This is a genomic window from Streptomyces sp. BBFR2 (genome assembly GCF_044497305.1).
Classification (GTDB): domain Bacteria; phylum Actinomycetota; class Actinomycetes; order Streptomycetales; family Streptomycetaceae; genus Streptomyces.
Window position 1 is genome coordinate 2859544 of record NZ_CP172415.1, and the last position, 113462, is coordinate 2973005.

Genomic DNA, 113462 nt, shown 5'->3' on the forward strand with positions numbered 1-113462 from the left:
GCCCGCGCCGAACTGCAGCGGGTTGACGAAGACGGTGACGACCACCTGGCCGTGGGGCCCGACCCGTTCCCGGGCGGCGCGCATCAAGGTGGCGTGCCCTTCGTGGAGGGCGCCCATCGTCATGACGACGGCGCGCGGACCGTCGCCGCGCGCCGTGGCGCGGAGTTCGGCTGCGGTGTGGAGGAGCCGGGGGGAAGGGGCCGGGTGCACGCCGGGAGCCTGGTGGGGGTCCGGGATGGCGGTGGTCATCGGGGGTCGTCTCCCTCGGGGCCGTCGTCCGGGGCGTCGTTCCGGGGGCGTCCGGGGCCGTGCGGCGGATCGGTGTCCTCCCCGGGGGCGCCGGGTTCCGGGGCGCCGTCTCCGGGGAGGGCGTCTCCCCGGCCGTCTCCGGGGGCGGCGGTGCCGCCCGGCCGCCCCGGGGGTGTGGCGTCGGCGAGGACGCCGAGCAGGTCCTCGGCCAGCTCCGGCTTGAGCAGGCCGTGGGCCAGCGCCCGGTCGGCCGTCGTACGGGCCATCGCCAGGTAGCCGGAGACGGCCTGCGGTGCGTGCTCGCGCAACTCGGCGACGTGCGCGGCCACGGTGCCGGCGTCGCCGCGCGCCACCGGGCCGGTCAGGGCCGCGTCACCGGAGCGGAGGGCGTTGTCGAGGGCCGCGCCGAGCAGCGGGCCGAGCATCCGGTCCGGCGCTCCGACACCGGCGGTGCGGAGCAGTTCCATCGCCTGGGCGACCAGGGTGACCAGGTGGTTGGCGCCGATCGCGAGGGCCGCGTGGTAGAGCGGACGGGCTTCCTCCGCGATCCACTCGGGCTCGCCGCCCATCTCGATGACCAGGGCTTCGGCGGCCATCCGCAGCTCCTCGGGCGAGGTGACGCCGAAGGAGCAACCGGCCAGCCGCTGGACGTCGACGGGCGTGCCGGTGAACGTCATCGCCGGGTGGAGCGCGAGCGGCAGCGCGCCCGCCCTGGTGGCCGGATCCAGCACGGCCGTCCCGTAGCGGCCGGAGGTGTGCGCGAGGAGCTGTCCCGGGCGGACGGCACCGGTCTCGGCGAGCCCCGCGACCAGACCGGCCAGCGCGTCGTCCGGGACGGTCAGCAGGACGAGGTCGGCCCGGGCCAGCACCTCGGCGGGTGGCACCAGGGGCACCTCGGGCAGCAGGGCCGCGGCGCGCCGTACGGAGGCGTCGGAGACCCCGGAGACGGCGACCGGGCGGTGCCCGGCGAGCTGGAGTGAGGCGGCGAGGGCGGGACCGACACGGCCCGCGCCGACCACGCCGACGGTCAGTCGGGCCGGGCGGTCCTGGGCCTCGATGGGTGGGATTGCGTTCACGTGGCGATGGCCTTCCGTTCCAGTCCGCAGGGGGTACCGGACGATTCATCGCCATGCTACGCGAGTGTTTCGGGCCACCTCCGGGGCCGGCGAAGGGCATCGCCGGGCCGCCTTCCACACCTTCGCCCGACCCGGCCCGCCCGCCGCGCCGCACCCCGCTCCCCCGTCCCGCCGTGCCACCTTGCGTAACTGTTTACGCAGGTCAGACACGTAACTGCGGCGCATTGCAGGGAGTTATCCACAGGCCGAGCGGGGGCAGTGCCGCGTGCGCCATCATCGAGGCAACGACGCGGAGCACCGGCTCGGCGGAGACCGGCACGGACGGGGGCACCATGCGCGGGAACACCCGGCACGACCATGATCACCACCACGATCACCACCACGACCGACGAGCTGCTCAACAGCCCGATCGGCACCCGGCGCCGACGGCCGCTCCCGGCGCGGAGCCGGCCGTCGGCGACCGGCAGCGGCGGCTCTCGGCGGCGCACGGCGCGAAGCGGACCCTGGCTGCCCGGCCGCAGACCCTCCGCGAACGGCTCGACGGTCTCCTCGCCGACGCCCCGGGCGTCTGCGACCTCGACACCTGGCCCGACATGTACGGCAACGACGACTCCGTCATCGGTGAGCTGGAACGCCGGACCGCCGACGCCCTGGGCGCCGAGGCCGCCGCGTTCTTCCCCACGGGGACGATGGCGCAGCAGGTGGCCTTGCGCTGCTGGGCCGGACGCACGGGCAACGCCACCGTCGCCGGCCACCCCCTGTCCCACATGGAGGTCCACGAGCGCGACGCGTACGCCACGGTCAGCGGCCTGCGGATGGTCCACCCGACCGACGAACCACGCACCCCGACGGCCGCCGAGATCCACGCGCTCCAGGAACCGTTCGGCACCCTGGCGCTGGAACTGCCACTGCGGGACGCCGGGTTCGTCCTGCCCGGGTGGGAGGAGCTGACGGCGACCGTCGAGGCGGCCCGGGAGCGGGACGCGGTGATCCACTTCGACGGGGCGCGCCTCTGGGAATGCGCGCCCCACTTCGGGCGCGGGCTCCCGGAGATCGCCGCCCTCGCCGACAGCGTGTACGTCTCGTTCTACAAGTCGCTCGGCGGCATCGGCGGCGCCGCACTGGTGGGCAGCGAAAGCTTCATCGAGGAGACGCGCGCCTGGCGGCACCGCTACGGCGGGCAGCTCTTCCAGCAGTGGCCGACGGCGCTGACCGCACTCGCCGGGCTGGACGGTGAACTGCCGCGCCTGCCCGCGTACGTCGCGCAGGCGAAGGTCGTCGCACAGGCCCTCACGGAGGCGCTGGCGGCATCGCCCGCGCCGTGGTTCCGCGTGCATCCACGGACGCCGCACACCCATCAGTTCCGGCTGTGGCTGCCGTATCCGGCGCAGACGCTGAACGAGGCTGGTCTGCGGCAGACGCGGGAGACGGGGACGTCCCTGTTCACAGCTTGGTTCGACGACGCCACCCCAGGTCTCGCGACCACGGAGGTGACGGTGCAGGCGCCCGCACTGGAGTGGACGGCGGACGACATACGGGCGGCGCTGGCGGACTTCGTCGCGCGGACAGCCACCACCTGAGCCGCCGGGCCACCCCGACGTCGCGGCAGTCGCGGCACAGCGCCGTGCGGCGCGGCGGGCCGGTCTAGCCGCACGGGGTGGCCGCGCGGCGCCCGGCTCCGTCCCCGGTACGCCGCCCGGTGCGAGCCGGGTCTCCGGTGGCGGCGCGGACAGCGATACCGGACGGCGTACGGCGAAAGGCTCCGCTGCCCGGGTGGAAGGAACGGGGGCGCGGAAAGGACGCCCGCAGGCCCCGAAGGGCACGCAGCGCGCGGGCCGGGAAGCGATCGGCGGGAGCGGTGAGAACGGAGGTGAAGCGTCTCCACAGGAGAATCTCGCGGACGGTACGGACGGTGGCGACGTCCGGTCGGACGGGCGGGGCCTCGCCCCGCTGTGCGGCACGGTAGGCGTCGAGAAGATGCTGCTGGCTGGCGTTCATGCCCTCACCCTGGGGCAGCTCCAGGCAGCGGCGCGCGCCGATTGACGAGAGCCGTCAAACGACGTTCCCGCAGGTCCCGGGCGAGCGCATGATGAGGACATGGCCAACGTCATCGACATCACCGGGCTCCCGCCCGAGCGCATCGTCTTCTCGCCGTCGCCCCTCGCGGAACTGGGCGCCGCGCTGCACGCGCTGTCCGAACCGGGCCACCACCCGGGGCTGCACGGCTGGGTCACGGCGACCTCGTCCGGGCTGAAGACCGACCTCGCCGACCGGCTGTGCGAGGCGGACTTCCTGTGGCGGTCCGCCCGCTCGGACCTGCTGCTGCCGGCCCGCCCGGGAGCGACGCTGGCCGACGAGCTCGACACGATGGACACGATCGACGACGAACGGTTCGTGGCCGCCGCCTTCGAGATCTCCTGCACCACCACGTACACCCGCTGCACGCCCTCGCCCCTCGTGGACGCGGAGGAACGCGCCCGCGTACGGGAGATGGCCGCGGCCCGCGGCCCGCGGCAGGCCGCGTTCACCGACCGCATGCTCACCGACCCGGACGGGCTGCGGATATGGCTCAGGAGACTGTTCGAGGACTGTGAGGAGGCGTTCTTCGGAGACATCTGGCGACGCGTCGGCATCCAACTGGCCGCCGACGCCCGGCACAAGACGGAGCTGCTCCGCCGCAAGGGCCTCGCCGAGACGCTGCCCGCCACCTCGACCGCGCTCTCCCTGGAGAGCACGCCCGACGGCGGCGAACGCGTCATCGTCGACAAACTCGCCGGCGGCCGGACCACGGCGTTCGCGGACGCCGACGATCCGGGGGTGACGCTCATCCCGACATCGTTCGGCTGGCCTCATCTGCTGATCAGCCATGCGCCGGGCTGGCGCCCTGTGGTCCAGTACCCGGTGGCGAGCCCCGAACTGCCCGCACCGGCCACGCTGGAACTCGTCCACCAGCGCCTCGACGCGCTGGCGCACCCGATGCGGATGAAGCTGTGCCGGTCACTGTCGCGTGGACCGCACACGACGGGCGAACTGGCGAACACGTTCGGCATCACACCGCCCGAGGTGTCCCGGCACATCGCGGCGCTCAAAAAAGCCGGACTCATCCAGACCCGGCGCCGCGGCCGGTACGTGCTGCACCAACTGGACCTCCAGGTGGTCGCACGGCTGGGGAGCGACTTTCTGGAGGGGGTACTGCGGTAGGGGGTGGAGGGGAGGGTGGGGGGCGGGGGGGGGAGCCCCCCGGGGGAGAGAACGCTCCCCGCCCTACCAGGGCCCCCTGCCCCGGAAACCCACCAGCCACCAGCCCTCCCCCCACCTCCCCCTCAGCTCAGTTCTCCCCCAAGAACTTCTTGGCCAGTTCGTCCCCTCGGCTGATCGCCGCTTCGTGGCTTTCGATGGGCGTTGCCCGGGAGTTCTTGAAGAGGAGGTAGGTGACGCCCGAGTCGGCGCCGCCGGTCTCCGGGTCGGGGTCTATGCCCAGGTTCTTGGCGGCCGCGTAGGAGGCTTCGCCGATGATCTTGTCGGGGCCGGTGTCTCCGACGGCGGCGTATTCGACCTGGTTGTTGTAGATGATGGCGACGACACCGCCGCCTTTGATGCCGTGCTTGGTGTAGTCCCAGATGCCGCTGGAGCTGGGGACGACGACGAAGGGCAGTTCGGCGGCGTTGAGCGGTTCGCCGTCGGACTGGTGGAACCTGGTGTCGTCCTGGAACCACGGGTCGGTCTGCTTGTTGCACCGGTCGGTGATCTGGCCGTCGCAGTCGATGTCCATATCGGCCTTCCAGAAGACCGCGCCGTTCTTGCCGCAGACGGGGACCGTGGCGGAGGTCTCCTCGTCGGTGCGGTATTTGCCGTTCGAGAGCTGGTCGCAGCCCTTGAGCTTGGCCAGCAGGTCGGCGGCGCTGACGCTGCCTTCCTGGAGGGGGCGGGCCTTGGCGACGGCGGGCGCGTGGGCCGGCTGGGCGGTGGCCGGCAGGGCGGCTGCGGTGAGCAGCGCGGCGCCGGCGACGGTGGCGAGAGCGAGGTTTCCTGTCCGCACTGGGGAACCCTTCGATTAGGAAAGTTTCCTTACCGAGCGCGCCCAATCTGCTCTTCTTTACGTGTCCCCGTCAAGGAGTCGTACGGGGCGCCGCGCCCCGGCCCGTCAGGATCGCCCGCCCGGAGCACGGCCGCGGGCCCGCCCGGAGCACGACCGTCCGGCACGGCCCCCGCACTCCTGCGCTCCGCGCCCGCCGCGCCCGGCGGACGCGCCCGCCCCCGTCTGTGCCTCAGCCCGCCGCTCCCCCGCCGCCCGCCCGGACCAGCCCCGATTCGTACGCGAGGACCACGGCCTGGACGCGGTCGCGGAGGCTCAGCTTGGTGAGGATGCGGCCGACGTGGGTCTTGACGGTGGCCTCGGAGAGCACCAGCCGCGCCGCGATCTCACCGTTCGACAGCCCCTGGGCGACCAGCAGCAGGACCTCCCGTTCGCGTTCCGTCAGCCGGCCCAGTTCGGGGCGGGACGGCTCGGCGCCGGTGGCGGGCAGCATCGGCGTGAACCGGTCCAGCAGCCGGCGGGTGGTGGACGGGGCGACGACCGCGTCACCGCTGTGCACGGCGCGGATCGCGGTGAGCAGTTCGCCCGGCGGGACGTCCTTGAGCATGAAGCCGCTGGCTCCGGCCTTGAGGGCGGAGAACGCGTACTCGTCGAGGTCGAAGGTGGTCAGGATCAGTACCTTCGGTGCGTCCTCGGCACGTCCCTCGCCGCAGATCCGCCGCGTCGCCTCGACACCGTCCAGGTGCGGCATCCGGACGTCCATGAGGATCACGTCGACCTTCGTGGCGCGCAGCACCTCCAGCGCCTCCACACCGTTGCCCGCCTCGGCGACCACCTCCATGTCGGGCTGCGCCGCCAGCACCATCCGGAATCCGGTGCGCAAGAGCGCCTGATCGTCGACGAGCATCACGCGGATGGTCATGGCAGGGGTTCCCCTTCACATGCGGAACGGCGGCGCGCGGAGCGCGGGTACGGAACGGACGGATCAGGAGTGCGGGTCAGGACGCGCGGACCAGGCCGGGACGGTGACGGCGGGAGCGGCACCCCGGACGGCCCCGGACCGGCAGGCCCCGCAACCGGCCCCGGCCCCGGCACCCCGCCCGGAAGGAACGGACGGACGAATGGAACCACGCCACGAGCACCACCGGCCTCCACCGACCGCACCACCGCGCCCCGCCCGGACCGCCGCCCGGCCCCGCTCACCCCTCACCGCTCGGGCCGCAGCGGCAGCACCGCGTCGATGCGGAAGCCGCCGCCCTCGCGCGGGCCCGCCTCCAGGCTGCCGCCGACCATGCCGACCCGCTCGCGCATGCCGATGAGGCCGTGACCGAGGCCGTCGACGCCGCCTTCCTCGTACAGTTCGCGCTGCGCGCCGCGGCCGTCGTCCTCGATGAGGAGTTCCAGTTCGGCGTCCCCGTAGGTGAGGCGGACCGTCGCGCCCACGTCGGGGCCGCCGTGCTTGCGGGTGTTGGTGAGCGCTTCCTGCACGATGCGGTACGCGGTGAGTCCGACGCCGCTGGGCAGGGGCCGCGGGGCGCCGTCGACGCGGAAGTCGACCGGCAGTCCGGCGCCGCGTACCTGGTCGATGAGGTCGGTGAGCTGTTCCACGCCGGGTTGCGGGACGTACTCGCCGCCCTCGGGCTGTTCGCCGGTGCGCAGCACGCCGAGCAGCCGCCGCATCTCGGCGAGGGCCTGCCGTCCGGTGCCGGAGATGGTCTCCAGTGCCTGCCGGGCCTGGTCGGGCGCGTTGTCGAGGACGTACGCGGCGCCGTCGGCCTGGACGACCATGACGGAGACGTTGTGCGCGACGACGTCGTGGAGTTCGCGGGCGATGCGGGCGCGTTCGGCGGCGACGGCGATCCGGGCCTGTGCCTCGCGTTCCTTCTCCAGCCGTTCCGCCTTCTCCTCCAACTGCGCCCAGTACGCGCGCCGGGTGCGGACGGAGTCGCCGAGCACCCAGGCGAGGACGAAGGGGACGGTGAGCAGGACGGTGACGAAAGCGGCTTCCCAGGAGGAGCGTTCGGGGGCCGGATCGCCGAAGCGCATCAGGAAGAGGGTCGGCGCGAGGCAGGCGCCGGTCAGTGCCAGCCGGGACGCCCAGCGGGTGGTGCCGGAGGCGACGGTGTAGACGATGACGAGCATCGCGAAGTCGGCCGGGTTGGAGCCCGAGTGGAAGAACAGTTGGAGGAGGCCGATGAGGATGGCGAGGAGCAGCATCTTCTCGGGCCATCTGCGGCGCAGCGCGATGACGGTGCAGAGCCCGAGGCTGATGAAGATCGCGACGACCACCTCCGTGGCCTCCAGCGACATGACCCACAGACCGTTGAACGCCAGCAGGAGGAACGCCCAGAAGGAGTCCACCCCCGTGGGGTGCCGGCGGAAGAAGTCGTAGAGACGCTGCACGTCACCCAGCGTAGGCAGGGCGTACGGGGGCGGAGGTCAGCCGGAGGAGCGATCCTGCCGGACGGCTCTACTCCGGAAGGTGGAGACGGCGTGCGTACGGAGGACGGTGGGCCGTCCTCCGGTGCGTCGCCGCCCCGGCGCCCCGCCGCACGTCACAGGCGCGCGCCCCGGGCCAGGCCCCTCCCCGCCGCCCGGCCCGTGGTGCGTCCGCCCGTACCGTGGTGCGGTGACGAGCGAGTGGTGCGGCTGGCGGGATGCGGCGGAGGCGGCCCTGTACGGGCCCGGTGGTTTCTACACCCGGCCCGGTGGCCCCGGGCCCGCGGGGCATTTCCGTACGTCGGTGCATGCCTCGCCGCTGTTCGCCGGGGCCGTCGCGCGGCTGCTGCGGGAGGTGGACGCGGCGCTCGGGCACCCGGACGAACTGGCCCTCGTCGATGTCGGCGCCGGCCGCGGCGAGCTGCTGGCCGGTGTCCTCGCCGCCCTGGAGAACACCCCCGGGGACCTTCCGGCGCGGCTGCGTCCGTACGCGGTGGAGCGGGCCGCCCGGCCGGACCGGCTCGATCCGCGGATCGGCTGGTCGGCGCGGTTGCCGGAGCCGGGCTCGGTGGTGGGGCTGCTGTTCGCGAACGAGTGGCTGGACAACGTCCCGGTCGATGTCGTGGAGGCGGACGAGGACGGTGTGGTGCGGCGGGTGCTGGTCCGGGCGGACGGTACGGAGCGGCTCGGCGGGGAGGTCGACGGGCCGGACGCCGCCTGGCTGGCCCGGTGGTGGCCGGGTCTCGCCCCCGGGGAGCCGCGGCCGTCGGGCGCGGCGCCGCCCGTCCCGGGGACGCGCGGCGAGATCGGGCGGCCCCGGGACGCGGCGTGGGCGCGGGCGGTCCGCTGTCTGGACGCGGGGCTGGCGGTCGCCGCCGACTACGCGCACACCCGGGCGGACCGGCCGCCGTTCGGCACGCTGACCGGGTTCCGGGAGGGCCGTGAGGTCCCGCCGGTCCCGGACGGTACGGCCGATGTGACCGCGCATGTGGCGCTCGACGCGTGCGCCGGCCCGGCCGGCCGGCTCCTCTCGCAGCGGGCGGCCCTGCGTTCCCTGGGGGTGACGGGCCGCCGTCCGCCACTGGCACTCGCGTCCACCGACCCCGCCGGGTACGTACGGGCGCTGTCGGCCGCGGGCGCCGCCGCGGAGCTGACCGATCCGGCGGGTCTCGGCGGCTTCGGCTGGCTCGTCGAACCGGTCGGCGCGGAGTGCGCGGAGCTGCTGCGCCCGGAGGCGTGAGCCGTACGGGAGGGGGCGCGGGCCAGGGGGTGCGCGCCGGTGGGTGCCGGTGGGGGCCGCCGTACCGTGCGGGCCCCGGTCCGCGGCGGGCGGGCGGGTCCGGAGGGGTTTTACGGGTGTCCCGTGGGGTGCTGCGAGACTGTTCCCATGACGGAGACGACGGTCGGCATCGGCGGCGCGGCGGAGAGCACCGACATGGTGCTGAACATCGGCCCGCAACACCCCTCCACGCACGGCGTGCTGCGGCTGCGTCTGGTGCTGGACGGCGAGCGGATCCAGCACGCGGAGCCGGTCATCGGCTATATGCACCGGGGCGCGGAGAAGCTGTTCGAGGCGCGGGACTACCGCCAGATCATCATGCTCGCCAACCGCCACGACTGGCTGTCGGCGTTCTCCAACGAGCTGGGTGTGGTCCTCGGCGTCGAGCGGATGCTCGGTATGGAGGTCCCCGAGCGGGCCGTGTGGCTGCGCACCCTGCTTGCGGAGCTGAACCGCGTCCTCAACCACCTGATGTTCCTCGGCTCGTACCCGCTGGAGCTGGGCGGCATCACGCCGGTCTTCTACGCCTTCCGGGAGCGGGAAGAGTTGCAGACGGTCATGGAGGAGGTCTCCGGCGGCCGGATGCACTACATGTTCAACCGCGTCGGCGGCCTCAAGGAGGACCTGCCCGCGGGCTGGACGGACCGCGCGCGCCACGCCGTCGCGCAGGTCCGTTCCCGCATGGGTGTCTTCGACGATCTGGTGCTGGGCAACGAGATCTTCCGCGGCCGCACCCGCGGCGTCGGTGTCCTGTCCCGGGAGGCGGTGCACGCGTACGGGGTGTCCGGGCCGATCGCGCGGGCGTCCGGCGTCGACTTCGATCTGCGGCGCGACGAGCCGTACCTCGCCTACGCCGACCTCCAGGACACGCTGAAGGTCGCCGTGCGAGAGGAGGGTGACTGCCTGGCCCGCTTCGAGTGCCTGCTGGAGCAGAGCCACAACGCCCTCGATCTCGCCGACGCCTGCCTGGACCGCCTCGCGCAGCTCCCGCCCGGCCCGGTCAACCAGCGGCTGCCGAAGGTGCTGAAGGCCCCGGAGGGCGCGACGTACGCGTGGACGGAGAACCCGCTCGGCATCAACGGTTACTACCTCGTCTCCAAGGGCGAGAAGACCCCGTACCGCCTGAAGCTGCGCTCCGCGTCGTACAACAACATCCAGGCCCTGACGGAGCTCCTGCCCGGCACCCTCGTCGCGGACATGGTCGCGATCCTGGGCTCTCTCTTCTTCGTCGTCGGCGACATCGACAAGTAGGCGACGGGTAACGGCCCCTCTTGCCGGTACCGACGTCCCCGGGGCCGCTCCCGACGCCCCCGACGTCCCCCGGACCGTCGCTGACGTTCCCGTGGGCCGTACCGCCGACGCCCGCGACGGCCCCGTCCCGGGCGGTACGCACGACGCCGGCCCCTCCCCCACACGTTCGGGGAGGGGCCGGCGTCTTCGTTTCACGGCCGGGGCCGGGGTCATCGGCTCGGGCCCCGGCCGGGCCGCCGGCTCGGGGCCGGTCGCTCGGGCCGGTCCCGGCCTACGCGCTCGGGCTCGGGACCGGAGCCCGGAACCGGGCTCCGGTACGGCCCATCGGGCCCGGGCCCGGTCGCGGGTTACGAGATGGCGGTGCGGAGGCCGGCCAGGTCGAGCTGTTCGGTCTCGTCGTGGGCGGTCAGGTCGATGACCTCGCCCACACCGTCCTTCTCCGTGGCGTCCTTGTCGGCGGCGTCCTCGGCGGCGGTGCCTTCGGGCCCGTCACCGTCCGGGGCGGCGCCGTCAGGAGCCGGAGCTTCCGCGTGGGCACCGTCGGCCGCCGGGGCTTCCGCCTCGGCACCCGCGGCCGCCGCGCCTTCGGGCTCCACCGGCTGAACGGCACCGGTATCGGCGCCGGCCTCGGCATCGGTCTCAGCACCGGCCTCGGCGGTCTCCGTGACGGAGGCGACGGCCGGAACCGGGCCGTCCTGCGCACCGGCCTCCGGGACGGCCGCCTCGGGCGCACCGGTCTCCGGAACGGTCCCGGCCCCGGGAGCGTTACCGGGCGCGGTCCCGGCCTCCGCATCCACCGGGCCGGGGCGCCGGTGGCTGCCGGTTCCGGACGCCGGTTCCGGCTCCGCCGGACGGAGGCGGGCGGCGGCGCGGACGGTCTGCTCGGCGATGGCCTCGTCGCCGACGACATCGGCGAGGTCCTCCTCCATGGGCGCGGACAGCGCCGGAGAGGTCGTGTTGCCGAAGAAGTCGAAGCCGCCGATCTCGCGGGAGGCCGGGGGCCGGGGCGCGGCGGGCGGGGAGACGGCCGCGGCGGCGGCCGGGACGGGGCGCAGCGCCGGTCCGTCCGGCGCGGGCGCCCCGGGGCCGGCGGCGGCCGGGGCCGCGTGCCTGCCGCGCGGCCGGTCGGCGCCGCTGTTCTCCGTACCGGCGTCGCGCTGCCGGGCGGCGTTGCGGGCCAGCCGCTGGAGGGCGTGGTCGGCCTGCGCGAACGTGGCCGGGACGGGGCGCCCCGGCGCGACCGGGCCGCCCGATCCGGTGCGTGCCGACGCGTTCTGACGGGGCGTGCCACCGGTGGCGGCCGGGGCGGCGGGCGCTGCGGTGCGCTCCGCCGCCGGGGCCCCGGCGGGTCCGGGCAGCGCCGCGGCGGGCGCCGCCGCCTCTATGGCGAGCCGGCGGCGGCGCTCCAGGGCGCCGGCCCGCTCGGTCTCGGAGGTGGCGTAGCGGCGCAGCAGGTCGGCGTGTTCGGTGCGCAGCCGGGCGAGTTCGGCGCGCTTGGCGCGGAGCTTGGTGTCCAGGGCGGCGCGGATCTCGCGGGATTCCTCGGCGTCCGATTCGAGTTCGGCGATCCGCTCCTCGGTGCGCCACTCGTCGCGGACGCGGGCACGGCCCAGTTCGGCGACGCGCCTGCCGGCCTTGCGGTCCCAGGCGCGCAGCAGCACCGCGCCGGTGACCGCGGCGCCCGCGGCTCCGGCGGCGAGCACCCGCTGCACCAGGTCGTCGCCGACGAACCATGTCCCGGCGGCGCAGACGATCGACGCTCCGGCGACCGAGGAGGGAGGAAGCAGCCGGTGGAGGGGTGGTGAATGGCGGTGGCGTCCTCGTGGCATGGCCAGAAACTTACCGTGCGCCGGAGGCCGATGGAGCCCCGCCCGCCGATCCGTTTCCCGGTGGTTACTTCTTCAGCAGTCCCTTCGCCTCCAGATAAGTCTGTGCGACCTCCTCGGGCTTGAGCCGTTCGGCGTCGACCTTACGGTTCAGATTGATCAGGTCTTTGGTGGTGAGGACCTGCGTGAGCTTGCCGAGCGCCGTCTCGATTCCCTTGTCACCTGCGCTTTTGGCATTTACGACGGGCAGTACGTTGTCGGCGTTCTGGAGCTTCTTGTCGTCGGTGAGGAGAACCAGCCCGAAGTTGCCGAGGGTGGCGTCCGTGGTCGTGGTCAGCACCACCTGATCGGTACCGTCCTTGACGGCCTGTTTGGACGACGGGGAGCCCACACCCTTGGGGTCGATCCCGGCGACGGATATGCCGTACGTCTTCTCCAGTCCCGGCTTGCAGAACGGCCTGGTCTCGCACTCCTCACCGGCGGCGATCTTCACCTTCTGCCCGGAGGTACCGAGGTCGGAGAGGGTCTTCAGCTTGTGCTTCGCGGCGAATTCGGCGGTGACCGCGAAGGCGTTCTGGTCCGCGGCGGCGCCGGCCGGGAGGACGGTGAGACCGCGCGGGGCGGCGAGCTTCTTCAGCGCCGTGACGGTCTTGCCGATGTCGCCGGAGGCGACGGGCTTCGCCTTCGCGCCGTTCTCCTTCGCGTTGAGGAATTCGGCGAGGGTGGAGGCGTATTCGGGAACGACATCGATCTGGCCCTTCTCCAGGGCCGGTTCGTACAGTTCGCGATTGTCGAGCGTCTGGACCCGGGCGTCGTATCCGGCGGCTCCCAGGAGCTTGGAATACATCTGCGCGAGAACCTTCGACTCGGTGAAAACGGCCGAGCCGATGACGATTTCACCCTTGCCGCCGCCCTTCCCCCGGGCCGCTCCCTTGTCCTCCAGGCTCTGGCCACCGCAGGCGGCCAGAGCCGCCGCCAGTACGACCACCGTGCCCGCGGCGAGCGCGGTGCGCGCCCCTCGCGACGTGCTGCTCATGGATCCGTCCTTCGCTTCGTCGGTCTTGGCTTCGTCGGTCTTGGCTTCGTCGGTTCGGATCTGCCGGTTTCGGCTTGCCGGTGCGGGTACGGGGCCGGGCGCCGCCGGGCCGGGGCGCCGGGCGGGCCGTGGCAGGGTATGCGGGCGGCCCCGCCGCCCGTCAGGCCGTGCTGCCGATCGCTGCCGCATCGTCATCCCGCGCCCCGCCACCGGCCCGCGCCTGTCCGCCGCGGGCCGCCCGGCGGCGGCCGCGCATCGGGTCGCAGAGCCGGTCGACCAGGACGAGGGCGCCCTCGACGAGCAGGGCGAGGACCGCGACCAGCACCGCCCCGGCGACGACCTGTGCGGTGTCGTAGTTGCCGAAGCCCGCGGTGATGACGCGGCCGAGCCCGCCGCCGCCGGCCATCGCCGCCAGCGTGGCCGTCGCGACGATCTGGACGGCCGCGGACCGCAGGCCGGTCATCAGCAGCGGATAGGCGAGGGGCAGTTCGACGCGGAGCAGGAGCTGCGGGCCGGACATCCCCATCCCGCGGGCGGCCTCCACGGCGTCCCGGTCGGCCTCGCGTATGCCGAGGTAGGCGTTGGTCAGCAGCGGCGGTATCGCGAACAGCACCAGGGCGATGACCGTGGGCCACTCCCCCTGGCTGCCGAGCGGACCGATCGTCAGCAGCACCAGCACCGCGAAGGTCGGCACCGCCCGCCCGACGTTGGAGATGTTGACGGCCAGCGCCCCGCCCTTGCCGATGTGGCCCAGCCAGAGTGCGAGCGGCAGCGCCACCAGGCAGGAGAGCACCAGGCAGACCGCGCTGATCTGCACATGCTCCGTAAGTCGGTGCCAGACGCCTTTCTCGCCCGCCCAGTTGGCGGCTGTCGTCAGCCACTGCCAGGCGCCTGTGAGTGCGTCCATCGTCAGGCCACCGCCTTCGTCGCCCGGGTGCGCCGGCCGCCGCGCCGCGCCGCGGCCCGCGGCCGGGTCCACGGCGTCAGCAGCCGCTGCGCCGCCATCAGCAGCAGGTCCGCCGCGACGGCGAGCAGGACGCAGAGCACCGAGGCGGTCAGCACCTCGGCCTTGAAGAAGCCCTCCAGACCGCTGGCGATGAGGTTGCCCAGCCCGCCGAAGCCGACGACGGAGCCGATGGTCGTCATCGCGACGGTCGAGACCGTGGCGATGCGTATCCCGGCGACCAAGGCCGGGAGCGCCAGCGGGAGTTCGACCCCGAACAGCAGCCGTACGGGGCCGTAGCCCATCCCTCGGGCCGCCTCGCGGACCTCGGCGGGCACCGCGTCGAGCCCGGCGAGGATGTTGCGGACCAGGATCGTCAGGGAGTAGAGCACCAGGCCCGTGATGACGACGGCGACGGAGACCCCGAAGACCGGGGTCAGCAGCGCGAACATCGCCAGCGACGGGATGGTGTAGAGCACCGTCGTCAGCCCCAGCACCGCGCCCGCGACCGCGCGCCGCCGCCGGGCGAGCAGCGCCAGCGGGAAGGCGATCAGCAGCCCGAGGACCACGGACGCCACGGTGATGCCGATGTGCTGCACGGTGGCGTCCAGCAACTCGTGGCTACGGGTGCGCAGATACGCGCCGCAGATCCAGTCGTTGGCCACCATGCAGTCGGAGCCGCCCGGCCCCGCGGCCTGCGGCATCCAGGGACCGCCCGGATCCGCCGGCACCTTCCCGGACGGCCAGGCGGCCGCCGTCAGGCTCCACGGCACGCTCATCCGTCGTCACCTCCCCCGCCCTGTCGCTCACATTTTCGGTGACTGTCTGCGACCCTATCCCCCACCACTGACATCCGGACCGGCCGCCATATGTCCGCCACATCGCGTTCACGCGCCGCTGCCCACAATGGAGACCGTCCACAACGGGGGAATGCATGATCCGCTTCGAGCACGTCACCAAGCGCTACCCGGACGGGACGACCGCCGTCGACGACCTCTCCTTCGAGGTCGCGGAGGGCGAACTCGTCACCCTCGTCGGCCCGTCGGGCTGCGGCAAAACCACCACGATGAAGATGGTCAACCGGCTCATCGACCCCACCGCGGGCACCATCTCCGTCGCGGGCGAGAACATCGCGGACACCGACCCGGTGGAACTGCGGCGCCGGATCGGCTACGTCATCCAGCAGGTCGGCCTCTTCCCCCACAAGACCGTCCTCGACAACACCGCCACCGTCCCCCACCTGCTCGGCACCCCGCGCAAAAAGGCACGCCAACGCGCCGCGGAACTCCTCGACCTCGTCGGACTCGACCCCACCGCCTACGGACACCGCTACCCCGACCAACTCTCCGGCGGCCAACGCCAACGCGTCGGCGTCGCCCGCGCCCTCGCCGCCGACCCGCCCGTCCTCCTCATGGACGAACCCTTCGGCGCCGTCGACCCCGTCGTCCGCGAACACCTCCAGAACGAATTCCGCCGCCTCCAGCGACAACTCGGCAAAACCGTCCTCTTCGTCACCCACGACATCGAGGAAGCCATCCGCCTCGGCGACCGCATCGCCGTCTACGGACACGGCCGCATCGAGCAGTTCGACACCCCCGCAGCCGTCCTCGGCGCCCCCGCCACCCCGTACGTCGCCGAGTTCGTCGGCGCGGACCGCGGGATCAAGCGGCTCTCGGTCACCCCCGTCGAAGCCGGTGACCTGGAGGAACGGCCGGTCGTCCGGCTCGACGACCCGGCCGGCCGCGCCGCCGCCGCCCTCGCCGCCGACGACGCCTCCTGGGCGGTCGTCCTGGACGGCGACGCCGCCCCGTACGGCTGGGTGCCCGCCGCCGCGCTCACCGGCGACGGCGCCGCGGACCCCGGCTCGACCGTCCGCGACCACGCCCGGCCCATGGACGCCACGCTGCCGGTGGGCGCACCGCTGCGGGAGGCGTTCGGCGCGCTGCTGGGCCACGACGCCGGGTGGATAGCCGTCCTCGACGAGGGGCGCTACGCGGGCATCCTCACGCCCGGCGGGCTGCACGCCGCGCTGCGCCGCGCGACCACCGCCGACACCGACCGGACCACCCGCGAGGCGGTCACCCTGGACACCGTCCCGAGCGCCTGACCACCGGACCGGAACGCGCACGGGCCCCCGCACGGCCCGGCTGCCCGCCGTCGAGGCCGGTCATACGACAGGGCCCGCGCCGGACGGCCGCGGGCCCTGAAGCGGGTACGGGTCCGGCGGGCGGCCGGCTCCGGTGGTTCACACGGACGCGGCTCCCGGCCCCTCCGTGTCCTCGTCGTCGGGCAGCTTGCAGACCCGCTCCAGGAAGAGGGCGGCGGCGACCACGGCGGCGCCCGCCAGGACCGAGAGACCGGCGTAGATCGCCTGGTCACGGCGGGGCCCGGAGTCCAGACCGTTGATCAGCAGGAAGACGCCGACGCCGCCGTAAATCCCGGCGACCAGCGCCGCGACGAGGGCGCTGGCCTGCCCGAAGACCAGGACCCGGGCGGCGAGCAGCGGCTCCACGCCCTTGGCACCCGGACGCCGCTCACGCTGGGCGCGCAGCCGCGACCGGAACGAGAAGGCGGCCGAGCCCAGCAGCGCGGCGATCAGCGCCAGCACGATCGGCGCGGCCACCGGGACGCTCGGCAGGCTCCCGAGGCTGTCCCACAGCCGGGCGCCGGCCCACGCCAGCACCCCGGCCACCACGAACAGCCCGACCAGCACCTTGATACGTAGCTGCTTCACCGGGCATTCGCTCCTCGCGCCGTCATGGCCGTACCGCTCGATCCGTCACGCCGCGCCGCGGCGCGCACGTCCTACGCAACCACGCCGACGGCACAACCGCCGCACGGCCCGGCCGCACGCCGCGGACCGGCGTACGGGACCGGCCGGACCTGCGCCGTCCGCGCGGACCCGCAAGCCTAACGATTACTCGGGCAGCCTCAGTTCCAGGTCGGTACGGAGCGCGACGCCCTCGCTGCCGACCGCGGCCAGCAGCTCGGCGACCGGGCCCCGCCCGGGGACCTCGGCGGACGGGTCGATGTCGTGCCACGGCACCAGCACGAAGGCCCGCTCATGGGCGCGCGGGTGCGGCAGCGTCAGCCGCGGGTCGTCGGAGACGACGTCCTGGTAAGCGAGGATGTCGACATCGATGGTGCGCGGGCCCCACCGCTCGTCCCGCACCCGCTCGAAGGCTTCCTCGATGGCGTGGCCGCGCTCCAGCAGGGACGCCGGCGGCAGCGTCGTCTTGATCAGCACGACGGCGTTGAAGTACGCGGGCTGCGAGCCCGGCTCGACGCCCCACGGCTCGGTCTCGTACACCGGCGAGACGGCCTTGACCCGCAGGCCGGGGGTGTCCTCCAGCGCGTCGATCGCGCCCTGGAGGGTCTCCAGGCGGTTGCCGAGATTGCTGCCGAGGGAGATGACGGCGCGCTTGGGGTTGGAGAGCGTCACATCGGCGGCGTCCACCTGCTCGACGACGGACGTGGGCACCGGCTGGACGGTCGGGTCGCTGCTGGTCTTCATACTCGGCTCCGGGTGATGGTGATGGTCACGTCGTCGAAGGGGACGGTGATCGGGGCGTCCGGCTTGTGCACCACGACCTCCACCTCCTGCACCCCCTCGTGCTTCAGGCACTGGGTGGCGATCCGTTCCGCGAGGGTCTCGATGAGGTCGACCGGATCGCCCTCGACGATCGCCACCACCTCCTCGGCCACCACGCCGTAATGGACGGTCCTGGCGAGATCGTCGGCCGCCGCCGCCGGGCGGGTGTCCAGGCCCAGCACCAGATCGACGAGGAAGGTCTGGCCCTCTTCCCGTTCGCGGGGGAACACCCCGTGGTGCCCACGGGCCTTCAGCCCACGCAGCGCGACACGATCCACGCGAATCACTCCCACCGGTCCGGCGCCTGCGGCGCCCTGCTCGTCGGATTCCGGACCCGCGCCGAACGCCTCCGGCACATCGCCCGTTGTCGAATCTACCTGCGAGCACCGACAACGTTTGCCCACGGGGGCTATGGACAAGGCCCGTCGCCGCTGCTGAGAACGCGCCCTGCGGAAGCGGGCCCGGGACGGCCTTCGACCGTCCGCGCGGCCTCTTACCCGTGACCGCACACCCCACCCCTACCCGTACCGCACTTGGCTCGAACGGGTGCCCGCCACCTGCCCCGCTGACCCCCGGCGCTGACGCCGCGGCCCGTCGGCCGGGGCTCGGCAGCCACCCGGGCTGCCGCCCCGTGCCGGGCGACGTCGCAGGTCAGACGCCTCCCGCGACCCCGCCGGGACCGTCTTGGCCCGCGTCCTCGTCGTCGTCGCCGTCCGTCAGCACCGGCGAACCGTGGTGCGACCACACCCGCCAGCCCTCCTCCGTACGGCGGAAGACATTGGTCGCCACGACGAGCTGGCCGATGAGCGGCCCCACCGAACCGTCGTCCTCGGCCGGACCGCCGCTGAGGATGTTCTCGGTGCAGGTGACCAGCGCGGTGTCTCCCATCACATCGATCTCGACATCGGTGAGGAAGAACTGGATGTACTCGGTGTTCGCCATGATCAGCGCGTACGAACGGAGCACCTCGCCGCGGCCGCGCAGTACCGGCCAGCCCGGGTGCACCACGCTGACCTGCCCCTCCAGCCAGAGCGCGGACACCGCCTCGTGGTCGCCGCGCTCCACGGCCTCGTACAGCTCCGTGTTCGCCTGCTCGACCAGCTCGATGTCGGTCCGTGGGCCCAACCCGCTCACACCGCTCCTGTCACGTCGTCCGGCGTGCCTTCCGCCGCCTTCTCCAGCGCGCGGGCGACCCGCACCGCGTCCGCGCTCGCCCGTACCTCGTGGACCCGCACGGCCCAGGCGCCCTCCCGCGCCACCAGCGCGGAGACCGCCGCCGTCGCCGCGTCCCGCTCCCGGGCCGGCGGCGGGGCCGCGCCCTCGTCGCCCGCCAGCACCCTGCCCAGGAACCGTTTGCGCGATGCGGCCACCAGCAGCGGACGGCCCAGCGCCCGCAGCCGGGGAAGCTGCGCGACCAGCGCCAGGTCGTGCGCGGCGTCCTTGGCGAAGCCCAGCCCCGGGTCGATGACGGTGCGCTCCGGGGCGATACCGCCGGCCACCGCGCGCTCCATGCTGCGGGCGAGTTCGTCGACGACCTCGCCGACGACGTCCGCGTAGACCGCGCGGTTGTTCATGTCGATGGACTGACCGCGCCAGTGCATCACCACGAACGGCACCCGCGCCGCGGCGACCGCGGGGATCATCGCCGGGTCCGCGGCGCCCGCGGAGACGTCGTTGACCAGCCGCGCACCGGCCGCCACCGCCTGCTCCGCGACGCGGGCGCGCATGGTGTCCACGGAGACCACCGCGCCCGCCGCGGCCAGCTCCCGGACGACGGGTATGACGCGGCGCAGCTCCTCGGCCTCGTCCACCCGCGCCGCGCCCGGACGGGTCGACTCACCGCCCACGTCGATCAGATCGGCGCCCTGCGCCACCAGGTCCAGGCCGTGTTTGACGGCCAGCTCGGGGTCGAACCACGCGCCGCCGTCGGAGAACGAGTCGGGCGTGACGTTGACCACGCCCATCACCGCGCAGCGATCCCACTCCGGCAGTCCGGCCACCCGGTCACGCAAGGTATCCATGCCCCCAGCGTAGGCGCTGTTCCAGCCACCCGAACGGCGGCCGCCGACGGGCGGAACGAGGCCGTCCGCGGCGCCGCCCGGCGCCCGGCCCGCGCCCTCCTCAGGCGGCCCGCTCGACCGCGTCCCGCCCTGTCCGCGGCGTCGGCACATGTACGCACGGGCGGGGCTCGGCGGGCCTGCGGCGGCGCAGCACGCGTGGCAGTCCCAGTTCCAGATAGCCCTCGGCCTGGAGTGCGGCCAGCCCGATGCGGGGGATGTCGCGGCTGTTGCGGAAGACCACGAAACGGGGCTCCCAGCGCGGCTGGAACTTGTCGTTGAACTTGTACAGCGACTCGATCTGGTACCACCGCGACAGGAAGATCAGCATGCCGCGCCAGACCCGGATGACCGGCCCGGCGCCCAGCTTCTCGCCGCGCTCCAGGGACGAGCGGAACACCGCGAAGTTCAGCGACACCCGCGCGATCTTCAGCTCCGGCGCCGCCTGGAGCGCCGCGACGATCAGCAGCTCGTTCATGCCCGGATCGGCCGAACGGTCGCGGCGCATCAGCTCCAGCGAGATGCCGTCGCGGCCCCACGGTACGTAGTGCTGCATCGCCTTGAGATCGCCGAACGGGCCGGGCTCGGTGCCCTCCTCCGGCGCGAGGTGGGCGGTGGCGATGACCGCGTCCCCGTCGGCGTCCGCGTCGATCCGGCCCAGCGCCATGGAGAAACCGCGCTCGGTATCGGTGTCCCGCCAGGCGTCGGCCGCCCGCTGGATCCGCGCCAGCTCCTCCGGCTCCAGGTCGCGCACCCGCCGCACCCGGGTCTCGTAGCCGCCCCGCTCGATGCGCTTGACCATCTGGCGGACGTTCCGCATCGACCGGCCACTGAGCGTGAAGTCCGCCACATCGACGATGGCCTCGTCGCCCAGCTCCAGGGCGTCCATCCCGGTCTCGCGGGTCCACACCTGGCCGCCGGTCTCGCTGCACCCGGTCACCGCGGGCGTCCAGGAGTGCGCCCGCGCCACCTCCATGAACCGCTCGATGGCGCCGGGCCACGCCTCGACGTCACCGATCGGATCGCCGCTGGCCAGCATCACCCCGGAGATCACCCGGTAGCAGACGGCCGCCTTACCGGTCGGCGAGAAGACGGCGCCCTTGTCGCGGCGGAGCGCGAAGTAGCCGAGCGAGTCCCGGCCGCCGTGCCGCGCCAGCAGCTCCCGCAGCCTCGCCTCGTCGTCCTCGGTCAGCCGCGCCGCCGGGTGCTCGGGCCGGAACGCCAGATAGGCGGTGGTGGCGGCGGTCACCAGCCCGAGCGCGCCGAGCGAGTAGCCGACGGTGTAGTCCACACCGCTGGTGTACGCGACGGGGCCCTCGAAGCCGCACAGCCCCCACAGGACGTGCTGGACGCGCTCCCACGTGGTCGGCGAGCCGACGATGCGGTCCGGGTGCGAGGAGACGATCACCATGCCGATGCCGAAGCTCGCGCCGCCCAGCACCACCGCACCCGCCAGCGCCTTCCAGCGGCTGCGGGGATCGGGCAGCGCCGCGAACTCCTTGCGGTGCCACACCAGGAAGCCCAGCAGCAGCAACGACAAGGCCGCGCCGAACACCGAATGGCGGTAGACCAACTGGGCGACGGCGCCGACCGGCAGCAGCGCCACCGCCGCCGTCCACGCCCGGCGTTTGCGCCGCTTGAGGCCGTGCGCCAGGAGGAGCAGCAGGATGCCCACGACGAGGGAGGCGGCGGCCGCCAGCGGGCTGACCGCGCCCGGCAGCACCTCGGCCAGGTGGTGCATCCGGCTGTGGCGGAAGCGCGGGAAGACGCCGGAGACGATGTCGAGGAGGCCGACGACGACGCCGGCACTGCCGACCAGCGGCGGCACCGAGTCCGGCCGCGGCCCCCGGAGCCAGCGTGGCCTACCCCACGCAACCGACTCCGACTTTCCGCCATCTAGCCTGTCAGACATCACTTTCCCGTCGCCCCGGTCGAGAGAACGTGCGAACCTGGATCGCAGCTTCCGGACTTTTGCGCCCTGTATGACGGCGTTTCAGGGCTCGGGGTTCCATCAGCGGACGGGCGGACCGGCCGCCCGGGAGAAAGCACCACATGGGTCTCACCAGCAAAAAGCTGCTGATACTGGCCATCTTCCTCGCCCTGGCACTCTTCGTGCTCACGGTCTGGCTGTGGCCCCGGCTGTCGGGACGCAGATGGCGCCCGGTCCTCGGCCGGATCGGCATCCTGCTGCTCACACAGCTCTCGCTCTTCGCCGCCGTCGGACTCGCCGCCAACAACTCCTTCGGCTTCTACGCGTCCTGGGCCGACCTCTTCGGCCAGGAGCAGGAGCCCGGCGTCGTCACGAACTACAAGACGGGGCCGGAGGGCACCCGCCTGCAGAAGCTCGGCGCCGAACGCTTCAACGTCGACGGCAGCTCCCGGCCCGAGGTGGCGGGACGCATCGAGAAGGTGCTGCTCCACGGTGAGAAGTCCGGCATCCGCAGCCCCGCCTTCGTCTACCTGCCGCCGCAGTACTTCCAGCCCTCCCACGCCAAGAAGGACTTCCCGGCGGCGCTGGTCCTCACCGGCTACCCCGGCACCGCCCAGGCGCTCTACAAGAAGCTGCACTTCCCGCAGACCCAGCACGCGCTGCACGGCAAGGGCAGGATGCAGCCGATGGTCCTGGTGATGATGCGGCCGACCGTCGCGCCGCCCCGCGACACCGAGTGCGTGGACGTGCCGGGCGGCCCGCAGACCGAGACGTTCTTCACCGAGGACCTGCGCCGCGACATCGCCGCGCACTTCCGCGTCGGCAAGGACGCCAGGAGCTGGGGCGTCATCGGCGACTCCACCGGCGGCTACTGCGCACTGAAGATGACGATGCGCCACCCCGAGTCGTACTCCAGCGCCGTCGCCCTCTCCGGCAGCTACAAGGCGCCGCTGGACGCCACCACCGGCGACCTCTTCGGCGGCGATCCGCAGCTCGAGCGGGAGAACAACCTGCTGTGGCGCCAGCGCCATCTCCCCGCGCCGCCGGTGAACCTGCTGGTCACCAGCAGCAAGCAGGGCGAGGGCAACTTCAAGGAGACGCTGAAGTTCATCCAGCAGACGAAGTCGCCGTCCACGATCTCCTCGATCATCCTCGACAGCGGCGGCCACAACTTCAACACCTGGCGTCGCGAGATACCCGCCGCCATGGAGTGGCTGGGCGGCCATCTGAAGGTCTGACCCGCCGGCACACCGTACGGACACGGCGAAGGGGCGGGCGCCCGGTGAGCGCCCGCCCCTTCGCCATGCCGTGCTACCGGGCGAGTATCAGGCTCATCGCCTCGGCGCGGGTCGCCGGGTCCCGGAGCTGACCGCGGACCGCGGAGGTGGTGGTCTTCGCACCGGGCTTACGGACCCCGCGCATCGTCATGCACATGTGCTCGCACTCGATGACGACGATGACGCCGCGCGGCTCCAGGATGTTCATCAGGGAGTCGGCGATCTGTGTCGTCAGCCGCTCCTGGACCTGCGGGCGGCGGGCGAAGACGTCCACCAGCCGGGCGAGCTTCGACAGCCCGGTGATCTTCCCGTCGGCGGAAGGTATGTACCCGACGTGCGCCACCCCGACGAACGGCACCAGGTGGTGCTCGCAGTTCGACGTCACCTCGATGTCCTTGACCAGCACCATCTCGTCATGACCGATGTCGAAGGTGGTGGTCAGGACGTCCTCGGGCTTCTGCCGCAGCCCGGCGAAGATCTCCTTGTACGCGCGCGCCACCCGCGCCGGGGTCTCCAGCAGGCCCTCGCGGTCCGGGTCCTCACCGACCGCGATCAGCAGTTCCCGCACGGCGTTCTCGGCACGCTTCTCGTCGAACTCGCCGATCGTGGCGTCGCCGTCCAGCGTCACAGGGTCGGTCATGTGGTGCCTCGTTTTCCTTCTGGCGCCCGCTCCGGATGCGGAAATGCCGCGCCTCCCAGGCTAGAACCTGGGAGGCGCGGCAGACATTCCGGGGCGGTGTGATCCCCGTATCAGCTCTCGCGGGTGTCCTCCGGGGACCCCGCCTTCTCCGGCTTGTCCATCGAGACGGCGCCGTTGCCCGGGACCGTGCCGTTGGCCGGCGACAGCTCCCGCGGGGAGAGCACCGGCGGGCGGGACGACGGGGTGCGCCGCGAGGAGCCGGTCCACGCCGGGCGGGCCGGGCGCTTCACGATGTGCTTGAAGACCTCGGCGATCTCCTCCTTGCCCAGGGTCTCCTTCTCCAGGAGCTCCAGGACGAGGTTGTCGAGGACGTCGCGGTTCTCGACCAGGATCTCCCACGCCTCGTTGTGCGCGGTCTCGATGAGCTTCTTGACCTCTTCGTCGACCAGCGCGGCGACCTCTTCGGAGTAGTCGCGCTGGTGGCCCATCTCGCGGCCCAGGAACGGCTCGGAGTTGTCGGTGCCGAACTTGATGGCGCCGAGACGCTCGGTCATGCCGTACTGCGTGACCATCGCGCGGGCGGTGGCGGTGGCCTTCTCGATGTCGTTGGCCGCGCCGGTCGTCGGGTCGTGGAAGACCAGCTCCTCCGCCGCGCGCCCGCCCAGCATGTACGCCAGTTGGTCGAGCATCTCGTTGCGGGTGGTGGAGTACTTGTCCTCGTCGGGCAGGACCATGGTGTAGCCCAGGGCCCGGCCGCGGGACAGGATCGTGATCTTGTGGACCGGGTCGGAGTTCGGGGAAGCCGCCGCGACCAGGGCGTGTCCGCCCTCGTGGTACGCGGTGATCTTCTTCTCCTTGTCCGACATGATCCGGGTCCGCTTCTGCGGACCGGCCACGACGCGGTCGATCGCCTCGTCCAGGAAGTGGTTGTCGATCAGCTTCTTGTCGCTACGGGCCGTCAGCAGCGCGGCCTCGTTGAGGACGTTGGAGAGATCGGCACCGGTGAAGCCGGGGGTGCGCTTGGCGACGGCCGTGAGGTCGACGTCCGGCGCGACCGGCTTGCCCTTCTGGTGGACCTTCAGGATCTCCAGGCGGCCCTGCATGTCCGGGCGGTCGACGGCGATCTGCCGGTCGAAACGGCCGGGGCGCAGCAGCGCCGGGTCGAGGATGTCCGGGCGGTTGGTGGCGGCGATCAGGATGACGCCGCCCTTGACGTCGAAGCCGTCCATCTCGACGAGGAGCTGGTTGAGCGTCTGCTCGCGCTCGTCGTGCCCGCCGCCGAGGCCGGCGCCGCGGTGGCGGCCGACCGCGTCGATCTCGTCGACGAAGACGATCGCCGGGGCGTTCGCCTTGGCCTGCTCGAAGAGGTCACGGACCCGGGAGGCACCGACACCGACGAACATCTCGACGAAGTCGGAGCCGGAGATCGAGTAGAACGGCACGCCGGCCTCGCCCGCGACGGCGCGCGCCAGCAGCGTCTTGCCCGTTCCGGGCGGGCCGTACAGCAGGACACCCTTGGGGATCTTGGCGCCGACGGCCTGGAACTTCGCCGGCTCCTGGAGGAACTCCTTGATCTCGTGGAGCTCCTCGACCGCCTCGTCCGACCCGGCGACGTCCGCGAAGGTCGTCTTGGGCGTGTCCTTGGTGATCAGCTTCGCCTTGGACTTGCCGAAGTTCATCACCCGGGAGCCGCCGCCCTGCGCCTGGTTCATCAGGAACAGGAAGATGATCGGGATGAGGATGAAGGGCAGCAGCGTGATCAGCAGTCCGACGAACGGGTTCTGCTTCGACGGGGCGACCGTGTAGCCGTCCTTGATCTTGCCGGTCTGGTAGTTGGACTGCAGGATCTTCGCGACGTCGACGCCCTGGTCGCCGATGTAGCTCGCCTGCAGCTTGTTGGAACCCTCGATCTTGTTGTCACCCGACAACTCGATCTTGATCTTGTTCTCGTCGCCGGTCGTCAGCTCGGCGGATTTCACCTTGTTGTCAGTGATCGCCTTGACGACCTGACCGGTGTCCACCGTCTTGTAGCCGCCGGACTCCCCGACGACCTGCATCAACACGACCACGGCGAGGACGGCCAGCACGATCCACATGACCGGCCCACGGAAGTATCGCTTCACGTCCATCGATACGGAGCCGTCACAGCCCCGTCCCTCCTGCCACAGTGAGGCACAACAGCCCTGTGGAGGGCTGGTCGTGCGTACGGTGTATTACTGGCCCGAAAAATGAGTGCCTTCGGACGGTACCCCAGCATTGTCACCCGTCGGCGACGCCGACAGCGAACAATGCGTACGCGGATTCCGTTCTCTGCTTCAACGGCGGGCGGCCCCGGCGGGTTCCCACCGCCGCGCGGCCGCCACGCCGTGGCCTTTCCGGGCCCTCGCCGACCGTACGGACGGCGAGCGGATGCCGTTCTCAGCCGCCGTACACGTGCGGTGCGAGGGTGCCGACGAACGGGAGATTGCGGTATTTCTCGGCGAAGTCGAGGCCGTAGCCGACGACGAATTCGTTGGGAATGTCGAAGCCGATCCACTTGACGTCGATATCGACCTTGGCGGCGTCGGGCTTACGCAGCAGCGTGCAGACCTCCAGCGAGGCGGGCTCGCGCGAACCGAGGTTGGACAGCAGCCACGACAGCGTGAGGCCGGAGTCGATGATGTCCTCGACGATCAGGACGTCCCGGCCCTTGATGTCGGTGTCGAGGTCCTTGAGGATGCGCACCACGCCGGAGGACTGGGTGCCCGCGCCGTACGAGGACACGGCCATCCAGTCCATCGTGACGGGGGTGGACAGCGCCCGCGCCAGGTCCGCCATCACCATCACGGCACCCTTGAGGACGCCGACGATGAGCAGGTCCTTGCCCGCGTACTCCGCGTCGATCTTCGCGGCCAGCTCGGCCAGCTTCGCGTCGATCTCTTCTTTGCTGATGAGTACCGACTCAAGGTCGGAGCCCATGTCCTTGTCGTCCACCCGTGCCACTCTCGCTCGGTTCGGTGTCGTGTCCGTCGCCGGACTGATCAGGCGGGGCAGCGGTCCTGCGGCTCAGCCCTGCCGAATGACAAGTCTGCCACCCTGCCGTCGGACACCGACGCGCCCGGGGAGATTGAGGGCGCCCTGACCACGCCATGCCGTGATCAGCCGGTCCACTTCCTCGATGTGCCGGGCGAAGAGCGAACCGGCCGGTGCGCCCGCGTCGATCACGGCCCGGCGCAGCACCCGGCGGCGCACCGCGGGCGGCAGCGCGTACAGCCCGGCGATGTCGAGCGTGCCCTCCGCGCCGCGGACGGTGCGTTCGGCGTCGGCGGCCCAGGAGTCGAGGGCGTCGGCGTCGTCCCGGGAGAGCTGGGCCGTCCGGGCGAGGGCTTCGACGACGCCCTTGCCGAGCGCCTTCTCCAGGGCGGGCAGCCCTTCGTGGCGCAGCCGGGAGCGGGTGTAGGCGGGGTCGGTGTTGTGCGGGTCGTCCCAGACCGGGAGGGACTGGATGAGGCAGGCGGTGCGGGCGGTCTGGCGGTCGACGCCGAGGAACGGGCGGCGGTAGCGGCCCCGGTGGCCGGTGGTGGCGGCCATGCCGGAGAGGGAGCGGGTGCCGGAGCCGCGGGCGAGGCCGAGGAGGACCGTCTCGGCCTGGTCGTCGCGGGTGTGGCCGAGGAGGACGGCGGCGGCGCCGTGGCGTTCGGCGGCGGCGTCGAGGGCGGCGTAGCGGGCGTCGCGGGCGGCGGCCTCGGGGCCACCCTCCTTGCCGACGCGCACGGTGACCGCTTCGGCCGGGTCGAGGCGGAGGGCGCGCAGCCGCAGCACGACCTCGGCGGCGCGGAGGTCGGAGCCGGCCTGGAGGCCGTGGTCGACGGTGACGCCGCCCGCGCGGACACCGAGCTTGGGGGCTTCGAAGGCGAGGGCGGAGGCGAGCGCCATGGAGTCGGCGCCGCCGGAGCAGGCGACGAGGACGAGCGGCGGTCCGGCCTGCGCCTGGGCGCAGTGCCGGGTGAGCACGTCGTGGAGTACGCGGCGGACCGCCAGGCGTATCGCGGCGACCGCTGGATGGGGACCCATGTCCGTTTCCAATCGTTCAGCAGGGGAGCCTTGGTCCGTGGACGACACATTCGTCACACAGAGTGCCTAGATGGTGACAGAGGCGAGCAGTTCCCCGAGCATTGCACGCCTATCCCCTGCTAACGGTCCCTCAGAAGGGTGATTACGGGGGCGCACATCTGCCGACCGGCGTGCGCGCGGCGCGCGGTTGCCCTACGGTGCCCCGTCCCCCGCACCCTTCACCCGCGCGATCCAGTCCGCGGGCGCGGCGATCTCCTTCTTGGTGGGGAGGGTGTTGGGCGAGGTCCAGACGCGGTTGAAGCCGTCCATGCCGAGGTCGTCGACGACCGCGCGGACGAAGCGCTCGCCGTCGCGGTACTGGCGCAGCTTGGCGTCGAGGCCGAGGAGTTTGCGCAGCGCGAGGTCGAGGCGGCCGGCGCCGCTGGCCCGGCGCTGCTGGAACTTCTCCCGGATCTCGGCGACCGAGGGCACCACCTCGGGCCCGACGCCGTCCATGACGTAGTCGGCGTGGCCCTCCAGGAGGGACATCACGGCGGTGAGGCGGCCCAGGATCTCGCGCTGGGCCGGGGTCTGGACGAGGTCGACGAGGGAGCGGGCGTCGTCCTCGCCGGACTCGCCCTCGGGCCGGGCGCCGGTGAGCGCCTGTGCGGCCTCGCGGAGGCGTTCGACGAGGGTGCCCGGGTCGATGTCGGTCTCGGCGAGGAACGCCTGGACCTCGCCCTCGATGTGGTCGCGGAGCCAGGGCACGGCGGTGAACTGGGTGCGGTGGGTCTCCTCGTGCAGGCAGACCCAGAGGCGGAAGTCGTGCGGGTCGACCGCCAGCTCCCGTTCGACGTGGACGATGTTGGGCGCGACGAGCAGCAGCCGGCCGCCGCGGGCGCCGGCGGGCAGCTCCCGGGAGGGCGGGGCGAACGTCTCGTACTGGCCCAGGACGCGGGAGGCGAGGAACGACAGGAGCATGCCCAGCTCCACGCCGGTGACCTTGCCGCCGACGGCGCCGAGGACCGCGCCGCCGGGGCCGCCGGGGCGGCGCTCGGCCATCTTGTCCAGCAGGGGGCGGAGCACCGCGCGGAACCCGGCGACGTTCGCCCGGATCCAGCCGGGGCGGTCGACGACGAGGACGGGCGTGTCGTGCGGCGCGGCGGCGTCCGGGTCCTCGCCCGGCAGCGCCATGCGGGTGAAGGCGCGGACGTGTTCCTCGGACGACCGGGCGTGCGTGCGCAGCTCGGCCACGATCGCCCGGGCCTCGTCGCGGCTGACCTCGGGACCGGGCCGCACGAAGCGCGTCGCCGTCGCCGCCGCGAGGTTCCAGTCGACCATCTCGACACCACCGATGCTCGTCATGCGTTTCACGGTACGTGGGCACCCGGCCCGGGGGTAGCCGACCGGTCGTCCCCGGGGACGGCGGCTCAGCGGCAGCCGCAGTTGGCGACCGCCGAGGCGAGGGTGTCGAGGGCCTTCTGGGCGCCCTGGGCGTCGCCGGTGCCGTTGGTCATGAACGCGAAGACCAGCAGTCGCCCGTCGGCGTCGACGACGGTGCCGGCGAGGGTGTTCACGCCGGTGAGGGTGCCGGTCTTGGCGCGTACCGCCCCGGCGCCGGGGGTGTCGGCGTAGCGGCTGCCGAGGGTGCCGGTGAAGCCGGCGACGGGCAGTCCGGTGACGATCGGGCGCAGCTCCGGGCGGTCGGGCGCGGAGGCGTGCAGCAGGAGGCGGGCGAGGAGTTCGGCGCTGACCTTGTCGTCGCGGTCGAGTCCGCTGCCGTCGTCGAAGCGGGCGCCGGTGAGCGGCAGGTGCTGGGCGGCGAGGGCCTGGCGGACGGCGGTGCCGGCGCCGGAGAAGCTGGCGGGGCGGTGGGCGCCGAGAGCGGTCTGCCGGGCCAGCGCCTCGGCGATGTCGTTGTCGCTGTGGGTCAGCATCCGTTCGACGAGGGCGCCGAGCGGCTGGGAGCGGACGGTGGCCAGGCGTACGGCGCCCTTGGGCGCGCGGGCGGCGGACGGTGCGCCGTCGACGTCGATGCCGCGCTTCTCCAGGCGGGCGGCGAAGGCGCGGGCGGCGTCGGCGGCGGGGTCGGCGGCGCGGGGCGCCGGGCCGCTGGTGCTGTCGTCGAGGCGGCCCTCGTCGGCCATCAGGGGCGTGACGCGGGCGAGGTTCTCGTTGGGGCCGATGGGGTGGTCGGCGGGGCCGGCGTAGAGCGAGGTGTCGTAGCCGAGAGAAACCTTCTTGCGGCCGCGCTTCGCGAGGGCGCGGGCGGTGTCGTCGGCGAGGGCGCGCAGGCTGGCGGGCGCGTCGGGACCGCCGTCGCCCGCGCGGGCGGTGAGCGTCGGGTCCCCGCCGCCGACCAGCACGATCCGCTCGGCCGCGGGCTTGCCGCCCTTGGCGTTTTCGGACCCCTTGGCGTCCTTGGAGCCCTTGGGGCGCTCGCCGCCCTTGCCGTCGTCCGCCGCGTCCGGGGCGGTGACCACCGTCGTCTCGATGCGGTGGCCGTCGCCCAGGGTGGTGAGGGCGGCGACGGCGGTGGCGAGTTTGACGGTGGAGGCGGGCACCGCCGCCGCCGTGGGCTCGGCGCCGAACACCTGGCGTCCGGTGGCGACGTCGATGACCGACGCGGTCCGCAGCGACCCCAGCGCCTCGTCGTCGAGCAGCGGCGTCAAGGCGTCGGCGAGCCCGGCGCCGGTGGGCTGCGGGGCGGCGGCGCGTCCGGTGGCGGCGCCCGCCGGAATGCCGAGCGCCGGGAGGACCTGCGGGAGCGCGGGCCCGCCGCCCGTGCTCCCCGAGGCGCCGCCCCGGCCGGGCGTCCCGCCGTGATGTGCGCCACCCGTACCGGCGGCGGCCCCCGCGCGCGCCCGCTCGGCCGTACGCTGACCCGAGTCCCAGGGCCCGGCCACCGTCACCGCGGCCGTCGCGGTCGCCAGGCCGGCGGCGGTGGCCACCGCCGTCAGACGCCAGGTGCTCCGTGTACGCGGCGGTGCGGCGCGCCAGGTCCGGCGGACCTCGTGGCCGGCCCGCTGTGCCGTACGGGCCGCGGTGCGGGCGTACGCCCGGGCCGACCGTCGCGCCGTCTCCCATCCGACCTGCCACGATCCGGTCTCCGGCACCTTGGACCAGCCCCTTTCGCCAGCACCCACCTGCGTGGGGGACACTTAATCACCAGACCTATGTGTTGATCATGGAGGAGCCACCCGTGGAGTTCGACGTCACCATCGAGATCCCGAAGGGTTCGCGGAACAAGTACGAGGTGGACCACGAGACCGGTCGGATCCGTCTGGACCGTCGACTCTTCACCTCGACCAGCTACCCCGCGGACTACGGCTTCGTCGAGAACACCCTCGGCGAGGACGGCGACCCGCTGGACGCGCTGGTCATCCTGGACGAGCCGACCTTCCCCGGTTGCCTCATCAAGTGCCGCGCCATCGGCATGTTCCGGATGACCGACGAGGCCGGCGGCGACGACAAGCTGCTGTGCGTCCCGGCGTCCGACCCGCGCGTCGAGCACCTGCGGGACATCCACCACGTCTCGGAGTTCGACCGCCTGGAGATCCAGCACTTCTTCGAGGTCTACAAGGACCTGGAGCCGGGCAAGTCCGTCGAGGGCGCCGACTGGGTCGGCCGCGCCGAGGCCGAGGCCGAGATCGAGGCGTCGTACAAGCGCCTGGAGGCGCAGGGCGGCGCCCACTGACACCGGGCTCCCCGGGGGCCGTCGCAGGCCCCCGGACCCGGCGCACGGCGCACTGATTTTTCCTACGCGAACGGGCGGCACCCACTCGGGGTGCCGCCCGTCGGCGCGTGGTGCGGGTGTCGGCCGGTGGTCAGAAGCCGCGGGTGCGCTTGGCGGCGCGGCGGCCGGCGCCGGGCATCTCGGGCCCGGGGGCGCGCAGGAAGAGCCGGGCGATCTCGCTGCCGAGGTTCACGCCGACGGCGATGGCGAGCGCCAGCGAGGCCGCCTTGATCAGCGAGGCGATGCCGTCGAGGAGGTTGCCCTGCGCGAAGTTGAGCAGTCCGAAGTACGTGGCGCTACCGGGCAGCAGCGGGCCGATGGCCGCGGTGACGTACGGCAGCGCCGAGGCGTAGCGGTAGCGGGACAGCAACTGGCCGAAAAGACCGACGAGACCGGCCGAGATGGCGGTGGACGGCACCGCGTTGAGCCCGGCGACGTTGGCGAGCGCGCCGTAGACGACCCAGGCCACACCGCCGTTGATGGTCGCGAAGGCCACCGTGTGCCGCTCCTGCTGGAGCAGGACGCAGAAGGCCAGCGCCAGCAGCATGGACGCGCCGGTCTGCACCAGCGGTTCGTTGTAGACGTGCAGCGCCTGTTCGGGGTTGAGCCGCTTGAGCCCGGGGTCGAGCTGGAGCCCGATGTAGAGGATGCCGAGCACGCCGACGACGATGCCGACGATGAGGTAGATGACCTCCAGGAGGCGGGCGGCCGCGGTGATGTAGTAGCCGGTCAGACCGTCCTGGACGGCCGCGACCAGGGCCCGTCCGGGGATCAGCGCGAAGAGGCCACCGGTGATGACCGCGGACGCCTGGACGTTGGCGTGCGCCAGACCGAAGCCGACGCCGATCGCCGCGGGCGGCATCGCGGCCACCACGAACTGGTAGAACTCCGGCAGTCCGCGAGCGGACGCCAGCCACGCCAGCCGGTCACCGAGCATCGATCCGACCGCGGCGGCGACGAAGACCAGCAGGCCACCGCCGACCAGTATGGAGGCGCCGCCGGAGAGCAGCCCGGACGCGAGCGTCAGCGCCCAACTGGGGAACGGGTGGCGGTTACGGCGGATCTCGGCGAGCCCGCGGTACGCCTCCTCCAGCGTGATGCCCTCGGAGGTGATGTCGTCGACGAGCCGGAAGACCGCCGACAGCCGGGTGTAGTCGACGCCGCGGCGCCGCACGGTACGGCTGGCGGTGACCGGGTCGTCGACCAGCGACGGCTGGTAGGAGATGGACAGCAGCGTGAAGGTGACGGTCGGCTCGACGCGCTCAAGACCGTAGGCGTGCGCGACGCCGAACATCGCCGCCTCGACGTCCTCGGCGCCCTCACCGCCGGCGAGCAGGATCTCGCCGATACGCAGGGTGAGGTCGAGGACGCGGGGCACCGCGGGCCCGGTCTCGTCGTCGGGGCGCTCCGTCCGCTCGGGGGTGGGGCGCTCGTGGATCGGCATCCGCAGCATGGTCCGCATGCGGTCCTGCCACGGCGCCTCCTTGGTGAGGCTGAGCACCGGAATGCCGTGCGGCGGGGTGAAGGCGGGGAAGCCGCCGGTGGGCGCGCCGCCGGGCGGGGCGAAGGCTGAACCTTCCTGCTCGGCGGGGACCTCCGGCTTCAGCCCCTCGGGCAGCGCGAATTCGGAGGTGGTGCTCGACTCGTCCTCGGGCAGTGGGGGCGCGGGGACACCCAGCGGCGGGGTGAAGGCGCTCCGCACCTCGTCCGAGGTGGGCTTTCTGTCCTCGTCGGGTGGTTCGGCGGGGCCGTTGCCGCTGTTGCCGTTGCGCCCGCGGTGATAGCCGTTCTGGGCGTGCGGTGTGCCGTTGGTGGAGCGCTGGCCGCGCTGTGGTTCCGACGCCACGTTTCTTCGCTCCTCGTACGCCTCCTGCGACCGTCAAGGACACGATGCCTGATGACGCTTCCGGGCGCGCGGGGCGGGGGTTGACCGGTTCCGACAAAGGGGAGTCGGACAGGATGAACTGCACATTCCCGACGGCGCCGGGGGTCATGCCCCGAAGTGCGTGACCGAGGGGAGAGTACGGGAGTGCACCGGGATGGTGCGGAGGCGCACCCCGCACCAGGGGCACGCCCGCGCGCGCCACCGCGAACCGCCCGCCCCCGGGCGTGGGGACGGGCGGTCGGAGGGCGTACGGCGCGGCGGCGCGGGGGCTCAGCGCTTGGCGTGACGGCCGCGGCGGGCGTCGCCCGGGGCACCGCCGGCGACGGCCTGCCCGGCCCCCGCCACCTCGGCCTTCTTCGCCTTGCCGCGGGCCCGCAGGAACTCGATCGCGATCGGCACCACGGAGATCAGCACCACCAGGATCAGCATGGCCTCGATGTTCTTGTGCACGAACTCGATGTTGCCCAGCGCGGCACCGAGCAGGGTGACCCCGGCGCCCCACAGGGTGCCGCCGATGACGTTGAAGGTGAGGAACGAGCGGTAATTCATCCGGCTCACGCCCGCGATGATCGGTGTGAACGTCCGCACGATCGGCACGAAGCGGGCCAGGACCAGCGACTTCGGCCCGTACTTCTCGAAGAACTCGTGGGCCTTCTCGATGTTCTCCTGCTTGAAGAGCTTGGAGTCGGGCCGCTTGAAGAGCGACGGGCCGACCTTGCGGCCGAAGAGATAGCCCGCCTGGTCACCGAGGACGGCGGCCAGCACCACCAGCGCGCACACCAGCCACAGCGGCTTGTCCATCTTGCCGGTGGTCACCAGCAGACCGGTGGTGAACAGCAGCGAGTCGCCCGGCAGGAAGAAGCCGATCAGCAGGCCGGACTCCGCGAAGACGATGACCAGGACGCCGATCAGGCCGAAGGTGCCGATCAGGAAATCCGGGTCCAGCCACTGGGGGCCGAGCGCGAGAGTGTTCACGGGGTGAGGGCTCCTGTGTCGAGGGCGCCGGATCTGCGGTGCGACGGGGGAAGCGGCGGGGATCGGGCGCGGTGTGCGGCCCCAAGCTATCAACGCGGTCCGTACGGGTCCGGTTCCCGCCGCCCGCCGGACCCGGGGGCGGCGGGCGCTCCGGCGGCGGCCCCGCACCCGCCCCACCACGGAAATCCCGCCCCGGCCCGCCCGCCCGGTACGAGGCCGTATCCGCCCCGGGGCGGAGCACTCCCCGGACAGCGCTCGTGCCGGCGGAGGATGCCCGGCCACGGGAACCGGGCGATGCTTGCGTCACAGCACCGCAGAGCGAAGGAAGTGCGTGACGTATGGGCATCGAGGAGTACGGCGGCGGACAGCAGGCCCAGTCCGACGTCCTGGTGGTGACGACGAACGACGTCCCCGGCTACACCGTCCAGCAGGTCATCGGTGAGGTCTTCGGGCTGACGGTCCGCTCGCGCCATCTGGGCAGCCAGATCGGTGCCGGGCTGAAGTCGATGATCGGCGGCGAGCTGAAGGGCCTGACCAAGACCCTGGTCGAGACCCGTAACCAGGCCATGGAGCGGCTGATCGAGCAGGCCCGCTCCCGCGGCGCCAACGCGGTCCTGATGTTCCGCTTCGACGTCACCGAGGCCGCCGACGTCGGCACCGAGGTCTGCGCCTACGGCACCGCCGTGGTCCTCGCGCCGAAGAGCTGACGGGAGGCGTTCCCGGGGCGGGACCGAAGCGCTCGCCCCGGACGCGCGGGGAGGGACCCACGCCCCTGCCGCGCGCCCCGCGCCCGGACGCCCCGGGCCGGGCCGCCCGCCCCGGACGCCACCCCGCGTCCGGGGCGTCCGCATGGTGAAAAGGCGTAGGGAACGCCGGGTTCCGGGTGAGAGCCTGCGGCCATGTTCGGGATAACTGATCTCTCCACCTATCTGGCGGGCCTCGCGCTGATCATCCTGCTGCCGGGGCCGAACTCGCTCTACGTCGTCTCGGTCGCGGCCCGGCTCGGGCCCCGTACCGCGTACCGCGCGGCGGCCGGGGTGGTCTGCGGGGACACGGTGCTGATGGCCCTGTCGGCGGGCGGCGTGGCGTCGCTCCTCAAGGCCAGTGCGGTGCTGTTCGCGATCGTCAAGTTCGCGGGCGCGGGCTATCTGACCTGGCTGGCCGTCGGCATGCTGCGCGGCGCGGTGAAGCTGTGGCGGGGCCGGACGGCGCGCACGTCCGGCGAGGCGCCCGCCGGGGTCCAGGAGCCGGCCGCCGCGACGGCGCTGTCCGGGGCGGCGACCGCGGCGGCGAAGGAGCCGGCGGAGCGTCCGTACCGCCGGGCCCTGGTGGTGAGCCTGCTCAACCCGAAGGCGATCTTGTTCTTCATCTCCTTCTTCGTGCAGTTCGTCGACCCGTCCTACCCGCACCCGGTGGTGTCGTTCCTGGCCCTGGGCGCCTGGGCGCAGCTCTTCAGCCTGACCTACCTGTCGGTCCTGATCTTCAGCGGGACGTATCTGGCCGCGACGTTCCGGCGCCGCCGGAAGCTGACCGCGGGTCTGTCGGCGGGCGCCGGCGCCGCCTTCCTCGGCTTCGCCGCCAAACTCTCCCTGGCCGGAACGGGCTGATCCCGGCCCCCGCGGAACGCGCCCGGGGCCCGGCGTCCGGGCGCGCCACGGACCGGCCGGCACCGGCCCCGGACCCGGCCGGTCCGCCCCGAACCCGGCCCGGCCCACCCCGGGCCCGCGTCCCGCCACCGGCGGCCACACCCCCGGCCCCTCCCCGCGCGCCGCTCCCCGTCCGCCGCCCTAGGGTCGGCCGAGGAGGTGCGGCCATGACCCTGCACAAAGGCGCGTCCGCGCGGCCCGGTCACCCGGTCAACCCGTTCTACGGCGAGGCCGACCCGATCGGCGGCATGGACGAATCGCCGCCCCGGCACACGCTCCCGGACGGCCCGCTCGCCCCGCACACCGCCTACCAGTACGTGCACGACGAGCTGATGCTCGACGGCAACGCCCGGCTCAACCTCGCCACCTTCGTCACCACGTGGATGGAACCGCAGGCCACCACGCTGATGGCCGAGTGCCGGGACAAGAACATGATCGACAAGGACGAGTACCCGCGCACCGCCGAACTGGAGCGACGCTGCGTGGCGATGCTCGCCGACCTGTGGCACGCGCCCGATCCGTCCGCCGCCGTCGGCTGCTCGACCACCGGCTCCAGCGAGGCGTGCATGCTCGCCGGTATGGCCTTCAAACGGCGCTGGTCGCTGGCGAAGGACCGCGAGGGCGCCCGCCCCAACCTCGTCATGGGCGCCAACGTCCAGGTCTGCTGGGAGAAGTTCTGCACCTACTGGGAGGTCGAGGCACGCCAGGTCCCCCTGGAGGGCGACCGCTTCCACCTCGACCCGCAGGCCGCCGCCGGCCTCTGCGACGAGAACACCATCGGCGTCGTCGCCGTCCTCGGCTCCACCTTCGACGGCTCCTACGAACCGGTCGCCGACCTCTGCGCGGCGCTCGACGCCCTCCAGGAACGCACCGGCCTCGACATCCCCGTCCACGTCGACGGCGCCTCCGGCGGGATGGTCGCGCCCTTCCTCGACCCCGACCTGATCTGGGACTTCCGGCTCCCCCGGGTCGCCTCGATCAACACCTCGGGCCATAAGTACGGCCTGGTCTACCCCGGTGTCGGCTGGGCCCTGTGGCGCGATGCGGCGGCGCTCCCGGAAGAGCTGATCTTCCGCGTCAACTACCTCGGCGGCGACCTGCCGACCTTCGCGCTGAACTTCTCCCGGCCCGGCGCCCAGGTCGTCGCGCAGTACTACACGTTCCTGCGGCTGGGCCGGGAGGGCTACCGCGCCGTCCAGCAGGCCACCCGGGACGTGGCGACGTCACTGGCGTCCCGGATCGGCGCGCTCGGCGACTTCACCCTGCTCACCCGCGGCGACCAGATCCCGGTCTTCGCCCTCACCACCGCCCCCGGGACCACCGCCTTCGACGTGTTCGACGTCTCCCGGCGGCTGAAGGAGCGCGGCTGGCTGGTCCCCGCGTACACCTTCCCGCCGAACCGCGAGGACCTCGCCGTCCTCCGGATCGTCTGCCGCAACGGCTTCTCCCAGGACCTCGCCGACCTCTTCCTCGCCGACCTGGAACAGCTCCTGCCGGAACTCCGCGCCCAGCCCTGCCCTTTGCGCCGTCCCGCCCGCAAAGCCACCGCGTTCCACCACTGACCGCGGAGCCCGGGCCGGCGGCCCGGAGCCGGGCGGTACGCCGGATGCCCGGCCGCGTACCGCCGTCAGAACGGGAAGCGGGACCGCCCGTGCTGGATGGAGATCCACTTGGTGGTGGTGAACGCCTCCACCATCGCGTCGCCGTTGAGGCGTCCCAGACCGGAGCGCTTCTCACCGCCGAACGGCACGATCGGCTCGTCGTGCACGGTGCCGTCGTTGATGTGGATCATGCCGGTCTCGATGCGCTTGGCGAACCGCACGCCCCGCTCGATGTCGCCGGTGTGCACCGCGCCGCTCAGTCCGTACGGCGTCGCGTTGGTGAGCCGCACCGCCTCGTCGTCCCCGTCGAACGGCACCAGCACCACCACCGGACCGAAGATCTCCTGACGGAGCAGCCACGAGTCCTCCGCCACCCCGCCGAGAACGCTGGGCCCGACGAGGGTGCCCTCGCTCTTGCCGTGCAGCAGCGCGGTGGCGCCCTCGCCGACCGCCCGGTCGACCAGCGCGGTGATCGCCTCGGCCTGGCCCGCGTTGATCAACGGCCCGATGTGGGTGGCCGGATCGGCCGGGTCACCGACCTTGAGGGAGGCGACCTTCGCCACGAACTTCTCGGTGAACTCCCGCTCCAGCGAACGGTCGACCAGTACACGGTTGGCCGCCATACAGACCTGTCCCTGGTGGATGAAGCGGCTGAAGACCGCCGCGTCGACGGCGTAGTCGACATCCGCGTCGTCGAGGACGACCAGCGCGCTGTTGCCACCCAGCTCCAGCACGGTCTGCTTGAACTGCGCGGCGGCGACCGTCGCGACGTGCCGCCCGACCTTCTCGGAGCCGGTGAACGAGATGACCTTGGGGACCGGGTGCTCCAGCAGCGCGTCACCGATCTCCGCGATATCGGTGACCACGACGTTCAGCACCCCGGCCGGCAGCCCGGCCTCCTCGAAGATCCGGGCGACCAGCCCGCCACCGCATATCGGGGTGTTCTGATGCGGCTTGAGGACCACCGCGTTGCCCAGCGCCAGCGCCGGGGCCACCGACTTGACCGAGAGCAGCAGCGGGAAGTTGAACGGACTGATCACCCCGACGACGCCGACCGGCATCCGGTAGAGGCGGTTCTCCTTGCCGTCGACCGGCGAGGGCAGGATCCGGCCCTCGGCCCGCAGCGCAAGCTGTACCGCCTCGCGCAGGAACTCGCGGACCAGGTGCAGTTCGAAGCCGACCTTGGCGCGGGTGCCGCCGACCTCCGCCGCGATGGCCGCGGCCAGCTCCGCCTCCCGCTCGTCGATGATCCGCAGCGCCCGCTCGAAGACCAGCCGCCGGGTGTACGGATTGGTCTCGGCCCATCCCCGCTGCGCGCGCTCCGCCGCGCGGTACGCCGCGTCGACCTCCGCCGCCGTGGCGACCGTGATGGAGGCCAGTTTCTCCCCGCTGTAGGGATTGAAATCGACGATGTCCCACGAGCCGCTGCCGGAGCGCCACTCGCCGTCGATGAACTGGTACGCCAAGTCGTCGAAGTAGGACATGCCATCCCGATCTGGAGAACTGGGCACGCTGGAAACCCAGTTGTGGGGTATTTCCTCCTGATGAACAGTCATCCTACCCACGCGTCACATCAATTGGAGTAGACCACGCAAAAGGTCTCTGCTCTCCGCCGGGCCCGGCCCCTCGGTCTGCAACCGCTCCATCACCCGTGCGTACTGGGCGACTTCCTCGGCCTTGTCCACATAGAGCGCGCTGGTGAGCTGTTCCAGATAAACGATGTCCGGCAGCCCGTCCTCCTGAAATCCCAGCATCGTGAACGCCCCGCTCTCCCCGGAATGCCCGCCCATCTGGAAAGGCAGCACCTGAAGGCGCACATTCGGCCGCTCCGACACCTCTATGAGATGTCTCAACTGCTCGCGCATCACCTGTCTCCCGCCGTACGGGCGGCGCAGCGCGGCCTCGTCGAGTACGCAGTGGAACTCCGTCGGGCGCTCGGCGACCAAGAGTTTCTGCCGTTCCAGGCGGAGCGCGACACGGCGTTCGACCTCCTCCGGAGGGGCGTCCGGCATCCCGCGCCGCACCACCGCGTCGGCGTACTCCTCCGTCTGCAACAGGCCGTGGATGAACTGCACTTCATAGGTGCGCAGCAGGGAAGTGGCGCCCTCCAGCCCGATATATGTCTGGAACCAGCCGGGGAGCACATCGGAGTAACTGTGCCACCAGCCCGCGACGTTGGCCTCGCGCGCCAGGGACTGCAGCGCCGCGCGCTCCTGCTCGTCGTTCACCCCGTACAGCGCCAACAGGTCTTCCACATCACGGGATTTGAAGCTGACCCGGCCCAGCTCCATACGGCTGATCTTGGACTCGGATGCGCGGATCGAGTAGCCCGCCGCCTCACGGGTGATGCCGCGCGACTCCCGCAGGCGGCGCAGTTGCGATCCCAGCAGGATCCTCCGCACCACCGACCCGTTCGACTCACTTGCCGACACCGTTCCGCCCCTCCCATGGCCCCGACCCGCCCGACAGTGCCCGGCAGTCTGCCACGTTCCCGCCTCGTTGAGTGCTCGGCCGGTTACTGATATGTGAGGTCCGCCCACGCCCTCCACAAGATGCCCCCGAGAAGAATTGCCCGCGAACCGTCAGGCACCCCCGCAATCACGGCACCTGCACGTGCATCTGCCCTTGCATCTGACGTACGCATTCGGAACCATGGGCGTCGCACGCATGCACGCTCGTGAAAGATCCGCCAGACCCCGCTGACCGGCCGGGTCATGACGTCCGCGAACGCCAGGAGTGCCTCGCATGGGGACCAAGGTTTTGACCAGGCTCGATCCGTTAGAGCAGAGCGTCTTTCCCGTCGACCCCTGGACCGTCTCCGGCTCCGCCTCCTGCTCCTTGCCGCCGCACTACGAATCGGTGGGCAGCGCGCGGAAGTTCACCCGCGACACACTCCGTGACTGGGGTCTTGAGGACCTCTTCGACGGTGTCGGACTGGTCGTCTCCGAGCTGGTCACCAACGCCCTGCGCCATGCGGTCCTCGCCGCTCCGGAGCTGACCGACGACGTCCCGCCGGCCCGGCTGCACCTGATGCACTGGTCCTCACGGCTGGTGTGCGCGGTCCGCGACCCCAGCGACGATTCACCGGTCGCCGGCGAGGCGGACTTCGGCGCGGAGGGCGGCCGCGGGCTGTACCTCGTCGAGTCCTTCAGCGACAGCTGGGGCTGGCAGCCGCTCACCGGCGCCCCGCACGGCAAGATCGTCTGGGCCCTCTTCCGCATCCCGTAACCCCGACCGGCACCACGCCCCGGGGACGCCACCACGGCGCCCCCGGCAGACCCATGGCCGCACACGGGGGCGGACGTACGGCCATGACGGGCGGACGGCCGTACGCGAGGGGGCGGTGCGGACGTCGGCGGCACCCGCACCTCCGGGGCACGCCGACGACGGCCCCGCCCTCCGGGAAACGGGTCTCCACGGGCGGCCCCGGAGCGGCACTCCTCGCCGTCATCTCACCCGTAAAGCGTCACTGACCTGCGAAAATGCCCCCTCGTCGGGGCAGTTCCGCGCCCGGCCGCGGCGCGTTCCGGGCGCTCTCCCGCGCCTCGGCCGCGGGGCGGCGGTCAGTCGCGGACCAGGTGGTCGAACTCCCCGTCCTTCACGCCGAGCAGCATCGCCTCGACCTCGGCGGGCGTGTAGATCAGCGCGGGCCCCTCGGGGAAACGCGAGTTCCGTACCGCTATCTCCCCGCCGGGAAGCTTCGCGAACTCCACACAGGAACCCTGCGAGTTGCTGTGACGGCTCTTCTGCCAGGAGGCGCCGGGGAGGTCGGTCGCGGCCATCCCGTTGTATGCGTGCGGCACTGTGCTCCCCCGTCATGACCGGTGTTCAACTACGGGGCAGCATAGCCAGGTTCATATGCAGATGCATGTACAGATGCACGTGCACGACGGGCGGTACCGACGCCGTTACCGCACGTCAAACACGGAAAGGCCACCCGAGCCCCGCCACCCCCGCACACCTCACCCGCCTCACCGGTCGCCACAGGGACGTACGCCGGCCCCAACGGGTTCCCGCCCACCTCGCGGCACACCGACCGGCGCGCCCCGCACCCCCCACCGGCCCCACCCGACGCCGGGCTAACATCGCTACATGATTACCATTTTCAATAAGCTTCCGGAGGCCGCCACCGCCGCCCGCTACGCCGTCCGCCGTGCGGCACACCGGGCCGTCACGCTCTCCGCGTACCCCCCGCGCGGGGAGCGGCGCCCCGACGACGACCGCGCGACCCCTTGATGAACACCTCACGGCGCCCCTCCCCCGGACGCCCCCCTCCACCTGACACCGGGACCGTTCCGGTCATACTGGGCAGAACGTCCGCCGGCACCCCGACGAAAGCGAGCGCACCGTGCTCCGGAACGCCATCGAACCCTGGCACCTGGTCCTGATCATCGTGGCCGCCGTCCTGCTCTTCGGCTCGAAGAAGCTGCCCGACATGGCCCGCGGCCTCGGCCGCTCGATGCGCATCCTCAAGTCGGAGGCCAAGGCGCTCAAGGACGACCGCGCCCCCGCGGCCACCGAACACCCCGCCACCGCGTCCGCCACCACCGCCCCCCGCACGGAGGCGACCCCCGCCGGGCACTGACCCGCCCCGGGCGGCGCCACGCCCCTCGCCGTACCGCCGGCCCCGGTCCGGCGCTCAGTGGTCGCCGCCCTCGTCGATCAGCCGCCGCACCTCACGGTCGACCAGCCCCAGCCGCGCCTCCGCGATCAGCGGCACGGCACGGCGCTGCCGCCGCGCCTCGGACGGATCGACATCGACGGTGACGAGCGCGGGCTCCCACTTGGGCTCCTGCGCCACCACCGCTCCCCGGGGATCGACCACCCGCGAGCCGCCCCAGAAGGTCGCGCCGTGCTCGCTGCCGACCCGGTTGACGAAGACCACCCAGCACTGGAGCATCCGCGCCGTGTACGAGAGCAGGGTGTCCCAGTAGAGCCCGGTGTCCATCGCCTCCGGATCCAGGCTCGCCGCGCTGTTCGTCGGCACGAACAGCACTTCCGCGCCGTCCTGCACCGCCAGCCACGGCAGCACCGGCTGCCACGCGTCGTTGCACACCAGCGTCGCCGCTCGCCCGCCACCGGCCCCCTTCCCGAGGTCGTACGCCCGCATCGACTGTCCGGGGCTGACGTGTTTGCGCTCCTCCCAGGCCAGATAGTTCGGCAGATAGAGCTTGCGGTGCGCGTGCACCAGCTCCCCCGCCGCGTAGTACGCCGAGGTGTTGTACGCCCGCAGGCTGGTGTGCTCGTGGAGTCCGATCAGCACGTCCGGGCCGCGCGTGCTCAGCTCCAGCACCCGCGGATCGCGCACCTCCACGGAGGTGTCCCGCTCCAGCTCGCCCAAGTGGTAGCCGTGCAGGCTCAGTTCGGGGAAGACGATCAGATCCGAGCCCTGCGCCGCGGCCTGCTCGATCTGCTCCGTCGCGACGGTGAGGTTCGCCTCGACGTCCCCGAGAAGGCAGTCCGTCTGCGCCAGCGCGATACGCATGCCACACTCCCCCTTTCGTCGCTTTTGCGGCTTTTCTTCAGCTATTTTCGCAGAGGATGCCCCGACCGGCGCCGGAGCGCGTCCCCGCCCCGGCGCACACGGCGGGCGCCGGCGCCCCCGACCGCGGCGTTCGAGCCGCTTCAAACCCCCGGTGACGCCGGTCCCACCAATGAGGGAAAGAACGATCCTTCCCGTACCGGCACGGGCCCCTGACGCGTTGATCCGCACAGCCGTCATCCGCGCCCGGTGGCTTCCAGCCGCAGCGCCACCGGGCACGTAAGGGACGACGGCGCTGCGGTCGATTCGTCCGGCGATGCCGACGGCCGTCTCGACCGGGCGGCCCAGGCCGAGCGGCCCGCCGGATCCGCTCGGCCGGCCGCCGAGCACACCCCCTCGGCCGGCCCTCCCGCCCCACCACGCCCCGCAGAACGCCCCCGCCCCCGTACGCCCGGGTGGCCGGGCCCGCGCCATGGAGGTCACGGGCCCGGCCACCCGGGAACGTACGCGGCGGCCGGGCCGCCGGCCGTCAGCTGTTGCCCGCGCCGTTCGCGGACAGTGCGGAGATGTCGTCCAGCAGGTGCGACAGCGGCTCGTCACCCTTGGCCTGGGTCGAGTTCTCGGCGCACTGCTGGTTCTGCGGGTTGGACAGGACGTTGATGTCCTGGGCCGTGATCGGCACCAGCAGGCCGATCAGCGAGCCGACGTTCGCCTTGACCGGTACACCGAGGCACAGGTTGTTCAGCGAGCTCTGGACCAGCCCGAGCTGGGTGCTGAGCTTGCCGTGCGTCGTCGAGTTGCCGTACGCGGTCTCGGCGCCGTTGCCGTTGACGGTGGTCGTGCCGTGGTCGTTGCCGGTCGCCATCGCCTGCGGGACCGCCGCGGCCGAGAACCCGAGCATCGACACCGCGACGGCGGCGCCCGCCATGATCTTCTTCATCGTGCAAACCCTTCGGTACAAGGACTTCCGGTACAGAAGCCCTGTTTCAACAACCCGCCACACCGCGCCTGGTTCCGGTCCGTCACCCGAACAGATGGCGATCCCTCGGATGCCCGGCCGTCACCCTTCGCTCACACGCGCCCCCGCGCCACACCACCCGAAACGCCCCCTGGGCCGCAGCGCCCGCCCCGGCCCGCCCGGACCGCCGAGCTGCCCAAGACCTGACGGATCCGGAAAGCGGCACCGGGCCCGCGCCGCCGGTACTCCGGCGACGCGGGCCCGGTGCCGCTTCCGGCGGCATACCCACGCGTCCGCAACCCCATCAATCCCGCGAACGCATGGGTATGCGCCCCTCCACACGCCATGACCAACGAATGACCCGGACCGGTAACGGTCACGTACGGATAACGATGCCGAGAATTCAGTACCGCATTTCCCGACACGTTTCCGACAGTCCGAAATTCTCCGCCCACATTTCCCGCGCAAGCATTCCGTAACCCCTGCGCGCACACCTTCCGATATCCGTACGCATCACCACACCGGAAACCTTCCGGAAGGAAGAGGGAGATGGGCAAAGGAAAACCCGGACCGTCCGGAAGAAGGAGGGCCGGGCGGCCCGGGTCAGATCGCGCCGGTCAGCGGTTGCCGGCGCCGTTGGCCGAGAGGATCGGGATGTCGTCCAGAATGTGCGACAGCGCCTCGTCGCCCTTCGTCTGGGTGGAGTTCTCGGTGCACTGCTGGTTCTGCGGCGAGGACAGCACGTTGATGTCCTGAACGGTGATCGGTACGAGGCCGATCAGCGAGCCGAGGTTCAGCTTGGCGGGCAGACCGATGCAAGGCTTGTTGAGCGAGCCCTGGATGAGACCGATCTGCGGGCTCATGTAACCGTACGTGGCGGAGTTGCCGTACGACTGCAGGGCGCCGTTGCCGTTGACGGTGCTCGTACCGTGGTCGTTGCCGGTCGCCATCGCCTGCGGGGCGGCAGCGGCGGAGATTCCGACGATGGACGCAGCCGCGGCTGCGGTCGCCAGAGCCTTCTTGATCATTGGTTGTCCTTCGTTTTCCGAGTTGCCCGGGGCCGGGCAACGTGCCCAACTTCGACCGGCCGGCCGAGTTGCGTTGATTCACTCAAATGAGCCGGCGTCCCCGATCCGCACTGCGGGATCGGAATCGCCGGGGAAGTACCCGCAGGAACACGGGGCATCCGGCGTCGCGAACCGGGAATTCTCCGGTGCTGAGCCTTCCCGCACCCACCCGCCGCGCCCCGCGTACGGAATTACTTCCCGAGCGGCAGACCACCGAGCAGCTTTCCGTCCCGGGTCGCCCCCGTGGCGCCACCCAGGATCTTCTTCGACCCGGACTTCGCCTTGTTCGCCGCACCCGCGACGGTGTCGACCAGCGGCTGGAACTGGTGACCGTCGAGCTGTTCGCTGTGGAGCGCGTCGTTGAGGCCGCCGTTGAGGCTCATGCTCGGCATCGGCGGCTGCCCTTCCGCGAAAGCGGGAACAGCCGTGCCGAGAGCCATGACGGAACCGGCCAGAACGGCGGCGGACTTCGCGTACTTCACTGTGAACTGTCCCTTCCCGGGCGGTGTTCGACGGGGCGCGACATCCCGGCCGCGTGAGCATTCACTTCACTGCTCGGATCACCGCATTCCCTCTGCCCAACGATTCCCCGCACGCGGAGAAACCCCCGAACATGCGTCTCTCCCGGAACGTGCGCCGAAAAACACGCAACGTTCCGTGAACGCGGCGAATTCGGGGCGGTTAACCGGTCGGCCCCGGCACACGAAATGTGCACCGGGGCCGACCGGGACAACGCAATCCGAAAAGCTTCGGATCAGCCGTTGACGCAGGTGTTGCCGAAGGCCGGGTTGAGCAGGCCGATGATGTCGATGGTGTTGCCGCACAGGTTGATCGGCACGTGGACCGGGACCTGGATGGTGTTGCCGGAGATGACGCCGGGCGAGTTGGCGGAAACACCGTTGGCACCCGCGTCGGCGAACGCCGGGGAGGCGGCACCGACGGCCATCAGCGTGCCGGCGGCAACAGCGGCGATCTTGGTGTACTTCACTTTGAGCCCTTTCCTGCAGCGGTTCGATAGCGCGCACGTCCTTCGTGCCGCACGGGCGCAAACCGCTCGCCCGTCACTCCGCTGCCGATATTGGTAACGATGTCCCCTCGCCGACGAAACTCCCGCGGAGAAGTTTTCGGAAAAATCGTCCGAACGGCCTGGACCGCCCGTCGATGGGCGCCGTGTTTTCGCACAGCCCTGTCGTCAAAATGCCACCGCGGGACACACGTACGAGGGATTCGCCGAATACGAATTCCTGCCGAGAGGGGTGGTGCCGCCCCGCCACACATGTGCGGCGGGGCGCCGCCGGTCCGGTCCGCCCGGGAGGAGAGAACCGGGGAACCGGCCGGCGGCTGACGCGGGATCAGCGGTTGCCGACACCGTTCGCGGACAGCGCCGCGATGTCGTCCAGGATGTGCGACAGCGGCTCGTCGCCCTTGGCCTGGGTGGAGTTCTTGGTGCACTGCTGGTTCTGCGGGTTGGACAGGACGTTGACGTCCTGAACGGTGATCGGCACCAGGCCGATGAGCGAGCCGACGTTCGCCTTGAGCGGCAGGCCGACGCAGAGGTCGTTCAGGGTGCCCTGGATCAGCTCCAGCTGCGGGCTCATCTTGCCCTTGGTGGTGGAGTTGCCGTAGGCGGTCTTGGCGCCGTTGCCGTTGACCGTGGAAGTGCCGTTGTCGTTGCCGGTCGCCATCGCCTGGGGGGCGACCGTCGCCGAGAGGCCGACGAGGGACGCGGCTACGGCCGTCGTGGCCAGGACCTTCTTGATCACGATTTACCCTTTCGAAGCGGAGTGCCCGTATCCGGAGCGTCCTGGACAACTTGCTTCACAGGGTGCGGTTTCGCCGGTTCACCCGAATGACGCGAAACCATAGGCAGATATCACCGCATCCGGGTGGCGTGAGGCGGCGGGCCGTGTCCCGCGGCCGGGAACGGCGAAGGCCGGTCCGGAACCCCGAGGTCCCGGACCGGCCTTCGTGGCGGGCGGTCCGCTTCGTACGGACGCCTGCCGGGAGGCGTCAGGCGTTGACGCAGGTGTTGCCGAAGGCCGGGTTGAGCAGGCCGATGACGTTGATGCTGTTGCCGCAGAGGTTGACGGGGACGTCGACCGGGACCTGGATGACGTTGCCGGAGACGACGCCGGGGGAACCGACGGCGGCACCCTGGGCGCCGGCGCCGTGGCCCGCGGCGGAGGCGACACCGGCCCCACCCATGACGGCGATACCCGCGGCGACGGACAGAACGGCGGCCTTGGAGACAAACTTCACGGCGAACCTCTTCACTGAAGCAGCTATCGGGACATGTACGGACGCCTGGGCGCCGCACAGCCGCGTGGAGCGACAAGCTGTTCAACGCATGAACCGCCAACTGGTGGCGCCACTTTCGGGTGAATCCGGGGCAGGAGTGTTCGTAGGGGTCCCGGTGGGTGGCCCGCGCGGGCGTGCGGGGGTGCGTGCCCGGCGTGCGGACGGGCGGATGCGGCCCGCCCCGTGCGGCCGTGTGCCCGCGGACCGTACGGCGATGTGCCGCGAAGCGCGTGCGGAGACACGAAATGCCTGGTCAGGGCCGATTGTCAGACCCTGGTGCAAGACTCACGGCATGAGATGGGCAGTGGCGGAGACGGACGACGGGGGTGTGCGTCTCTGCCCGCTCGCTCCGGACGGCAGACCCGCTGGGCCGGTGGTGCGGGAGCCGTCGCTCGCGGCGGCGGTGCGGGCCCGGCCCGAGGTCGAGCGGTGGGTGTGGCGCTCGACGCCCGAGCTGTACCGCGGGCTGCTGGCGGCGGGGCTGCGGGTGGAGCGGTGTTACGACGTCGAGGCGGCCGAGGCGCTGCTGATCGGGCATGAGGAGGGGCAGCGGGGGCAGCCGCGGTCGCTGGCGGCGGCGTGGGCGCGGCTGCGGGGGCTGCCGGTGCCGCCGGACGCGCCGGTGCGGGCGGCCGATACGCAGCCGTCGCTGTTCGAGCCGGGGCCGGTGCCGTTGCCGCCGGGGACGGACGGGCTGACGGCGCTGGTGGAGGTCTACGCGGGCCAGGTGGCGCGTACGGAGCGGGCGGAGCTGCCGGAGCGGCTGCGGTTGCTGCTCGCGTCGGAGTCGGCGGGGATGCTGGTCGCGGCGGAGATGACGTACGCCGGGGTGCCGTGGCGGGCCGATGTGCACCGGGCGTTGCTGGACGAGATGTTGGGTGAGCGGTTCCCCGGCGGGCTGGAGCCGCGGCGGATGGCGGAGCTGGCCGAGGAGGTGTCGCGGGCGTTCGGCGGGGCGCGGGTGCGGCCCGATCTGCCGCAGGACATCGTCCGGGCGTTCGCGGGCGCGGGCATCGCGCTGAGCTCGACGCGGAAGTGGGAGTTGCAGCGGATCGACCATCCGGCGGTGGCGCCGCTGCTGGCGTACAAGGCGCTGTACCGGCTGCACACGGCGCACGGCTGGGCGTGGTTGCAGCAGTGGGTGCACGACGGGCGGTTCCGCCCCGAGTATCTGCCGGGCGGGACGGTCTCCGGCCGCTGGACGACGAACGGCGGCGGGGCGCTCCAGGTGCCGAAGGTGGTCCGGCGGGCGGTGCGGGCCGACCCGGGGTGGCGGCTGGTGGTGGCGGACGCCGATCAGATGGAGCCGCGGGTGCTGGCGGCGATCTCGCGCGATCGCGGGCTGATGGAGGTGGCGGGCACCGGCCGTGACCTCTACGCGGATCTCGCCGCGCGGGCCTTCGGGGGCGATCGGGACCGCGCCAAGCTGGCGCTGCTGGGCGCGATCTACGGGCAGACGTCGGGCGATGGGCTGAAGCATCTGGCCGATCTGCGGCGGCGTTACCCGGCGGCGGTGGCGTACGTCGACGACGCGGCGCGGGCGGGCGAGGAGGGGCGGCTGGTGCGGACGTGGCTGGGCCGTACGTGTCCGCCCGCGTCGGTGGCGCCCCCGGAGGAGGCCGGGCTGCCGCAGGAGGAGGAGCGGGAGAGTTCCGGGTACGGCGGGGGTGCGGCGGCGCGGGCGCGCGGCCGGTTCACCCGTAACTTCGTGGTGCAGGGCAGCGCCGCCGACTGGGCGCTGCTGCTCCTGGCCGGTCTGCGGCGCGCCTTGCACGAGGCGGGCCTGCGGGCGGAGTTGGTCTTCTTCCAGCACGACGAGGTGATCGTGCACTGCCCCGCCGAGGAGGCGGAGACGGTCGCGGCGGCGATCGCGTCGGCGGCGGACGCGGCGGGCCGGCTGACGTTCGGCCCCACTCCGGTGCGGTTCCCGTTCACGACGGCGGTGGTGGATTGCTACGGGGAGGCGAAGTGAGGGGGCGGGGGCAGGGGGCTTCGCGTATCGGGTGCGGCGGTGCGGGCGGCGGGTGCGCCATGCCGCAGTGCCGCAGTGCCGCAGTGCCGCAGGCGAGGGTGCGGCCGAACGGTCGGCGTACGGACGCGGGCACAGGGCGAGGGCCGTGTGCCGACCCTGCGGCTCCCTTCAGGGCTGCGTACGGGCACGGGCACGGGAACCGTGTGCGGCTCGCCCGGTGTGGGTGCGGCTCGCCCGGTAGGCCGGTGCGGCACCGGGTGAGGTGCCTCGGTGTACGGCCGTGAGGGCGGGAGACCGGCCGGCCGGGGCGGTGTCGGTGCTCCTCGCCGGTGCGGGTGGGCTCGCGCGACAGGCCGGCGCGGCACCGGGTGAGGTGCCTCGGTGTACGGCCGTGAGGGGGAGCCCGGCCGACCGGGGACAACTCGGGCGTGCGCGGGCGCGGGGCGAGGTCCCGTGGACAGGTGCGGTGCCAGCAGGCCCGAGGCATCGCGTAAAGCCGGAGCGGCGCGACCGGCGAGGCCCGGCTATGGAGGGCAAGCTCGGGCGGGCGCACCGGTCTGCGGGCGCGGGGGTCCGGCGGACGGATGCGGCACCGGCCGGCCCGGGGCAGCACGCGCAGCCGGAGCGGCGCGCCCGGCAAGGCCCGTCCACGGAAAAGGCACGCGCGGGCGCGGGACAAAGCCCCGTGGACAGACGCGGCACCGGCCGGCCCCGGCGCAGCACGTACAGCCGGAGCAGCGCGCCCGGCAAGGCCCGGCGACGGAGGGCAAGCTCGGGCGGGCGCACCGGTCTGCGGGCGCGGGGCAAGGCCCGGCGAACGGATCCGGCACCGGCCGGCCCGGCGCAGCACGTACAGCCGGAGCAGCGCGCCCGGCAAGGCCCGTCCACGGAGGGACCGGCTCGGGCGGAGGCAAGGCCGGGGGCCGGGTGGTGGGTTCGGCTGTCGGTCCACAGCCCGCACGCCGATTCGAGGCACGACCTAAAATCCCGGGGAGGGGGCCGGCCGTGCTGAGGGCGGCCGACATCCGATCCGCGAAGGGACGACGCGTTGACCGACAGCGAAGGCAATCGGGACTCGGTCACGGACGGGGGCCCGTTCGGCCGGGCCCCGGGGGCCGAGTCGCCGGGCCCGGCGGCAGGTCAGCGGAGCCCGGGAGCGGGCCGCGCGGAAGCGGAGGGCCCGGGCTCGGGCCCACGGCCCCCGTCTGCGGAACCGCAGGCCACGGGCGCGGGCTCGCGCACCACGGAGACGGGCCGCCCGGCCACGGACCCACAGGCCACGGACCCGGCCCCGCTGTCCCCCGGCCCGGGGAGTGGCCACCCGCATGTCTCCCCGGGACAGCCGGAGAAGGCCGGACAGTCGCAGGCCACCGAACAGCCGGAGGCGGCCGGACAGGCGCAGGCCCCCGGGCACACGCAGGCCACCAGCCGGACGGAACCCACCGCACACGACCCGGCCTCCACACGTACGGAAGCCACCAGGCAGGCCCGGACCGCCGGACGTGCGTCGGCCACCAGCCGGACGGAACCCACCGGACACGACCCGGCCTCCGCGCGTACGGAAGCCACCGGACAGGCACAGCCCGCCAGGCACGCACCCCCCACCAGCCGCACAGAGCCCTCCGAGCACGCACCGGCCGCCGGGCGTACGGATACCGCCGGGCGCGCGGCAACCGCCGGACGTACGGAAGCCGCCGGGCCCGCGGAGTCTCCCGCTCCGGAAGCCGGGGCCGAGCCGCCCGCGAAGCTCTCCCCGCGGGAGCGGCGTAAGCGGATCGCGGACCGGGTGCTGGCCGAGGGGCAGGTGACCATCGAGGAGTTGGTACAGGAGCTGGGTGTCAGTCAGATGACGGTGCACCGGGATCTGGACACGCTGGAGCACCAGGGGTGGCTGCGGAAGGTGCGGGGCGGGGCGACGGCCGCGCCGAACGCGCTCTTCGAGTCCAACGCGCGGTGGCGGGGGAACGAGCAGGTCGCGGCGAAGGAGGCGATCTGCGCGGCGGCGCTGGCCATCGCGGAGCCCGGGCAGGCGGTGATCATCGACGACTCCAGTACGGCGCTGCCGCTGGCCCGGGCGCTCTCCTCGCGCGGGGCGTACACCGTCATCACCAACTCCCTCCAGGTCATCAACGAGTTGGCGGAGGAGCCCGACATCCGGGTGATCGCGCTGGGCGGCGAGTACCACGCGGCGTTCAACGCCTTCCTCGGCATGTCCACCGCCGACAGTGCCCGCAGCTTCCGCGCGGATGTCGCCTTCCTGTCCACCTCGGCCGTCGACAACGGCCACTGCTACCACCAGGCGCAGGAGAACGTGCTGGTCAAGCGAGCGTTGATGGCGGCGGCGCGGCGGAAGGTGCTGCTCGTCGACCATTCGAAGTTCGGCCGTCAGGCGCTGTACGAGCTGGCGCCGCTCGCCGATTTCGACCTCGTCATCTCCGACGTACGGCTGCCGCAGGCGGAGCAGGACGCGTTGCAGTCGCTGGGGGTGCGCTACGAGTTGGTGTCCGAGGAGCCGCACCGGGCGTGACGTGGCGCGGTGTACGGCAGGGCGCCCGCCGCCGGAGTGTTCCGGTGGCGGGCGCCCTGGTGTCCGCGGACGGGGTCAGCGGCGGTGGCGGGCGGCGCCCACCGGGTCCTTCCTGAACGCCCAGTCCATCTTGGGTTCCATCGCGAAGCGGAAGACGCGTTGCACGGGCGGGGTGCACAGCAGGGTGATGACGGTGCCCGCGAGGAGGGTCAGCACGATCGCGCCCCACGGGGTGTGCAGCCAGGCGGCGTCGTACCAGTGCCAGAAGCGGGAGCCCTTGGCGAGGAAGCCGTGCAGCAGGTAGCCGTAGAGGGTGCCGGCGCCGAGGGCGGTGCACCACATCGTCCGGCCCGGGATCCAGGCGAAGAAGCAGGCGACGAGGACCAGCGAGCAGCCGAACATGGCGAGCGTCATGACGGCGCCGCTCCACCAGGGGGCGTGGAGTTCCTGGGCGGCGTCGCGGTGGTAGAACCACGCGGCGTTCATCCGGGGCGCGGCCCAGTACGCGAAGAGCAGCGCGCCGGCCATGACCGGGACGGCGGCGATGCGGGCCCTGCGGTTGCGGACGAGCGTGAAGTGCTCGGCCTTGAGGTTCAGTCCGAGGACGAAGAACGGCAGGAACTGCAGCACGCGCTGGAGGTCGAGGTCGTCACCGATCTCCGGTGAGACGGAGGCGGCGACGGCGACGGCGAGGGCCAGCGGCACCGGCCAGCGGACGACCTTCCACAGCGGCGTCGTCAGCCGCCAGATGAAGAGCGCGACCAGGAACCAGGTGAGGTACCAGGGGTCCAGGAGGCTGATGGGGTATCCGGGGTCGTCGTTCGCCCACCGCTTGAAGAGCGTGTACGCCGTCTCGAAGAGGATGTACGGGACGGCGACGCCGGTGACGAGCCGCTGGAGCCGGTCCTTGCGCATGTCGAAACTGCGCGAGAAGTAGCCGGAGATGATGATGAACGCCGGCATGTGGAAGGCGTAGACGGTGATGTAGAGGGCGGCGGCGGAGCGGCTGCCGTCGCGCAGCGGTTCCCAGGCGTGGCCCATCGCGACCAGCACGATGGCGAGGTACTTGGCGTTGTCGAAGAACGCGTCCCGCTGCTTCTTCGGCGCGGGTGCCGCGTCCTGCCGCGGTGCGGTGGGCTGCCGGGGAACGGCCGTCACGGCGGGCGGTGCGAGGGCCGTGGCGGTGGCGCCGCCCGCGGTGGCCGGTGGGGGCATCGGCACCCGGCGGTCACCGTGGTCGGGTATGTCGTGCGTCAAGGGCCCTCCCGGTACGAACCCAGAGGAGGGGAAAGACGGGGGATCGCGCCGGGTGCCGCATCGGAACCCATCGGCCTGATCCTGCGTCTTGATACGTATGCGGGGGGCGTGGCGGCGTCGAACATCTCAGGCACCTTAGCTCTGCCGCGCGAATCCCGTAAATCCCCGCCTGTCCAGGCCCCGCAAGGGCCGGATACCGTCCGCGGGCACGTTATGCGACAACTCCGTCGATTCCTCGCGCCGCGGCGGCGGGGGCGCCGGGGGCCGCCTCCGGGCCCCAGCCGCAGATGCGCAACGGGTCGCCGTGCGCGCCGCGCAGGCGGTGGACGGCGGCGGTCCAGCCTGGGGTGAGGCGGTTCATCGGCGGGTTGATGCCGTCGGTGAAGCGGGCGTAGCGGGCGGCGTCGCGCGGGGCGGGCGCGCCGAGGACGGCGGTGCGCAGCCGCGGGGCGAGGCGGTGGACGGTGCCGACGCAGCGGGCGCAGAAGCTCTGGACGACGAGCCGTCCCAGGTGGGCGCGGTCGAGCCAGCCTTCGGCGCGGAGCAGGCGGAGGGTCTGGGCCTCGATGCCGGGGTAGCGGGCGGGGTTCTTCAACTCCAGCAGCAGCGATTGGTGGTTGTGGTCCAGGCGGCGCAGGTAGCGGTCGAGGGTGGGTACCCGCTCCCCCGCGAACCGGGCGGCGAACCAGCTCCCGGCGTCGAGCCGGGCGATCTCGGCGGCGGTGAGGTCGGCGACCCGCCAGGGGGCGCGGCCGGGCAGGGCGCGCGGGGCGTCGGTGGTGCGGCGCAGCGTCGCGTCGTGGACGACGACGAGCTGTCCGTCCCGGGTGCGTTGGACGTCGTTCTCGACCCAGGTGAGCCCGGCGCGGTGGGCGGCGTCGACGGCGGCGAGGGTGTTCTCCGGTGCCTGGCGGGACGCGCCGCGGTGCGCGATGACCAGCGGGGACGCGACGGCGGGGGTCGGCGGGCCCGGTTGGCCGGGTCCGCCGGGGTCGTCGCGGGGGTGGGCCGCCGGGTGCACCGCGGTCCGGGTGGCGGTGGTCCGGGTGCCGGGGCGGGTGGCCGGGGCGGTGAGGGCGGTGCCGGTGGCGAGGGCGGCGAGCAGGGCGACGGCGGCGGCGCGCCGTAGCGGTACGTGCGGCACGGTGCTGCCTCCAGCTCGTTCGCCCGGCGGACGGCACCGCGGCGGTCCCGCCCCGTGCCGCGCCGCCGGGAGCCCGCACGGTCCCGGCGGACGACACTTCTCGACGGTCGCCCGGGGGCGGCGGCGGGGCGAGTCGGGGGCGGCTGTCCGGGGGCACAGGCGGGGCCGGGCGGCGGAGGGAGGACGGTCTGCGCAGGCGCGCCCGCGCGTGAGCGCCCCCGTGGCCCGTCGTCGTACGCGTGGCCCCGCGCGCCCGGTGGGTCCCTGTATGGCGCGGCCCCGCACGGTCGGGGGGCCGTGCGGGGCCCGCCGGAGGCGGTGGCGGGCGGGGGAAGGGGCTTACGGGGTGAGGTCGGCGGGGCTTATGCGGCCGGGGTGGTCGGGGGGAGGGCGGGGTTCCAGGTGACCGGGTGGCCCGTCGTGGTCGCCGGGTCGATGTCTCCTGTGCGTACGAAGCCGGTCCACGCGCGGCGCAGGGCGCGGCCGAAGGTGTCGATGCCGGGCCAGGGGGCTTCGCCGAGCATCGGTGCGTCGCGCCAGGCCGCCTCGTCGCCGAGGAGGAGGGGGAGTTCCAGGCAGTGGACGGCGCCGAAGGGGGAGCCCTCGGGGGCCCAGTCGAGGCGGTAGGTGGTGGTCCGGGCGCCGGCGGTGGTGGCCCAGGCGGTGAAGTCGGCGATCGGGCGGGCGAAGGCGGGGCCCTCGGCGGCGCGGGCGTCGGGGCGGGAGAGGCCGAAGGCGGTCAGTTCCTCGCGGTTCCAGCCGATGAGCAGGTCGATGCCGTCGAGGCCGGTGGCGGGCGGGACGGCGGGGACGGGGTCGGCGCCGACTACGGGGGAGAACGGCGGGGAGACGCGGTTGCCGGTGCGTTCCGTGACGCGGGCGGCGGCGGCCGCGCGGGCGGTGAGCAGGGCGTCGTGCCCGGCGGTGAACGGGTCGCCGTCCAGCGACGCCAGGAAGTCGGCGCCCTCCGCCTCGGCCTCGGCGGGGGTGGTCTGTGCGGGGCCGAGGACCGGGCTCTGGAGGATGGCGCGGCGCAGCAGGCCCGGGGTGCCGGGGTGGCGCAGCAGCAGGGCCAGGGAGATCGCCCCGGCGGACTGTCCGGCGACGGTGACCTGTGCGGGGTCGCCGCCGTGCCGGGCGATGTTCGCCTGTACCCAGCGCAGTGCGGCGAGTTGGTCGAGGAGGCCGAGGTTGCCGGGGGCGATGCCGGGGTGGCGGAGGAAGCCGAGGGGGCCGAGGCGGTAGCTGACGGAGACGGTGACGAGGTCGCCCTCGGCGCTGAGCCGGGCCCCGTCGTACCAGTCGAGGAGCCCTGAGCCGCTGGTGAAGCCGCCGCCGTGGAGGAAGACGAGGACGGGCCGGGGCGGTGCGGGGGCGGCCGGGGCGGTGATGCTCAGGTGCAGGCAGTCCTCGTCCTGCGGCAGGTCGTGGGAGGGCCCCATCACGGCGCGGAGCCGGGACGGCGGCTGCGGGCACATCGCGCCGGGCACCGGGACGTCGGTGCCCGCGGGGACGGTCACCGGTGGCCGGAACCGTGCGGCGGTGGCGTACCGGAGGGGCCCGGTGCGGCGGACCGGCACGGGTCCCCGGTCGGTGGGGACGTCGACGAGGCGTCCCGGTTCGGTGTTCACGCGCGTGTCTCCTTCGGTGCGGGTGGGCGCTGCCCGGTGCGGGTGGCCGTCGCCGGTGCGGGGCGGCTCCGGTGGCCGCCGTCGCCGGAGCGGGGCGGGTCCGGTGGCCGCCGTCCGGTGCGGGCGTGGGGCCCGGTGGGCCGCCGTCCGGCGCCGCCGCGGCTCCCGGCAGCCGCCGCCCCGTACAACGTACGGGGTCCGGCGGCCGGTTCGCCCGGGGGAGGCGGGGCGGACACCGGCCGCCGGAATCCGTGGCCCAAGCCGCCCTGGGCAGCGGCCGGTTGAGCCGATCGGGGCGGGGGCGCCGTCCCGGTCAGAGGGGTGGCAGCCCCAGGAAGCGCCGGGCGTTGCCGCCCAGGATCGCGGTGCGTTCGTCCTCGGTCAGGAAGCCGGAGCGGTGGACGACGGCGCCGACGGGGCGTTCGCCGAGGGGGTAGGGGTAGTCGCTGCCGACCATGACCTGGCTCGCGCCGAGGGTGTCGACGAGGGTGCGCAGGGCGGCGGGTTCGAAGACGACGGAGTCGACGGAGAAGCGGTCGGTGTAGTGCGACGGCGGGTGGGCGGAGGTGGCGATGACGTCGGCGCGGCGGTGCCAGGCGTTCTCCAGGCGGCCCAGCCAGAACGCGAACGAGCCGCCGCCGTGGGCGAAGCAGATCCGCAGGGTGTCGGGGACGCGGTCGAAGACGCCGCCGAGGATGAGGGCGAGCACCGAGAGGTGGGTCTCGGCGGGCATGCCCGTCAGCCACTGGGCCATCCAGCGGTCCAGGCGCGGGGAGGCGGGCATGTCCCAGGGGTGGACGAAGACGGGGGCGCCGCGGTCCGCGCAGTGCTGGAGGAAGGTAACGACGCCCTCGTCGTCGAGGTCGCGGTCGCCGACGTGGTTGCCGATCTCCACGCCGAGGTGGCCGTTGGCCAGGCAGCGGTCGAGTTCGCGGCAGGCGGCGTCCGGGTCCTGGAGGGGGACCTGGGCGAAGGGCAGCAGCCGGTCGGGGGCGGGGGCGCAGATCTCCAGGGCGAGGTCGTTGAAGATCCGCGCGACCTTGGCCGCCTGGCCGGCGGGGCGGGCGTAGTTGAAGAAGACCGGTGTCGGGGAGACGACCTGGGCGTCGATGCCGTCGGCGGCCATGTCGGCGAGGCGGGTGCCGGCGTCCCAGCAGTCGGCGCCGATCCGGCGGAACTCCCGGGAGCCGACCATGATCATGGCTTCGCGTTCGGAGGTGACGCGGAGCGAGGGCCAGTCGGGGGCGGGCCCGGCGGCGGTCGTCAGGTCGGGCCAGCCGCGGGGCACGTAGTGGGTGTGGATGTCGAAGCGGGCGGCGCCGGGGAGGGCGCCGGGGGTGGTTCTGTTCACGGTGCGGTTCCGCCCTTGCCGGGGTGCAGGGTGCCGCAGGCGCGGCAGGTACGGGCTGCGGTGTCGCCGTGGAAGGCGGCGAAGACCGGGGGGAGGTCGCGGACGATGTCGCGGACCTGGAGTTCGACGTCGTGGACGAGGGCGTGGCAGGCCGGGCAGTACCACTGGAAGCGTTCCCGGGTGCCCTCGTCCCGGACGCGTTCGACGACGAGGCCGACGGAGCCCGCCTCGGGGCGCTGCGGGGAGTGCGGCACGCCGCCGGGCAGCAGGAACATCTCGCCCTCGCGGACATCGATGCGCCGGGGCCGTCCGTCGACCATGACGTTGACGTGCATATCGCCCTTGACCTGGTAGAACCACTCCTCGTAGGGCTCCAGGTGGTAGTCGGTGCGGGCGTTGGGTCCACCGACGACCTGGACGATGAAGTCGCGGTTGCCGTCCCAGATCTGCCGGTTGTTCACGGGCGGCCTGAGGTCGTCGGCGTGGTCGCGCACCCACTGGGCGAAGTTGATGACCGGGGGCAGGTCCATCGGTACTCCTCGGGTTGGCGGCAGGGCGGTCACGGCCGGGCGGGGCGGTGGGCGATGCCCTGGATCTCGATGAGCAGGTGCGGGTGGGGCAGTTGGTGCACGGCGACGGTGGTGCGGGTGGGCCCGCGTTCGTCGAAGTGCTCGGCCCAGACGGCGTTGTAGCCCGCGAAGTCGTTCATGTTCACCAGGTACGTGGTGACCTGCACGAGGTCGTCGAGGGTGGCCCCGGCGGCGGCCAGCACCTCGCGGACGTTGGCGAGGACGGCGCGGGTCTGTTCGCGGATGTCGAGGGTGGTGGCGCCCATGTCGTCGGCGGCGGCACCGGCGATGGAGTTGTCCGGCCTGCGACTGCTGGTGCCGGAGAAGAACACCAGGTCACCGGCGGTTTTGACATGGGGGAAGCGGCCGCGCGGGGTGGCTTTGCCGGGGACGACGATGCCGTCACTCATGGGGTGTTCCTTTCCGTCGCGGCGGCGCCGCCGTCCCCGGCGCCCGCCACCGTGAAGGCGGCGCGGCCCAGTCCGGTGACGGTGGCCTCGATGTGGCTGCCGGGGGTGAGGGCGACGGCGGGGGTGGCGGCGCCGGCCAGCAGGACGTCCCCGGCGCACAGCGGGTGGCCCAGTTCGCGGGCGCGGCGCAGGGCGGCGTGGGCGGCGCGCAGCGGGTGGCCGAGGATCGCGGCGGTGGAGCCGGTCTCGGCGGTGCGGCCGTCGATCTCCAGCCGGACGCCGCGGTTGGCGAGGTCCCCGGCGTCGGCGAGCGCGGTCCAGGGCCCGAGGACGTAGCCGGCGGCGGAGGTGTTGTCGGCGACGACGTCCTCCAGGGTGAAGCGGAAGTCGCGGTACCGGCTGTCGATGATCTCCAGGGCGGGGGCGACGGCGTCGATGACCGCCTCCGGGTCGACGGCGGGGTCCTCCGGCCGGACGTCGGCGGCGAGGCGGAAGGCGATCTCCGGTTCGACGCGCGGGTGGACGTAGCGGTCCAGGGCGACGCGGGCGCCGTCGGGCAGGCGCATGGCGTCGGTGAGGCGGCCGAAGATGACGTCGAAGACGCCCATCTGCGCGGCCTTGGTGCGGCTGGTGAAGCCGAGTTTGACGCCGCTGGGGCGCTCGCCGCGGGCGGTACGGCGCCCGACCAGCAGCCGCTGGACGTCGTACGCCGCGTCGAGGGTGAGCGGCGCGGTGGCGGTGAGCTGGGCGACGGGGGCGGCGTCGGCGGCCGCGGCGTCCAGCACGGCGGCGGCCTCCGCGAGTTCCCAACTCAGCTTGGCTGCGGCGGAGTTCATGCGGCGGTTTCCTTCCGGGCGGCGGCCAGGTCCAGCGCCACATCGGTGATCATGTCTTCCTGTCCGCCGACCATGCCGCGGCGGCCGACCTCCAGCAGCAGCTCCCGGACGTCGAGTCCGTGGCGGGCGGCGGCACGTTCGGCGTGCAGCAGGAAGCTGGAGTAGACGCCCGCATAGCCGAGGGTGAGGGTTTCCCGGTCGACGCGGACCGGGCGTTTCTGAAGCGGGCGGATCAGGTCCTCGGCGGCGTCCTGGAGGGCGAAGAGGTCGCAGCCGTGGCGCCAGCCCTGGAGCGTGGCGACGGCGATGAACGCCTCGATCGGGCAGTTCCCGGCGCCCGCGCCCTGCCCGGCGAGGGAGGCGTCGACGCGGCGGACGCCGTTCTCGACGGCGACGACGCTGTTGGCGACGGAGAGCGAGAGATTCTCGTGGGCGTGGATGCCGATCTCGGTGGCCGGGTCGAGGACGTCGCGGTAGGCGCGGACGCGGGCGGCGACGCCGTCCATGGTCAGGCGCCCGCCGGAGTCGGTGACGTAGACGCAGTGGGCGCCGTAGCTCTCCATCAGGGCCGCCTGCCGGGCGAGGCCCGCCGGGTCGTTCAGGTGGCTCATCATCAGGAAGCCCGAGACGTCCATGCCGTTCTCGCGGGCCCAGGCGATGTGCTGGGCGGCGACGTCCGCCTCGGTGCAGTGGGTGGCGATACGGACGCTGCGGACCCCGGCGGCGTGCGCCCGGCGCAGGTCGGCGAGGGTGCCGATGCCGGGGAGCAGCAGGGTGGTGAGGCGGGCGCGGGTGACGACGCCGGCGGCGGCCTCGATCCACTCCAGGTCGGTGTGGGCGCCGTGCCCGTAGGTGACGCCGGAGCCGGCCAGACCGTCGCCGTGCGCCACCTCGATGGCGTCGACCCCGGCCGCGTCGAGGGCGGCGGCGACGGCGGTGACCTGCGCGGTGGTGTAGCGGTGGCCGACGGCGTGCATACCGTCCCGCAGGGTGACGTCCTGGATGTACAGGGCGGGCGGGGTGTCCGGGGTCGGGTTCATCGGGTCCGTCGGGCTCATCGGGCTCATCGGGCTCATCGGGCTGCCGCTCCTTCCCGGCGCCGGGCGACCAGACATTCGGCGGTGCGCAGGGCGGCGGAGGTCATGATGTCGAGGTTCCCGGCGTACGTGGGCAGATGGTGGCCGGCGCCGGTGACCTCCAGGAACACCGACACCTGGGTGCCGCGGAAGGGCCCGCCGGTGCCCGGCACGAACGGTTCGTCGACCGGCGTGAACTGCACCTCCTGCTTGAGGCGGTAGCCGGGGACGTACGCGCGGACCGCGGCGGTCATCGCGGCGACCGACCGGCGGACCTCCTCCTGGGCCGCCGCGTCGAGCGCGCCGGTGAGGCAGTGGACGGTGTCCCGCATGACGAGGGGCGGTTCGGCCGGGTTGAGGACGATGATCGCCTTGCCGCGGGCGGCCCCGCCGACCTGTTCGAGGGCGGCGGCGGTGGTCTCGGTGAACTCGTCGATGTTGGCGCGCGTCCCGGGCCCGGCGGAGCGGGACGCGATCGACGCGACGATCTCCGCGTAGTGGACGGGCGTCACCCGGGAGACGGCGGCGACGACCGGGACGGTGGCCTGGCCGCCGCAGGTGACCATGTTGACGTCGGAGGCGTCGAGGTGGTCGCCGAGGTTGACGGGCGGCACGACGTACGGGCCGAGGGCGGCGGGGGTCAGGTCGACCATCGCCTTGCCGGCGGCGCGGACGGCCTCGGCGTGGCGGGCGTGGGCGGCGGCGGAGGTGGCGTCGAAGACCACCTCGACACCGGCGAACTCGGGCATCCGCAGCAGTCCGCCGATGCCCTCGGCGGTGGTGGCGACGCCCATCTCCCGGGCGCGGGCCAGCCCGTCGGACGCCGGGTCGATCCCGGCGACGGCCGCGACGTGCAGCACGTCGGAGAGCCGGTCGATCTTGATCAGCAGGTCGGTGCCGATGTTCCCGGAGCCGATGATCGCGGCGGGGGCGGTCATGAGGCGCTCCTTCCGGTGGTGCGGGGCGCGGCAGCCGAGCCGCCAACACCCTTGCTGGGTACGGGTGTTGAGGAGTCCGGTCGATCTCCTTCCGGGGCACCCGGCTCCCGTACGAAGTCGGCGTGGACCTCCCCCAGCCCGTCGAGCCGCGCGCGGAACACGCCCGGTCCGGTGACCGGCACCATCGGGCCGAGCGCCCCGGAGAGGACGAGGTCCCCGGCGCGCAGCGGATCGCCGCGGCGGGCGGCCTCGCGGGCGAGCCAGACGACGGCGGCCACCGGGGAGCCCAGGCAGGCGGCGCCGGAGCCGGTGGAGACGGTCTCGCCGCGGTGGTCGAGGGCGGCGCCGAGCCCCGGCAGGTCGACGGCGGCGAGCGGGCGCGGGGTGGTGCCGAGGACGACGGCGCCGCTGGAGGCGTTGTCGGCGACGGTGTCGGTGATCCGGATGTCCCAGCCGGCGATCCGCGAGTCGACGATCTCCAGCGCGGGCAGCAGGAAGTCGGTCGCCGCGATCACCTCCGCCGCCGTCACCGACGGCCCGTCCAGGTCCTTGGCGAGGACGAACGCGACCTCCGCCTCGATCCGCGGCTGGAGGAAACGCCCCAGGTCGAGCGGTTCCCGGTCGGTGTGGACCATGGCGTCGAGCAGCACCCCGTAGTCCGGCGCGAAGACCCCGAACTGCCGCTGTACGGCCGGGGAGGTCAGCCCGATCTTGTGGCCGACCCGGCGCGCGCCGTCCGCGAGGTATCCGTCGCGCACCGCCCGCTGCACCGCGTACGCCGCGTCCTGGTCCCAGCCGCCGATCAGCTCCCGTACGGGTGCGCAGGGCACCCCGGTGGCGGCGGCGCGGCGCAGCCGTTCGGCTGCCTCCGCGATCTCGGCGGCGGTGGCGCGCCCGGCTATCAACTCACCGCAGTACGCGCCCTGTTGAGCTTCCTGAGCGGTCACAGTTGCACGCACACATTCGTCGGCTCGGTGTAGAAGTGGAGGGAGTGTGTCCCGCCCTCACGGCCGATGCCGGACAGGCCGGAGCCGCCGAAGGGCGACCGCAGATCGCGCAGGTACCAGGTGTTGACCCAGGCCATCCCGGTCCGCATCTTCTGCGCGACGCGGTGGCCGCGCTCCAGGTCCCGGGTCCAGACGCAGGACGCCAGTCCGTACCGCGAGTCGTTCGCCAGCCGGACGGCCTCCTCCTCGGTGTCGAACGGGATCAGCCCGGCCACCGGCCCGAAGATCTCCTCCCGCATGGTGCGCGAGGTGTGCTCAAGGCCCGTCCACAGCGTCGGCTCGATCCACGCGCCGCCGTCCAGCTCCGCGCCCATCTCCGGCACGCCGCCCCCGGCCAGCACCTCGGCGCCCTCCTCACGGGCGAGGGCGAGGTAGCCGAGGACCTTCTCGCGGTGTGCCTGGGAGATCAGCGGGCCGGTGGTGGTCGCCGGGTCCTCGGGGCGGCCGGGGCGCAGGGCGCGGGCGCGCTCCGCGAGGCCCGCCGCGATCTCGTCGAAGACCGGCCGCTGGACGTAGACGCGCTCGGTGCACAGACAGACCTGCCCGGTGTTGGTGAACACCGACCGGGCCAGCCCGTCCACCGTCCGGGCCACGTCCGCGTCGTCGAAGACCAGCGCGGCGTTCTTGCCGCCCAGTTCGAACGAGACGGGCCGCACACCCGGCGCCGTCGCCCGCATGATCTCCGTACCGGTGGCGGACTCGCCGGTGAACGTCACCCCGTCCACGTCCGGGTGCCCGGCGAGGAACGCGCCCGCGGAGCCGGGCCCGAAACCGTGCACGACGTTGCAGACGCCGTCCGGCAGCCCGGCCTCCTTCAGGATCTCCGCGAGCAGCGCCGCGGAGGAGGGCGTCAGCTCCGACGGCTTGACGACCACGGCGTTACCGCAGGCCAGGGCCGGTGCGAGCTTCCAGGTGAGGAGGAGCAGCGGGAGGTTCCACGGCACGATGACGGCGACGACGCCGAGCGGCCGGCGGACCGCGTAGTTCAGCGCCGTCCGCCCGCCGGGCAGCTCGGTGAGGAAGGAGTCGAGGCCGGCGGCGGAGACGGTGTCGGCGAACGCCCGGAAGTTCGCGGCGGCGCGGGCCACGTCCAGGTCCCGGGCCATCGCCAGCGGCTTGCCGGTGTCGGCGACCTCGGCGGCGACCAGCTCATCGGCGCGCCGGTCGATGACGTCGGCGATCCGCCGCATCAGCTCGGCGCGCTCGGGGACGGTGGTGTCGCCCCAGGGGCCGGACAGGGCGCGGCGGGCGGACCGGACGGCGACGTCGACGAGGGTCTCGTCCGCCTCGTGCACCCGCCCGGTGAGCGCGCCGTCCACCGGGCTGAAGCGGTCGAAGGAGCGCACGCCGTCCACGAAGGCGCCGTCCACGAAATTGCGGATCTCCCGCACGGGGAGCGAAGTGCTGCGGCTCATGACGCCGAGGCTAGGGAGCGCCAGGCATGCCTGAATAATGCTCTTTGCGTTCCCCGCGATGCCCCTACGGGCATAACGTGACCCCATGGAGAGCGAGAAACTGCTCGACGGCCGCCTGAAACTGCGCCACCTCACCCTCGTCACCGCCATCGCCGACCAGGGCAGCGTCATCCGCGCCGCACAGGAGCTGCACATCACCCAGCCCGTCGTCACCCGCGCCCTGCACGAGCTGGAGACGATCCTCGGGGTCCCGCTGTTCGAACGGCATCACCGCGGGGTGACCCCGACGCTGTACGGGGAGTCGTTCGTCGGCCACGCCCGCGCGGTCCTGGCCCAGCTACGGCAGGCCGGCGCGGAGCTGGGCCACCTCGCCGCCGGTCACCTCGGCTCGGTCACCGTCGGCGTCCATCTCGCCGGGTCCAACCTGCTGCTGCCGCGCGCCATCGCCGCGCTGAAGAAGGCGCATCCGGCGGTGACCGTCGTCGTCCGCGAGGCCACGCCCGACACGCTCCGCGCCGGGGTGCTCTCCGGTGAGATCGACCTGATCGTCGGCCGGCTCTCCGGCCAGCCACCGCGCCGCCTCACCCAGGAGCAGCTCTACCGCGAACCGGTCCGCCTCGCCGCCCGCGCCGGCCACCCCGTGCACCGCCTGCGCCACCCGTCCCTCGCCGAGCTGCGCCGCTACCCGTGGGTGCTGCCCGTCGACCGCACCGCGCTCCGCGCCGAGCTGGAGGAACTCTTCACCCACGCCGACGTCGAACTCCCCGACGACCGCGTCGAGTGCACCTCCATGCCCACCCTCCGCCACTTCCTCCTCGCCACCGACGCCCTCGCCGCCCTCCCCCTCCTCATCGCCACCCAGGACCCCGACCTCCGCCTCATCGACACCCCCCTGAAATCCATCAGCCAGGCCGTCGGCCTCACCCGCCCCGCAGACCGCCCCCTCTCCCCCGCGGCGGACACGCTGCGCACCCATCTACGCCAGGAGGCACGGGGGTTGGCGCGGTTGGTGGAGTAGGGGCCCGGGCGCGCGGGCTCGCCGGATACGGGGGGCGGTCGGCGTCGGGACGGGGCGGCCCGGAGAGGGGTCGGCGGCGGGGCCGGGCGGCACGGCCCGGCCCGGCAGTCGGCGGCGGGGCGGGCGGCCGGGCAGTCGGGGCGGCGGCAGGGCTCAGGCAACCGGGGCGGGGACCGGTGACGTCCCGTCCCGCGCCGCCGCCGCTCTCTCAGCCCTCCGAAGAGACCGTGATCAGGACCAGCCCCGACACCCCCGTCACCGCCCGGATCGCGTCCGCGAACACCTCCGTCGTCCACGCGGCGACATCCGTGGACCACTCGCGCACACCGCAGCGGAAGGCGAGCGCCGGGCGCATCCCCTCGGCCTGCACCACCCCGGCGAGCGGCCGGGCGAGCCCCGGCGTCGCGACCCCGGCGGGCTTGAGGGGCGCCACCGTCATATGGCCGTACGTGCGCTCCAGCGCCGCCTCGCGGACCCCGTCGGCCCGCCCGGCCAGCCCCGCCGACGGCAGCGCCGACACGGTGACCGTCAGCGTGGCCGCGCCGGACGGATCGGCGAGGGCGAACCAGTCGGCCACCTCGGCGAGTTCGGTACGGGCGCTCCCGGCGCGGTGCAGCGGCACGAGGGCGTGGGCGCCGGTGAGGCGGACGGTTCCCACACGGCGCAGGGCGTCCGTCAGGACCGTGACGGCGGGCAGGAGCGGAAGGCGGCGGGCGCGCCGCTTCCGCCCCGGGACGGCCGCCGGCCTCGGCAGCGACGCGTGCAGCCAGGCCAGTTGACGGACCTGACCGTCCTGCGTCCAGTCGCCGTCCGCGTCGTGGTGGTCCCAGAGGTTGTCGGCGGGCGGGTCCGTCAGGGCGGTGGAACTCCAGCCGAAGGCGGCCGCCCGCTTCACCGCGAGCCCGAAGACGTCCTCGTCGAGGTCGAACTCGGCGTTCACCCGGTCGATCCAGGGGTGCCGGTCCAGCACCCCGTGCAGTCCCACGATGAAGGTGGCGTCCGGACCGGCGTCGTTCATGGTCGTACTCCTGGATCGAGCGGGGAAAGGCGGACCGAGGGGCGCCGCCCCGGTCACCGCCACGGCGGGACCGGAACGCCACCCCTCGGCTCAGGGAATCAGACGCCGCACCTGACCGTGACCGGCTTGGTGTACGCCTTCTCCGGCGAGTCGGGCACGCCGATGAGGTCGACGTCGATCTTGGTACGCCACTGGTGCCTGCTGCTGTTCGCGCACGTCTTGCGCCCGACGACCCGGCGGGCACTGCCGCCGTTGCCGGACTTGAGGTTCTTCGCGTTCTTGGCGACCGAGTGCCACTTCTTGCCGGACTTCATCTGCAGCCAGATGGTGACCTTGGCCTTGGTGCCGGGACCGCTGACGTGGGTCCACCAGGCGTGGGCGGAGGCCGTACGCGGCGGGGTGCTGGAGATGTGCACGCGGTCGCCGTTGGTGATGAAGACGCCGGGGCCCCTCGCGGCGGCCGGCGCGGCCTGCTCGGTGGCCAGGGCGGTCGGGTCGGTGGCCGGCGCCGCCGTCGCGGGGGCGCCGGTGGCCCCGAGCAGCGCGGTGGCCAGCGCCGCCGACGTGATGAGAGTGCGCATGCGCATGGTGTGGTGTCCTCCGTTGGTCATGGTGCCGTGTGGGCGGGACGTACCGACGGTGGGCAAGGCCGACGCTTCCCCGGCATACCGGACGTACCGCTCCCGCGCCGGTCGCGCGCAGGCGTATGACAAGGCGTCAGCCCCGAAAACATCCCCGTGATCCCCGTTCCCCGTAGGCGGCCGGCAGGAGCACTGCCGTCCGCACCCGCCCCATGCTACGGAGTGATCACCCGGCGGCGCCATCACATAATCCGCTCCGGCCGCCGCCACGGAACCTGCGCCCCGGACGGCCCGGCCCGCCGTCCGCCCGGCTCACCCGTACGCCGCCGGAGCGGGCCGGTTGTCAGTGGCCCGCCCTACGATCCGTCCATGGCGATTCAGCGGATGGACAACGTCGGCATCGTCGTCGACGACATGGCGGCCGCCCAGGCGTTCTTCACCGAACTCGGCCTGGAGCTGGAAGGCACGGCCCCCATCGAGGGCCCCTGGGTGGACCGCATCCTCGGCCTCCCCGATGTCCGCACCGACATCACGATGATGCGCACCCCCGACGGCCACTCCCGCCTCGAACTGACCACCTACCACTCCCCACCGCCCGTCACCCCCGCCCCGTCACCCCCACCGCCCCACACCCTCGGCTTCTGCCGCCTCATGTTCGCCGTCGACGACATCCGGGACACGGTCGCCCGCCTGCACCCCTACGGCGGCGAACTCCTCGGCGAGATCACCCGGTTCGAGGACGCGTACCTGCTGTGTTACCTGCGTGGGCCGGGCGGCGCGATCATCGCGCTGGCGGAAGCGCTGGGGTGAGGGGCGGGACCCGGGGGGTGAGGGGGAGCCTGGGGCAAGGGGCGGGGGCTCGCCGGTGGGCCTCTTACCGCCGGTGGGGGTTCCGCACGGGGCGCTCCGGCGCCGGGGCCCGCCCTCGGCGCCGGGCCCGGGCTTCCGGCCCGCGGGCCGCATCCTCACGCCCGGCGGGCCGCACGCCCCGCCGGACGCGTCACGGAAAGTGTGAGTCAGGCCGACCTGCGACCTGACTCACGGCCGGGACTCAGCCCGCGTACGTACCGCGGTATCCCACGGGGCCCTCGCCGGGGAACTGTGCGGTTCCCTGGAAGTTCTGGCCGTCGTCGAAGAACGTCACCGAGCCCTTGCCCTTGTCACCGCTCCAGGTGACCGTGGTCCCCGTCGAGGGGCGGGCGTCGCCGGGGACGGGCTGGGTGCGGTTGACGATGCTGATCGTGAGCGGCTGGTCCGGCTGCCAGCCACCGCCACCCGTCGAGATCTCGGTGTTGTACCTGGCCATGAAGTCCTCCTCGTTCCGTAGCCGATCGGGCGTCCGTCGTGCGCCCGCACCTCTACGTTCGCCCTCCTTCAACTGCCGCAATCCACAAGCGAGTTGACTGCCGCGGCAAACCACTCCTGTGAAGGAGACACGCCGAGCACCCCGGGAGGCGGGTTGACGGACACCTCCCCTGCGCCGATCACCCGCACCTGGACAGGGAGTTCCACCGACCCGGGAAGGCCACTCCCGTCACGGGCGCATGACCCGGCCAGTGCGTCCCGGCGCCCCGTCCGGCCTCATCCACCGGATCTCACCCACCCGCCCCCGCCTTCCCTCCTTCGATCCGCTTCCTCGCCAACTCCCGTACATTTTCCGGTAGTTCGGCGACATCCAGCAGGGACGGCAGCAGCTTTGCCTCCGTCATCACCGCGCGGAACGTGTGCCCGACGCTCACCCCGTGCGCGGGCCGGTGCACGACCACCACCGGGTCACCGGCCCGGATCTCCCCCGGAGTGATCACCCGCAGATACGCGCCCGGCAGCCCGGCGCGCGTGAACTCCCGGTTCCAGCCGTTCCGGCCCATCCACCCCTGGAACGTCGCGCACGGAAGCCGCGGGCACGAGACCTCCAGCACGACCTCCGCCCCGACCCGCCACCGCTCCCCGATCACCGCCCCGTTGACGTCGATCCCGCAGGTGGTGAGGTTCTCCCCGAACGCCCCGTTGGCGAGCGGAACGCCCAGCTCCCGCTGCCAGCCGTCCAGGTCCTCCCGCGCATACGCGTACACGGCCTGGTCCGCGCCCCCGTGATGCGCCACGTCATACGCCCGGTCACCGGCCAGCCCGACCTCCCCCGTCCCCTCGTGCACGGGAGCGGCGACGGCCACCGGCCCTTCCACCGGACGCTTGTCGATCCCCGTTCGCCCACCGGTCCCCTGCTTGCCCTTCCAGGGGTTGGGACGGGGCCTGCCTACATTGACGGAGAGCAGCTTCATACTCCGGACGGTAGGACGAGGGACGCACACGGGCCAGCCCATTCCCGGGCACCTGCCCGCGGGACGCACCGCGCACGGGCCCGGCGGGCGGCTCACCGGCCCGGTATCCGGCTCACTTCTCCCCGGGCACCTTCACGATGTCGCCCTTCTTGTCGACGGTGTGCGTGCGCCAGTACACGTCCCACTTGTCGTCGACCTTCCGCGGCACCTTGCCCTCGGGGTACCGCGTGTACCCCTTCGGCGCCTTCTCCCCGTCCTTGACGCACGCGGAGCCCGTGCTCCCCACCGTCATGACGGGATACTCGCCGCCCCCGCAGACCGCGTCCGCGAGCGGCGACGCCCCGGAACAGCCCGCCAGCACCGCCACGGCGGCGGCCCCGATCAGCGCGGCGGCGGCGCGGCGCCCCCGGCGACGCCGGGAAGCGGAACGGAAGCGGTTGGTACCGGATGTCACGGTCATCTCCTAAGGGTCGTACGTCCCCCCACCTTCTCCCACCGTGGACGCCGGTGGCGGGCGGGGCCGGGTGTCCGTACCCGGGCCTGGCGGACGGCCTGGGCACCGTGGGACGGGGCGGGGCGGGATGGGTTGGAACGGGACGGAACCGAGCCGCACCGCCCACCGGGCGGGATACCGGCCGCCCGCATGCCGAGACCCCCGCCCATCCGCCGTGGGGGCGGGGACGGGGCGGGGGTCTCGGCGCGGGACGCGGGGCGCCGCTCCGGGGCCGGGGCTCAGTGGGCCAGGGGCTCAGTGGGCCGGGAGCTCAGTGAGCCGGGACGGGCCTCGGGGTGCGTGCCGGGTGATGCGGGGCGGGCGCGGCGGGTGTCAGTGCGCGAAGCCCCAGTCGAGGATCTTCGTCGCGTCGTCGAACCGGCCCTTGTCGTCCTTGAGGATGGCGCCGACGAGGGTGCGGTTGTCGCGCTTGGCCGCGAAGACGAGGGCGTAGCCGCTCTCCGGGCCACTGCCGGTCTTGATGCCGAGGGCGCCGTCGTAGCTGCTCAGCAGTTGGTTGGTGTTGTTCCAGGTGTAGTACCGGGTGTGGCCGTTGGCCGCGGGGGCCTCGGTCTTGAACTGCTGGTTCTTGACGACCTCGGCGAACACCGGCTGGAGCATCGCGCGCTGGCCGAGCTTGGCGAGGTCGCGGGCGGTGCTGTGGTTGTTGCCGTTCGAGATGCCGTCGTAGGTGTCGAAGTGCGTGCCCTTCAGACCGAGCTGCTGCGCCTCGTCGTTCATCTGGCGGACGAAGTCGGCGACCCGCTCGTCCGTGGTGGCGCCCTGACCGTAGTGGTCGGCGAGGGCGCGCGCGGCGTCCGCGCCGGACGGGATCAGCATGGCGTGCAGGAGCTGGCGGACGGTGAGCGTGTCACCGGTCTGGAGGTCGGCGGTGCTGGCGCCGACCTTCTGCACGTAGTCCCGGTACTCCTGCTTGACCTGGATGCCGTGCTCCAGCCACTCGGGGTGCTTGAGCACCACGAGCGCCGTCATGATCTTGGTGGTGCTGGCCATCGACACACTCTCGTCGGCCTTGGCACCCGCCCACATCTCGCGCTCCTGGCTGCCGTCGCGGGCGTCGAGGAGGAAGGCATGGTCGGCCTTGACCTGGGGCGCGTCCTGGGACGTGGGGTCCTGGGCGGCGTCGGCGGCACGCTCCTGCACGGCCTGCTGACGGTGTGCGTCCTGGTTGTCGTCGGCGGAGTGCGTGGCACCGGGGGTGGCGGCCTGGGCGATACCGGTGGCGGTGATCGGCAGGGCGGCGCCGACCATCGCGACCATCGCGATCCGGACCCCGGTGCGGTGTATCCGGTTGGGGCGGGCGTGGGAACCCATGGGGCGTCCCTTCTCCCGGCGCGGGGACGCCGGTTGGTAGTGGAAACTCGGTTTATACCGAACCTACTTGTGGGCGGACGCCGACCGTCAAGCCAGGCATGTCATAGCCCGGTAACGAGTCGGAAGAGGTGGAGAAGTTGTGTACGCGACGGGTGAGGCATGTGGGGTTGCTCGCGCGGAGTGAACGGATGGCCGCTACGAGGCGTCCGGGGCTCTCCCCCTTCCGCGGCTCGGCCGACCGTCGGCGCGGACCGGCAACTGGGCGCTGACCTGCCCGCTTCGGTGGTGCGCGAGCCCGCCACGCCGGACCGCGCGCCCGTTTCCGCCCGTTCGACGCGCACGGTTCCGCGCCCGTCCGATTACATTCCGTGATGCACCAACGGGGCCGTACGAGCACGGGGTTGAGGCGTGCATCGTGCGGCGGACGGGGGACGGCGGTCGGCGGACGGAGCTGGGAACGGCAGCGGGCCCGGGGGCGTAGCCTGCCCCCGGGCCCTGTGGTGCCGCCATGTACGGCGCCGGCGCGGTGAAGAGCGCGGGTCATGCTGAAGTCGTCGTGTTCTGCCTTTGAACTACCGCGCATCGGGAGAAGTGGCTGCACGGGCCGGACTTGAACCGGCATCCGACGACGCGGGCCCGGCCCGGTCGCTCCGGCGCTCGGCGGCGCATACTGAATCTGGAGCAAGAGTCTGAGATTGATCGCGGTGTGCCTCTGCCGAGTTGGGCCACCGCGGCCCGAGTGCCGCGGGGAGGACTTGAACCTCCACTGACCACCGCGTCCGTCACGACAAGCCTCAGTTTCAGCTTGCGCTCCTCGCGCACCCCGGGCGCGCACAGGCGCCCGGGGAGTTGACGGGGCTACCCGAAGAGGTAGCCGAAGACGGCGTCACCCACCCTCTGGTCGGTCACCTCCGCGCCGTTCGCCTCCTCACGGGCGAACTTCACGGCGGTCTGCAGCTTCTCGACACGGTCGAGGAGTTCGTTGACCCGGCGGGCGGGGAGCGCGCCGGAGAACTTCACCGTCGTCCAGTACCCGACGGGTATGTCCTCGTAGTACACGTCGACCTGCGCCGGGTGCTTCTCCGTCGCCTCGGCCTTGACGTGGTTGCGCGGCACCTTCTTCGTCCGGACGGTACGGACCGGCTCGGTCTTCCAGGCGTCGGTGGACGGGTCCTGCACCCAGGACTCCGACGCGTCGAGCACCGGCAGCTTGCGGACGAAGGCGGCGAGGTCGGTGAGCTGCTTCTCCAGGAAGAGCAGGTACGACACCGGCACCTGGGAGAGGATCGCGCGGCCCTCGACCGTCACATCGGCGCGGGCGGTGCAGTTGGCCCAGTCCTTGGTGGCGGTCACGTCGAACAGTCTGGTCAGGGTGGTGGCCGTGTCCCGCAGCACGTCCTCGGCCCGGACCTGCACCCGGGTGGACTCGGGCGGCAACTGCTCGCCCTCCTCGTCCTTGGGCTGGTACGTCCGCGCGATGCCGGCCAGCAACGCGGGCTTCTGGAGGCCGTGCTGGGCCGCCGTCAGGTCCTGCTGGGACTTGGACTTGACGCCCTTCTCGACCGCGATGATCTGATTGAGTTTCGCCACATCCGCCACCCAACCACGCCGCTCCGCCGTTGCCGAATGATTTTTCGAGCGGAGCACGCGCCTTACGGGGGCGGGCTCCCGGAGTCCGCCGGTGCCGGGGCCGCTCCCCCGGCCCGCGCCCGCAGGCGGGTGCTCGCGGTGGTCAGCGCGGCCAGACGTTCCGGGTCGGTGGCGGCGCGGACCGCGAGGTACATGCGCAAGGTCAGCGGATCGCCGTCCAGCGGGCGCAGGGTGACGCGGCGGGAGGCGACGGTGTCCGTGACCGTCGGGTAGAGCGGGGTCCAGCCCGGCTCGCCCGCCCCGATGCCGGCCAGTGTGTCCTGGAGACGGTCCGACGGCGCCCCCATGACGGGGACGAACCCGACGGCGCGGCAGGCGGCGTGCACGGCGTCGAAGAGCACCGGGTTCGTCTCACGCGGTGCGATACGCAGCGGCAGAGCGGCGAGATCGGCCAGCCGGAGCGGAGCACGGTCCGCGAGCGGGTGCGCGGTGGGCAGCGCTACCTTCAGCGGCTCGTCCCAGAGAGGCAGATACCGCAGGTCCGGGAGGGGTTCGCGGGTGTGGGGCGTCCCTTGTGCAGGAGGCGTTCCAGGTCCGCGGAGCGTTCCAGGGGCAGCGCCCGATGAAGGGGCGGGGGCCGTTCCATGAGCGGGGTCGGGTCGGCGGCCGAGGTCCGTTCCAGGGCCACGGTTCATTCCTTGGCCGGGGCCTGTTCCAGGGCTGGGCGCCGTTCCAGGACCACGGTGCGGCCGGTGGGCGGGATCCGTTCCCTGGGCGGGGTCTGTTCCACAGCCGGGGCCTGTTCCATGGCCAAAGCTCGCCTCGCGGCTGGCTCCCGTTCCATGGCCAAGGCTCGCCCCGTGAGGGGAGCCCGTTCCATGACCGATGCCCATTCCAAGGCCAACGCCCGTGCCGGGGGCGGGGCCCAGCTCATCGCCCGTGTGCGCCGGGCTGCCCCCGCCCGGCGGCAGCTCACTCCCGGGGACGTTCCCCCGCCCGTTCGCATCGGGGCGCGCCGCCCGGATGAACGCCGCGTCCAACTGTCCGGCGCGCAGCTCCGCCAGGCGGCCCGTGGCCGGCAGGGTGCGGAAGACGAAGCGGGTTCCGGCGCCCTGGCCGGGCAGGGCGTCCAGGAAGTCGTCGAGGCGCCGGCCCAGGCCCGTACCGATGCCGATGTGGAGGACGGCCGCCTCCCGGGCGGCCAGCCGGCGCGCCCCGGCGGTGAACGCGTCCCGGGCGGCGAGGAGCCTGCGGCCCTCGGGCAGCAGCTCCCGTCCGGCCGGGGTGAGGGTCACGGTGCGCCCGGACCGGTCGAAGAGCGCGAGGCCCAGCTCCCGTTCCAGCCGCCGTATCTGCTGGCTGACGGCGGGCTGGCCGATGTGCAGCCGCTCCGCCGCCCGCCCGAAGTGCAGCTCCTCGGCGACCGCGACGAAGTACTGGATCTGCCGCAGTTCCATGCCGTCCCGCCCTCCCGCCGGGCGCCCGGCGGACCGTGCCGGCGCCCCGTATCCCGCGCCTCCCCGGTCGGGGCGGGATACGGAAGAGCGTCGCACGGCCCGCCGCCGCCCGGCGGGCGGGGCGGCGGCCACCGCGCACCGGCCACCGACCGGGGCCCGTGCCCGCCCGTCAGCTCCGGGCCGCCCGCCGCTCGGCCAGCGTCTGCCCGCCGATGGACCAACTGTCGGCGGCGATCTCCTGGATCGCGACCCAGACGGTCTCCCGGTTGCCGCCGTTGACGGACAGGTACGCGTCCGTCAGCGCGCGTACGAGTTCGGCCTTCTGCTCGGCGGTCTTACCGGGGGTCTGCTTCACCTGGATGAAAGGCATGACGTCTCCTGCTCGGACGAGTGGATCGGATGGTGTGAGGGGGGCGCGGGACGACGGGGACACGCCCCTGGGCGGGCCCCGGCGGGCCTGTTCGTCCCGCGTTCCCCCGGCCGTTCCAGTCCAGCACCGCGCTCCGTTCCGACCAAGGCGCGATCCGCACCGGCAGCGATCAGGAATCATGATGAGCCGAGGTCAACGCCGTTCCAGGCGGGGTACGAGCCCTGCGTCCCGCTGGAATCCGGGGACGGCCACGGGACCACGTGCCCGCACCGGCGTCCGTCCCGCTCAGGGGCGCCTTCCGCTCACGCCTCCGGACCGGCGGCGCGTACGTCCGCCACCCGGAACAGGCCCATCGAGCGCGTTCCCACCCGGAACTTCCGGGCCGCCACCCCCGGGACCGGCGGGAACTTCCGGCCCCGGACGCCGATCGCGATGACGCCGTGTTCCGGCAGTACCCGGGCCAGGCTCGCCAGCATTCCGGGCAGCCCGGTGCCGCTCGCGCCCTGCCACTGGACGCGTTCCCCGTAGGGGACGTCGGTGACGACGATGTCGGGGGCGAACCCGGTGGCGGCCCGTTCCAGGGCGGACGGGTCGAAGACGTCGGCGTGGGACACGGTGTGCGGGAGGTCACCGCCGTCCGCGGCGAGACGGGCCGCGAGACGGCCGGCGGCGGCCGCGGCGTCGGTGTAGCCGGGCTTGCCGAAGCGGGTGGCCTTCTCGCGCTGTTCGGCGGCGCGGTCGGCGAGACCGCGCGCGGTGAGCAGGGCGAGGTTGGCGCGGGCGATCTCCAGGGAGGGGGCGTCGATGTCGGACGCCACCACCGCCGCGATCCGGTCGCGGTGCACCAGGCCCAGCACCGTCGCGAGGTAGCCCTTGCCGCAGCACGGGTCCCACAGGACGGCCGGTCCGTCGCCGCCGCGCAGCGCCAGCGCGCGCTGGAACGTCTCCGAGGCCAGCCGCACCGGGAAGGCGGTGAAGCCGGGCGCGGAGCGCAGCACGAAGCCGCTGGCGAGGTCGGAGTGGTCGACGCGCTCCGTCGCATAGCGGTAAGCCACCGGTCGTCTCCTCCGCCCTCTCGGCACGCGCGCCTTCTCGGTACGCGCCACGGCGCGCGGCCTGCGGCCACGCGCCCCCTCGGCCCGTCCGCGGCGCGCCGTCCGGTCACGATATCCGCCCTCGTCACAGGGGTCGCGACGGTGTGACGGCGGCCCGGGGGCGGCCCGGCGCTGCCGTAGACTCCCGGGGAGTTTTACGGCAGGAACAGGACACAGAGGGCGGAGGGCTCGCGCGTGGGCGTGCGGCTGCTGGCACGGACCCTGCGGGGCGCGGAGGAGGTCTGCGCGCGGGAGATCACCGACCGCGGACTGGGCACCGTGGAGCGGCTGCGCCACCGCGAGGTGTGGTTCACCGCCGAGGAGCCGGACGCCCGGCTGCTGGAGCTGCGCACCGCCGACGACGTCTTCCTGGTGGCCGCCGTGATCCGCGGCGTCGGCCACACCAAGGCCGACCTCGCCCGCTTCACCCAGCCGTCCCGCACCGCGCCGTGGCGCCGTCTGCTGCGGCTGCGCGGCCGGTGCGGCGGGCCCGCCACCGCGACCCGTATCGACGTCGTCGCCTCGTACGTCGGCAAGCGGAACTACAACCGCTACGACATCGAGGACACCGTGGGCGAGCAGGCCGCGGCCGCCCTCGGGCTGCCGCACCACTCGCGGCGCGACGGCGCGGTGCCCGATGACGGGCAGCCGTTTCCGATCCGGGTGACGGTCGAGGGCACCGAGGCGGCGCTCGCGGTGCGCCTCACCGAGCGCCCGCTGCACCGCCGCGCGTACAAGCGGGAGTCGGTGCCCGGCACCCTGCACCCGCCGCTCGCCGCCGCGATGGCGCTGCTCGCCGATCTCTCCCCCGGTGACCGCGTCCTCGACCCGTCCTGCGGTACCGGCACCCTGCTCATCGAGTCCCACCTGACCGTCGGCGGGCTGCGCACCCTGGGGACCGACCACAATCCGGCGACGCTCGCCGCCGCCGTGGCCAACGCGGCCGCCGCGCAGCCGTCCGGCGGGGGCCACGCGGCGTGGGCGGTCGCCGACGCCGGCCGGCTGCCGGTCGCCGACGGCCACGCCGACCGCGTCCTGAGCAACCCGCCGTGGGGCCTCCAGGTGGCCCCGGACGGAACCCTCGCCACCCGGCCCGCCGCGTACTACGAGGAGATCCGCCGCGTCCTGAAGCCGGGGACGGGCCGCGCCGTGCTGCTGCTCCACGACGCCGACACGCACCTTCCGCTGGCGCGCGCGGCCGGGCTGCGGGTGCACGACAGCCGCCCGGTGAGCCTGTTCGGCAGCCATCCGGCGGTGGTGACGCTCAGCGTCTGAGCGCACGGCCGGTGGCTCCGCCGCTGGTCACCGGCGGTTGTCAGTGCCCTCCCCTACTGTTCCGGCATGGCGTTGGCAGACCTCACCCCCACGGCGGTGCTCCAGGCGATCGAGGAGTACGACCGCCTCGGCCAGGACGCGTTCCTGCGCATGTACGGCTTCCGGCGCGCCCTGCGCTACGTCCTCGTCCACGACGGCCGGCGGTACGACTCCAAGGCGATAGCCGGCGCCGCCCACGGCCGGCTCGACGGCCACGGTCCACTGCGGCCGCGGGACTTCTCCGGCCGGGCGCAGCACGCCGCCGAGCGGCTGCGCGGCCTCGGCTTCAAGGTCGTCGACACCGCCGGCCAGGCCGATGGCGAACTCGGTCAACTCCTCTTGCGTATAGGCCAGTTACGGGTCAGCCGGGTCGACGGACGGCCGGCGCTGCACCAGCCGGTCGTCCTGCTCTGGGCCGTCGGCCGCGCCGCCCGTGGCGCGGCCCGGATGCTGCCCTGGAGGGAGACGGAGCGCACCCTCGGCGAACTGCTGCGCCACCACGGCCTGCCCGGGTCCCGCCCGCGCCCCGACAACTCGATCGCCGCCCTGCACCGCGCCGGACTCTGGGAGCTGACGGGGTACGAGGAGGCGGTGCCGAGCGCGCACGGTGACGCCGTGGTGCGCCGGTGGTTCGAGGCGCAGCAGCCCGCCGGCGGGCTCGACGCGGCGGCGTACGACCTGCTCGGCCGCTCCGCCCCGGCCCGTGAGGCGGTCGTCGACGCCCTGCTGGCCAGGTTCTTCGACGGTCTCGACCCGGCGCCGCTGCTGCGCGCCACCGGGCTGGACGACGCCCCGCCCGGCCTCCCCGGCACCGGGTCGGAGATACCACCGGGGGCCGCCGGGGCCGTCTCGGTCGCCGCCGCGTACGACCGGCTGCACCGCGCGGCCCAGCGGCAGCAGGAGCGGAACCAGGGCCGCCGCAGACCCGGCTCGGCCGCGCCCGTCCGGTCGCCGGAGGCCCGGCAGGCCGTTCTCCTGCGCAGCGGGGGCCACTGCGAGAACCCGGGGTGCACGGGCCAGCCCGACGACGTCACGGCCGACGGCGATCCGATACTGGAGGTCGACCACGTCCGCGATCTCGCCACCGGCGGTCCCGACCTCCCGGAGAACATGGTCGCGCTCTGCCCCAACTGCCATGCGGTCAAGACCCGGGGCCGTACGAGCGAGGAGCTCCGCGCCGCGCTGCTCACCGTGGCCCGGGAGAGCCACGCCCGCCTGCGACGGCAGCCGTCCGCCTGAACGCCGGGCGGCCCGGTCCGTGCCGCCTGCCCGTACCGCCGGTCCGTGCCGCCGGTCCGTGCCGCCGGTCCGGCAAGCCCACCGGCAACGCCGGTCCGCCCCTCGCGCAGGCGTACCCCGCCCCGTCCCCGTACATGAGCCCGTGGATCTCGCGAACCCAGCGGACCTCGCGACCCCAGCGGCATGACTGCCCGGCCGCCCGACTGCCCGACTGCCCGGCTACCCGGCTACCCGGTGTCCGCCCCGGCGGCCGCACCGTGACCTGGCCGCGTACCGCGCGCCGCATCGCGCCCCACCGCGCGCGCCCTTTCCGCCGCTCGGCCCCTGACCTCGCCCTTCGCCGGAACGGCGGGCACGGACCCCACCGGCACCCGCACCCCACCGGCACCGGACTGCACCGGCACCGGACCCGGACCCCACCGGCACCGCACCCCACCGGCACCGGGCCCGGCCCGGCGGACCTACGGCGTCTCCGGCGCCTCCGGCGCCTTTGGCCCGGCCATCAGCTCCCGGACGTCCTGCGGACTCCAGTGTCCGGCCGCCCCCGGCCGGGCCGCGACGTACGCCGCGACCGTCCCGGCGTCCCACGCCCCGGCCGCCAGCAGCCCCGTCCCCACGCACCGCACATACGCGGCGGTCGGCGCCGTCCACGCCACGTCCCGTACGCCCCAGGGAGCCGTGAAGGTCAGCACGGGCGCGCCGTCCAGCCAGCCCGCGCAGACCAGCGTCTCGTACCGTCCCTCCCCCAGCACCGCGCGGCCGCGGGTCAGCACCTCCGTCAGATCCAGGTCGGCGCCGGGCTCCCGGAGCATCTCCTGCGCCGCGATGTCCGCGAACTGGCCCGCGGTCACCAGATGCGCCCGCGCCAGGACCCGCCCCTCGGCCCCCGGGTCGTAGAAGGCGCACCCGCCGCCCCACACCGCCGACCGGGTCGCGAGGTACATCTCCCCCGCCAGCTCCACCGCGGCCGATTCCCGGGGCATCCGCCGGTCCCGGCACCCCGGATACGTCCGCGCCGCCCCCGCGGGCCGCCCGCCCCCGACATAGCAGGCCAGCCGTTCCAGGGCGGTGTTCGACCCGTAGGAGGCGTACCAGACCCGCTCGGGCGCCACCGGCCCGCCGGGCACCGCCGACGGCACTCGTACCACGCTCATACGGTCAGTCTCCCCGCGTTCCCCGCCCGCCGGGAGGGTGCGCCCGGTGGCCGGGCGCGTCCGCGCCGCCGGGCCCGCGTCCGTCCGGGCCGTCGTCCGGTCGCCGGCCGCGACGCCGGACGGACCGGTGCCAGGCGACCGTCCCGGCCAGGCCCTCCTCGATGCGGCGGCGCGGCCGGTAGCCCAGTTCCGTACGGATCCGGGTGGTGTCGAGGGCGTAGCGCCGGTCGTGTCCGGGCCGGTCGGCGACGTACGCGATCAGGTCCGGGTCCGCGTCGCACAGCCCGATCAGCAGCTTCGCGAGCCGCAGATTGGTCAGGTCGGTGCCGCCGCCGACGTTGTAGCACCGGCCGGCGCGCCCGCGGGTGCGGACCAGTTCGACGCCCTGGACGTGATCGTCCAGGTGGAGCCAGTTACGGATGTGCAGCCCGTCGCCGTAGAGCGGGATCTCGCGCCCGGCGAGGAGTTCGGTGATGAAGCGGGGGACGGCCTTCTCCGGGTGCTGCCACGGGCCGTAGGTGTTCGACCCCCGGGTGACACGGACGTCCAGGCCGTGGGTGCGGTGGCAGGAGAGCGCCAGCAGCTCGGCGGCGGCTTTCGAGGCGGCGTAGGGCGACGACGGCACCAGCGGGGCCTCCTCCGTGGCGGGGGCGTCCACCGAGCCGTAGACCTCGTCCGTGGAGACCTGGACGAACGTCCGGACGCCGTGCCGCAGCGCCGCGTCGAGCAGCGTTTGGGTGCCCAGCACATTGGTGCGGACGAACTCCCCGGCACCGCTGATGGAACGGTCCACATGGGACTCGGCCGCGAAGTGCACGACCTGGTTATGGGTGCGCAGCACCTCGCCGACCAGCGGCGCGTCACACACATCGCCCTGGACGAAGGTGAGGCGCGGATCGTCGCGTACCGACGCCAGACGGGCCCGGTCGCCCGCGTAGGTCAGCTTGTCCAGCACGGTCAGCCGGATGCCGGGCGGGCCGCCGGGGGCGAGCAGGGTGCGGACGTAGTGCGAGCCGATGAAGCCGGCGCCCCCCGTGACGAGGATGTGCTCTGTGGTCATGAGGAGATCTCTACCTCGCCGCGGCCACCGGGGAGGAACGGGGCGGACGCGCGGCCCGCCGGGCGTCCGCTGCGGCGAGCGGGCGGACCCGGCCTTGAGCACAGCCGCTCACCACACGGCGAGCGCGGAGACAGCACACCACGCGTGAGCCGCCCCGCGCCCCGGCCCCCGGCTCCCAGCCCCCGGCACCCGGCACCCGGCACCCGGCACCGCCGGCCGAGGATTCCGGCCGCCACACGCGTGATCGTCGAGGCATTCCGGCGCCCGTTTCCCGGGCCGGACCGGCCGCACCGCCCGCCCCTCCCCGCCACCAGCGCATATGCCCGCCGGAACCACAACTCGCCGGTAGACACCCGTAGATGGGGAGATGTCGATCACAGTGCCGGGCGGGACGGATGGGGCAAACTACGGACCCACGAGCGTTCCCTTCCGACCCCACCGCCGATCGGAGCCGCACCATGGGTGAACAGACCCAGACGCAGACCACGCCGCGCACCGGGGTGAAGATCCCGGCTGAGGTCCTCAGCCGTTTCGCCGACGCCGGCGTCGACCTGGAGGCGATGTTCGCCTCCGGACACCTCGGCAACCGCATGGGCGTGGAGCTGGTCGAAGCCACCGCCGACCGCGTCGTGGGAACCCTCCCGGTCGAGGGCAACACCCAGCCCTACGGCCTTCTGCACGGCGGCGCCTCCGCGGTCCTCGCCGAACACCTGGGCTCGATCGGCGCGACGCTGTACGCCGGCCCCGAGAAGGTCGCGGTCGGCGTGGAACTGAGCTGCACCCACCACAGGGGGAAGCGCTCGGGAACGGTCACGGGCACCGCCACCCCGGTCCACCGCGGCCGCACCATGGCCACCTACGAGGTCATCATCACCGACGACCAGGACCGCCGCGTCTGCACCTCCCGCCTGACCTGCCTCATCCGCGACGCGGCCCCGAACAAGGACGCCGCGTCGGACTGACGCCCCACCGGACACCCGGCGGCAAGACAGGACCACGAGAAGCGACAAGAGACCAACGAGCCTGCACACCGGGGACGTTGACGACTGCGGAGAGGCCCGCGGCCACCGGCGAGGGCGCGCGGCCGGTACGGACAGGAACCTCCCCCGGAACGCCCGCACAGGAGCCGCCCCCGGAAACGACCCCGCCCGCCGCCTGACGTGACATCAGACGGCGGGCGGTGGTACGGCGACGGCTACTTGGCGTCGTCGGCCGAGGTGTCGTTGACGATGCTGGGGAGCAGGAAGTCCACGATGTTCTGCAGCTCCGTGGCCAGGCCATCGCCCTTGAGGTCGCCGCGACACCACCGGAACAGCGCGCCCAGGTAGGCGTCGCGCAGCAGGTAGCCCACCTGGATGGGGTCCACGCCGGGCTTGATCCGGCCCTCCTCCACCCCGGTCCGGATCACATTGGCGAAGACCTCGGCCGCACGCGGCGGTTCGGTGATCGGCAGCCCCGCCCGCACCCACGAGGTGAGCATGACCCGGTTGAGCCCCGGCTCCTCCTCCTCGTTGATCTCGACGAGCGCCGTCATGCACCGCCGGAGGGCGACGCGCAGGTCATCGTTGGCGGGCGTGCTCTGCCGCAACTTTTCCTCGAATCGCGATTGGCGCCGACTGCTCCAGGTCGTGACCAGCTCTTCCTTGTGCTGGAAGTGGTTGAAGAACGTGCCGCGCGCGACGTCGGCGCGCTCCGTGATGTCGTCGACCTTCGTCTGCTCGAAGCCCTTCTCGGCGAACAGACTCAGGGCGGCGGAGAAGATGCGCGCCCTCATGCGCTGCTTGTTGCGTTCGCGGCGGCCCGTGGCAACAGGTGCGACAGAGGGATCAGCAGACATACATTCTCCAGCGACAAGACCTTGTGACCATGTATTGCGTGGCCCGAAGGGGCATTGCACGGCCCATGGGCGGGCCCGGTTCCCCACTCAGCGAATTTATACCAGAATTTAACTTTGATTCAAAGTCCTCATTTAAACCTCGGTCGAGGCCGCCAACTGACCGATGCTCTCCCCGCCGAGCAGCCGCCCCACCGACAGGTCGATACCCAGAGCGGTCCGGATGCGCTGCCGCAGCCGGACGGCGGTGATGGAGTCGAGGCCCAGCTCACTCAACGGGCGTCGCCGGTCGATGCGTTCGGGCGTCGTCCCGAGGACCGCGGCGGCGTGCGCCAGGACGGACGCGGCACCGCCGGTGGCCGGCTCGGGCGCGGGTTCCCGCGCGGCCCGCGGCGCAGGCGGCACCGGTCCGGCCGCCCTCGTCTCCCGCCGCGGCGGAGCCTCCCGGCTCTGCGCCGCGCCCCTCGCGCCGGTCAGTCGCAGGAGCTGGACGCCGTACAGCTCCGCCAGTACGCGTTCCCCGTCGTCCGCGTGGATCACGACGTCCGCGCGGACGACGGAGTCCCAGGGCGTGGTGGTGCTCTCCGGCACCGGGTGGAGCACGGTCGCGCTCCACACCGGTCCCGCCAGGTCGGCCGAGTCGCCGTGCACCCGTACGGAGTCGATGCCGACGGGCAGATAGCTGTAGCTCGCGCCGTCCGGTCCGCTGCCGGGCAACACCGCGAGCAGGGGCTGCAGGGGTATCTCCCATGCCGCGGTGTGTCCGGGGGCCGGTAGACGCAGCCGGGCCACCGCACGGCCGGCCCGTCTCCAGAGCCCGCGGACGCCCGCGAGGTCGGCGGGGATGTCGTAGCCGTATCCCCGGATCTCGTCGTAGAAGTCCGCTCCCGACAGGTAATCGGTGCAGTGCGCGAGCGACGCGTCCAGGCTCTCGGGCGTGCCGGCGGCCTGGGGCGGGGACGGGGTGACGCGGGCCGTCAGGCAGGTGCGGGGCGGCTCACCGGTCGGTCCGGGGGCGACGACCTGGACCGTCGCGAGGTGATCGGAGCCCGCGGGGCGCAGCTCGACCCGGAGGGAGGCCCCTTCCGCCCGCCCGCGGTCGACCGGTTCCCCGGTCAGTGTGACGTCCTCCAGGCGGGGGTGCCCGCCGAGTTCGGAGCGCGCCGCGCTCAGTACGGCGTCGACGTACACCATCGGCGGTACGACGGCCGTGCCGCGGAACGACGCCGACAGGGCCTCTATATACAGGGGCCGTTCATGGATGAAACCGGTGGCCGCCGGGAGGGCCGCCGGGCGAGCCGCCGGCTCCCGCAGGTGCTCGTTGTCCCAGGGGTAGCGGGGCAGGGGCACGGGGCGGGCCGCGCCCCGGAACCAGCGGGAGAAGTCGATACGGGCGCCCGCGGCGTGAAGGCGTCCCGCGGCGCGGGCGAGTTCGGCGCCCTCGTGCTCCCGCCGGCGCAGGGAGGCGACGGTGAGGTTCGGGGTGCCGACCGCGTCCAGGGTCTCCTCCACCGCCGCGGTCAGCAGCGGATGCGGGCCGATCTCCAGGAAGACGCTCTCCGCCTGCTTCGCCAGCCGCGCCACGGCACCGGCGAACCGTACGGGGCGCCGCAGGTTGTCCATCCAGTACCCGGCGTCGAGGGCCGTTCCGGGGACGGGCTCGGCGCGCACGGTGGAGTGGAGCGGCAGCGACGCCTCGCGCGGTGCGAGGTCGGTCAGGGCGCGGAGAAGACCGGGCCGGAGCGGGTCCATATCGGGCGAGTGGGAGGCCACTTCGACGTTGACGAAACGGGCCAGCCGGCCGCGCTCCGCCATGCTCCCGGCGAGCCTGCCGAGGCTTTCGGGGTCCCCGGCGAGGACGGTGGAGTGCGGTGAGTTCTCCGCCGCGACGCACAGGGCACCGGAGTGCCGGGCGACGACCAGCCCGGCCTCGTCCGGGGAGAGGTCGGTGGCCAGCATCCGTCCCCGGCCGCCGAGGCGGCGCATGAGCCGGCTGCGGCGGCAGATGACGGCGGCCGCGTCGCGCACCGGCAGCGCGCCGACGACCACGGCGGCGGCCGTCTCGCCCATGCTGTGCCCGACGCAGGCGGACGGGCTGACGCCGAGGTCCTGCCAGAGCGCGGCCAGTGAGACCTCCATCGCCCACAGCGCCGGCTGGACCACGTCGATCGCGGTGGGGAACTCCTCCTGCTCGCGCCGGAGCAACTCGATGACGGACCAGCCCAGTTCCTCCTGGATCGCGGCATCGCACTCGGCCATCCGCGCGCGGAAGGCGGGGAAGGCGTCGAGCAGCCCGCGCCCCATGCCCGGCCACTGCGCCCCCTGCCCCGGGAAGACGAACACCGTCTGCCGTTCCGCGCCGAAGCCGGCCTCACCGCGTCCGCCGTCGGCGATCTCCTCACCGGCGGCCAGCGCCTCCAGCCGGCCGGCGATCTCCTCGTGGCTGCCGCCGGTCACCCACATCCGGTACGGGTGGTGATCACGGCGCAGCGCCGCCGCGGCGCAGAGGTCGCGCAGGGATTCTTGATGGCCCGCGCCACCGGGCCGCAGGTGGCGGGCGTACGCCACCGCGAGCCGCTCCAGGGAACGTTCCGAACGCGCGCTGATGACCAGCAGTTCGGGACGCGTGTCCGCGGCGGCCGGTGCGGGCCCGGCGGCGGGGGCGGAGGGGACCCGGCCCACGACGACATGGGCGTTGGTGCCCGACAGGCCGAAGGAGCTGACCCCGAGGTAGGTCTTGTCGCGGTCTTCGAGGGGTTCGTTGCCGGTGACCACGCGGAGGGGGGAGCCCGGCTCGTCGAGCAGCGGGTGCGGGGTGTTCAGGTGAAGCGAGGCGGGGATCACGCCGTGGTGGGCGATGAGGACGGTCTTGATCAGTCCCGCGATACCGGCGGCCGCCTCGGCGTGGCCGATGTTGCTCTTCACCGACCCGGTCAGAAGCGGGCGCTCCGGGCCGCGCTCCGGGCCCACCGCCGTGGCCAGCGCGGTCAGTTCCACCGTGTCGCCGACGGAGGTGCCGGTGCCGTGCGCCTCCACGTAGCTGAGGTCGGCCGGGGTGATGCCGGAGCTGCGGCACGCCTCGCGGACCATCTCCACCTGACCCGGGACGGAGGGCTTCACCAGCAGGCCGCTGCTGCGCCCGTCGTTGTTCACCGCACTGCCGGTGAGCACCGCCAGGACCGGGTCGCCGTCGCGCCGGGCGTCCGCGAGGCGCTTGAGCAGGACGGCGCCGACCCCGTCACTGCGGACGAACCCGCCGGCGTCGGCGTCGCCGAACGCGCAGCGTCCCTCCGGCGAGAGCATGGCCGCCTGCGAGTAGGCGATGGAGTCCCGGGGTGAGAGGATCACGTTGACACCGCCGACGACGGCGAGGTCACTTTCCCCGGTGAGCAGGCTCTGCCGGGCCATGTGCACCGCCACCAGGGACGAGGAGCAGGCCGTGTCCAGCACGATGCTGGGACCGCGCAGGTCCAGCGCGTACGAGATGCGTCCCGCCGCCATGGACCGTAACTGGCTGCTGAGGGTGTACCGGATGTCCTGCTCGCTCAACGGCCGCTGCTCGTCGCCGTATTCGGCGGTCGCCTGCCCGACGAAGACGCCGGTGCGGCTGCCCGCCAGGGCGGAGGGGCGGATGCCCGCGTCCTCCAGCGCCTCCCAGACGACCTGGAGCAGGACGCGGTGCTGCGGGTCGATGGCGCGGGCCTCGGCGGGCGAGACGCCGAAGAAGCCGGGATCGAAGGCGAAGGGGTCGTCGATGAACCCGCCTTTCGCCGATACCGACTTGCCCGGAGTGGCCGGCTCGGGAGCGTGGTACGCGGCCGCGTCGTACCGGTCGCCCGGAATCGCCGTGACGCTGTCGGCATTGCCGATCAGGCGCTCCCAGAACTCGTCGGCGTTCGAGGCACCGGGGAACCTGCACCCCAGACCGATGACGGCGATCGAGCGATCGGACGCTACTTCGGACTGATCCATGTGGCGTACCTGCCTTCACGTGTGAGCGAAGCATCGGTGCTGCAGGAGTGATAGTCGTTCAATGATTGACGCAAGGTCAAGATTGAACTCTCACCGCGCAGTTGCCTCGCTCGGCACCGGAAAAGCCCCTCACCTGCGACGCACGGTTTCCCGGCGCGCGAGCGGCCGCTCCGGGCGTGCGCCAAGTCGCTCGCTTACTTGGCTTTCAGTTAAAAGTGATACTTGAATCTAACCTCGACTCGTGGTCCCATCTTGTCCGGCAGTTGATGAATCTCTCTCTAGGAGGCAGCCGACATGCCGAGTGCGGGGTTACGGATCAGCGGAGGCGATGCCGACGTCGCGTACGGCATCAGCGGCAGCGGCCCGGCTCTGATACTGGTGCACGGCACCGGAACCCGCGGTACGGCCTGGGAACAGCAGGCCGAGCAACTCGCAAAGAACTTCACCGTCGTCACCCCGGACCTGTCCGGCTCCGGTGACACGACCGACCACGGCGGCCCGCTGACCTTGGACGACCTGGTCGCCGAGGTCCTGGCGGTGGCCGACCACGCCGGCTTCGGCTCCTTCCACATCGCCGGTCATTCCCTCGGGGCGGTGGTCGCGCTCCGCCTCGCGGCCGAGCACCCCGAGCGCGTGCTCTCGATCGTCTCGCACGCCGGCTGGGCCCACACCGACGAGCGCATGACGGCGGACTTCAGCTACTCGCTCGATCTCCTGCGCACCGACGCGGAGTTGGGCACCTCGCTCGTTCCCCAGATGTTCCCCCTGGCGACCCTCGGCCCCCGGTACTGGGCGGCATCCGACAAGGCGTCGCACGAACAGCTCGTCCAGCACCTCGCGGAGAACGGCCAGCCCGGCACCGCCCGGCACTTCGAGGTCGGTCTCACCGTCGACCTGCGGCCGCTGCTCGGCCGCATCACCGCACCGACTCTGGTGTTCGCCAGCGCGCACGACCGCGTCTGCGGCGCACACCAGCAACAACTGCTGCGCGAGGCGATCTCGGATTCGTCCTACGCCGAGATCGACACGGGCCACAACGCGCTGGCGGAGGACCCCGAGGGGTTCACCGCGGTGCTGGTCCGGTTCTTCACGCAGCACGCCGGCGTCTGAGCGACTCCGGCCGCACACCTCGGCCAGTCGGCCGACGCAACACACCGAAAGTTGGAGGAAGTTCATGTCCGTTTGGCTGATCACCGGCAGCTCCCGTGGCTTTGGCCTGCACATCGCCCGGGAGGCGCTGGCCAACGGGAACCAGGTCGTCGCGACGGCGCGCGACGCGGAGGTCGTGCGGGCCGCGCTCGGTGAGCACGGTGACAAGGTGCTGGCCCTGCCGCTCGACGTGACCGACGAGCAGCAGGCCCAGGAAGTGGCGCAGGCCGCGATCGAGCGCTTCGGCCGGATCGACGTCCTGGTGAACAACGCCGGCCGCGGTCTGCTCGGCGCCGTCGAGGAGGCGTCGGACACCGAGGTGCGCGCGGTCTACGACATCAACGTCTTCGGGCTGCTCGCCGTCACCCGGGCGGTGCTGCCGCACATGCGCCGGCAGCGCTCCGGCCGGATCCTCAACATCAGCTCCGTCGGCGGATTCACCGCCGGCTCGGGCTGGGGCATCTACAACAGCACCAAGTTCGCGGTCGAGGGCCTCAGCGAGGCCCTCCGTGCCGACCTGGCGCCGCTCGGCATCCACGTCACCATCGTCGAGCCCGGTGTCTTCCGTACCGACTTCCTGGACGGATCCTCGCTGCACGCCACCACGGCGATCGACGACTACGCGGGCACCGTCGGCAAGACCCGCGAGTGGGCGGTGGACAACAACCACCAGCAGCCCGGCGACCCGGTCAAGGGCGCCCGGGCGATCGTCACCGTCGCCGAGGCGGACGAGCCCCCGCTGCGCCTGCCGCTCGGCGCGGACTGCGTCGCGCGCATGGAGAGCAAGCTGGAGGACGTCGCCAAGGAGATCGACACCTGGCGGGGTACCGCGCTGGATACCGCCATCTGATCTGAGATCACCCTCTCTGGAAAGGACGACTCCGATGCGCTCGGTGAGTTCGGCCGGGCGGGTGGACCCACGGGTGTGGGTCCTCGCGCTGGGAACATTCGCAACCGGCACCGACCTTTTCATCGTCTCCGGACTGCTGCCCGCAGTGGGCCGGGACCTGCATCTCTCGACGGCACTCGCAGGACAGACCTCCACCGCGTTCGCCGCCGCGTACGCGGTGGGAGCGCCGATCCTGGCCGGACTCACCGCCAAATTCCGACGTAAGCCGCTGCTCATCTCGGTGATGTTGGTCTTCGGCCTCGGCAACGCCCTGTCGGCCTTCTCGACCAACTTCACCGTGCTGCTGATCAGCCGGGTGATAACGGGCGCGGGCGCCGCTCTGTACTCGGCGAACGCCTCCGCGGTCGCCGCCCGCATCAGCCCGCCCGAGGTACGGGGCCGGGCACTGGCCATCGTCTACGCCGGTATGACCAGTGCCATCGCCTTCGGTGTCCCGATCGGCAACTGGGTGGGCGAACTCTCCTCCTGGCGCTGGGCGTTCGGCCTGGTCGCCATCCTCGCGGCCATCACGGTCGCCGGTATCCAGCTCTTCCTGCCGCACGTGTCCACCGGTCCCGGTGCCACGGTGCGGGAGCGGATGGCCGCGATCCGGATCCCGCAGGCGCCCACGCACCTGGTCGTGACCGCCGTGTGGACCGCCGGTACGTTCACCGTCTACACCTATCTCGGCTCCATCCTGGAGCAGATCACCGGGCTGACCGCGGGCCAGCAGTCGTGGATCCTGCTGCTCTTCGGTGTCGGCAGCTTCGGCGGTGTCTTCGTCGGCGGCCGGCTGGCCGACAAGTTCGGCGCGGTCGTCGGCCTCTCGCTCACCATCAGCGCGCTCGGCATCTGGCTGGTCGTGCTCACCCCGGCCATCCGCTGGCCGCTGGCCGCGGCGATCGCCGTCGGGGTGTGGGGCCTGGTGCACTGGCCCAGCTTCCCGCTGCTGCTCCACCGGGCCCTCGGCATCGGCGGCGACCGCGGCGACATGCTCCTCGCGCTGAACAACAGCGCCGTGTACGTGGGTCAGATGATCGCCGCCGCGGTCGGCGGGCTGCTGGCCAACGCGGGAATGCTGCGCTGGAACCCGCTGGCCGGCGCCGGCTTCGAACTGCTCGCCGGCATCGCCCTCATCATCAGCGTGGGCGCGCTCCGCGGCCGCAAGCGCTCCCGCCCGGCGGCCGAGCCCACGGAGACCGAGGAGTCCAGCCCCGCGCTGCGGGGGTGAACCCCGCCCCGGCCACGCCGGCACAGCCCTCCCCCGCACCACCCCCGGCACCCTTCCCGCCGCCGCCGTAACCCGGCACCCTCCCCCGTCGCGCCCCGGCACTCTCCCGCCGTGCCCGGCGCCCTCTCCCACCACGTCCCCGCGCCCTCCCGCCACGTCCCCGGCACCCTCCCCGTAGCCCCGGGCGCCTTCTCGCCGCGCCTGCGGCGCTCTCCCCGCCCCGGCCCGGCACTCTCTTCCGTCGTGTCCCGGGCTTGCCCCTGGCACTTTCACCCGCTGCCCGAGGCACCTTCTCTCCGTGCCCCGGCACCTCTTGCGCGTCCCCCGGCACTCCTGCCGCCGTCTCCCGGCGGCCGGGCGCCGGTGAAGAAATCCCGAAGGAACACCCTCCCGAAGGAAGGACACAGCATGCCCGCTCACCAGGAGATGGACGTCGAGGTCGGTCCCCGCCTCGACCCGGAGGTCCGCGCCCTCGCGGACGGACCGAACTTCGCCGCGCTGACCACCTTGATGCGCGACGGGACCCCGCAGACCCAGATCGTGTGGGTCTCCACCATCGGCGACCACCTCGCCATCAACAGCGAGGTGGCCCGGCAGAAGGTGCGCAACCTGCGCCGCGACCCGCGGACCACCCTCACCATCTGGCAGCACGACGACGCCATGAACTTCGCCGAGATACGCGGCCGGGTCGTCAAGGAGATCCTCGGCACCCAGGCCCGCGAGCACATCGACGAGCTGTCCCGCAAATACCTGGGCGGCCCCTTCGCCGACGAGTTCATCACGTCGGACCGGGTGCTCTTTTTGATCCAGCCCGACCGGCAGCTCGTCCGCAACCACGCCCGCTGGGTGGCGGGCCTGCCCCAGCACTGACAGCAGCATCAGCACCAGTGACCCGGAATCGTCCCATCATGCGTGAGGAGTCACAGTGAAACGCCGCATCCTGATCATCGGAGGGGGCATCGGCGGTCTCGCCGCCGGCGCCGCGCTCGGGCAGCAAGGCATCGAAACCACCATCGTCGAGATCCAGTCGGAGAACCTCGTCGCCGGTGTCGGTATCAACATCCCGGGCAACGCGCTGCGGGCCCTGAAGCAGCTCGGTCTGCTCGACGACGTGCTCGCCCACGGTTTCACCTTCGACCGTGTCGATTTCCACGACTCCGCCTCCCGGCTGCTGCTCGCGCTGCGGTCGAAGCTGGGCGTCGGCGGCGTACCGGCCAACTGCGCCATCCAGCGCAGGGACCTGGCCCAGATCCTGGAGCGGGCCTGCGTCAGCGTAGGAACCAAGATCCGCTACGGCACCTCCGTGGACACCATGCGGACCACCGCGGACGGCGGGGTCGATGCCACCCTCACCGACGGCAGCACCGAGCACTACGACCTGGTGGTCGCGTTCGACGGGATCCGCTCGTCCTTCCGTAAGGCGGCCCTCGGCATCGAGCCCCGGTTCACCGGCTACTCGGTGTGGCGGGTGGCTCTCGACCGGCACCCCGACGTCACCCGGAACATGTACTTCCAGGGCATGGGCACCAAGGCGGGTCTGTTCCCGCTCAACCAGGACGTCATGTACCTGCTCCACGTGACCCCGGAGCCGGGCAACCCCCGCCACGCGCGGGAGCAGTTCTACAGCCATCTCACCGAGCGGCTGTCCGGCTACACCGGTCTCCTCGGCGAACTGCGCGAGCAGATCAAGCCGGACGACGACATCGTGTACGCGCCGATCGAGGAGGTGCTCCTGCCGCTGCCCTGGTACCACGAGGGGCTGCTGCTGCTCGGCGACGCCGCCCACGCCATGGCGCCGCACCGCACCCAGGGCGCGGCCATGGCCATCGAGGACGCCGCCGTACTCGGCGAGACGCTCGGCCGGGACGGTGAACTGCGCGGTCTGCTGGCCGAGTTCCAGGAGCGCCGGTTCGCCCGCGCCAAGATCGCGCAGGACGCCTCCCGCAACATCCTCCTGGCCGAGATGAACACCACCGACCAGGCCTCCCTCGACCGGCAGGTCGACTTCCTCAAAAACGGCCTGGAAGCCGTGGCGCACCAGGTGGACGACGCGCTCAACCAGCCGTTCTGACGCTGCACCGCACTGCACCGCACTGCACCGCTCCGAAGGGACGATCGCGTGACCCTCACCCCTGCCCATCTGCCCGATCCATCCCGGCCACCGTCCGGGGAGGCCGACTTCGACGCCCACGTCCGCGCCATGATGGCCTGGCACTTCGACGACCGCACCGGCTCCCCGTTCTGGCTCGCCCACCGCGACGACCTGGGCTTCGACCCGCGCACCGAGATCACCGGCGCCGCCGACCTGGTCCGCTTCCCCGACGTCAGCCGCGAGCTGCGCACCGTCCCGGCGGCCGACCTGATACCCCGGGGCGCCGCCCCCGGGCAGGTCTTCCGGGTCTTCGAGTCCGGCGGCACCACCGGCGCCCCCAAGCGGATCGTCGACGGTGCCTACCGCTCCCGTATGGGGGTCTGGACCCGGCAGCGGCTGACCGACCACGGTGTGCCCGAGACCGGCGACTGGCTGCACCTGGGGCCCACCGGCCCGCATGTGGTGGCCTTCGACACCTCGCGCTACGCCGAGCCCGCCGGTGGCCTCTGCTACACCGTCGATCTCGACCCGCGCTGGGTCAAACGCCTCCTCGGCTCCGGCCGGCAGCAGGAGGCCGACGACTACATCGACCACCTCCTCGACCAGGCGCGCGAGGTCCTGCTGAGCCAGCCGGTGCGGATGCTGAGCACCACGCCCCCGCTGATCGAGGCCATCTGCGCACGGCCGGAGCTGTACGAACTCGTCGCCTCCCGCGTCGAGGCCATCATCTGGGCCGGCACCACCTTCAGCCCGGAGAGCCTGCGCCTGGTCCAGCAGGACTTCTTCCCCGGGGCCCGCCTGGTCGGGATCTACGGGAACAGCCTCATGGGCGTGGCCCCGCAGCGCGTCCGGACGCCGGAGGACACCTATCCCTGCGTCTTCGAACCGTTCGCCGAGACCACCCGGCTCGACCTGGTGGACGACAACGGCGAGCAGGTCGGCTACGGCGAGCGCGGCCGGGTCCGGGTGAACCTCGTCAGTGAAGAAATGTTCCTGCCCAACGTGCTGGAGCGGGACAGCGCCATCCGGGTCCGGCCGTCCTCGGAGGGCGGCGTCGACGGGCTCGCCGAAGTGGCGAGCGTGGCGACCTACGAGGACGCCGATGTCGTGGAGGGGGTGTACTGACGTGATCGTCATAGACCCGTTCGTCGCCGGTGAGAGACAGACCAGCGCCGACCGCAGCGTCCTGCGGGACGTGCACGGCGAACCGCTCGCGGACATCGGCCTGGCCCCCCGGCTGGCCGCCCAGTCCGCCCTCAACCGGCTGCGCCGCGCCGCCGACGGCCTGCCGCCCCGGGCGGAGGTGTTCCGTACGGCCGCGCAGCTCTTCGCCACGGCCGAGCTGGACGGCGAGAGCCCCGAGGAGTACGTGCGGCACACGGTGCGCGCCACCGGTCTGGCGTCCACCACCATCCGGCGGGGCCTGACGGACATGGCCACCGAGATCGAGGAGCTGCCCGCCACCGCCGCGGCGGAGCTGCCCGCCGCGCGGCTACGGCCGACGCACCGCGTCCACCGGGCGCCCTCGGGCCGGACCTTCACCGCCGTGATGGCCAGCAACCATCCGCTGCCGCACGCCACATGGGTGCAGCCGCTCTACCACGGCTACAGCGTCGTCGTCCGGCCCGGCAGCCGGGACCCGTTCACCCCGCGGCGGCTCGTCGCCGCGCTGCTCGCCGCCGGGCTGCCGCCGGAGAAGCTGGCCTTCCTGCCGAGCCCGCACGCCGTCGGCTCGTTCCTGCTGAACGCCGCCGACCGCGGCATCATCTACGGCAACGAGCAGGCGGTGAGCGCCTGGGACGACCGTGCCCGCGTGGCCACCCGCGGCCCGGGGCGCTCCCGGGCCCTGGTCGACGTACCGCTGACCGACGCCCTCCTGGATCACCTGGCCACGAGCGCGGCGTTCGACGGCGGCACCCGCTGCACCAATCTCTCCGCCATCTTGACCAGCAACGACGTCCAGGAGACCGCGGCCGGGCTCGCCGAGCGGCTGGCGCGCATCCCGGTGCTGCCCGCCGCGGACCCGGAGAGCGTCCTCCTCGTCGTCGGGCGGGAGCGCGCCGAGGCGCTGCGCCGGCAGATGGCGAAGCTGACCGCCGAACTCACCGATCACAGCACCCCGCTGTACGGCGACGACTTCCTCGTCGACCTCGGTGACGGCTCCTTCCTGCCGCGCCCGATGGTCCTGGCCGCCGACCGTGCGGACCATCCGGCCATCGGTACGGAGCTGGGCTTCCCGTTCGTCGTTCTCGCCCCCTGGAGCCCGGCCGACGGCATCGCGCCGCTGCGGCCGTCGCTGGTGCTCAACCTGCTGACGGACAACGCCGCGGTCACCGGACAGGCGCTGCTCGACCCGTCCGTCCGGAAGATCACCGATGGTGCCGTCCTGCCGTGGGAACTGGTGCCGGGCATGCCGCACGACGGCAACTACACCGAATTCCTCCTGGACGCCAAGGGCGTCGTCACACCGGCGGGTTGACCCGGCCGATCCACCGCTCACACACCTCGGGAGTCTTCACCATGTCCAGCCCAACCAGGACGACCGTGCCCGCGTCCGCGCGCTTCGCACGGCTGCCCTCGCTGACCGGCATGCGGTTCTTCGCCGCGTTCCTGGTTTTCCTCTTCCACTCCACGCTGCCGCCGTACACGCCGTTCACGGGCGGCAGCGCCGAATCCGTCACGACCGTGGTCAGCAAGGCGGGCTGGCTGGGCGTCGGGTTCTTCTTCGTGCTCAGCGGGTTCGTGCTGACCTGGTCGGCGCGGCCGGGCGACAAGCCCCGGCAGTTCCTGCGGCGGCGGATCGTCAAGATCTACCCCAACCACGTGGTGACCTTCGTCATCGCGATGGTGCTGTTCGCCTGGGCCACCAACACCTGGAAGCAGGGGCTCCCCAACTTCTTCCTGCTGCACACGTGGATCCCGGACCCGAAGACGTTCCAGAGCGTCAACCCGCCGAGCTGGTCGCTCTCCGTCGAGATCATCTTCTACCTGTGCTTCCCGTGGCTGCACCGGGCGATCCAGCGCATCCGGCCGGAGCGGCTGTGGATGTGGGTGGGCGTCCTCGCCGCCTTCGTGATCCTCGTCCCGGCCATCGCGTACGCGGCCCTGCCCGACACACCGACCATGCCGCTGGGGTTCAAGACCTCCGTGTTGCAGTACTGGTTCGTCTGGCAGCTCCCGCCGTTCCGGATCGCCGAGTTCGCGGTGGGCATCCTGATGGCCCGGATCGTCATGACCGGCCGCTGGATCAACTTCCCGGTCGTCCCGGCGCTGCTCCTGGTCGCCGTCGCCTACGTCGCCGAGCTGCTGTGGGTGCCGTGGCTGTTCGGGATGAGCGCCGTGACGCTGGTGCCGATCGCGCTGCTGATCGCCGCGATGGCCACGACCGACATCTCGGGCGGGCGGTCGATCCTGCGGAACCGGGTCTGTGTGTGGCTCGGCGAGATCTCGTTCGCCTTCTACCTGGTCCACGACATCACCGTGCACGTCTTCGTCGACCGCTTCGACCTCAGTCCGGTGCACAGCTTCCCGGTCGCGGCCGGACTGCTCGCCCTGGAGGTGGCCATCAGCGTCTTCTTCTCCTGGCTGCTGTACATCAGCGTGGAGCGGCCGATGATGAACCGCTTCGGGCGCACCCGCCCGCCGCTGCCCGCCGGCACCGCGACCGGTACCGGCGGCACCGAGCCCGGCAGCAAGCCGGCCGAAGCGGCGCGGGCGAGCTGACGCGCCCCTCGCCCCACCGGGGTGGCCGCGCCCCGACCCTCAGCGTGGCCACCCCGCCTCTGTACCGGCGCGATCACCGGATGTTCCCTCTCCAGCACACCAAGGGCAGCTCAGGAGACCATGATGACCCTCCTCCCCACGACGCCTGAACTGAGCGCCAGCACCCGCATGCTGCTGGCCTGCGACGGTTCCACCACCCTGCTCTTGCAGGCCCTCACCGGCCACGAGCTGTCGATCCGGGTCGACGCCCAGGGCGACACCACGGCGGACCGGCTCCCGAGCGGGATCCGCTCCGCGCTCGGACTCGTGGACACCACCGTCGTTCTGGAGCGCCGCTCCTGCCTGGTGACCTCCGAGCAGGAGGTGGTCAGCATCAACCGGGTGGTGTTCGACGGTGCGGCCCGCAGCCGCATGGGGGTGCCCGACTCGCTCACCCCCATCGGCCTGCAACTGCGTGACCAGCACGTCCACCAGCACCGTGAGCAGTTGTCCACCGGGCTCATGCGCTGGCGCGACAGCCTCACCGAGCGGTGGGTGGACTCCGCCTTCAAGGAGTACGTCATCCACTACGCCGGCGGTGGACGTGCCTATGTGCACGAGCAGTTCAACCCGCACATGGTCCAGCTCGCGGATGACTGACCCGAGCTGCCACCCCCCTGATCGCCGTCCGACACAGTGAAGGAACTGTCATGCCCCAAGCCGTCGCGGCCGCCGAAGAGGCGGCCCGCACTCCGCATTCCCACGCCGGGGACCAGACCGGCTGGCGTTTCTACCGGTCAGGCCAGCAGCCCTCCTGGGCCGATCCGGCCCGGCGGGACGAGGTCTGCGCCGACCTCTCCGGCCGCCCCGTCCTCACCCGGCTGCCCGACCTGCTCCAGCTCCGCCGCGAACTCGCCGGCGTCGCGGCCGGTGACAGCCTCGTGCTGCAGGCCGGCGATTGCGCGGAGAGCTTCGCGGAGTGCACGCCCGAGCACGCGGCCCGCAAGGCGGAGGCCATAGCCCGCCTCGCCGGTGCCCTCGCGGGTCCGACCGGGATTCCGGTCGTCCGGATCGGCAGGCTCGCGGGACAGTTCGCCAAACCCCGGTCGGCGCCCACGGAGAACGTGGACGGCCGCCTGCTGCCGGCCTTCCGCGGCCACATCGTCAACTCCGAGGACCCGGTCCCGGCGGCCCGCAGACACGACCCGGACCGGATGCTCCGCGCCTACCGGGCCGCCAAGACGGTGGCCGACGCCCTCGACGAGCGGCACGGGCCGAGTCCGGCGCCCGGGGAGCGCACCTGGATCAGCCATGAGGCGCTGGTCATGGACTACGAGACGGCGCTGGTGCGGTTCAACGAGTCCACCGGTGGCTGGTTCCTGGGCTCCACCCATCTGCCGTGGATCGGGGAGCGCACCCGGCACAGCGAGGGCGCGCACGTCCGGTTGCTGGCGGACGTGCTGAACCCGGTCGCCTGCAAGGTGAGCGGCAAGGCGACGGTGCGGGACCTGCTCGACGTGGTCGAGCGCCTCGACCCCAAGCGGGAGCCGGGCCGTCTCACGCTGATCGCGCGGTTCGGGAAGGACGACGTCCGCAAGCTGCTGCCGGAGCTCGCCCGCGCGGTGAAGAACGCGGGACACCCCGTCGTCTGGCTCTGCGACCCGATGCACGGCAACACGTACAAGGCCGCGAACGGGCTCAAGACGCGGAGTCTGGCGGACATCTCCGACGAGATCCGGGGCTTCGTCTCCGCCCTGCGCGAGGCCGGGGTCCGCCCCGGCGGTCTGCACCTGGAGGCCGCCGCCGAGGGCGTCACCGAGTGCGTGGGCGCGGACGTACCGGACGAAGCGGCGCTGACCTCGCGTTACACCAGCCTCTGCGACCCCCGGCTCAACCCGGTCCAGGCGGACCTGGCCGTCAACACCTTCGTCTCGGCCCTGTAGAGGAGGCTCCCATCGACTTCGGCACCGGGCATCCGCCCTTCTGCGTACTTCTCGGCCCCGATTACTCGGGCAAGTCGTCGGCGCTCGACCGACTCGCCCGGGCCGCGCCTTCGTGGCGGTTCCTCTCCGTGGACGACGACCGTCTCGCGCCCGAGCACGCCCTCATCGGGCGGCTGCGGCGGAACGTCGTCAAGGATGTGGCGCCGCACCGGGGCGACTGGTCCCCGGACTTCTTCGCCACGCTCGTGCAGACCGCCGTCGTCCATCTGCGCGACGAGCTGCTGCGCGGCGATGCCGGGACACCCGTTGTCGTCGATTCCTACTACTACAAGCTGCTGGCGAAGTGTCATCTCGCCGGGGCCGGGGAAAGTCCGCTGCTCACCTGGTGGCGGACCTTTCCCCGGCCGAGCCGGGTGATCTATCTCGACGTACCGCCCGAGACGACCTGGCAGCGGTGCGGGCAGGGCGCCGATCTCAACATCCTGGAGCACTACGGTCCGCGTCCGGGCTGGGACGGCTTCCGCCGCTACCAGACCGATCTGGCGAAGGTCATGCGGGACGAGATCCAGGACCTGCCCGTCACCGTCATCGAAGAAATGGGCCGTCCGGAGCCCACCGCGGAGGCGATACGAGAGGTGCTCACCCATGAGTTCTGCTGAAGCCTGGGCCGACCCCGCTCGCGTGCGGCGCTACCGCGAGCGGGTTCTCGCCGAACGGCGGGCGCTGCGGGCCACGTTCGCCGACCCGGCCGGCCACCAGGAGCGGGCGCTGCGCGACCTGCTGGAGTTCAACGCCGGGACGGCATACGGCAAGGAGCACGGTTTCGGCCGGATCCGCACCCTCGACGAGTACCGCGCGGCCGTCCCGGTGCAGACGTACGCCGACCTGGAACCGTGGATCGAGCGGGCCGCGGGCGGTGAGGCGAACGTGCTGACCGCGGACCGGCCCGCGGTGTTCTTCACCAGCAGCGGCTCCACCGGCGCGCACAAGAAGATCCCGGTCACCCCCCGCTTCATGCGGACGACCTTCTTCCCCTTCTACTACGCCGCGTGGGCGCCGCTCATCGAGCACTTCCCGGACGTCCTGGACTCCCCCGACGCGGTTCTGAACCTCAAGCACGACCCGATCGCGGCGCCGCCCACCACGGCATCCGGGAAGCCCCATGTCGGCGCCAGCCAGGTCGACTTCGGCGCCGCCTTCGGCGAACCGCTCTCCGCGGAGCCCGGCACCGGCGCCCCGTGGGCGACCCTGCCCGTGCCCGTCGCGGCGGACCAGCACGCGGAGAAGATGTACCTGCGGCTGCGCCTGGCGGTGGAGAGCGACGTCCGCTGTGTCATCGGCATCAACCCGGCGATGGTCGCCGCCGTGCCGTACCAGCTCAATCTGTGGTGGCCGCGCATCGTCAAGGAGGTCCGCGACGGCACGCTCGGCGGGCTGCCGCACCGCGCCCCGAACCCGGCCCGCGCCGAGGAGCTCGAACGGCTCGCCCACCGCCACGGCACCGTGCTCCCGGCCCACATCTGGCCCCGGATGCGCGCGCTGTTCTGCTGGACCACGGGGCTGGCCTCGCTCTACCTTCCCCGGCTGCGTGAGGATTTCGGGCCGGACGTCGCCGCCCTGCCCGCGCCGGTGGCCGCCTCCGAGGGCCCGGTGGGCGTCGCCCTCGACCGGCACCCCAGCGCCGGCAGCCTCGTGGTGAACGCCGCGGTGTACGAGTTCGCCGACGCCGATCAGGACCTCGGCCCCCACACCGCCACCCTGCTCCCCCACGAGCTGGAGACCGACCGCGACTACCACGTCGTCTTCAGCCACGTCGGCGGGCTCTACCGCTACGCGGTCGGCGACGTCGTCCGCGTCGTCGACCGGGAGGGCGGCGTCCCCCGCCTGGAATACACCGGCCGCGCGAGCCTCTCCGACCACGCCGGGGAGCGGCTGCGCGACGCCCAGGTCATCAGGGCGCTGGACAGCGCGCTGACGGCCACCGGGCTCGCGCTGCGCAACGCCGCCTGCCGGGTCACCGGCGCCCCGGACCGGCCCGCGGGCTACGCCTTCGCCGTCGCCCCGCGCACCCCGTGGGGCCAGGACGCGTCCGACCGGTTCACCGTCCTCCTCGACGAGGCCCTGGGACGCGAATCGGCCGGCTACCGCACGGCACGCGCCCAGGGCCGGCTGGCCGCGCCGACGCTGCTGCGGCTGGACCCCGACGCCTTCCTGCGCGACTGGCAGGACCAGGTCGAGAGCGGCATCCGCCCCACCCAGGTCAAAGACCGGCTGTTCCGGCAGGACCCGCGGCAGTGGGCCCGGCTGACCGGCCAGGACCCCCAACGGCACGGCGCCGCGGCCCCCTGAGCCCGGCGGGCGCGACGCCACCGCAAGCCGGTACACCCCCCACCCGACCGAAGGACCGACATGAGCACATCACTGGACGCCGTGGAGCGGACCGCACTCCTCACCGCCGCCCTGCGCGCCGCCGAGACCGAGCGAGCGGACCGGCTGTACGAGGACCCGTACGCCGCCGGCCTCGCCGGGGACATCGGCCCCGACCTGCTCGCAGAGGTACGGCACGCCACCTTCCCGCCGGGCCGCGCACGCACCCTGCCGAGCACCCCCGACTACAACGCGATCCGCACCCGGTTCTTCGACGACCACCTCCAGGAGGCGGCCGCCGACCCGCAGACCACGCAGATCGTGCTGGCCCCGGCCGGTATGGACTCCCGCGCCTACCGCCTGAACTGGCCTGACAGGGTGCGGTGGTTCGAGGTCGACCGCCCGGCCGTCCTCGCCTACAAGGACGAGCGGTTCGGGGCGGCCGAGCCCCGCGTCGACCACCGCAAGGTCGCCGTCGACCTCACCTCCCCCGACTGGGAGGACGACCTGACGGCCGCGGGGTACGACCCCACCGCCCCCTCCACCTGGCTGCTCGAAGGGCTCCTGTACTACATCCCCGAGCCCGACGCCCACCGCATCCTGGAGCGGGTGGCCGCGATCATGGCGCCCGGCAGCCGGATCGCCGCCGACATCGTCAACGCCGCCGCCCTGACCCTGCCCCACATGCGCGGTCTGCTCGACGTCTTCAGCGGCTGGGGATGCCCCTGGCTGTTCGGCACGGACGAGCCGGAGCGGCTCTTCGAGCGCTACGGATTCGACGTACGGGCCACCCAGCCCGGGGAGCACGGCGCCGACTTCGGGCGCTGGCCCGACCCGGTGCCGCCGCGCAGCGTGCGCGACGTACGCCGGGTGTTCTTCGTCCACGGGCGGCGGCGCTGACATGACGACCGCAGTGATCGCCGGCGGAAGTGTGGCCGGGCTGGCGAGCGCACTGGCACTGTCCGGTATCGGTTACCGCGTCCTGGTGCTGGAGCGCGCCCCCGAGCCGCCCCCGTGGTCCACGACCGAGGACGCCGCCTCCGGATGGCAGCGCCCGACGGTGCCCCAGGGCCTGCAGTCGCACACCCTCACCTCGCTCGGCGTCCGCGTCCTGCGCGAGCGCGCGCCGCACGTACTGGCCGGGCTGCGGGCCGCGGGCGCGCCCCTGCTCGACCTCACCCGGGCGCTGCCCGCCGACGCCACCGACAGTGCCCGGGAGCCGGGCGACAAGGAGCTGGTCGCGCTCGGCTGCCGCCGCGCCGCCCTGGAGATCCTGCTGTACCGGGCGGTCCGCGACACGGCGGGCGTCTCCTTCCGGCACGGCACCACCGTCGCCGGTCTCGACCTCCACCCCGCGGACCGGCGGGTGCGGGCCGTCGTCACCACCGCGGGCGAGCGGGTCCCCGCCGGCATCGTGGTGGACGCGACCGGACGCCGGGCGCTGTCCCGCCGCTGGCTGCACGCCGCCGGGGTCCCGCTGGCCGCCGACCGCACCGGCCCGTCCGGGCTGGCCGGCCACACCCGCTTCTACCGGCTGAAGGGCCGCGCCCTGCCGGGCCCGCTCAACCGCGGCCACGGCGTCGGGGAGATCTTCGACCACTACGCGGGGGTGCTGCACCCGGGCGACAACCACACCTTCTCCATCGCCCTGGGCACCCTGCCGGGCGACACGGCGCTGGCGGGCCTGCGCACCCGCCGCGGATTCACCGCGGCCGCCCTCGCCACCCCGGGCCTCGCCCCCTGGTTGGCGGACGGTGTCAGCTCCCCGATCTCCCCGGTGCGGGTGATCTCCAGCCCGCCCAGCACCCTCCGGGGGGCGGCCGGTCCTGATCAGTGCCCGGTCCCGGGCCTCTTCCAGGTCGGCGACGCGGCCTGCGTCACCAATCCGCTCCTCGGCCGCGGTGTCTCGCTCGCCCTCGACCACGCCTTCCGGCTCGCGGACCTGCTGGCCGAACTGCCTGACATCGATATCACGCAGCGCCGGGCCGCCGCCCGGATGACCCACGACCTGTTCCTGCCCTGGTACGAGCAGTCCGTGGCGTCCGACCGGCTCCGTATCGCCCGGTGGCGGGCCGCCGCCGACGGCACGCCCGCCCCCGCCGCGCCCGCGCCGCACGGCGAGCTGCCCACCACCGAGGAGATCGTGAACGCCGCCCGCAGCGACGGCACGGTGTGGCGGGGGCTGACGCGGATGCTGATGACCCTGGCCACGCCCGCGGAGCTGTTCGCCGACGACAAGTTCCTCTCCCGGGTCCGGCAGGCGGCCCCCGCCGGACCGACACCGTCCCCGCCGCTCGGCCGGGACGCGTTCGTACGCCGTGTCCTCACGGCAGAAGGGACGCGCGCATGACGACCCTTTCCGTGGCGGGCGCCCGCCCGCTGCCGGACGCGGTGGACCGGCCGCGGGTGCTCCTCGCGCCCATCACGATCACCCCGTCCAAGCCGCTCACCCCCAGCCACCTCAAGGGGCTGCTGTGGGCGGACGTGATGTACCGGGCGACCCGCCCCCTCGCGGACGTCGCCTTCCGCTACAGCCACACCACCTACCACCTCACCGAACAGACCCTGGGCTTCTGGGAGTTCCTCGACCGCACCCGCGGCACCGACGACTACGCCGACTTCACCGAGGAGCGCATCGGTGAGCTGTACGTCGCCTTCCGCGCGGCCGAACGCGCCCCCGCGCAGGCGTTGCTCCCGTACGCCGCGGCGGTCGAACGCGGCTGGGTGCATCCGGTGAGCGCCCGCGTCCTCCAGATGTGGTCCGAGCACTACGCGGCGCTCGGCCTGTACGATCCGGGGCTGCTGCGGCACCAGCCGCCCGGCCTGGACCTGGAGACCGCCCTCGACCGGCTCACCGGTCTGGACATGTGCCTGGACCACCGCGCGGTGGGCGGCCCCGTCTACCTCGACCTCACCCGCTTCGGGCTGCCCCTGCGCCAGCTCGTCACGTCGGACGGGCGGCCGAACTACCTGGCCTGCGCCCTGCGGGAGCTGATCCCCCTCGCCCCGGACTTCGACGAGGTGGTCCTGCTCTATGATCACCAACTCGACTCCGACTACCTCCAGTTGGAGCGGGTGCTGGCGGCGCTGGGCCCCCGCGTGCGGCGGGTGTCGGTGGGGCGGGTGCCCATCGACGGGCAGATCCACTCGGCGCGCCACGGCGGCTGGCAGGGGCTGCACGCCGGACCGCTCCTGGCGGCCGCCCGCGCCGAGTACCCGGAGGACGCCGTACGCCTGGGCATGCGGCTGTACTTCATCGCCGTACTCGGTCCCGGGTGGCAGCAGTCGTTCCGCGCGGATCTGCTGCTGCAGTCCGTCAAGCGGGCCGCCCGGCTGCTGGATACGGCCGGGCCGGAGCCCGAGGGGGCGACGCTCCAGGACCGGCTGGCGCAGCACCGCAAGGACCACGTCTACGTCGACCCCTACCGGCTGACCTCCCGCCTCCTCGGCAAGCGCCGCAGCGCGGCCACCGCCGACCTGCTGCGAAAGGTGTTCCTGTGACGACGACGGTGCCTGCCCTGACCCAGGACTGCCTGCGCGAACAGGCGGCGCTCCGCATCCGCGTCGCCCGCCCCGACCTCGCCGCCCGGCACGATCTGACCTCGTACGACGGGCTGACCGCCGCCCGCAGCGACATCAGCGCCGAGGGCGACGCGGGCACCATGGCCGTGGCGGTGCTCAGGAACGTCGATCCGGTCCGGTGGGTGCGCGACACCTGCGTGTTCGCGCTCGGCATCGGGCCGGAGCAGGCGGAACGGTGGCGTACGTCCTTCACCCGCACCGTCTTCCTCGCGGGCAATCCGGCGCAGTTGCGGGAGCGGTTCCGCTTCGCGCACGTCGCCGACGACTGCTCCGCGGCGTGGACCGCGCCGGGGCCCGCCGCGGCGACCTCCTCGCTGCGCAGGCTCCTGAAGCTCTTCAACGCCCCCGCCGGACTGACGGCCCGCCCGGACACCCTGGTCGAGATACCGGACGGGGACCGCCCGCCGGGGCGCCCCCGGGCCCTGCGGCACCTGTACCTCGCCACCGCGGAGTGCACCGTCTCGGAGGCGCTGGTCCACGTCAACCATGTGCTGGTGGAAGCCGTCCTGGACGGCCTCATCGCCCCCGGTGACCGTCTGGTCGTCCACCAGCTCCCCCGTATCGCCGGGCTGCCCGCGCGGCTGGCCAGCGTGCGGGTGACCCCCGACAAACACCTTCCCGGACGGCTGGACGTGGCCGCCGGACTGACCGAGGAGGCCCTCGTTGCCTGAGCAGACCCTGACCGCCGCCGGCTCCCGGACCGTACGGTTCGGCTACCACGGCTCCACCGAGGTGGTGTCCCGCATCGTCCGGCTCGCCGGCTGCGAGGAGTCCGCCGTGGAGCTGAGCGAGTACGACATCGCCGACCCGTTCCGCGGCGTGCGCGCCGGCGAACTCGACGTCATGATCGTGAAGTTCGGCATCAACGAGCCCGACCTGGTGTGCAGCCGGGTGCTCACCGAGGACGCCCGTGCCGTGGTCGTCAGCTCCGGGCATCCGCTCGCCGGCCGTGCGTCGGTCTCCGTCGAGGAGCTGGCCGACTACGACGCCTTCGCCCCGCCCGGCGACTTCCCCGCCGACGTCTGGGACGACGTCGTACCGCCGCGCACCCTGTCCGGGCGTCCCATCCGCCGCGTCCGCCGGGTCCGCACCGTCCCGGAGATGATGCGGACGGTCGCCGCCGGCGACGCCATCCACATCTCGCTGATCTCCCTCGCCGATATCGCGCCGCCCGGTATCGAGGTGGTGCCGATCCACGACCTGCCGCCCGCCCCGGTCACCCTCGCGTGGCTGCGCGGCGCCGAACAGCACGACCACATCAGGCAGTTCGTCACCTCGGCCGAGGCGGCGGCCTCCCGATGACCGTCAGCCCCCACCCGTCCGGCGGGCACCGCACACCGGTCGTCCTGCTGCACGCCCTGTCGCTGCACGCCTCGATGTGGGAGGCGCAGGAGCGTGCCCTGCGCGCCCGGGGGCACCGGGTCCTCGCCGTCGACCAGCGGGGCTTCGGCACCGCCCCGCTCGGCGACGCCCCGCCCTCCCTCGACGTGGTCGCCGGTGACCTGGCCCGCACGCTCGACGGGCACGGCATGGACCGGGTGGTCCTCGCCGGCGCGTCCATGGGCGGCTACGTGGCCATGGCGTTCCTGCGCCGCTTCCCCGACCGGGTCGCCGGGCTCGCCCTCCTGGGCACCCGCGCCACCGCCGACGCCCCGGAGGCCGCGGCCCAGCGGCTGCAGTTCGCGGAGCTGGTCCAGGACCCCGTCCTCCGCCCGGTGGTCGTGGAGCGCGTCACCCACCTGCTGCTCGCCGAGGCCACCCGCGCCGAACGCCCCGAGCTGCTCGCGCGGGTCCTGGCCGACGCCCACGCCGCCGACCCCGCCGCCCTGGTCTGGGCCCAGCGGGCGATCGCCGCCCGCCCCGACTCCACCGAGGTGCTGCGGGCCGCCCGGATACCCGCCCTGGTGATCTCCGGCGGGCAGGACGCGCTGGTCACACCGGAGGAGTGCCGCTACCTCGCGGACGTACTGCCGCAGGGGCGCCTGCTCACCCTCGCGCGCGCCGGACATCTGCCGCCGCTGGAGGCCCCCGGCGAGGTCACCGACGCGCTCCGCGGACTCCTCGACGAGATCGACGGGACCGACGGGTTCGACGCCGCGGCGGGCGTCGGGAGCGGAGCGGCGGCGTGCTGACCGACGACCACGAGAACTGGGGCTACACCTCGTCGACCGGCCTCGGCTTCACCCACCGCACCATCGTCGACGCGCACTTCCGCGCCTGTGAGCAGCCCTATCTGGACCTGCTCGGCCAGGCCGGTATCCGCCCCGGTCAGCACGTTCTCGACGCGGGCTGCGGCACCGGCGACTTCCTGCCGCACCTCGCCGCGCTCGTCGGCGACGAGGGCGCGGTCACCGCCGTCGACCTGGCCGGGGAGAACGCCGCGCTCGCCGCGGACCGGGTGGCCGCCTGGCGCCTGCCCTGCCCCACCGACGTCCGCACGGCGAGCCTGCTGGACCTTCCCTTCCCCGACGACACCTTCGACGCCGCCTGGTGCGCCAACACCGTGCAGTACCTCGACGACGAGGAACTGGCGCGGGTGCTCGCGGAGTTGTCGCGGGTCGTCCGCCCCGGCGGCATCCTCGCCGTCAAGGACCTGGACGCCCACCTGATCACCGCCCGGCCCGCGGACCCCTACCTCTTCACCGACTTCTTCCGCGCCGCGGGCGCGGAGCCGGGGTACGCGCGGCAGCTCCTGCGCACCCGCGAGCTGTACCGGCACCTCAAGCGCGCCGGACTCACCGGCGTACGCCAGCAGACCCTGCTGATCGAGCACCACGCCCCGCTGACACCCGCCGCCCAGGACTTCTACAAGGCCGCCTGCGCGCGGCTCGCCGGGCAGGCCCTGGCGCTCGGCCTCGGCGACGGGTGGCGGCCGTTCGCCGATCCGGCCGGCCCGGCCCACCCGCTGGACGACCCCGACGGCTACATCAGCGAGGGCAACGTGCTCGCCGTCGGCACCGTGCCCCCACCCGCCCCCGGCCCACGCCGGCCGGCCGCCCAGGCAACGACGAGGAGCCCGTAGAGCCATGTCAGCAACGATCACCGTCCCCTGTCCGCCGGCCCCCGGGCGGGTCCCCGTCCTGGGCCATCTGCCGGCGATACTGCGCCGCCCGCTGTCGTTCTTCGAGTCCGTCAGGACCCGGGATCCGCTGGTCCACGTCGCGTTCGGCCCGCTCGGCATCTACCTGGCCAACGACCCGGCCGTGGTGCACCGCATCCAGATCGACAGCGACTCCTTCGAACGCGGCCGCTTCTTCGAGGTGCTGGCCGGGCACTTCGGGAATCCGCCGATCGCCTCCGACGGGCCGGTCCACCGCCACCAGCGGCGCGCTCTCCAGCCGGCCTTCACCCGGACCAGCGTGCGCGGCCACGGTCAGCTCGTCGTCGGGGAGGCGGAGCGGCGCTTCGCCGCCTGGCAGCCGGGCGTGCCGGTGGCGGCGGACGAGGAGATGGCGGACTACGTCGCCGCGGTGGTGCTGCGCTCCCTGTTCAGCGCGGATCTGGACCGGGCCGTCATCCACGACATCCGGCGGACCTTCGGGATGATCGCCCACCGGCTGCTGCCGGGAACCGTCCTGCCCGAGGCCGTGACGTCCCTGCCCACCCCGGCCAACCGGCGCTTCGAGGCGGCCATGGCCCGCTTCCACGCCGTCATCGACGCGCTGATCCAGGACCGGCGGGCCCACCCCGGCACCGCCGCGCCGGACGTCCTCGACCTCCTGCTGAAGGCGACCCATCCGGACGGCGGCCGCCCCTTCACCGATCACGAGATCCGCGGCGAGTTCCTGATCATGCTCTTCGCCGCCCTCGAAACCACCAGCACCTCCCTGTCCTGGGCCCTCTTCGAAACGGCCATCCGCCCCGAGGTGCAGCAGCGGATGTACGACGAGACCCGCGAGGTCCTGGACGGCGCGCCGCTCACCTACGACCACGTCGGAGAGCTGGCCTATACCCGCAAGGTCGTGGACGAGGCGCTGCGGCTGCACGCGCCGATGCTGTCCACCCGGCGGGCCCGGCACGATGTCGTCGTCGCCGGCACGCTCGTCCCGGCCGGCGCGGAGATCGGCTACAGCCCGCGCGCCATGCACCGGAACCCGGCCACCTACGCGGACCCGCACCGCTTCGACCCGGAGCGCACCGAGTCCGCCGCCGGGCAGGACCTGCCCCGCGGCGCCTTCTTCCCCTGGGGCATCGGCCCGCACCGCTGCATCGGGGAGCACCTCGCCGCGGTCACCATGACCGTCGCCCTGGCCGCCGTCACCGCCCGCTGGCAGGTGCGGATCGCGCCGGGCTCCCGGATCCGCATGGTGTCCGCCTCCCTGCCGCATCTGCACAGCCTGCCCCTGGTCGTACGGCCGCGCGGCTGACGCGGCGCCCCGTACAGCCGGAACCGACCCTTGCGAGGAAGGGAGCCCGTCGTGGCCTTCGCAACACCGCTCGACCTGTCCGCCACCGAGGACGTGACGATCACCGGGCTGCTGCGCCGCAACGCCCGCGACCACGCCGACCGCCCGGCGCTCACCAGCGGCATCGGCCCGGACGCGACCACCTGGACCTGGTCGCGGCTGCGCGCCGAGACCGCCGCGCTCGCCCACGGTCTGGCCGGTCTCGGCCTGGCCCGCGGCGAGCGGATGCTGATCGCCATGTCCAAGCGGCCCGAGCACTGGATCGCCGACCTGGCCGCGGTCCACCTCGGCGCGCCGGCCTGCACCACGTACGACACGCTCAGCACCGAACAGCTTCGCTTCGTGGCCCGGCACAGCGCGGCCACCGTCGTCGTCCTGGAGGACGCCGGGCAACTGGAGCGCTGGGGCCCGGCGCTGGCGGAGATGGACCGGCTGCGCGCGGTCGTGCTCGTGGAGGCGGACGCGGCCTCGGCGGACGACCCGCGCTGTGTCGCGTACGCGGACCTGATCCGCGAACTGCCCGACGAGGCCGCCTTCGAAGAACTCACCGACGCCGCGACGCCCGACACGCCGCTGACCATCGTCTACACCTCGGGCACCACCGGCGACCCCAAGGGTGTGGTGCTCACCCACCGCAACGTCATCTACGAGTCGGTGATGCAGGACCGGCTGGTCGCCGTACCCGAGCATCCGCGCTCCGTCGCCTACCTGCCGCTGGCCCACATCGCCGAACGGGTGCTCGGCATCTACATGCCGATCTGCAACGTCGGCCACGTCACCCTCTGCGACGACCCGGCGCAGCTCCTGCCGACGCTGCGGGCGGTGCGCCCGCACGCGTTCTTCGGCGTACCGCGGGTGTGGGAGAAGCTGGCGGGCGCGGCCCGCGCCCGGATCGCGGCGCTGCCGCCCGAGGAGGCCGCGGCGCTCGCGCGGGCCCAGGAGACGGCCGTCGAGGTGTACCGGCTGCGGTCGGCCGGCCGGGACGTGCCCGACGAGCTGGCCGCCCGGCTGGAGAAGGCGGACGCGGCCGTGCTGCGGCCGGTCCGGGCCGCCATCGGGTTCGACGACTGCCACCGCGCGTTCAGCGGCGCGGCGCCGATCCCCACCGCCGTCCTCGAATTCCTCGCCGGCCTCGGGCTGAGCGTGTACGAGGTGTGGGGCCTCAGCGAGACCACCGGCGCCGCGACCATCAGCACGCCGGAGCACTTCACGCTGGGCGCGGTCGGGCGGCCCGGCCCCGGCATCGAGGTGCGGACCGGCGCCGACGGCGAGCTGTTCCTGCGCGGCCCCGTGGTGTGCGCCGGTTATCTGCGTGCCGACGGCGGCAGCCTGTCCGTCGAGCCCGCCACCGACGCCGACGGCTGGCTCGCCACCGGCGACGTCGGCTCCGTGGACGCCCGCGGTCTGGTCACCGTCACCGACCGCAAGAAGGAGCTGATCATCACCGCCGGCGGCAAGAACATCGCCCCGACCCGGCTGGAGTCCCTGCTGCGCGCCCACCCGCTGATCGGCCAGGCCGCCGCCATCGGCGACCGCCGCCGCTACGTCACCGCGCTGCTCGTCCTGGACGAGGAGGCGGTGCCCACGTGGGCCAAGGCCAACGGGATCGACCTGGCGGGGACGGACGAACCGGCCCGTCACCCGGCCGTCCGGGACGCCGTGGCGCGCGCCGTCGCCGACGCCAACGCCGTCCTCGCCCGCGTCGAGCAGATCAAGAAGTACCGGCTGCTGTCCGCCCCGTGGACGCCGGAGTCCGGTGAGCTGACCCCGAAGCTCAGCCTGCGCCGCACGGCCATAGCCGAGCTGCACGCGAGAGCCATCGAGTCGATGTACGCCGAGGACTGACCGCGGGCGGAGCCCCGGCCGGTACGGCGACCGGCCCGCGGCCGACGCCCCGCGCCCCGGACGGATCCCGGACAGCTCCCTCCCGGCCGCCCCCACCGGCCCTCCCGGCAACCACGGACACCCGCAGGAAGGCGGCCGCCCCGCACGGGGCGGCCACCCTCGCACGACCCGTAACCCCCTCGTACAGCAAGCAGGAGCGACCATGTCCCTTCCGGCACCACGGCACCCACGGGGCCTCACCGTCGCCCTGGCGGTCCGTAAGGACATCCACCGTTACGGACTCGAAGGGATGCTGCGTTCCCTGGAGTCGATCACCGGCATCTTCAGCTATCCGACCATCGCCGGCGCCGCGGAGGCCGCCCCGGAGGTGGCACCGGACCTGCTGCTCACCTCCGCCGCCGAACTGGAGGAGGTCGCCGACCCGGCGGTGGCCGGGAGACTCCACGACCACGAGGTCCGGCTGATCGTGCTCATCCGCCCCGATGAGCGGGTGACCTCGTGCTGGGCCCCGCATGTGCACGGCTTCGTGGACCGCTCGGCCCTCCATCTCAGCCTGCTGCGGGAGGCGCTGGACGATGTGTCCGCCGGGCGCTTCCACGTATCGGCCGGTCTGGCACGGCAGTTGCTGGTGCCGGCCGGGCCCGGCCCTTCCGTCGCCCTGACGGCGCGTGAGGTGCAGGTCCTGGAGCTGGTCGCGGGCGGCCTGAGCAACAAACAGGCCGCCCGCTCCCTGGGCATCTCCGAGAACGGCGTCAAGCGGCTGATGGGCAACATCCTCGCCAAGCTCAACAGCCCCAACCGCACGCTCGCCGTGGTCAAAGCGCTGGAGATCGGTCTTCTCGTGAAGTGAGCAGCCGTTTCGCCAGCTCCCGTTTGAGGACCTTGCCGCTGGGGCCGAGCGGCAGGTGCTCGACGAACTCCACCCGGCGCGGCCGTTTGTAGCCCGTCAGCTCCCGCCGCGCCAGCTCATCGATCCCGTCCCGGAGACCGGCGTCGTCACCGGCGCCGCTCCGGCGCACCACGACCGCGCAGACCTCCTCACCGCGGACCGGGTCCGGCACCCCGACCACGGCGATCTGCTCGACGCCCGGATGGCGCAGCAGCACCTCCTCGACCTCCCGCGGGTAGACGTTGTAGCCGCCCTGGATGATCACGTCCTTCTTCCGGTCCACGAGGGTGAGGTAGCCGTCCGGCGCCAGGTGCCCGAGATCCCCGGAACGGAACCAGCCGTCCACGAGGACCTCGGCGGTGGCCTTCGGCAGACCGAGGTAGCCGGCCATCACGTTGTGCCCCCGGATGACGACCTCGCCCACCTCGCCCGCGGGCAGCAGCTCCACCCGGCCCTCCACCTCGGCACGGGCGATGGCCACCTCCACGCCCTCGACCGGCAGCCCCACGGTGCCGGGCCGCGGCGGCACCCCCGGCTGGTTGTACGCGACGCACGGCGAGGTCTCGGTCAGCCCGTACCCCTCGTACACCTCGCAGCCGAAGGTGCGCCGCACCTGCTCCAGGACCGTCACCGCCAGCGCGGATCCGCCGCTGTAGGCGCGCCGCAGCCGGACCGCCGGCTCGCCCTCGGCCACGGCTTCGAGCAGTGCGTGGTACATGGTCGGCACCCCCATGAAGACGGTGCAGCCGTGGCGCCGCATCTCCTTCAGCGCCTGCTCGGCGGTGAACCGGGGTGCGAGGACCAGCGTGGCGCCGGCCAGGAAGCAGGTGCCCATGACGCAGATCTGCCCGAAGGTGTGCGACAGCGGCAGGCAGCCGTAGAGCACATCGTCTTCCTGGACCCCGAAGGGCGAGACGGCGGTCACCTCGATGTTGGTGACGAGGTTGCGATGGGTCAGCATCGCGCCCTTGGGGCGGCCGGTGGTGCCCGAGGTGTAGAGGATCGCCGCCAGATCGTCCGGGGCGACCGCCACCCGGTCCGCGAGCGGCCCCCCGGCGTGCGGCGCGTCGAGAGCGATGCCGTCCACATGGCCGTCCCCATGGCCGTCCGCCACGGTGAACAGCGTGATCCCGGCGGCGGACGCGGCCGGAGCGCCCTGCTCCAGGGCGGTGCCCTCACCGATGAGGGCCCGCGCGTCGCAGTCCTTGAGCACGAACTCCACCTCGGCGGCGCGGGACTGCGCGTTCATCGGCACCACGACCGCGCCCAGGGCGAGGACGCCGAAGTAGACGGCCGGGAAGCGGGGTGAGTTGGGCAGGAGCAGCACGACCCGGTCACCGGGGGCGACGCCGTGGCGGCGCAGCACCCCGGCGTAGTGACGGGCCCGCTCCCACAGCCGCGCGTAGGTGACGGCGGTGCCGTCCCACACCAGAGCCGGACGGTCCGGCCGCCGTGCCGCCGTATCGGCGAGCACGGCGGCCAGCGGGCGGGTCACACAAGCTCCTTCGCCGCGGCGGTACGTCCGGCCGCGCGGTCGGACGCCGTGGTGATCTTCAGCTCCTGCCAGATACCGGCGAGCGCCTCGGCGAACTTCTGCACATCGGCCTCGGTGTGCGTCGCCGACGGGGCGATCCGCAGCAGCTCCTCGCCCGCACGGACGCTGGGCGCGTTGATGGCCTGCACATAGATCTTGTGCCGGTCCAGGAGCAGCGCCGACGCCTTCTTGCACAGCGCGTCGTCGCCGACGAGCGCGGAGACGATGTGCGAGTCGGACGACAGGTACGGCACATCCGCCTCGTCGAGCAGCCGGTGCAGGAGCTGGGCGTTCCTGGCCAGGCTCTCCCGCTCGGCGTCGGAGGAGCGCAGGTGGCGTACGGCGGCCAGCGCGCCGGCCGCGGTGGCGGGCGGCAGCGACGTGGTGAAGACGAACGCCCGCGACAGGGTGCGGACCGCGTCGATCAGGTCCTGCGGTCCGGCGATGTAACCACCGGCGGTGCCCAGGCCCTTGGCGAGGGTGCCCATGATGATGTCGAACCGGTCGGCGATGCCCTCACGCGGCGCTATGCCCGCGCCTTCGGGGCCGTACATGCCGATGGCGTGCACCTCGTCGAGGAAGGTGGTCGCGCCGTACCGCTCGGCGAGGTCGGCGATCTCGGCGAGCGGCGCCACGTCACCGGACATGGAGTACACCGACTCCAGCACGATGAGCTTCGGCGCCTCCGGGTCGGCCTCGGCGAGGAGTTCGGCCAGGTGCGCCACGTCGTTGTGGCGGAAGATGCGCTTCTGGGCGCCGCTGCGCCGCAGCCCGTCGATGATCGACGCGTGGTTCAGCTCGTCGGAGAAGACCACGGTGCCCTCGGGGTTGCCCGCGATCACCGCGAGCGCGCCGTCGTTGGCGGTGTAGCCGGAGGTGAAGAGCAGCGCGGCGTCCTTGCCGTGCCAGTCCGCGAGTTCGCGCTCCAGCTCGACGTGGCGGTGGTTGGTGCCGCCGATGTTGCGGGAGCCACCGGATCCGGCGCCGAACCGGGCGACGGCGTCATGGACGGCGGCCAGGACGGCGGGGTGCTGCCCCATCCCGAGGTAGTCGTTGCTGCACCAGACGCTGACCTCGGCGTCCTCGTCGGCGGTACGGGCGATCGCGCTGGGGAAGTTGCCGGCCCGGCGGCCGATCTCCAGGAAGGTACGGGTGCGGCGCTGCTCGTCGGTGAGCTGGTCGGTGAAGTAGTCCAGGTGGCGGGGCATGGGAGTTCCTCTCGGTCAGCAAGGGATGAAGGTGGCCGAAGCCGTCGGGAAAGTCGGGTGACGCGGTGCCTCAGTCGGCAGCGGCGCTGTGTTCGCGCAGCCGCGCCTTGTCGGGCTTGCCCCCCGCGTTCATGGGGAGTTCGTCGAGCACCAGGACCCGCTCGGGGGCCTGTGCCGGGGAGAGCGCGGAGCTGATGTGCTTACGTGCCGCGTCGGGTTCGACGCGCGTGCCGGGGCGGCAGGTCACGGCGGCGTGGAGATGCTCGGTGCCGTCGCCGTCGCGTACGCCGTAGACGGCCGCGAGGGCGACGCCGGGCAGGGTGAGCAACTCGCGTTCGACGACGGTCGGGTAGACCTTGACCCCGTCGACCTTGACGACGTCGGAGACCCGGTCGAAGAGATGGAGGTTGCCGCGCGCGTCGCGGTAGCCGATGTCACCGGTGCGGTACCAGCCGTCGTACAGCACATCGGCGTCGAGCGCCGGATCGAGGTAGCCGTCCATGAGCTGCGGGGAGCGCATCCGGATCTCACCGACCTGCCCGTCGGCCAGCGGCGCCCCGCTCTCCAGGTCCCGCACTTCCACCTCGACCTCGGGGAAGACCTGGCCGACCGTCGCGGCCAGCTCGGCGTCGGCGTGCCCGGCCCCGTCGAGGAAGGCGATACGGCCGCTCTCCGTGGTGCCGTAGAGCTGCAGCAGGACCGGGCCGAACACCTGGTACGCGGCGGCGATCCGGCTGGGCGCCGCCGACGTCCCGCTGTAGATCAGGCGCCGCAGCCCGGCCAGCCCGGCCTCTTCGGCGTCCCGGTGCCCCAGATCGTCGAGGTGGTCGAGCAGCCGGTAGAGCTGCGTGGTGGCCATGAAGGTGCGGGTGACGCGGTGCTCGGCGACGGCCCTCGTCACCTGGTCCGCGTCGAACTCCGGCAGCAGCACCACACTGCCGCCCGCCGCCAGGGCCCCGTCGACCAGCAGCCCGGCACTGTGGCTCAGCGGGGTGCTGAACAGCGCAGTGATCTTCTCGGCCTCCGCGGGCGTCTCGATCGCGATCCGGACGGACCCTTCCCAGGACCGCACGGACTTACGGATCCCCTTGGGGCGGCCGGTGCTCCCGCTGGTGAACATGATCACCGACAGGTCGTCCGGCTCCCCGCACTCCGGGGCGACGTCCCCGGGGTCGTCGCCGGGCACGATCCCGGCGGCCCCGGCCTGCCCGGGACCGACAAGAACCGCTCCGGAACCCGCGGCCAGCTCGGCGGCGCGCGCCGCGCCGGCCCGGTCGGCGTAGAGGACGCTCGCCCCCGTGGCCCGCAGAATGCCGAGCTGATCGGTGAGCGGCAGCATCGTGGAGCTGGTACCCGGGTTGGTGGAGCGCAGA

The 113462-nt window shown here is 72.9% G+C and carries 103 protein-coding genes (2 of these 103 only partly in view); 42 read left to right on the top strand and 61 right to left on the bottom strand.

Annotated elements, in window-relative coordinates:
* Together panC and ACGH2B_RS10980 are read right to left on the bottom strand one after the other, a co-directional pair.
* Positions 1 to 249 carry the beginning of a pantoate--beta-alanine ligase gene (panC, locus tag ACGH2B_RS10975; RefSeq protein WP_399087493.1) on the bottom strand. Its footprint begins 942 nt before the window's first position, so 249 of the gene's 1191 nt are visible here — the first part of the coding sequence; its start codon is at positions 247 to 249; the stop codon falls past the left edge of the window.
* Positions 246 to 1325 (bottom strand): Rossmann-like and DUF2520 domain-containing protein, encoded by a 1080-nt coding sequence (locus tag ACGH2B_RS10980; RefSeq protein ID WP_399087495.1) that lies wholly within the window; start codon positions 1323 to 1325, stop codon positions 246 to 248. The genes panC and ACGH2B_RS10980 overlap by 4 nt, the downstream gene beginning before the upstream one ends.
* A 332-nt stretch (positions 1326 to 1657) precedes the next feature.
* Here ACGH2B_RS10980 and ACGH2B_RS10985 point away from each other — a divergent pair, with 332 nt between their 5' ends.
* Both ACGH2B_RS10985 and ACGH2B_RS10990 read left to right on the top strand, forming a co-directional pair.
* Positions 1658 to 2905 (top strand): threonine aldolase family protein, encoded by a 1248-nt coding sequence (locus ACGH2B_RS10985; protein WP_399087497.1) that lies wholly within the window; start codon positions 1658 to 1660, stop codon positions 2903 to 2905.
* A 517-nt stretch (positions 2906 to 3422) separates the two neighbouring features.
* The gene (locus ACGH2B_RS10990) at positions 3423 to 4526 is read left to right on the top strand and encodes a DUF5937 family protein (protein WP_399087499.1); all 1104 of its coding nucleotides are present in this window, start codon (positions 3423 to 3425) and stop codon (positions 4524 to 4526) included.
* 127 nt (positions 4527 to 4653) lie between these two features.
* Here the strand turns inward: ACGH2B_RS10990 and ACGH2B_RS10995 are convergent, their stop codons facing one another.
* From ACGH2B_RS10995 to ACGH2B_RS11005, 3 genes are all read right to left on the bottom strand, one after another.
* A complete protein-coding gene (locus ACGH2B_RS10995; protein ID WP_399087501.1) occupies positions 4654 to 5364 on the bottom strand; it encodes a glycoside hydrolase family 75 protein in 711 nt (236 codons plus the stop codon).
* 229 nt (positions 5365 to 5593) lie between these two features.
* Positions 5594 to 6283: a response regulator gene (locus ACGH2B_RS11000; protein WP_399087503.1), complete on the bottom strand. Its 690-nt coding sequence runs from the start codon at positions 6281 to 6283 to the stop codon at positions 5594 to 5596.
* Between the two features lie 284 nt (positions 6284 to 6567).
* A complete protein-coding gene (locus ACGH2B_RS11005; RefSeq protein WP_399087505.1) occupies positions 6568 to 7764 on the bottom strand; it encodes a sensor histidine kinase in 1197 nt (398 codons plus the stop codon).
* Between the two features lie 226 nt (positions 7765 to 7990).
* Here ACGH2B_RS11005 and ACGH2B_RS11010 point away from each other — a divergent pair, with 226 nt between their 5' ends.
* Positions 7991 to 9040 (top strand): SAM-dependent methyltransferase, encoded by a 1050-nt coding sequence (locus ACGH2B_RS11010; RefSeq protein WP_399087507.1) that lies wholly within the window; start codon positions 7991 to 7993, stop codon positions 9038 to 9040.
* A gap of 147 nt (positions 9041 to 9187) precedes the next feature.
* Complete coding sequence (locus ACGH2B_RS11015; RefSeq protein WP_399087509.1) at positions 9188 to 10330, top strand: NADH-quinone oxidoreductase subunit D; 1143 nt, start codon at positions 9188 to 9190, stop codon at positions 10328 to 10330.
* Between the two features lie 347 nt (positions 10331 to 10677).
* On the opposite strand, the gene ACGH2B_RS11020 is transcribed toward ACGH2B_RS11015, so the two are convergent.
* The 4 genes from ACGH2B_RS11020 to ACGH2B_RS11035 all read right to left on the bottom strand — a co-directional run bounded on the left by ACGH2B_RS11020 (position 10678) and on the right by ACGH2B_RS11035 (position 14839).
* Entirely contained in the window at positions 10678 to 12159 is a 1482-nt protein-coding gene (locus tag ACGH2B_RS11020; protein WP_399087510.1) for a hypothetical protein, read from the bottom strand.
* A gap of 64 nt (positions 12160 to 12223) precedes the next feature.
* The gene (locus ACGH2B_RS11025; RefSeq protein ID WP_399087512.1) at positions 12224 to 13192 is read right to left on the bottom strand and encodes an ABC transporter substrate-binding protein; all 969 of its coding nucleotides are present in this window, start codon (positions 13190 to 13192) and stop codon (positions 12224 to 12226) included.
* 160 nt (positions 13193 to 13352) lie between these two features.
* On the bottom strand, positions 13353 to 14099 hold the full coding sequence (locus tag ACGH2B_RS11030) for an ABC transporter permease (RefSeq protein WP_399087514.1): 747 nt from the start codon (positions 14097 to 14099) through the stop codon (positions 13353 to 13355).
* 2 nt (positions 14100 to 14101) lie between these two features.
* Entirely contained in the window at positions 14102 to 14839 is a 738-nt protein-coding gene (locus ACGH2B_RS11035) for an ABC transporter permease (protein WP_399096924.1), read from the bottom strand.
* Between the two features lie 230 nt (positions 14840 to 15069).
* Between ACGH2B_RS11035 and ACGH2B_RS11040 the strand changes: the two genes are divergently transcribed.
* A complete protein-coding gene (locus ACGH2B_RS11040) occupies positions 15070 to 16242 on the top strand; it encodes an ABC transporter ATP-binding protein (protein ID WP_399087516.1) in 1173 nt (390 codons plus the stop codon).
* A gap of 138 nt (positions 16243 to 16380) precedes the next feature.
* Here ACGH2B_RS11040 and ACGH2B_RS11045 read toward each other — a convergent pair whose 3' ends face one another.
* From ACGH2B_RS11045 to ACGH2B_RS11070, 6 genes are all read right to left on the bottom strand, one after another.
* Complete coding sequence (locus ACGH2B_RS11045; RefSeq protein WP_399087518.1) at positions 16381 to 16869, bottom strand: DUF3180 domain-containing protein; 489 nt, start codon at positions 16867 to 16869, stop codon at positions 16381 to 16383.
* A 183-nt stretch (positions 16870 to 17052) separates the two neighbouring features.
* Entirely contained in the window at positions 17053 to 17649 is a 597-nt protein-coding gene (gene folK, locus ACGH2B_RS11050; RefSeq protein ID WP_399087520.1) for a 2-amino-4-hydroxy-6-hydroxymethyldihydropteridine diphosphokinase, read from the bottom strand.
* Positions 17646 to 18005: a dihydroneopterin aldolase gene (gene folB, locus ACGH2B_RS11055; protein ID WP_399087522.1), complete on the bottom strand. Its 360-nt coding sequence runs from the start codon at positions 18003 to 18005 to the stop codon at positions 17646 to 17648. The genes folK and folB overlap by 4 nt, the downstream gene beginning before the upstream one ends.
* Positions 18006 to 18378: 373 nt before the next feature.
* The gene (locus tag ACGH2B_RS11060; RefSeq protein WP_399096927.1) at positions 18379 to 18852 is read right to left on the bottom strand and encodes a nuclear transport factor 2 family protein; all 474 of its coding nucleotides are present in this window, start codon (positions 18850 to 18852) and stop codon (positions 18379 to 18381) included.
* A 5-nt stretch (positions 18853 to 18857) separates the two neighbouring features.
* A complete protein-coding gene (gene folP / locus ACGH2B_RS11065) occupies positions 18858 to 19748 on the bottom strand; it encodes a dihydropteroate synthase (protein ID WP_399087524.1) in 891 nt (296 codons plus the stop codon).
* Between the two features lie 100 nt (positions 19749 to 19848).
* Entirely contained in the window at positions 19849 to 21696 is a 1848-nt protein-coding gene (locus tag ACGH2B_RS11070; RefSeq protein ID WP_399087526.1) for a phosphatidylglycerol lysyltransferase domain-containing protein, read from the bottom strand.
* Between the two features lie 140 nt (positions 21697 to 21836).
* Between ACGH2B_RS11070 and ACGH2B_RS11075 the strand changes: the two genes are divergently transcribed.
* Positions 21837 to 22952 (top strand): alpha/beta hydrolase, encoded by a 1116-nt coding sequence (locus tag ACGH2B_RS11075; protein WP_399087528.1) that lies wholly within the window; start codon positions 21837 to 21839, stop codon positions 22950 to 22952.
* A 73-nt stretch (positions 22953 to 23025) separates the two neighbouring features.
* Here ACGH2B_RS11075 and folE read toward each other — a convergent pair whose 3' ends face one another.
* The 6 genes from folE to dacB form a co-directional block, all read right to left on the bottom strand.
* Complete coding sequence (gene folE / locus ACGH2B_RS11080) at positions 23026 to 23631, bottom strand: GTP cyclohydrolase I FolE (protein ID WP_399087530.1); 606 nt, start codon at positions 23629 to 23631, stop codon at positions 23026 to 23028.
* 110 nt (positions 23632 to 23741) lie between these two features.
* Positions 23742 to 25760, bottom strand: a complete 2019-nt coding sequence (ftsH, locus tag ACGH2B_RS11085) for an ATP-dependent zinc metalloprotease FtsH (RefSeq protein WP_399087532.1) — start codon at positions 25758 to 25760, stop codon at positions 23742 to 23744.
* Positions 25761 to 26049: 289 nt separating this feature from the next.
* Positions 26050 to 26589 (bottom strand): hypoxanthine phosphoribosyltransferase, encoded by a 540-nt coding sequence (hpt, locus tag ACGH2B_RS11090; RefSeq protein ID WP_143941039.1) that lies wholly within the window; start codon positions 26587 to 26589, stop codon positions 26050 to 26052.
* 87 nt (positions 26590 to 26676) lie between these two features.
* A complete protein-coding gene (gene tilS, locus ACGH2B_RS11095; protein ID WP_399087534.1) occupies positions 26677 to 27684 on the bottom strand; it encodes a tRNA lysidine(34) synthetase TilS in 1008 nt (335 codons plus the stop codon).
* A 192-nt stretch (positions 27685 to 27876) separates the two neighbouring features.
* Entirely contained in the window at positions 27877 to 29028 is a 1152-nt protein-coding gene (locus ACGH2B_RS11100) for a zinc-dependent metalloprotease (RefSeq protein WP_399087536.1), read from the bottom strand.
* 65 nt (positions 29029 to 29093) lie between these two features.
* Positions 29094 to 30779 (bottom strand): D-alanyl-D-alanine carboxypeptidase/D-alanyl-D-alanine-endopeptidase, encoded by a 1686-nt coding sequence (gene dacB, locus ACGH2B_RS11105; RefSeq protein WP_399087538.1) that lies wholly within the window; start codon positions 30777 to 30779, stop codon positions 29094 to 29096.
* An 86-nt stretch (positions 30780 to 30865) separates the two neighbouring features.
* Between dacB and ACGH2B_RS11110 the strand changes: the two genes are divergently transcribed.
* Entirely contained in the window at positions 30866 to 31360 is a 495-nt protein-coding gene (locus tag ACGH2B_RS11110; protein WP_003968257.1) for an inorganic diphosphatase, read from the top strand.
* Between the two features lie 130 nt (positions 31361 to 31490).
* Here ACGH2B_RS11110 and ACGH2B_RS11115 read toward each other — a convergent pair whose 3' ends face one another.
* Together ACGH2B_RS11115 and ACGH2B_RS11120 are read right to left on the bottom strand one after the other, a co-directional pair.
* The gene (locus ACGH2B_RS11115) at positions 31491 to 33245 is read right to left on the bottom strand and encodes a threonine/serine exporter ThrE family protein (protein WP_399087540.1); all 1755 of its coding nucleotides are present in this window, start codon (positions 33243 to 33245) and stop codon (positions 31491 to 31493) included.
* Between the two features lie 309 nt (positions 33246 to 33554).
* On the bottom strand, positions 33555 to 34259 hold the full coding sequence (locus ACGH2B_RS11120; RefSeq protein WP_399087541.1) for a DedA family protein: 705 nt from the start codon (positions 34257 to 34259) through the stop codon (positions 33555 to 33557).
* Positions 34260 to 34597: 338 nt separating this feature from the next.
* Between ACGH2B_RS11120 and ACGH2B_RS11125 the strand changes: the two genes are divergently transcribed.
* From ACGH2B_RS11125 to ACGH2B_RS11135, 3 genes are all read left to right on the top strand, one after another.
* Positions 34598 to 34966, top strand: a complete 369-nt coding sequence (locus ACGH2B_RS11125) for a YbjQ family protein (RefSeq protein ID WP_399087542.1) — start codon at positions 34598 to 34600, stop codon at positions 34964 to 34966.
* 192 nt (positions 34967 to 35158) lie between these two features.
* Entirely contained in the window at positions 35159 to 35866 is a 708-nt protein-coding gene (leuE, locus tag ACGH2B_RS11130; RefSeq protein ID WP_399087543.1) for a leucine efflux protein LeuE, read from the top strand.
* A gap of 206 nt (positions 35867 to 36072) precedes the next feature.
* Positions 36073 to 37467: a glutamate decarboxylase gene (locus ACGH2B_RS11135; RefSeq protein ID WP_399087545.1), complete on the top strand. Its 1395-nt coding sequence runs from the start codon at positions 36073 to 36075 to the stop codon at positions 37465 to 37467.
* 65 nt (positions 37468 to 37532) lie between these two features.
* Here ACGH2B_RS11135 and ACGH2B_RS11140 read toward each other — a convergent pair whose 3' ends face one another.
* Together ACGH2B_RS11140 and ACGH2B_RS11145 are read right to left on the bottom strand one after the other, a co-directional pair.
* Entirely contained in the window at positions 37533 to 38990 is a 1458-nt protein-coding gene (locus tag ACGH2B_RS11140) for an aldehyde dehydrogenase family protein (protein ID WP_399087547.1), read from the bottom strand.
* 84 nt (positions 38991 to 39074) lie between these two features.
* On the bottom strand, positions 39075 to 39938 hold the full coding sequence (locus ACGH2B_RS11145) for a helix-turn-helix domain-containing protein (RefSeq protein WP_399087549.1): 864 nt from the start codon (positions 39936 to 39938) through the stop codon (positions 39075 to 39077).
* Between the two features lie 313 nt (positions 39939 to 40251).
* Here ACGH2B_RS11145 and ACGH2B_RS11150 point away from each other — a divergent pair, with 313 nt between their 5' ends.
* On the top strand, positions 40252 to 40734 hold the full coding sequence (locus ACGH2B_RS11150) for an ATP-binding protein (RefSeq protein ID WP_399087551.1): 483 nt from the start codon (positions 40252 to 40254) through the stop codon (positions 40732 to 40734).
* 335 nt (positions 40735 to 41069) lie between these two features.
* On the opposite strand, the gene ACGH2B_RS11155 is transcribed toward ACGH2B_RS11150, so the two are convergent.
* On the bottom strand, positions 41070 to 41309 hold the full coding sequence (locus tag ACGH2B_RS11155; RefSeq protein WP_399087553.1) for a DUF397 domain-containing protein: 240 nt from the start codon (positions 41307 to 41309) through the stop codon (positions 41070 to 41072).
* Between the two features lie 289 nt (positions 41310 to 41598).
* Between ACGH2B_RS11155 and ACGH2B_RS11160 the strand changes: the two genes are divergently transcribed.
* Both ACGH2B_RS11160 and tatA read left to right on the top strand, forming a co-directional pair.
* Positions 41599 to 41742 carry a hypothetical protein gene (locus ACGH2B_RS11160; protein WP_399087555.1) on the top strand — a complete coding sequence of 48 codons (144 nt, stop codon included), beginning with the start codon at positions 41599 to 41601 and terminating at the stop codon, positions 41740 to 41742.
* Positions 41743 to 41854: 112 nt separating this feature from the next.
* Positions 41855 to 42091, top strand: a complete 237-nt coding sequence (gene tatA / locus ACGH2B_RS11165; RefSeq protein WP_399087557.1) for a Sec-independent protein translocase subunit TatA — start codon at positions 41855 to 41857, stop codon at positions 42089 to 42091.
* Between the two features lie 54 nt (positions 42092 to 42145).
* Here tatA and ACGH2B_RS11170 read toward each other — a convergent pair whose 3' ends face one another.
* The 7 genes from ACGH2B_RS11170 to ACGH2B_RS11200 all read right to left on the bottom strand — a co-directional run bounded on the left by ACGH2B_RS11170 (position 42146) and on the right by ACGH2B_RS11200 (position 47218).
* A complete protein-coding gene (locus tag ACGH2B_RS11170; protein WP_399087559.1) occupies positions 42146 to 42991 on the bottom strand; it encodes a nitrilase-related carbon-nitrogen hydrolase in 846 nt (281 codons plus the stop codon).
* Positions 42992 to 43517: 526 nt separating this feature from the next.
* Positions 43518 to 43928: a rodlin gene (locus ACGH2B_RS11175; protein ID WP_399087561.1), complete on the bottom strand. Its 411-nt coding sequence runs from the start codon at positions 43926 to 43928 to the stop codon at positions 43518 to 43520.
* A 635-nt stretch (positions 43929 to 44563) separates the two neighbouring features.
* Positions 44564 to 44974: a rodlin gene (locus ACGH2B_RS11180; protein WP_399087563.1), complete on the bottom strand. Its 411-nt coding sequence runs from the start codon at positions 44972 to 44974 to the stop codon at positions 44564 to 44566.
* Positions 44975 to 45204: 230 nt separating this feature from the next.
* The gene (locus tag ACGH2B_RS11185; protein ID WP_399087565.1) at positions 45205 to 45495 is read right to left on the bottom strand and encodes a hypothetical protein; all 291 of its coding nucleotides are present in this window, start codon (positions 45493 to 45495) and stop codon (positions 45205 to 45207) included.
* A 272-nt stretch (positions 45496 to 45767) separates the two neighbouring features.
* Positions 45768 to 46001: a chaplin gene (locus ACGH2B_RS11190; protein ID WP_399087567.1), complete on the bottom strand. Its 234-nt coding sequence runs from the start codon at positions 45999 to 46001 to the stop codon at positions 45768 to 45770.
* Between the two features lie 364 nt (positions 46002 to 46365).
* A complete protein-coding gene (locus tag ACGH2B_RS11195; RefSeq protein ID WP_399096930.1) occupies positions 46366 to 46773 on the bottom strand; it encodes a rodlin in 408 nt (135 codons plus the stop codon).
* A 250-nt stretch (positions 46774 to 47023) separates the two neighbouring features.
* The gene (locus ACGH2B_RS11200) at positions 47024 to 47218 is read right to left on the bottom strand and encodes a chaplin (RefSeq protein WP_399096933.1); all 195 of its coding nucleotides are present in this window, start codon (positions 47216 to 47218) and stop codon (positions 47024 to 47026) included.
* Positions 47219 to 47603: 385 nt separating this feature from the next.
* Here ACGH2B_RS11200 and ACGH2B_RS11205 point away from each other — a divergent pair, with 385 nt between their 5' ends.
* Together ACGH2B_RS11205 and ACGH2B_RS11210 are read left to right on the top strand one after the other, a co-directional pair.
* A complete protein-coding gene (locus tag ACGH2B_RS11205; protein ID WP_399087569.1) occupies positions 47604 to 49283 on the top strand; it encodes a bifunctional 3'-5' exonuclease/DNA polymerase in 1680 nt (559 codons plus the stop codon).
* Positions 49284 to 51057: 1774 nt separating this feature from the next.
* On the top strand, positions 51058 to 51810 hold the full coding sequence (locus ACGH2B_RS11210) for a DeoR/GlpR family DNA-binding transcription regulator (RefSeq protein ID WP_399096936.1): 753 nt from the start codon (positions 51058 to 51060) through the stop codon (positions 51808 to 51810).
* Positions 51811 to 51885: 75 nt separating this feature from the next.
* Here the strand turns inward: ACGH2B_RS11210 and ACGH2B_RS11215 are convergent, their stop codons facing one another.
* The 11 genes from ACGH2B_RS11215 to ACGH2B_RS11265 form a co-directional block, all read right to left on the bottom strand.
* Entirely contained in the window at positions 51886 to 53067 is a 1182-nt protein-coding gene (locus ACGH2B_RS11215) for an acyltransferase family protein (protein WP_399087571.1), read from the bottom strand.
* Positions 53068 to 53278: 211 nt separating this feature from the next.
* The gene (locus ACGH2B_RS11220) at positions 53279 to 54211 is read right to left on the bottom strand and encodes a glycerophosphodiester phosphodiesterase (RefSeq protein WP_399087573.1); all 933 of its coding nucleotides are present in this window, start codon (positions 54209 to 54211) and stop codon (positions 53279 to 53281) included.
* Between the two features lie 362 nt (positions 54212 to 54573).
* On the bottom strand, positions 54574 to 55842 hold the full coding sequence (locus tag ACGH2B_RS11225; RefSeq protein ID WP_399087575.1) for a carboxylesterase family protein: 1269 nt from the start codon (positions 55840 to 55842) through the stop codon (positions 54574 to 54576).
* 313 nt (positions 55843 to 56155) lie between these two features.
* Entirely contained in the window at positions 56156 to 57193 is a 1038-nt protein-coding gene (locus ACGH2B_RS11230) for an amidohydrolase family protein (protein WP_399087577.1), read from the bottom strand.
* Entirely contained in the window at positions 57190 to 57723 is a 534-nt protein-coding gene (locus tag ACGH2B_RS11235; protein WP_399087579.1) for a 3-hydroxyanthranilate 3,4-dioxygenase, read from the bottom strand. Before ACGH2B_RS11235 ends, ACGH2B_RS11230 begins: the two co-directional genes overlap by 4 nt.
* A gap of 29 nt (positions 57724 to 57752) precedes the next feature.
* Complete coding sequence (locus ACGH2B_RS11240) at positions 57753 to 58172, bottom strand: RidA family protein (RefSeq protein ID WP_399087580.1); 420 nt, start codon at positions 58170 to 58172, stop codon at positions 57753 to 57755.
* The gene (locus ACGH2B_RS11245; protein ID WP_399087582.1) at positions 58169 to 59008 is read right to left on the bottom strand and encodes a 2-keto-4-pentenoate hydratase; all 840 of its coding nucleotides are present in this window, start codon (positions 59006 to 59008) and stop codon (positions 58169 to 58171) included. The genes ACGH2B_RS11240 and ACGH2B_RS11245 overlap by 4 nt, the downstream gene beginning before the upstream one ends.
* Positions 59005 to 60075: a 4-hydroxy-2-oxovalerate aldolase gene (gene dmpG, locus ACGH2B_RS11250; protein ID WP_399096939.1), complete on the bottom strand. Its 1071-nt coding sequence runs from the start codon at positions 60073 to 60075 to the stop codon at positions 59005 to 59007. The genes ACGH2B_RS11245 and dmpG overlap by 4 nt, the downstream gene beginning before the upstream one ends.
* 5 nt (positions 60076 to 60080) lie before the next feature.
* Positions 60081 to 61022: an acetaldehyde dehydrogenase (acetylating) gene (locus ACGH2B_RS11255; RefSeq protein ID WP_399087584.1), complete on the bottom strand. Its 942-nt coding sequence runs from the start codon at positions 61020 to 61022 to the stop codon at positions 60081 to 60083.
* Positions 61019 to 61924, bottom strand: a complete 906-nt coding sequence (locus ACGH2B_RS11260) for a 2-keto-4-pentenoate hydratase (protein WP_399096942.1) — start codon at positions 61922 to 61924, stop codon at positions 61019 to 61021. Before ACGH2B_RS11260 ends, ACGH2B_RS11255 begins: the two co-directional genes overlap by 4 nt.
* A gap of 41 nt (positions 61925 to 61965) precedes the next feature.
* Positions 61966 to 63444, bottom strand: coding sequence for a 2-hydroxymuconic semialdehyde dehydrogenase (locus ACGH2B_RS11265; protein ID WP_399087586.1), 1479 nt, complete (start codon positions 63442 to 63444; stop codon positions 61966 to 61968).
* A gap of 85 nt (positions 63445 to 63529) precedes the next feature.
* Here ACGH2B_RS11265 and ACGH2B_RS11270 point away from each other — a divergent pair, with 85 nt between their 5' ends.
* Positions 63530 to 64462: a LysR substrate-binding domain-containing protein gene (locus ACGH2B_RS11270; RefSeq protein WP_399087588.1), complete on the top strand. Its 933-nt coding sequence runs from the start codon at positions 63530 to 63532 to the stop codon at positions 64460 to 64462.
* 208 nt (positions 64463 to 64670) lie between these two features.
* Here the strand turns inward: ACGH2B_RS11270 and ACGH2B_RS11275 are convergent, their stop codons facing one another.
* Both ACGH2B_RS11275 and ACGH2B_RS11280 read right to left on the bottom strand, forming a co-directional pair.
* Positions 64671 to 65480 carry a hypothetical protein gene (locus ACGH2B_RS11275; RefSeq protein ID WP_399087590.1) on the bottom strand — a complete coding sequence of 270 codons (810 nt, stop codon included), beginning with the start codon at positions 65478 to 65480 and terminating at the stop codon, positions 64671 to 64673.
* Between the two features lie 98 nt (positions 65481 to 65578).
* Entirely contained in the window at positions 65579 to 66067 is a 489-nt protein-coding gene (locus ACGH2B_RS11280) for a hypothetical protein (protein ID WP_399087592.1), read from the bottom strand.
* A 363-nt stretch (positions 66068 to 66430) separates the two neighbouring features.
* On the opposite strand from ACGH2B_RS11280, the gene ACGH2B_RS11285 reads away from it, so the two are divergent.
* Positions 66431 to 66871: a VOC family protein gene (locus ACGH2B_RS11285; RefSeq protein WP_399087594.1), complete on the top strand. Its 441-nt coding sequence runs from the start codon at positions 66431 to 66433 to the stop codon at positions 66869 to 66871.
* A 241-nt stretch (positions 66872 to 67112) separates the two neighbouring features.
* On the opposite strand, the gene ACGH2B_RS11290 is transcribed toward ACGH2B_RS11285, so the two are convergent.
* From ACGH2B_RS11290 to ACGH2B_RS11325, 8 genes are all read right to left on the bottom strand, one after another.
* On the bottom strand, positions 67113 to 67367 hold the full coding sequence (locus ACGH2B_RS11290; protein WP_399087596.1) for a hypothetical protein: 255 nt from the start codon (positions 67365 to 67367) through the stop codon (positions 67113 to 67115).
* A 289-nt stretch (positions 67368 to 67656) separates the two neighbouring features.
* A complete protein-coding gene (locus ACGH2B_RS11295) occupies positions 67657 to 68340 on the bottom strand; it encodes an MOSC domain-containing protein (protein WP_399087597.1) in 684 nt (227 codons plus the stop codon).
* A 112-nt stretch (positions 68341 to 68452) separates the two neighbouring features.
* Complete coding sequence (locus tag ACGH2B_RS11300) at positions 68453 to 68800, bottom strand: SCO0607 family lipoprotein (RefSeq protein WP_399087599.1); 348 nt, start codon at positions 68798 to 68800, stop codon at positions 68453 to 68455.
* A 366-nt stretch (positions 68801 to 69166) separates the two neighbouring features.
* Positions 69167 to 70168 (bottom strand): D-alanyl-D-alanine carboxypeptidase family protein, encoded by a 1002-nt coding sequence (locus ACGH2B_RS11305; protein WP_399087601.1) that lies wholly within the window; start codon positions 70166 to 70168, stop codon positions 69167 to 69169.
* A gap of 858 nt (positions 70169 to 71026) precedes the next feature.
* Complete coding sequence (locus tag ACGH2B_RS11310; protein ID WP_399087603.1) at positions 71027 to 71758, bottom strand: hypothetical protein; 732 nt, start codon at positions 71756 to 71758, stop codon at positions 71027 to 71029.
* Between the two features lie 62 nt (positions 71759 to 71820).
* Complete coding sequence (locus tag ACGH2B_RS11315; protein WP_399087605.1) at positions 71821 to 73215, bottom strand: LysR family transcriptional regulator; 1395 nt, start codon at positions 73213 to 73215, stop codon at positions 71821 to 71823.
* Positions 73216 to 73384: 169 nt separating this feature from the next.
* Positions 73385 to 73585 carry a 4-oxalocrotonate tautomerase family protein gene (locus tag ACGH2B_RS11320; protein ID WP_399087607.1) on the bottom strand — a complete coding sequence of 67 codons (201 nt, stop codon included), beginning with the start codon at positions 73583 to 73585 and terminating at the stop codon, positions 73385 to 73387.
* 302 nt (positions 73586 to 73887) lie between these two features.
* Entirely contained in the window at positions 73888 to 74640 is a 753-nt protein-coding gene (locus ACGH2B_RS11325; protein ID WP_399087609.1) for an rRNA methyltransferase, read from the bottom strand.
* Positions 74641 to 74874: 234 nt separating this feature from the next.
* On the opposite strand from ACGH2B_RS11325, the gene ACGH2B_RS11330 reads away from it, so the two are divergent.
* Complete coding sequence (locus tag ACGH2B_RS11330; RefSeq protein ID WP_399087611.1) at positions 74875 to 75954, top strand: methyltransferase domain-containing protein; 1080 nt, start codon at positions 74875 to 74877, stop codon at positions 75952 to 75954.
* Between the two features lie 66 nt (positions 75955 to 76020).
* Positions 76021 to 77232, top strand: coding sequence for an HNH endonuclease (locus tag ACGH2B_RS11335; RefSeq protein WP_399087613.1), 1212 nt, complete (start codon positions 76021 to 76023; stop codon positions 77230 to 77232).
* A gap of 461 nt (positions 77233 to 77693) precedes the next feature.
* On the opposite strand, the gene ACGH2B_RS11340 is transcribed toward ACGH2B_RS11335, so the two are convergent.
* Both ACGH2B_RS11340 and rfbB read right to left on the bottom strand, forming a co-directional pair.
* On the bottom strand, positions 77694 to 78386 hold the full coding sequence (locus tag ACGH2B_RS11340) for a histone deacetylase (protein ID WP_399087615.1): 693 nt from the start codon (positions 78384 to 78386) through the stop codon (positions 77694 to 77696).
* Between the two features lie 4 nt (positions 78387 to 78390).
* On the bottom strand, positions 78391 to 79446 hold the full coding sequence (gene rfbB / locus ACGH2B_RS11345; protein ID WP_399087617.1) for a dTDP-glucose 4,6-dehydratase: 1056 nt from the start codon (positions 79444 to 79446) through the stop codon (positions 78391 to 78393).
* A 458-nt stretch (positions 79447 to 79904) separates the two neighbouring features.
* On the opposite strand from rfbB, the gene ACGH2B_RS11350 reads away from it, so the two are divergent.
* A complete protein-coding gene (locus ACGH2B_RS11350) occupies positions 79905 to 80408 on the top strand; it encodes a PaaI family thioesterase (RefSeq protein WP_399087619.1) in 504 nt (167 codons plus the stop codon).
* A gap of 233 nt (positions 80409 to 80641) precedes the next feature.
* On the opposite strand, the gene ACGH2B_RS11355 is transcribed toward ACGH2B_RS11350, so the two are convergent.
* Both ACGH2B_RS11355 and ACGH2B_RS11360 read right to left on the bottom strand, forming a co-directional pair.
* Positions 80642 to 81283 (bottom strand): TetR/AcrR family transcriptional regulator, encoded by a 642-nt coding sequence (locus tag ACGH2B_RS11355; RefSeq protein WP_399087621.1) that lies wholly within the window; start codon positions 81281 to 81283, stop codon positions 80642 to 80644.
* A 132-nt stretch (positions 81284 to 81415) separates the two neighbouring features.
* The gene (locus ACGH2B_RS11360; protein ID WP_399087623.1) at positions 81416 to 85252 is read right to left on the bottom strand and encodes a type I polyketide synthase; all 3837 of its coding nucleotides are present in this window, start codon (positions 85250 to 85252) and stop codon (positions 81416 to 81418) included.
* A gap of 294 nt (positions 85253 to 85546) precedes the next feature.
* Here ACGH2B_RS11360 and ACGH2B_RS11365 point away from each other — a divergent pair, with 294 nt between their 5' ends.
* The 22 genes from ACGH2B_RS11365 (at position 85547) to ACGH2B_RS11470 (ending at position 109308) form a co-directional block, all read left to right on the top strand.
* On the top strand, positions 85547 to 86362 hold the full coding sequence (locus tag ACGH2B_RS11365; RefSeq protein WP_399087625.1) for an alpha/beta fold hydrolase: 816 nt from the start codon (positions 85547 to 85549) through the stop codon (positions 86360 to 86362).
* Between the two features lie 64 nt (positions 86363 to 86426).
* The gene (locus ACGH2B_RS11370; RefSeq protein WP_399087627.1) at positions 86427 to 87251 is read left to right on the top strand and encodes an oxidoreductase; all 825 of its coding nucleotides are present in this window, start codon (positions 86427 to 86429) and stop codon (positions 87249 to 87251) included.
* Between the two features lie 34 nt (positions 87252 to 87285).
* Complete coding sequence (locus ACGH2B_RS11375) at positions 87286 to 88521, top strand: MFS transporter (RefSeq protein WP_399087629.1); 1236 nt, start codon at positions 87286 to 87288, stop codon at positions 88519 to 88521.
* A gap of 408 nt (positions 88522 to 88929) precedes the next feature.
* The gene (locus tag ACGH2B_RS11380) at positions 88930 to 89391 is read left to right on the top strand and encodes a TIGR03618 family F420-dependent PPOX class oxidoreductase (protein ID WP_399087631.1); all 462 of its coding nucleotides are present in this window, start codon (positions 88930 to 88932) and stop codon (positions 89389 to 89391) included.
* Between the two features lie 55 nt (positions 89392 to 89446).
* Positions 89447 to 90592: an FAD-dependent monooxygenase gene (locus ACGH2B_RS11385; protein ID WP_399087633.1), complete on the top strand. Its 1146-nt coding sequence runs from the start codon at positions 89447 to 89449 to the stop codon at positions 90590 to 90592.
* Between the two features lie 48 nt (positions 90593 to 90640).
* Complete coding sequence (locus ACGH2B_RS11390; RefSeq protein ID WP_399087635.1) at positions 90641 to 91738, top strand: phenazine biosynthesis protein; 1098 nt, start codon at positions 90641 to 90643, stop codon at positions 91736 to 91738.
* 1 nt (position 91739) lies between these two features.
* Entirely contained in the window at positions 91740 to 93092 is a 1353-nt protein-coding gene (locus ACGH2B_RS11395) for an aldehyde dehydrogenase family protein (protein WP_399087637.1), read from the top strand.
* Between the two features lie 41 nt (positions 93093 to 93133).
* Positions 93134 to 94336 carry an acyltransferase family protein gene (locus ACGH2B_RS11400; RefSeq protein ID WP_399087639.1) on the top strand — a complete coding sequence of 401 codons (1203 nt, stop codon included), beginning with the start codon at positions 93134 to 93136 and terminating at the stop codon, positions 94334 to 94336.
* Positions 94337 to 94459: 123 nt separating this feature from the next.
* Positions 94460 to 94975 carry a hypothetical protein gene (locus ACGH2B_RS11405; RefSeq protein WP_399087641.1) on the top strand — a complete coding sequence of 172 codons (516 nt, stop codon included), beginning with the start codon at positions 94460 to 94462 and terminating at the stop codon, positions 94973 to 94975.
* 50 nt (positions 94976 to 95025) lie between these two features.
* On the top strand, positions 95026 to 96258 hold the full coding sequence (locus ACGH2B_RS11410) for a 3-deoxy-7-phosphoheptulonate synthase (RefSeq protein ID WP_399087643.1): 1233 nt from the start codon (positions 95026 to 95028) through the stop codon (positions 96256 to 96258).
* Positions 96259 to 96386: 128 nt separating this feature from the next.
* Complete coding sequence (locus ACGH2B_RS11415) at positions 96387 to 96917, top strand: hypothetical protein (RefSeq protein ID WP_399087645.1); 531 nt, start codon at positions 96387 to 96389, stop codon at positions 96915 to 96917.
* On the top strand, positions 96904 to 98607 hold the full coding sequence (locus tag ACGH2B_RS11420; RefSeq protein ID WP_399087647.1) for a GH3 auxin-responsive promoter family protein: 1704 nt from the start codon (positions 96904 to 96906) through the stop codon (positions 98605 to 98607). The genes ACGH2B_RS11415 and ACGH2B_RS11420 overlap by 14 nt, the downstream gene beginning before the upstream one ends.
* 60 nt (positions 98608 to 98667) lie before the next feature.
* Positions 98668 to 99525, top strand: a complete 858-nt coding sequence (locus ACGH2B_RS11425) for a class I SAM-dependent methyltransferase (protein ID WP_399087649.1) — start codon at positions 98668 to 98670, stop codon at positions 99523 to 99525.
* A gap of 1 nt (position 99526) precedes the next feature.
* Positions 99527 to 100975 (top strand): FAD-dependent oxidoreductase, encoded by a 1449-nt coding sequence (locus tag ACGH2B_RS11430; protein ID WP_399087651.1) that lies wholly within the window; start codon positions 99527 to 99529, stop codon positions 100973 to 100975.
* The gene (locus ACGH2B_RS11435) at positions 100972 to 102126 is read left to right on the top strand and encodes a hypothetical protein (protein WP_399087653.1); all 1155 of its coding nucleotides are present in this window, start codon (positions 100972 to 100974) and stop codon (positions 102124 to 102126) included. The genes ACGH2B_RS11430 and ACGH2B_RS11435 overlap by 4 nt, the downstream gene beginning before the upstream one ends.
* Positions 102123 to 102878, top strand: coding sequence for a DUF6182 family protein (locus tag ACGH2B_RS11440; protein WP_399087655.1), 756 nt, complete (start codon positions 102123 to 102125; stop codon positions 102876 to 102878). Before ACGH2B_RS11435 ends, ACGH2B_RS11440 begins: the two co-directional genes overlap by 4 nt.
* On the top strand, positions 102871 to 103509 hold the full coding sequence (locus tag ACGH2B_RS11445) for a substrate-binding domain-containing protein (RefSeq protein ID WP_399087657.1): 639 nt from the start codon (positions 102871 to 102873) through the stop codon (positions 103507 to 103509). Before ACGH2B_RS11440 ends, ACGH2B_RS11445 begins: the two co-directional genes overlap by 8 nt.
* Positions 103506 to 104339, top strand: a complete 834-nt coding sequence (locus ACGH2B_RS11450; RefSeq protein ID WP_399087659.1) for an alpha/beta fold hydrolase — start codon at positions 103506 to 103508, stop codon at positions 104337 to 104339. The genes ACGH2B_RS11445 and ACGH2B_RS11450 overlap by 4 nt, the downstream gene beginning before the upstream one ends.
* The gene (locus ACGH2B_RS11455; RefSeq protein ID WP_399087661.1) at positions 104333 to 105229 is read left to right on the top strand and encodes a class I SAM-dependent methyltransferase; all 897 of its coding nucleotides are present in this window, start codon (positions 104333 to 104335) and stop codon (positions 105227 to 105229) included. Before ACGH2B_RS11450 ends, ACGH2B_RS11455 begins: the two co-directional genes overlap by 7 nt.
* A gap of 4 nt (positions 105230 to 105233) precedes the next feature.
* Positions 105234 to 106574, top strand: a complete 1341-nt coding sequence (locus ACGH2B_RS11460) for a cytochrome P450 (protein ID WP_399087663.1) — start codon at positions 105234 to 105236, stop codon at positions 106572 to 106574.
* 51 nt (positions 106575 to 106625) lie between these two features.
* A complete protein-coding gene (locus ACGH2B_RS11465; protein WP_399087665.1) occupies positions 106626 to 108458 on the top strand; it encodes an AMP-dependent synthetase/ligase in 1833 nt (610 codons plus the stop codon).
* A 202-nt stretch (positions 108459 to 108660) separates the two neighbouring features.
* Positions 108661 to 109308, top strand: a complete 648-nt coding sequence (locus ACGH2B_RS11470; protein ID WP_399087667.1) for a LuxR C-terminal-related transcriptional regulator — start codon at positions 108661 to 108663, stop codon at positions 109306 to 109308.
* Here the strand turns inward: ACGH2B_RS11470 and ACGH2B_RS11475 are convergent.
* From ACGH2B_RS11475 to ACGH2B_RS11485, 3 genes are all read right to left on the bottom strand, one after another.
* On the bottom strand, positions 109274 to 110842 hold the full coding sequence (locus ACGH2B_RS11475; RefSeq protein WP_399087668.1) for a long-chain fatty acid--CoA ligase: 1569 nt from the start codon (positions 110840 to 110842) through the stop codon (positions 109274 to 109276). The two genes, ACGH2B_RS11470 and ACGH2B_RS11475, sit on opposite strands and share 35 nt — an antisense overlap.
* Complete coding sequence (gene hemA / locus ACGH2B_RS11480) at positions 110839 to 112089, bottom strand: 5-aminolevulinate synthase (protein ID WP_399087670.1); 1251 nt, start codon at positions 112087 to 112089, stop codon at positions 110839 to 110841. The genes ACGH2B_RS11475 and hemA overlap by 4 nt, the downstream gene beginning before the upstream one ends.
* A 70-nt stretch (positions 112090 to 112159) precedes the next feature.
* On the bottom strand, positions 112160 to 113462 hold the 3' portion of the coding sequence (locus ACGH2B_RS11485) for a class I adenylate-forming enzyme family protein (RefSeq protein WP_399087672.1). The gene runs 278 nt beyond the window's last position; 1303 of the gene's 1581 nt are visible here — the last part of the coding sequence; its start codon lies off the right edge, out of view; the stop codon is at positions 112160 to 112162.

What these genes read in the sequence shown, in the direction of transcription:
- ACGH2B_RS10985 (WP_399087497.1), top strand. Translation starts at nt 1,658, where the DNA reads ATGCGCGGGAACACCCGGCACGACCATGATCACCACCACGATCACCAC.
- ACGH2B_RS10990 (WP_399087499.1), top strand. Translation starts at nt 3,423, where the DNA reads ATGGCCAACGTCATCGACATCACCGGGCTCCCGCCCGAGCGCATCGTC.
- ACGH2B_RS11000 (WP_399087503.1), bottom strand. Translation starts at nt 6,283, where the DNA reads ATGACCATCCGCGTGATGCTCGTCGACGATCAGGCGCTCTTGCGCACC.
- ACGH2B_RS11015 (WP_399087509.1), top strand. Translation starts at nt 9,188, where the DNA reads ATGACGGAGACGACGGTCGGCATCGGCGGCGCGGCGGAGAGCACCGAC.
- ACGH2B_RS11020 (WP_399087510.1), bottom strand. Translation starts at nt 12,159, where the DNA reads ATGCCACGAGGACGCCACCGCCATTCACCACCCCTCCACCGGCTGCTT.
- ACGH2B_RS11025 (WP_399087512.1), bottom strand. Translation starts at nt 13,192, where the DNA reads ATGAGCAGCACGTCGCGAGGGGCGCGCACCGCGCTCGCCGCGGGCACG.
- ACGH2B_RS11030 (WP_399087514.1), bottom strand. Translation starts at nt 14,099, where the DNA reads ATGGACGCACTCACAGGCGCCTGGCAGTGGCTGACGACAGCCGCCAAC.
- ACGH2B_RS11035 (WP_399096924.1), bottom strand. Translation starts at nt 14,839, where the DNA reads ATGCCGCAGGCCGCGGGGCCGGGCGGCTCCGACTGCATGGTGGCCAAC.
- ACGH2B_RS11040 (WP_399087516.1), top strand. Translation starts at nt 15,070, where the DNA reads ATGATCCGCTTCGAGCACGTCACCAAGCGCTACCCGGACGGGACGACC.
- folK (WP_399087520.1), bottom strand. Translation starts at nt 17,649, where the DNA reads ATGAAGACCAGCAGCGACCCGACCGTCCAGCCGGTGCCCACGTCCGTC.
- folP (WP_399087524.1), bottom strand. Translation starts at nt 19,748, where the DNA reads ATGGATACCTTGCGTGACCGGGTGGCCGGACTGCCGGAGTGGGATCGC.
- ACGH2B_RS11070 (WP_399087526.1), bottom strand. Translation starts at nt 21,696, where the DNA reads ATGTCTGACAGGCTAGATGGCGGAAAGTCGGAGTCGGTTGCGTGGGGT.
- ACGH2B_RS11075 (WP_399087528.1), top strand. Translation starts at nt 21,837, where the DNA reads ATGGGTCTCACCAGCAAAAAGCTGCTGATACTGGCCATCTTCCTCGCC.
- folE (WP_399087530.1), bottom strand. Translation starts at nt 23,631, where the DNA reads ATGACCGACCCTGTGACGCTGGACGGCGACGCCACGATCGGCGAGTTC.
- ftsH (WP_399087532.1), bottom strand. Translation starts at nt 25,760, where the DNA reads ATGGACGTGAAGCGATACTTCCGTGGGCCGGTCATGTGGATCGTGCTG.
- hpt (WP_143941039.1), bottom strand. Translation starts at nt 26,589, where the DNA reads ATGGGCTCCGACCTTGAGTCGGTACTCATCAGCAAAGAAGAGATCGAC.
- tilS (WP_399087534.1), bottom strand. Translation starts at nt 27,684, where the DNA reads ATGGGTCCCCATCCAGCGGTCGCCGCGATACGCCTGGCGGTCCGCCGC.
- ACGH2B_RS11100 (WP_399087536.1), bottom strand. Translation starts at nt 29,028, where the DNA reads ATGACGAGCATCGGTGGTGTCGAGATGGTCGACTGGAACCTCGCGGCG.
- ACGH2B_RS11125 (WP_399087542.1), top strand. Translation starts at nt 34,598, where the DNA reads ATGGGCATCGAGGAGTACGGCGGCGGACAGCAGGCCCAGTCCGACGTC.
- leuE (WP_399087543.1), top strand. Translation starts at nt 35,159, where the DNA reads ATGTTCGGGATAACTGATCTCTCCACCTATCTGGCGGGCCTCGCGCTG.
- ACGH2B_RS11135 (WP_399087545.1), top strand. Translation starts at nt 36,073, where the DNA reads ATGACCCTGCACAAAGGCGCGTCCGCGCGGCCCGGTCACCCGGTCAAC.
- ACGH2B_RS11140 (WP_399087547.1), bottom strand. Translation starts at nt 38,990, where the DNA reads ATGTCCTACTTCGACGACTTGGCGTACCAGTTCATCGACGGCGAGTGG.
- ACGH2B_RS11150 (WP_399087551.1), top strand. Translation starts at nt 40,252, where the DNA reads ATGGGGACCAAGGTTTTGACCAGGCTCGATCCGTTAGAGCAGAGCGTC.
- ACGH2B_RS11160 (WP_399087555.1), top strand. Translation starts at nt 41,599, where the DNA reads ATGATTACCATTTTCAATAAGCTTCCGGAGGCCGCCACCGCCGCCCGC.
- ACGH2B_RS11170 (WP_399087559.1), bottom strand. Translation starts at nt 42,991, where the DNA reads ATGCGTATCGCGCTGGCGCAGACGGACTGCCTTCTCGGGGACGTCGAG.
- ACGH2B_RS11175 (WP_399087561.1), bottom strand. Translation starts at nt 43,928, where the DNA reads ATGAAGAAGATCATGGCGGGCGCCGCCGTCGCGGTGTCGATGCTCGGG.
- ACGH2B_RS11180 (WP_399087563.1), bottom strand. Translation starts at nt 44,974, where the DNA reads ATGATCAAGAAGGCTCTGGCGACCGCAGCCGCGGCTGCGTCCATCGTC.
- ACGH2B_RS11200 (WP_399096933.1), bottom strand. Translation starts at nt 47,218, where the DNA reads ATGGGTGGGGCCGGTGTCGCCTCCGCCGCGGGCCACGGCGCCGGCGCC.
- ACGH2B_RS11205 (WP_399087569.1), top strand. Translation starts at nt 47,604, where the DNA reads ATGAGATGGGCAGTGGCGGAGACGGACGACGGGGGTGTGCGTCTCTGC.
- ACGH2B_RS11235 (WP_399087579.1), bottom strand. Translation starts at nt 57,723, where the DNA reads ATGGACCTGCCCCCGGTCATCAACTTCGCCCAGTGGGTGCGCGACCAC.
- ACGH2B_RS11240 (WP_399087580.1), bottom strand. Translation starts at nt 58,172, where the DNA reads ATGAGTGACGGCATCGTCGTCCCCGGCAAAGCCACCCCGCGCGGCCGC.
- ACGH2B_RS11245 (WP_399087582.1), bottom strand. Translation starts at nt 59,008, where the DNA reads ATGAACTCCGCCGCAGCCAAGCTGAGTTGGGAACTCGCGGAGGCCGCC.
- dmpG (WP_399096939.1), bottom strand. Translation starts at nt 60,075, where the DNA reads ATGAGCCCGATGAGCCCGACGGACCCGATGAACCCGACCCCGGACACC.
- ACGH2B_RS11255 (WP_399087584.1), bottom strand. Translation starts at nt 61,022, where the DNA reads ATGACCGCCCCCGCCGCGATCATCGGCTCCGGGAACATCGGCACCGAC.
- ACGH2B_RS11265 (WP_399087586.1), bottom strand. Translation starts at nt 63,444, where the DNA reads ATGAGCCGCAGCACTTCGCTCCCCGTGCGGGAGATCCGCAATTTCGTG.
- ACGH2B_RS11270 (WP_399087588.1), top strand. Translation starts at nt 63,530, where the DNA reads ATGGAGAGCGAGAAACTGCTCGACGGCCGCCTGAAACTGCGCCACCTC.
- ACGH2B_RS11275 (WP_399087590.1), bottom strand. Translation starts at nt 65,480, where the DNA reads ATGAACGACGCCGGTCCGGACGCCACCTTCATCGTGGGACTGCACGGG.
- ACGH2B_RS11280 (WP_399087592.1), bottom strand. Translation starts at nt 66,067, where the DNA reads ATGCGCATGCGCACTCTCATCACGTCGGCGGCGCTGGCCACCGCGCTG.
- ACGH2B_RS11285 (WP_399087594.1), top strand. Translation starts at nt 66,431, where the DNA reads ATGGCGATTCAGCGGATGGACAACGTCGGCATCGTCGTCGACGACATG.
- ACGH2B_RS11290 (WP_399087596.1), bottom strand. Translation starts at nt 67,367, where the DNA reads ATGGCCAGGTACAACACCGAGATCTCGACGGGTGGCGGTGGCTGGCAG.
- ACGH2B_RS11295 (WP_399087597.1), bottom strand. Translation starts at nt 68,340, where the DNA reads ATGAAGCTGCTCTCCGTCAATGTAGGCAGGCCCCGTCCCAACCCCTGG.
- ACGH2B_RS11300 (WP_399087599.1), bottom strand. Translation starts at nt 68,800, where the DNA reads ATGACCGTGACATCCGGTACCAACCGCTTCCGTTCCGCTTCCCGGCGT.
- ACGH2B_RS11305 (WP_399087601.1), bottom strand. Translation starts at nt 70,168, where the DNA reads ATGGGTTCCCACGCCCGCCCCAACCGGATACACCGCACCGGGGTCCGG.
- ACGH2B_RS11315 (WP_399087605.1), bottom strand. Translation starts at nt 73,215, where the DNA reads ATGGAACTGCGGCAGATCCAGTACTTCGTCGCGGTCGCCGAGGAGCTG.
- ACGH2B_RS11320 (WP_399087607.1), bottom strand. Translation starts at nt 73,585, where the DNA reads ATGCCTTTCATCCAGGTGAAGCAGACCCCCGGTAAGACCGCCGAGCAG.
- ACGH2B_RS11335 (WP_399087613.1), top strand. Translation starts at nt 76,021, where the DNA reads ATGGCGTTGGCAGACCTCACCCCCACGGCGGTGCTCCAGGCGATCGAG.
- ACGH2B_RS11340 (WP_399087615.1), bottom strand. Translation starts at nt 78,386, where the DNA reads ATGAGCGTGGTACGAGTGCCGTCGGCGGTGCCCGGCGGGCCGGTGGCG.
- rfbB (WP_399087617.1), bottom strand. Translation starts at nt 79,446, where the DNA reads ATGACCACAGAGCACATCCTCGTCACGGGGGGCGCCGGCTTCATCGGC.
- ACGH2B_RS11350 (WP_399087619.1), top strand. Translation starts at nt 79,905, where the DNA reads ATGGGTGAACAGACCCAGACGCAGACCACGCCGCGCACCGGGGTGAAG.
- ACGH2B_RS11355 (WP_399087621.1), bottom strand. Translation starts at nt 81,283, where the DNA reads ATGTCTGCTGATCCCTCTGTCGCACCTGTTGCCACGGGCCGCCGCGAA.
- ACGH2B_RS11360 (WP_399087623.1), bottom strand. Translation starts at nt 85,252, where the DNA reads ATGGATCAGTCCGAAGTAGCGTCCGATCGCTCGATCGCCGTCATCGGT.
- ACGH2B_RS11365 (WP_399087625.1), top strand. Translation starts at nt 85,547, where the DNA reads ATGCCGAGTGCGGGGTTACGGATCAGCGGAGGCGATGCCGACGTCGCG.
- ACGH2B_RS11370 (WP_399087627.1), top strand. Translation starts at nt 86,427, where the DNA reads ATGTCCGTTTGGCTGATCACCGGCAGCTCCCGTGGCTTTGGCCTGCAC.
- ACGH2B_RS11375 (WP_399087629.1), top strand. Translation starts at nt 87,286, where the DNA reads ATGCGCTCGGTGAGTTCGGCCGGGCGGGTGGACCCACGGGTGTGGGTC.
- ACGH2B_RS11380 (WP_399087631.1), top strand. Translation starts at nt 88,930, where the DNA reads ATGCCCGCTCACCAGGAGATGGACGTCGAGGTCGGTCCCCGCCTCGAC.
- ACGH2B_RS11400 (WP_399087639.1), top strand. Translation starts at nt 93,134, where the DNA reads ATGTCCAGCCCAACCAGGACGACCGTGCCCGCGTCCGCGCGCTTCGCA.
- ACGH2B_RS11405 (WP_399087641.1), top strand. Translation starts at nt 94,460, where the DNA reads ATGACCCTCCTCCCCACGACGCCTGAACTGAGCGCCAGCACCCGCATG.
- ACGH2B_RS11410 (WP_399087643.1), top strand. Translation starts at nt 95,026, where the DNA reads ATGCCCCAAGCCGTCGCGGCCGCCGAAGAGGCGGCCCGCACTCCGCAT.
- ACGH2B_RS11420 (WP_399087647.1), top strand. Translation starts at nt 96,904, where the DNA reads ATGAGTTCTGCTGAAGCCTGGGCCGACCCCGCTCGCGTGCGGCGCTAC.
- ACGH2B_RS11425 (WP_399087649.1), top strand. Translation starts at nt 98,668, where the DNA reads ATGAGCACATCACTGGACGCCGTGGAGCGGACCGCACTCCTCACCGCC.
- ACGH2B_RS11430 (WP_399087651.1), top strand. Translation starts at nt 99,527, where the DNA reads ATGACGACCGCAGTGATCGCCGGCGGAAGTGTGGCCGGGCTGGCGAGC.
- ACGH2B_RS11435 (WP_399087653.1), top strand. Translation starts at nt 100,972, where the DNA reads ATGACGACCCTTTCCGTGGCGGGCGCCCGCCCGCTGCCGGACGCGGTG.
- ACGH2B_RS11450 (WP_399087659.1), top strand. Translation starts at nt 103,506, where the DNA reads ATGACCGTCAGCCCCCACCCGTCCGGCGGGCACCGCACACCGGTCGTC.
- ACGH2B_RS11460 (WP_399087663.1), top strand. Translation starts at nt 105,234, where the DNA reads ATGTCAGCAACGATCACCGTCCCCTGTCCGCCGGCCCCCGGGCGGGTC.
- ACGH2B_RS11470 (WP_399087667.1), top strand. Translation starts at nt 108,661, where the DNA reads ATGTCCCTTCCGGCACCACGGCACCCACGGGGCCTCACCGTCGCCCTG.
- hemA (WP_399087670.1), bottom strand. Translation starts at nt 112,089, where the DNA reads ATGCCCCGCCACCTGGACTACTTCACCGACCAGCTCACCGACGAGCAG.